This window comes from Bradyrhizobium sp. Kon10 (assembly GCF_055807395.1).
On record NZ_JBVVOZ010000004.1, the window covers coordinates 112,372 to 222,933 of the forward strand.

The 110,562-nt window shown below is 63.5% G+C and carries 115 protein-coding genes (2 of these 115 cut by a window edge); 62 read left to right on the plus strand and 53 right to left on the minus strand.

Going from position 1 to position 110,562, the window contains the following annotated elements; genetic code table 11:
* On the plus strand, positions 1-715 hold the 3' portion of the coding sequence (locus tag AC0L2O_RS08055) for an autotransporter outer membrane beta-barrel domain-containing protein (protein WP_473369353.1). It extends 467 nt beyond the left edge of the window; 715 of the gene's 1,182 nt are visible here — the last part of the coding sequence; the start codon falls outside the window, past its left edge; it ends in the stop codon at positions 713-715.
* 9 nt (positions 716-724) lie between these two features.
* Here the strand turns inward: AC0L2O_RS08055 and AC0L2O_RS08060 are convergent, their stop codons facing one another.
* Positions 725-1,765 carry a LysR family transcriptional regulator gene (locus tag AC0L2O_RS08060; RefSeq protein WP_409189046.1) on the minus strand — a complete coding sequence of 347 codons (1,041 nt, stop codon included), beginning with the start codon at positions 1,763-1,765 and terminating at the stop codon, positions 725-727.
* A gap of 70 nt (positions 1,766-1,835) precedes the next feature.
* Between AC0L2O_RS08060 and AC0L2O_RS08065 the strand changes: the two genes are divergently transcribed.
* From AC0L2O_RS08065 to AC0L2O_RS08085, 5 genes are all read left to right on the plus strand, one after another.
* The gene (locus AC0L2O_RS08065) at positions 1,836-2,453 is read left to right on the plus strand and encodes a hypothetical protein (protein ID WP_473369354.1); all 618 of its coding nucleotides are present in this window, start codon (positions 1,836-1,838) and stop codon (positions 2,451-2,453) included.
* Positions 2,440-3,060: a GNAT family N-acetyltransferase gene (locus AC0L2O_RS08070; RefSeq protein WP_409189044.1), complete on the plus strand. Its 621-nt coding sequence runs from the start codon at positions 2,440-2,442 to the stop codon at positions 3,058-3,060. Before AC0L2O_RS08065 ends, AC0L2O_RS08070 begins: the two co-directional genes overlap by 14 nt.
* A 25-nt stretch (positions 3,061-3,085) precedes the next feature.
* The gene (locus tag AC0L2O_RS08075) at positions 3,086-3,673 is read left to right on the plus strand and encodes an isochorismatase family protein (protein ID WP_473369355.1); all 588 of its coding nucleotides are present in this window, start codon (positions 3,086-3,088) and stop codon (positions 3,671-3,673) included.
* An 8-nt stretch (positions 3,674-3,681) separates the two neighbouring features.
* Complete coding sequence (locus AC0L2O_RS08080; RefSeq protein ID WP_473369356.1) at positions 3,682-3,852, plus strand: hypothetical protein; 171 nt, start codon at positions 3,682-3,684, stop codon at positions 3,850-3,852.
* 141 nt (positions 3,853-3,993) lie between these two features.
* Positions 3,994-5,376: an aspartate aminotransferase family protein gene (locus AC0L2O_RS08085; protein ID WP_473369357.1), complete on the plus strand. Its 1,383-nt coding sequence runs from the start codon at positions 3,994-3,996 to the stop codon at positions 5,374-5,376.
* A gap of 137 nt (positions 5,377-5,513) precedes the next feature.
* On the opposite strand, the gene rnd is transcribed toward AC0L2O_RS08085, so the two are convergent.
* Positions 5,514-6,665, minus strand: a complete 1,152-nt coding sequence (gene rnd / locus AC0L2O_RS08090; RefSeq protein WP_369724220.1) for a ribonuclease D — start codon at positions 6,663-6,665, stop codon at positions 5,514-5,516.
* A 371-nt stretch (positions 6,666-7,036) separates the two neighbouring features.
* Complete coding sequence (locus tag AC0L2O_RS08095) at positions 7,037-8,512, minus strand: protein adenylyltransferase SelO (protein ID WP_473369358.1); 1,476 nt, start codon at positions 8,510-8,512, stop codon at positions 7,037-7,039.
* A gap of 196 nt (positions 8,513-8,708) precedes the next feature.
* Between AC0L2O_RS08095 and aspS the strand changes: the two genes are divergently transcribed.
* The 3 genes from aspS (at position 8,709) to AC0L2O_RS08110 (ending at position 14,071) form a co-directional block, all read left to right on the plus strand.
* Positions 8,709-10,481 carry an aspartate--tRNA ligase gene (gene aspS, locus AC0L2O_RS08100; protein WP_473369359.1) on the plus strand — a complete coding sequence of 591 codons (1,773 nt, stop codon included), beginning with the start codon at positions 8,709-8,711 and terminating at the stop codon, positions 10,479-10,481.
* Positions 10,482-10,987: 506 nt separating this feature from the next.
* On the plus strand, positions 10,988-13,297 hold the full coding sequence (locus AC0L2O_RS08105; RefSeq protein ID WP_369724215.1) for an NADP-dependent malic enzyme: 2,310 nt from the start codon (positions 10,988-10,990) through the stop codon (positions 13,295-13,297).
* A gap of 321 nt (positions 13,298-13,618) precedes the next feature.
* Positions 13,619-14,071 carry a DoxX family protein gene (locus AC0L2O_RS08110; RefSeq protein WP_473369360.1) on the plus strand — a complete coding sequence of 151 codons (453 nt, stop codon included), beginning with the start codon at positions 13,619-13,621 and terminating at the stop codon, positions 14,069-14,071.
* Positions 14,072-14,285: 214 nt separating this feature from the next.
* On the opposite strand, the gene AC0L2O_RS08115 is transcribed toward AC0L2O_RS08110, so the two are convergent.
* The 4 genes from AC0L2O_RS08115 to AC0L2O_RS08130 form a co-directional block, all read right to left on the minus strand.
* Positions 14,286-14,840: a dihydrofolate reductase family protein gene (locus AC0L2O_RS08115; protein WP_409189041.1), complete on the minus strand. Its 555-nt coding sequence runs from the start codon at positions 14,838-14,840 to the stop codon at positions 14,286-14,288.
* A gap of 7 nt (positions 14,841-14,847) precedes the next feature.
* Positions 14,848-15,852, minus strand: coding sequence for a polysaccharide deacetylase family protein (locus AC0L2O_RS08120; RefSeq protein WP_473369516.1), 1,005 nt, complete (start codon positions 15,850-15,852; stop codon positions 14,848-14,850).
* Positions 15,853-16,032: 180 nt separating this feature from the next.
* Positions 16,033-16,602, minus strand: a complete 570-nt coding sequence (locus AC0L2O_RS08125) for a glutathione peroxidase (protein WP_369724209.1) — start codon at positions 16,600-16,602, stop codon at positions 16,033-16,035.
* Positions 16,603-16,693: 91 nt separating this feature from the next.
* Positions 16,694-18,370: a L,D-transpeptidase gene (locus AC0L2O_RS08130; RefSeq protein WP_473369361.1), complete on the minus strand. Its 1,677-nt coding sequence runs from the start codon at positions 18,368-18,370 to the stop codon at positions 16,694-16,696.
* A gap of 208 nt (positions 18,371-18,578) precedes the next feature.
* Here AC0L2O_RS08130 and AC0L2O_RS08135 point away from each other — a divergent pair, with 208 nt between their 5' ends.
* Complete coding sequence (locus tag AC0L2O_RS08135) at positions 18,579-19,127, plus strand: CreA family protein (protein ID WP_369724206.1); 549 nt, start codon at positions 18,579-18,581, stop codon at positions 19,125-19,127.
* 11 nt (positions 19,128-19,138) lie between these two features.
* Here AC0L2O_RS08135 and AC0L2O_RS08140 read toward each other — a convergent pair whose 3' ends face one another.
* A complete protein-coding gene (locus tag AC0L2O_RS08140; RefSeq protein WP_473369362.1) occupies positions 19,139-19,348 on the minus strand; it encodes a hypothetical protein in 210 nt (69 codons plus the stop codon).
* Positions 19,349-19,524: 176 nt separating this feature from the next.
* Between AC0L2O_RS08140 and AC0L2O_RS08145 the strand changes: the two genes are divergently transcribed.
* Positions 19,525-19,932, plus strand: coding sequence for a hypothetical protein (locus AC0L2O_RS08145; protein WP_473369524.1), 408 nt, complete (start codon positions 19,525-19,527; stop codon positions 19,930-19,932).
* 35 nt (positions 19,933-19,967) lie between these two features.
* Positions 19,968-20,330, plus strand: a complete 363-nt coding sequence (locus tag AC0L2O_RS08150; RefSeq protein WP_369724201.1) for a hypothetical protein — start codon at positions 19,968-19,970, stop codon at positions 20,328-20,330.
* Between the two features lie 12 nt (positions 20,331-20,342).
* On the opposite strand, the gene AC0L2O_RS08155 is transcribed toward AC0L2O_RS08150, so the two are convergent.
* Entirely contained in the window at positions 20,343-20,588 is a 246-nt protein-coding gene (locus AC0L2O_RS08155; RefSeq protein ID WP_369724200.1) for a DUF6719 family protein, read from the minus strand.
* Positions 20,589-20,655: 67 nt separating this feature from the next.
* Positions 20,656-22,128, minus strand: a complete 1,473-nt coding sequence (pdxR, locus tag AC0L2O_RS08160; RefSeq protein WP_473369363.1) for a MocR-like pyridoxine biosynthesis transcription factor PdxR — start codon at positions 22,126-22,128, stop codon at positions 20,656-20,658.
* Positions 22,129-22,203: 75 nt separating this feature from the next.
* Here pdxR and AC0L2O_RS08165 point away from each other — a divergent pair, with 75 nt between their 5' ends.
* From AC0L2O_RS08165 to AC0L2O_RS08195, 7 genes are all read left to right on the plus strand, one after another.
* Entirely contained in the window at positions 22,204-22,929 is a 726-nt protein-coding gene (locus tag AC0L2O_RS08165) for a pyridoxamine 5'-phosphate oxidase family protein (protein WP_473369364.1), read from the plus strand.
* A 52-nt stretch (positions 22,930-22,981) separates the two neighbouring features.
* Positions 22,982-24,259, plus strand: coding sequence for an ArgE/DapE family deacylase (locus tag AC0L2O_RS08170; RefSeq protein WP_473369365.1), 1,278 nt, complete (start codon positions 22,982-22,984; stop codon positions 24,257-24,259).
* A 223-nt stretch (positions 24,260-24,482) separates the two neighbouring features.
* Positions 24,483-25,292 (plus strand): alpha/beta hydrolase, encoded by an 810-nt coding sequence (locus AC0L2O_RS08175; RefSeq protein ID WP_473369366.1) that lies wholly within the window; start codon positions 24,483-24,485, stop codon positions 25,290-25,292.
* A 27-nt stretch (positions 25,293-25,319) separates the two neighbouring features.
* Positions 25,320-26,159 (plus strand): tryptophan 2,3-dioxygenase, encoded by an 840-nt coding sequence (gene kynA, locus AC0L2O_RS08180; protein ID WP_369724191.1) that lies wholly within the window; start codon positions 25,320-25,322, stop codon positions 26,157-26,159.
* Positions 26,160-26,181: 22 nt separating this feature from the next.
* Positions 26,182-27,384, plus strand: coding sequence for a kynureninase (gene kynU, locus AC0L2O_RS08185; RefSeq protein ID WP_473369367.1), 1,203 nt, complete (start codon positions 26,182-26,184; stop codon positions 27,382-27,384).
* Between the two features lie 115 nt (positions 27,385-27,499).
* Positions 27,500-27,901, plus strand: a complete 402-nt coding sequence (locus AC0L2O_RS08190) for a PaaI family thioesterase (RefSeq protein ID WP_473369368.1) — start codon at positions 27,500-27,502, stop codon at positions 27,899-27,901.
* A 194-nt stretch (positions 27,902-28,095) separates the two neighbouring features.
* Complete coding sequence (locus tag AC0L2O_RS08195; RefSeq protein WP_473369517.1) at positions 28,096-28,680, plus strand: GNAT family N-acetyltransferase; 585 nt, start codon at positions 28,096-28,098, stop codon at positions 28,678-28,680.
* A gap of 61 nt (positions 28,681-28,741) precedes the next feature.
* On the opposite strand, the gene AC0L2O_RS08200 is transcribed toward AC0L2O_RS08195, so the two are convergent.
* Entirely contained in the window at positions 28,742-29,047 is a 306-nt protein-coding gene (locus AC0L2O_RS08200) for a hypothetical protein (protein ID WP_369724186.1), read from the minus strand.
* Positions 29,048-29,157: 110 nt separating this feature from the next.
* Positions 29,158-29,844, minus strand: coding sequence for a DUF2161 domain-containing phosphodiesterase (locus tag AC0L2O_RS08205; RefSeq protein WP_369724184.1), 687 nt, complete (start codon positions 29,842-29,844; stop codon positions 29,158-29,160).
* 124 nt (positions 29,845-29,968) lie between these two features.
* Between AC0L2O_RS08205 and AC0L2O_RS08210 the strand changes: the two genes are divergently transcribed.
* Complete coding sequence (locus AC0L2O_RS08210) at positions 29,969-30,316, plus strand: GrlR family regulatory protein (protein WP_369724182.1); 348 nt, start codon at positions 29,969-29,971, stop codon at positions 30,314-30,316.
* Positions 30,317-30,573: 257 nt separating this feature from the next.
* On the opposite strand, the gene AC0L2O_RS08215 is transcribed toward AC0L2O_RS08210, so the two are convergent.
* Genes AC0L2O_RS08215 through AC0L2O_RS08225 form a run of 3 tightly spaced genes read right to left on the minus strand, consistent with a single transcriptional unit; the run spans position 30,574 to position 32,274 of the window.
* The gene (locus AC0L2O_RS08215; protein WP_369724180.1) at positions 30,574-30,771 is read right to left on the minus strand and encodes a hypothetical protein; all 198 of its coding nucleotides are present in this window, start codon (positions 30,769-30,771) and stop codon (positions 30,574-30,576) included.
* A 53-nt stretch (positions 30,772-30,824) separates the two neighbouring features.
* Positions 30,825-31,505 (minus strand): SDR family oxidoreductase, encoded by a 681-nt coding sequence (locus tag AC0L2O_RS08220; RefSeq protein WP_473369369.1) that lies wholly within the window; start codon positions 31,503-31,505, stop codon positions 30,825-30,827.
* A gap of 25 nt (positions 31,506-31,530) precedes the next feature.
* Positions 31,531-32,274, minus strand: coding sequence for a tyrosine-protein phosphatase (locus AC0L2O_RS08225; protein ID WP_473369370.1), 744 nt, complete (start codon positions 32,272-32,274; stop codon positions 31,531-31,533).
* 47 nt (positions 32,275-32,321) lie between these two features.
* On the opposite strand from AC0L2O_RS08225, the gene AC0L2O_RS08230 reads away from it, so the two are divergent.
* The gene (locus AC0L2O_RS08230; protein WP_473369371.1) at positions 32,322-32,633 is read left to right on the plus strand and encodes an MliC family protein; all 312 of its coding nucleotides are present in this window, start codon (positions 32,322-32,324) and stop codon (positions 32,631-32,633) included.
* Positions 32,634-32,746: 113 nt separating this feature from the next.
* Here AC0L2O_RS08230 and AC0L2O_RS08235 read toward each other — a convergent pair whose 3' ends face one another.
* Positions 32,747-32,950, minus strand: a complete 204-nt coding sequence (locus AC0L2O_RS08235; RefSeq protein ID WP_473369372.1) for a DUF2735 domain-containing protein — start codon at positions 32,948-32,950, stop codon at positions 32,747-32,749.
* A 539-nt stretch (positions 32,951-33,489) separates the two neighbouring features.
* On the opposite strand from AC0L2O_RS08235, the gene AC0L2O_RS08240 reads away from it, so the two are divergent.
* The 5 genes from AC0L2O_RS08240 (at position 33,490) to AC0L2O_RS08260 (ending at position 37,953) form a co-directional block, all read left to right on the plus strand.
* Positions 33,490-34,524: a glutamine synthetase beta-grasp domain-containing protein gene (locus tag AC0L2O_RS08240; protein ID WP_148740899.1), complete on the plus strand. Its 1,035-nt coding sequence runs from the start codon at positions 33,490-33,492 to the stop codon at positions 34,522-34,524.
* 193 nt (positions 34,525-34,717) lie between these two features.
* Complete coding sequence (locus tag AC0L2O_RS08245; RefSeq protein ID WP_473369373.1) at positions 34,718-35,419, plus strand: GrlR family regulatory protein; 702 nt, start codon at positions 34,718-34,720, stop codon at positions 35,417-35,419.
* A gap of 91 nt (positions 35,420-35,510) precedes the next feature.
* Positions 35,511-36,332, plus strand: coding sequence for a tetratricopeptide repeat protein (locus AC0L2O_RS08250; RefSeq protein ID WP_473369374.1), 822 nt, complete (start codon positions 35,511-35,513; stop codon positions 36,330-36,332).
* Between the two features lie 74 nt (positions 36,333-36,406).
* Complete coding sequence (locus tag AC0L2O_RS08255) at positions 36,407-36,556, plus strand: hypothetical protein (protein WP_369724168.1); 150 nt, start codon at positions 36,407-36,409, stop codon at positions 36,554-36,556.
* A gap of 230 nt (positions 36,557-36,786) precedes the next feature.
* The gene (locus tag AC0L2O_RS08260) at positions 36,787-37,953 is read left to right on the plus strand and encodes an MFS transporter (RefSeq protein WP_473369375.1); all 1,167 of its coding nucleotides are present in this window, start codon (positions 36,787-36,789) and stop codon (positions 37,951-37,953) included.
* A gap of 596 nt (positions 37,954-38,549) precedes the next feature.
* Here AC0L2O_RS08260 and AC0L2O_RS08265 read toward each other — a convergent pair.
* Positions 38,550-40,283, minus strand: a complete 1,734-nt coding sequence (locus AC0L2O_RS08265) for a serine hydrolase (protein ID WP_473369376.1) — start codon at positions 40,281-40,283, stop codon at positions 38,550-38,552.
* Positions 40,284-40,565: 282 nt separating this feature from the next.
* Between AC0L2O_RS08265 and AC0L2O_RS08270 the strand changes: the two genes are divergently transcribed.
* Both AC0L2O_RS08270 and AC0L2O_RS08275 read left to right on the plus strand, forming a co-directional pair.
* The gene (locus AC0L2O_RS08270) at positions 40,566-42,248 is read left to right on the plus strand and encodes a cytochrome b5 domain-containing protein (RefSeq protein WP_369724162.1); all 1,683 of its coding nucleotides are present in this window, start codon (positions 40,566-40,568) and stop codon (positions 42,246-42,248) included.
* A gap of 499 nt (positions 42,249-42,747) precedes the next feature.
* Positions 42,748-44,700: a LuxR C-terminal-related transcriptional regulator gene (locus tag AC0L2O_RS08275; RefSeq protein WP_473369377.1), complete on the plus strand. Its 1,953-nt coding sequence runs from the start codon at positions 42,748-42,750 to the stop codon at positions 44,698-44,700.
* Positions 44,701-44,755: 55 nt separating this feature from the next.
* Here AC0L2O_RS08275 and AC0L2O_RS08280 read toward each other — a convergent pair whose 3' ends face one another.
* Genes AC0L2O_RS08280 through AC0L2O_RS08290 form a run of 3 tightly spaced genes read right to left on the minus strand, consistent with a single transcriptional unit; the run spans position 44,756 to position 48,689 of the window.
* Positions 44,756-45,373: an Isoquinoline 1-oxidoreductase subunit gene (locus AC0L2O_RS08280; RefSeq protein ID WP_473369378.1), complete on the minus strand. Its 618-nt coding sequence runs from the start codon at positions 45,371-45,373 to the stop codon at positions 44,756-44,758.
* Positions 45,374-45,396: 23 nt separating this feature from the next.
* Complete coding sequence (locus AC0L2O_RS08285; protein ID WP_473369379.1) at positions 45,397-45,921, minus strand: (2Fe-2S)-binding protein; 525 nt, start codon at positions 45,919-45,921, stop codon at positions 45,397-45,399.
* Positions 45,918-48,689 carry a xanthine dehydrogenase family protein molybdopterin-binding subunit gene (locus tag AC0L2O_RS08290; RefSeq protein ID WP_473369380.1) on the minus strand — a complete coding sequence of 924 codons (2,772 nt, stop codon included), beginning with the start codon at positions 48,687-48,689 and terminating at the stop codon, positions 45,918-45,920. Before AC0L2O_RS08290 ends, AC0L2O_RS08285 begins: the two co-directional genes overlap by 4 nt.
* A 234-nt stretch (positions 48,690-48,923) precedes the next feature.
* On the opposite strand from AC0L2O_RS08290, the gene AC0L2O_RS08295 reads away from it, so the two are divergent.
* Both AC0L2O_RS08295 and AC0L2O_RS08300 read left to right on the plus strand, forming a co-directional pair.
* A complete protein-coding gene (locus AC0L2O_RS08295) occupies positions 48,924-50,531 on the plus strand; it encodes a multicopper oxidase family protein (protein WP_473369381.1) in 1,608 nt (535 codons plus the stop codon).
* Between the two features lie 121 nt (positions 50,532-50,652).
* Positions 50,653-52,275 carry an ABC-F family ATP-binding cassette domain-containing protein gene (locus AC0L2O_RS08300; RefSeq protein ID WP_369724151.1) on the plus strand — a complete coding sequence of 541 codons (1,623 nt, stop codon included), beginning with the start codon at positions 50,653-50,655 and terminating at the stop codon, positions 52,273-52,275.
* 230 nt (positions 52,276-52,505) lie between these two features.
* On the opposite strand, the gene AC0L2O_RS08305 is transcribed toward AC0L2O_RS08300, so the two are convergent.
* From AC0L2O_RS08305 to AC0L2O_RS08315, 3 genes are all read right to left on the minus strand, one after another.
* Entirely contained in the window at positions 52,506-53,582 is a 1,077-nt protein-coding gene (locus tag AC0L2O_RS08305; protein WP_473369382.1) for a type II asparaginase, read from the minus strand.
* Between the two features lie 292 nt (positions 53,583-53,874).
* Positions 53,875-54,123 carry a hypothetical protein gene (locus AC0L2O_RS08310; RefSeq protein ID WP_369724147.1) on the minus strand — a complete coding sequence of 83 codons (249 nt, stop codon included), beginning with the start codon at positions 54,121-54,123 and terminating at the stop codon, positions 53,875-53,877.
* A 118-nt stretch (positions 54,124-54,241) separates the two neighbouring features.
* Positions 54,242-55,204: an alpha/beta hydrolase gene (locus tag AC0L2O_RS08315; protein ID WP_473369383.1), complete on the minus strand. Its 963-nt coding sequence runs from the start codon at positions 55,202-55,204 to the stop codon at positions 54,242-54,244.
* 106 nt (positions 55,205-55,310) lie between these two features.
* Between AC0L2O_RS08315 and AC0L2O_RS08320 the strand changes: the two genes are divergently transcribed.
* Positions 55,311-55,988: a nitroreductase gene (locus AC0L2O_RS08320; RefSeq protein ID WP_473369384.1), complete on the plus strand. Its 678-nt coding sequence runs from the start codon at positions 55,311-55,313 to the stop codon at positions 55,986-55,988.
* Positions 55,989-56,355: 367 nt separating this feature from the next.
* Here AC0L2O_RS08320 and AC0L2O_RS08325 read toward each other — a convergent pair whose 3' ends face one another.
* From AC0L2O_RS08325 to AC0L2O_RS08335, 3 genes are read right to left on the minus strand one after another with little or no spacing between them, the layout of a single operon-like run.
* Positions 56,356-57,477 (minus strand): HD-GYP domain-containing protein, encoded by a 1,122-nt coding sequence (locus AC0L2O_RS08325; protein WP_473369385.1) that lies wholly within the window; start codon positions 57,475-57,477, stop codon positions 56,356-56,358.
* Positions 57,478-57,524: 47 nt separating this feature from the next.
* Positions 57,525-57,857, minus strand: a complete 333-nt coding sequence (locus AC0L2O_RS08330; protein WP_473369386.1) for a PilZ domain-containing protein — start codon at positions 57,855-57,857, stop codon at positions 57,525-57,527.
* Entirely contained in the window at positions 57,854-58,966 is a 1,113-nt protein-coding gene (locus AC0L2O_RS08335; protein WP_473369387.1) for a DUF2336 domain-containing protein, read from the minus strand. Before AC0L2O_RS08335 ends, AC0L2O_RS08330 begins: the two co-directional genes overlap by 4 nt.
* 281 nt (positions 58,967-59,247) lie before the next feature.
* Here AC0L2O_RS08335 and AC0L2O_RS08340 point away from each other — a divergent pair, with 281 nt between their 5' ends.
* Together AC0L2O_RS08340 and AC0L2O_RS08345 are read left to right on the plus strand one after the other, a co-directional pair.
* Positions 59,248-60,195, plus strand: coding sequence for a helix-turn-helix domain-containing protein (locus AC0L2O_RS08340; RefSeq protein WP_473369388.1), 948 nt, complete (start codon positions 59,248-59,250; stop codon positions 60,193-60,195).
* Positions 60,196-60,240: 45 nt separating this feature from the next.
* Positions 60,241-60,831 carry an NADPH-dependent FMN reductase gene (locus AC0L2O_RS08345; RefSeq protein WP_473369389.1) on the plus strand — a complete coding sequence of 197 codons (591 nt, stop codon included), beginning with the start codon at positions 60,241-60,243 and terminating at the stop codon, positions 60,829-60,831.
* Positions 60,832-60,837: 6 nt separating this feature from the next.
* On the opposite strand, the gene AC0L2O_RS08350 is transcribed toward AC0L2O_RS08345, so the two are convergent.
* Together AC0L2O_RS08350 and AC0L2O_RS08355 are read right to left on the minus strand one after the other, a co-directional pair.
* Positions 60,838-62,919 (minus strand): methyl-accepting chemotaxis protein, encoded by a 2,082-nt coding sequence (locus AC0L2O_RS08350; protein WP_473369390.1) that lies wholly within the window; start codon positions 62,917-62,919, stop codon positions 60,838-60,840.
* 101 nt (positions 62,920-63,020) lie between these two features.
* On the minus strand, positions 63,021-63,461 hold the full coding sequence (locus AC0L2O_RS08355; RefSeq protein WP_473369391.1) for a DUF1810 domain-containing protein: 441 nt from the start codon (positions 63,459-63,461) through the stop codon (positions 63,021-63,023).
* 191 nt (positions 63,462-63,652) lie between these two features.
* On the opposite strand from AC0L2O_RS08355, the gene AC0L2O_RS08360 reads away from it, so the two are divergent.
* From AC0L2O_RS08360 to AC0L2O_RS08370, 3 genes are all read left to right on the plus strand, one after another.
* The gene (locus AC0L2O_RS08360) at positions 63,653-64,603 is read left to right on the plus strand and encodes a DUF2778 domain-containing protein (RefSeq protein WP_369726771.1); all 951 of its coding nucleotides are present in this window, start codon (positions 63,653-63,655) and stop codon (positions 64,601-64,603) included.
* Between the two features lie 67 nt (positions 64,604-64,670).
* The gene (locus tag AC0L2O_RS08365) at positions 64,671-64,928 is read left to right on the plus strand and encodes a hypothetical protein (protein WP_369724127.1); all 258 of its coding nucleotides are present in this window, start codon (positions 64,671-64,673) and stop codon (positions 64,926-64,928) included.
* A gap of 107 nt (positions 64,929-65,035) precedes the next feature.
* Positions 65,036-65,533: an SMI1/KNR4 family protein gene (locus AC0L2O_RS08370; protein WP_369724125.1), complete on the plus strand. Its 498-nt coding sequence runs from the start codon at positions 65,036-65,038 to the stop codon at positions 65,531-65,533.
* 237 nt (positions 65,534-65,770) lie between these two features.
* Here the strand turns inward: AC0L2O_RS08370 and AC0L2O_RS08375 are convergent, their stop codons facing one another.
* Both AC0L2O_RS08375 and AC0L2O_RS08380 read right to left on the minus strand, forming a co-directional pair.
* Complete coding sequence (locus AC0L2O_RS08375) at positions 65,771-67,627, minus strand: tannase/feruloyl esterase family alpha/beta hydrolase (RefSeq protein ID WP_473369392.1); 1,857 nt, start codon at positions 67,625-67,627, stop codon at positions 65,771-65,773.
* Position 67,628: 1 nt separating this feature from the next.
* The gene (locus AC0L2O_RS08380; RefSeq protein ID WP_473369393.1) at positions 67,629-67,925 is read right to left on the minus strand and encodes a hypothetical protein; all 297 of its coding nucleotides are present in this window, start codon (positions 67,923-67,925) and stop codon (positions 67,629-67,631) included.
* Between the two features lie 301 nt (positions 67,926-68,226).
* Between AC0L2O_RS08380 and AC0L2O_RS08385 the strand changes: the two genes are divergently transcribed.
* The 5 genes from AC0L2O_RS08385 to AC0L2O_RS08405 all read left to right on the plus strand — a co-directional run bounded on the left by AC0L2O_RS08385 (position 68,227) and on the right by AC0L2O_RS08405 (position 70,947).
* Positions 68,227-68,655 carry a MarR family winged helix-turn-helix transcriptional regulator gene (locus tag AC0L2O_RS08385; RefSeq protein ID WP_369724120.1) on the plus strand — a complete coding sequence of 143 codons (429 nt, stop codon included), beginning with the start codon at positions 68,227-68,229 and terminating at the stop codon, positions 68,653-68,655.
* A gap of 130 nt (positions 68,656-68,785) precedes the next feature.
* A complete protein-coding gene (gene minC, locus AC0L2O_RS08390; RefSeq protein ID WP_409189008.1) occupies positions 68,786-69,475 on the plus strand; it encodes a septum site-determining protein MinC in 690 nt (229 codons plus the stop codon).
* A gap of 22 nt (positions 69,476-69,497) precedes the next feature.
* Entirely contained in the window at positions 69,498-70,313 is an 816-nt protein-coding gene (gene minD / locus AC0L2O_RS08395) for a septum site-determining protein MinD (RefSeq protein ID WP_369724116.1), read from the plus strand.
* The gene (minE, locus tag AC0L2O_RS08400) at positions 70,310-70,591 is read left to right on the plus strand and encodes a cell division topological specificity factor MinE (RefSeq protein WP_473369394.1); all 282 of its coding nucleotides are present in this window, start codon (positions 70,310-70,312) and stop codon (positions 70,589-70,591) included. The genes minD and minE overlap by 4 nt, the downstream gene beginning before the upstream one ends.
* Positions 70,592-70,761: 170 nt before the next feature.
* Positions 70,762-70,947: a hypothetical protein gene (locus AC0L2O_RS08405; protein ID WP_369724114.1), complete on the plus strand. Its 186-nt coding sequence runs from the start codon at positions 70,762-70,764 to the stop codon at positions 70,945-70,947.
* Positions 70,948-70,965: 18 nt separating this feature from the next.
* Here the strand turns inward: AC0L2O_RS08405 and AC0L2O_RS08410 are convergent, their stop codons facing one another.
* The 4 genes from AC0L2O_RS08410 to AC0L2O_RS08425 all read right to left on the minus strand — a co-directional run bounded on the left by AC0L2O_RS08410 (position 70,966) and on the right by AC0L2O_RS08425 (position 73,353).
* The gene (locus tag AC0L2O_RS08410; protein WP_369724113.1) at positions 70,966-71,214 is read right to left on the minus strand and encodes a hypothetical protein; all 249 of its coding nucleotides are present in this window, start codon (positions 71,212-71,214) and stop codon (positions 70,966-70,968) included.
* A gap of 115 nt (positions 71,215-71,329) precedes the next feature.
* On the minus strand, positions 71,330-71,719 hold the full coding sequence (locus AC0L2O_RS08415; protein WP_369724111.1) for a hypothetical protein: 390 nt from the start codon (positions 71,717-71,719) through the stop codon (positions 71,330-71,332).
* 73 nt (positions 71,720-71,792) lie between these two features.
* Positions 71,793-72,029, minus strand: a complete 237-nt coding sequence (locus AC0L2O_RS08420; protein ID WP_369724109.1) for a DUF6894 family protein — start codon at positions 72,027-72,029, stop codon at positions 71,793-71,795.
* Positions 72,030-72,408: 379 nt separating this feature from the next.
* A complete protein-coding gene (locus AC0L2O_RS08425) occupies positions 72,409-73,353 on the minus strand; it encodes a hypothetical protein (RefSeq protein WP_473369395.1) in 945 nt (314 codons plus the stop codon).
* Positions 73,354-73,679: 326 nt separating this feature from the next.
* Here AC0L2O_RS08425 and AC0L2O_RS08430 point away from each other — a divergent pair, with 326 nt between their 5' ends.
* The 3 genes from AC0L2O_RS08430 (at position 73,680) to AC0L2O_RS08440 (ending at position 75,581) form a co-directional block, all read left to right on the plus strand.
* Positions 73,680-74,276 (plus strand): L,D-transpeptidase, encoded by a 597-nt coding sequence (locus AC0L2O_RS08430; RefSeq protein ID WP_473369396.1) that lies wholly within the window; start codon positions 73,680-73,682, stop codon positions 74,274-74,276.
* A gap of 112 nt (positions 74,277-74,388) precedes the next feature.
* The gene (locus tag AC0L2O_RS08435; protein ID WP_473369397.1) at positions 74,389-75,375 is read left to right on the plus strand and encodes a hypothetical protein; all 987 of its coding nucleotides are present in this window, start codon (positions 74,389-74,391) and stop codon (positions 75,373-75,375) included.
* A gap of 17 nt (positions 75,376-75,392) precedes the next feature.
* Entirely contained in the window at positions 75,393-75,581 is a 189-nt protein-coding gene (locus AC0L2O_RS08440) for a hypothetical protein (protein WP_473369398.1), read from the plus strand.
* Here the strand turns inward: AC0L2O_RS08440 and AC0L2O_RS08445 are convergent.
* Together AC0L2O_RS08445 and AC0L2O_RS08450 are read right to left on the minus strand one after the other, a co-directional pair.
* Positions 75,578-76,009, minus strand: a complete 432-nt coding sequence (locus AC0L2O_RS08445) for a COG4315 family predicted lipoprotein (RefSeq protein ID WP_369724099.1) — start codon at positions 76,007-76,009, stop codon at positions 75,578-75,580. The genes AC0L2O_RS08440 and AC0L2O_RS08445 overlap by 4 nt on opposite strands.
* 134 nt (positions 76,010-76,143) lie before the next feature.
* Positions 76,144-76,608, minus strand: a complete 465-nt coding sequence (locus tag AC0L2O_RS08450; protein WP_369724097.1) for a MarR family winged helix-turn-helix transcriptional regulator — start codon at positions 76,606-76,608, stop codon at positions 76,144-76,146.
* A 97-nt stretch (positions 76,609-76,705) separates the two neighbouring features.
* On the opposite strand from AC0L2O_RS08450, the gene AC0L2O_RS08455 reads away from it, so the two are divergent.
* From AC0L2O_RS08455 to pdxY, 6 genes are all read left to right on the plus strand, one after another.
* Entirely contained in the window at positions 76,706-78,628 is a 1,923-nt protein-coding gene (locus AC0L2O_RS08455) for an FAD-binding monooxygenase (protein ID WP_473369399.1), read from the plus strand.
* 156 nt (positions 78,629-78,784) lie between these two features.
* Entirely contained in the window at positions 78,785-79,732 is a 948-nt protein-coding gene (locus AC0L2O_RS08460; RefSeq protein WP_473369400.1) for an SH3 domain-containing protein, read from the plus strand.
* Between the two features lie 177 nt (positions 79,733-79,909).
* Positions 79,910-80,188 (plus strand): hypothetical protein, encoded by a 279-nt coding sequence (locus AC0L2O_RS08465; protein ID WP_369724091.1) that lies wholly within the window; start codon positions 79,910-79,912, stop codon positions 80,186-80,188.
* A 134-nt stretch (positions 80,189-80,322) separates the two neighbouring features.
* On the plus strand, positions 80,323-80,529 hold the full coding sequence (locus tag AC0L2O_RS08470) for a hypothetical protein (RefSeq protein WP_409189003.1): 207 nt from the start codon (positions 80,323-80,325) through the stop codon (positions 80,527-80,529).
* Between the two features lie 80 nt (positions 80,530-80,609).
* Positions 80,610-80,918 carry a hypothetical protein gene (locus AC0L2O_RS08475; protein WP_473369401.1) on the plus strand — a complete coding sequence of 103 codons (309 nt, stop codon included), beginning with the start codon at positions 80,610-80,612 and terminating at the stop codon, positions 80,916-80,918.
* Positions 80,919-81,028: 110 nt separating this feature from the next.
* Entirely contained in the window at positions 81,029-81,841 is an 813-nt protein-coding gene (pdxY, locus tag AC0L2O_RS08480; RefSeq protein ID WP_473369402.1) for a pyridoxal kinase, read from the plus strand.
* A gap of 7 nt (positions 81,842-81,848) precedes the next feature.
* On the opposite strand, the gene AC0L2O_RS08485 is transcribed toward pdxY, so the two are convergent.
* Positions 81,849-83,177, minus strand: coding sequence for a hypothetical protein (locus AC0L2O_RS08485; protein ID WP_473369403.1), 1,329 nt, complete (start codon positions 83,175-83,177; stop codon positions 81,849-81,851).
* A gap of 222 nt (positions 83,178-83,399) precedes the next feature.
* Here AC0L2O_RS08485 and AC0L2O_RS08490 point away from each other — a divergent pair, with 222 nt between their 5' ends.
* Complete coding sequence (locus AC0L2O_RS08490) at positions 83,400-83,603, plus strand: hypothetical protein (RefSeq protein WP_369724085.1); 204 nt, start codon at positions 83,400-83,402, stop codon at positions 83,601-83,603.
* Positions 83,604-83,839: 236 nt separating this feature from the next.
* Here AC0L2O_RS08490 and AC0L2O_RS08495 read toward each other — a convergent pair whose 3' ends face one another.
* Complete coding sequence (locus tag AC0L2O_RS08495) at positions 83,840-84,193, minus strand: zinc ribbon domain-containing protein YjdM (RefSeq protein ID WP_473369404.1); 354 nt, start codon at positions 84,191-84,193, stop codon at positions 83,840-83,842.
* A gap of 316 nt (positions 84,194-84,509) precedes the next feature.
* On the opposite strand from AC0L2O_RS08495, the gene AC0L2O_RS08500 reads away from it, so the two are divergent.
* From AC0L2O_RS08500 to AC0L2O_RS08510, 3 genes are all read left to right on the plus strand, one after another.
* Entirely contained in the window at positions 84,510-85,193 is a 684-nt protein-coding gene (locus tag AC0L2O_RS08500; RefSeq protein WP_473369405.1) for a cell envelope biogenesis protein TolA, read from the plus strand.
* 311 nt (positions 85,194-85,504) lie between these two features.
* Positions 85,505-85,786: a hypothetical protein gene (locus AC0L2O_RS08505; RefSeq protein ID WP_473369406.1), complete on the plus strand. Its 282-nt coding sequence runs from the start codon at positions 85,505-85,507 to the stop codon at positions 85,784-85,786.
* Between the two features lie 279 nt (positions 85,787-86,065).
* Entirely contained in the window at positions 86,066-86,356 is a 291-nt protein-coding gene (locus tag AC0L2O_RS08510) for a hypothetical protein (protein ID WP_473369407.1), read from the plus strand.
* 270 nt (positions 86,357-86,626) lie between these two features.
* On the opposite strand, the gene AC0L2O_RS08515 is transcribed toward AC0L2O_RS08510, so the two are convergent.
* From AC0L2O_RS08515 to AC0L2O_RS08550, 8 genes are all read right to left on the minus strand, one after another.
* On the minus strand, positions 86,627-87,466 hold the full coding sequence (locus tag AC0L2O_RS08515; RefSeq protein ID WP_473369408.1) for a PhzF family phenazine biosynthesis protein: 840 nt from the start codon (positions 87,464-87,466) through the stop codon (positions 86,627-86,629).
* A gap of 103 nt (positions 87,467-87,569) precedes the next feature.
* Positions 87,570-88,229: a phosphatase PAP2 family protein gene (locus tag AC0L2O_RS08520; RefSeq protein WP_473369518.1), complete on the minus strand. Its 660-nt coding sequence runs from the start codon at positions 88,227-88,229 to the stop codon at positions 87,570-87,572.
* Positions 88,230-88,962: 733 nt separating this feature from the next.
* The gene (locus tag AC0L2O_RS08525; RefSeq protein ID WP_473369409.1) at positions 88,963-89,376 is read right to left on the minus strand and encodes a hypothetical protein; all 414 of its coding nucleotides are present in this window, start codon (positions 89,374-89,376) and stop codon (positions 88,963-88,965) included.
* 384 nt (positions 89,377-89,760) lie between these two features.
* Positions 89,761-90,276 carry a ParB N-terminal domain-containing protein gene (locus AC0L2O_RS08530; protein WP_473369410.1) on the minus strand — a complete coding sequence of 172 codons (516 nt, stop codon included), beginning with the start codon at positions 90,274-90,276 and terminating at the stop codon, positions 89,761-89,763.
* Between the two features lie 201 nt (positions 90,277-90,477).
* Positions 90,478-91,356, minus strand: coding sequence for a toll/interleukin-1 receptor domain-containing protein (locus AC0L2O_RS08535; RefSeq protein WP_473369411.1), 879 nt, complete (start codon positions 91,354-91,356; stop codon positions 90,478-90,480).
* 79 nt (positions 91,357-91,435) lie between these two features.
* Entirely contained in the window at positions 91,436-91,726 is a 291-nt protein-coding gene (locus tag AC0L2O_RS08540; protein ID WP_473369412.1) for a hypothetical protein, read from the minus strand.
* A gap of 275 nt (positions 91,727-92,001) precedes the next feature.
* A complete protein-coding gene (locus tag AC0L2O_RS08545; protein WP_473369413.1) occupies positions 92,002-92,664 on the minus strand; it encodes an ImmA/IrrE family metallo-endopeptidase in 663 nt (220 codons plus the stop codon).
* A gap of 10 nt (positions 92,665-92,674) precedes the next feature.
* On the minus strand, positions 92,675-96,424 hold the full coding sequence (locus AC0L2O_RS08550; RefSeq protein ID WP_473369414.1) for a vitamin B12-dependent ribonucleotide reductase: 3,750 nt from the start codon (positions 96,422-96,424) through the stop codon (positions 92,675-92,677).
* Between the two features lie 743 nt (positions 96,425-97,167).
* Between AC0L2O_RS08550 and AC0L2O_RS08555 the strand changes: the two genes are divergently transcribed.
* A complete protein-coding gene (locus AC0L2O_RS08555; RefSeq protein WP_473369415.1) occupies positions 97,168-98,064 on the plus strand; it encodes a DMT family transporter in 897 nt (298 codons plus the stop codon).
* On the opposite strand, the gene AC0L2O_RS08560 is transcribed toward AC0L2O_RS08555, so the two are convergent.
* From AC0L2O_RS08560 to AC0L2O_RS08570, 3 genes are all read right to left on the minus strand, one after another.
* Positions 98,061-100,313 carry a CHASE3 domain-containing protein gene (locus tag AC0L2O_RS08560; protein ID WP_473369416.1) on the minus strand — a complete coding sequence of 751 codons (2,253 nt, stop codon included), beginning with the start codon at positions 100,311-100,313 and terminating at the stop codon, positions 98,061-98,063. The genes AC0L2O_RS08555 and AC0L2O_RS08560 overlap by 4 nt on opposite strands.
* Positions 100,310-100,732: a response regulator gene (locus AC0L2O_RS08565; RefSeq protein WP_473369417.1), complete on the minus strand. Its 423-nt coding sequence runs from the start codon at positions 100,730-100,732 to the stop codon at positions 100,310-100,312. The genes AC0L2O_RS08560 and AC0L2O_RS08565 overlap by 4 nt, the downstream gene beginning before the upstream one ends.
* Before the next feature lie 200 nt (positions 100,733-100,932).
* Positions 100,933-101,577, minus strand: coding sequence for a BA14K family protein (locus tag AC0L2O_RS08570; RefSeq protein WP_473369418.1), 645 nt, complete (start codon positions 101,575-101,577; stop codon positions 100,933-100,935).
* A 247-nt stretch (positions 101,578-101,824) separates the two neighbouring features.
* On the opposite strand from AC0L2O_RS08570, the gene AC0L2O_RS08575 reads away from it, so the two are divergent.
* Positions 101,825-102,232, plus strand: coding sequence for an NADH:ubiquinone oxidoreductase subunit NDUFA12 (locus AC0L2O_RS08575; RefSeq protein ID WP_369724049.1), 408 nt, complete (start codon positions 101,825-101,827; stop codon positions 102,230-102,232).
* A gap of 556 nt (positions 102,233-102,788) precedes the next feature.
* Here AC0L2O_RS08575 and AC0L2O_RS08580 read toward each other — a convergent pair.
* The gene (locus AC0L2O_RS08580; protein ID WP_369724047.1) at positions 102,789-103,475 is read right to left on the minus strand and encodes a DJ-1/PfpI family protein; all 687 of its coding nucleotides are present in this window, start codon (positions 103,473-103,475) and stop codon (positions 102,789-102,791) included.
* Positions 103,476-103,567: 92 nt separating this feature from the next.
* Between AC0L2O_RS08580 and AC0L2O_RS08585 the strand changes: the two genes are divergently transcribed.
* The gene (locus AC0L2O_RS08585; RefSeq protein WP_473369419.1) at positions 103,568-104,506 is read left to right on the plus strand and encodes a GlxA family transcriptional regulator; all 939 of its coding nucleotides are present in this window, start codon (positions 103,568-103,570) and stop codon (positions 104,504-104,506) included.
* A 55-nt stretch (positions 104,507-104,561) separates the two neighbouring features.
* Here AC0L2O_RS08585 and AC0L2O_RS08590 read toward each other — a convergent pair whose 3' ends face one another.
* Positions 104,562-105,464, minus strand: a complete 903-nt coding sequence (locus tag AC0L2O_RS08590; RefSeq protein WP_409188990.1) for a LysR family transcriptional regulator — start codon at positions 105,462-105,464, stop codon at positions 104,562-104,564.
* Between the two features lie 153 nt (positions 105,465-105,617).
* On the opposite strand from AC0L2O_RS08590, the gene AC0L2O_RS08595 reads away from it, so the two are divergent.
* The 4 genes from AC0L2O_RS08595 (at position 105,618) to AC0L2O_RS08610 (ending at position 108,637) form a co-directional block, all read left to right on the plus strand.
* Entirely contained in the window at positions 105,618-106,319 is a 702-nt protein-coding gene (locus tag AC0L2O_RS08595) for an alpha/beta fold hydrolase (protein ID WP_409188989.1), read from the plus strand.
* A gap of 289 nt (positions 106,320-106,608) precedes the next feature.
* Positions 106,609-107,151 (plus strand): 2'-5' RNA ligase family protein, encoded by a 543-nt coding sequence (locus tag AC0L2O_RS08600; RefSeq protein WP_473369420.1) that lies wholly within the window; start codon positions 106,609-106,611, stop codon positions 107,149-107,151.
* Positions 107,152-107,356: 205 nt separating this feature from the next.
* Complete coding sequence (locus AC0L2O_RS08605) at positions 107,357-108,031, plus strand: alpha/beta fold hydrolase (protein ID WP_473369421.1); 675 nt, start codon at positions 107,357-107,359, stop codon at positions 108,029-108,031.
* A 141-nt stretch (positions 108,032-108,172) separates the two neighbouring features.
* A complete protein-coding gene (locus AC0L2O_RS08610; protein ID WP_409188986.1) occupies positions 108,173-108,637 on the plus strand; it encodes a hypothetical protein in 465 nt (154 codons plus the stop codon).
* A 170-nt stretch (positions 108,638-108,807) separates the two neighbouring features.
* Here the strand turns inward: AC0L2O_RS08610 and AC0L2O_RS08615 are convergent, their stop codons facing one another.
* Together AC0L2O_RS08615 and bla are read right to left on the minus strand one after the other, a co-directional pair.
* Positions 108,808-109,230, minus strand: a complete 423-nt coding sequence (locus AC0L2O_RS08615) for a bleomycin resistance protein (RefSeq protein WP_473369422.1) — start codon at positions 109,228-109,230, stop codon at positions 108,808-108,810.
* Positions 109,231-109,480: 250 nt separating this feature from the next.
* The gene (gene bla, locus AC0L2O_RS08620; protein ID WP_473369519.1) at positions 109,481-110,365 is read right to left on the minus strand and encodes a class A beta-lactamase; all 885 of its coding nucleotides are present in this window, start codon (positions 110,363-110,365) and stop codon (positions 109,481-109,483) included.
* Positions 110,366-110,463: 98 nt separating this feature from the next.
* Between bla and AC0L2O_RS08625 the strand changes: the two genes are divergently transcribed.
* Positions 110,464-110,562: the start of a LysR substrate-binding domain-containing protein gene (locus AC0L2O_RS08625; protein ID WP_473369423.1), read on the plus strand. 804 nt of this gene lie beyond the right edge of the window; the window shows 99 of its 903 coding nt (coding positions 1-99); the start codon lies at positions 110,464-110,466; its stop codon lies off the right edge, out of view.

The window sequence follows — 110,562 nt, forward strand, 5'->3', positions numbered from 1 at the left end:
CGTCGCCGGCTTCGGCGCGCGGGTTGCGCCTGGCGTCAATCTCGGTTTCTCCGTGGATCAGAGTCATACCGACATTGACGTGCCGCTCGCGTTGCAATCGGCGACGCTGGACATGACCCAGATCGGATTCAACGGCTCGCTTGATAAAGGGCCGTGGACCTGGGCCTTCGCGGTGGTGCACGGTTTCGGAAAGGTCCATTCCAGCCGCGACACCGGCTTTGGCCTTGCCACTGCGGGCTATCGCGCCGCGGTCGATGGCGCGCTGACCGAGATCAGCTATTACTGGACCAAGGATCAGATGCGGGTCGTGCCCAAGGGCGCGCTCGAATATGTCCGCGCCACCGGCGCGGCGTTCCAGGAGGCCGGGGGGCTTGATCCGCTCAACGTCGGTTCGACCGCGATTTCACGCGCGCGCGTCATGATCGGCGCTGAGATCGGGCGCTACTTCATCTTCGACCGGAAGATCCTCGATCTGTCCGCCTACGGCAAGTTCGTCGACAATTTCGATCAGAACCTCGGCTCGGTCCAGGTCAGTCTCGGGACCCAGAACATCGTCGTGCCCGGCATCGGCGAAAGCCGTTACGGTATGGATGCCGGCGCCTCCGCCTCGCTCAGCCTGACCAACACCGCGCGGCTCTACGTCAATTACGACGGCAAATTCCGCAACGAGCTCACGTCGCACCAGGGCACGGTCGGTTTCGAATACAAATGGTGAGGCTGCCGCCTAAATCGGCATCGCCGCAACATAGCCCGTCAATCCAAAACCCTCGCGCGCGGCCGTCATCATCGGAACCAAGGCGTTCGGATGAATGAATTCGTCGCGGAAGCAGGGGTAGGTCTTGGGATCGAAAATCTTCTTCAGCCAGTCGACGACGATCTTGTGGCGCTCGGAGGTGCGGAACTCGCTGTGATAGGTCAGCCAGAGATCGGCGTGATGGCTGACGCTGAGATCGACGGCAACGAGCGGTGCGCCGAGCGCGATCGACACCGTCGGCAGGAAACCGATGCCGGCGCCGCGCTCCACCGCATAGAGCACACCGACGGAAGAGTTGGTCTTGATCCCGACGATGCCTTCCAGCGACTTCAATCCGAGGACGCGGGCGTAGGCGCTGTCGTCGACCTGCGGCGCATTCTGCTTGACGATGCGGTGGTTCTTGAGGTCGGCGAGAGTCGCAGGGACGCCGTAGAGCTTCGCGTAGTCCCTGGAGACGAAGGGATAGATGTGCAGCCGGCCGAGCTTGGCCACGATCAGATCTGGATTGGTCGGTGGTTCGAGCTGGATCGCGATGTCCGACTCCAGCCGCGCGACGTCGGCCTGCTCCATGGCGCAGCGCAGATCGACCGCGATCTTGCGGTAGGTTTTCTGGAAATCGATCAGCCGCGGCAGGATCCAGAAATTGCCGGGGCCTTCCGTCACCGCGATCCGCACGGTGCCGGATGCATCGTTCGAGGTACGTGAGGCGCGCCGGAAGACGTTGAAGGCGTGACGTTCCATATGCCCGACGTCGGCAATCATGGCCGTGCCTTCGTCGCTGAGGGTGAGCCCGCTCTGGTCGCGCAGGAATAGCTTGCAGCCGATCTTCTCTTCGAGCCGGTCAATCCGGCGCATCAGGGTCGTGCTGGTCTGCCCGAGCTCTTCGGCAGCGTTGCGGAAGCTTTTGTATTTTGCGCACGCCAAGAACAGCTTCAAATCGTCCCAGGACGCGTCCAGGGCTTCTTCACTGTGCTGCATCAATGCAGCACCCCGGTGCAATACTTGCTGCATACGCAAAATCCCCAGTCGCTAAGCTGATCGTCATAGCGGGGCACGAAGCCTCAAACGATAGAGGGGCGATATGGCGATGGAAAGGGGCTCGTTTGCCGCGAGGCACGATTTCGACGCGTTGCCGCTCAGCCCCGAGGTGGACGTCCGTTGTGCGCAATTTTCCGAAATTGCTGCGCTTTCCGATATGGCGCACCGGCTCGTGCCCGGCGTGCGCATCGGGGCGGCAGAACTCGCGACGTACTTCGCGTTCGATCGCCAAAGTCTCCTGACCTTCAGCCGGAGGGGCGATCTGCTCGGCGGCATGGCCTTTCTTTTTCTGAGCGATCGCGGACACGATGCGCTGCTGCTCGACGACATCTGCCTGACCGCGCCCGAGACCTGCCATCTCGCCGCGCCCGACGAGCGGGTTTCCGCCATCTACATCTGGGCGATCGCGGCGACGGGACGGGGGATCGCCGGTCTGGGCAAAGCCGCCGCTCACCTGCGCCAGATCAGATTTCGCAACGCGGACTGCTATGCGCAGCCGGCAAGCGTGGCCGGGCGCGAGATCATGAAGGCGACCGGTTTCGAGCCCGTCCCAAGTTTTCAGTCCGACCTCTGGTGTTACGAGCGGCCCTGGAATCGGCAGCCGATGCGCATGCCGGGCGGGATCATTCAAGCAAGGAGTTTTACAGATGCACGGCACTAGGATCCCTCTCGCCAAAGTCGACTCCCGCGCCATCACGATCAAGCTCGCGCGCGATCCCAGCGACCTCATGCTGGTCACCGCCATTCGCTCCGCGGTCTATCTTGCCGAGCAGGATTGTCCGTTCGACGAGGAGTTCGACGGCAACGACATGGTGGCCGCGCATTTCATCGGCTTCGTCGGCAATGAGCCCGCCGGCTGCCTGCGGGTGCGCTTCTTCGGCGATTTCGCCAAGGTCGAGCGGCTGGCGGTGCGCCACCAATATCGGCGCTCGCGCGTCTCGTTCAAGCTGGTGCAGGCGAGCGTCGATTATGTGAAGCGCAAGGGGTTCCGCAAGATCTACGGTCAGGCCCAGGACCGGCTGGTCGATTTCTGGGCCCATTTCGGCGCCAAGCCGCTCGGCCACAACCGCAAGATCACCTTCTCGGATTTCTCCTACACGGAAATGCTTCTGGAGATCGAGCCGGGCGCCGATGCCATCACGCTGGACAGCGATCCCTACGTGATCATCCGTCCCGAGGGCGATTGGGACCGGCCGGGCGTGCTCGAAGCATCAGCGGGCCGGGCAGTGACATCGCCGCTGCGGGGCTTCGCGCCCGCGGACCGCTGAAACGGGTGCAGCTACGCGGAAGACAATGCCGGTCTCCATGCATGACGATCTGCCGATCCTGGTCTGTGCAGATCTCCAGGTCGAATACCTGACCCAAGGGCGTCGCCATGTCATCCTCGACGGCGACGTCACCGCCGCGCGCTGCCAGCAGTTGCTGACGCTGTGGCGCGACAAGCTCTGGCCGGTGATGCATCTCAAGCGCATCGCTCAGGCCGCCTGGTTCAATCCGTCATCCAGGCTGACCGATTGGATCGCCGAGGCGAAGCCGCGGCCGGGAGAGTTGACGTTCGAGCACCCGTTGCCTTCGGCCTACAGTTCGCCGCGGTTCGTGGACTACATGTCCAGTATCCGCAATCTGCGCTGCGTTCTGACCGGATTTTCCCTGGACGAAACCATTCTGGCCACCGCCGTCGAAGGGTTTCACCGCAGCCATCGATACGAGGTGGTTGGCGACGCTGTCGCGTGCCGGCAGCCGGGAACGGGGGAGGCCGCCGCCTACAAGCAATCCATGATGAATGTCATCGGGCATTTTGCTACGATCCAATCCAGCGCCGATCTGATCAGAATCAGCGGCGCCGTCGCGGGCGATGGGACGCGATCGGCGGATGGATAGGTGGGACATTGTCGCGCGGAGACGAACTCAACGAACTGGCAAGCGAGCTATCGCGTGCCGCCGAGAGGGCGCGCCGCATCGGCCTGCCCACCACCGTGTATTTGCTTGCGATGGCCCTGGTCGAGGTGAGGGAGGCCGCTGAGGCTGCCCGCGCCGAGGATGACGACGGCGCGGCCTGAGGCCAGCCCCCCGTATGCGGCTTTGTGCAACGCTGCTGGGCGTTTGTTGCCGACGAATTGACGTTGCAAGTTCTATCCTGTCGCAATAGCCAAGGGAGGAAGCCGGCTGCGCTGGCGACGTGAAGACGTGAGGATTCCGCGATGTCCATGCTGCCCAATTCGCAAGAAGCCCGGGATGTGGCCTACCAGCTCCATCCGTACACCAACGCGCGCACCCATCAGCAGGCCGGTCCCCTGGTGATCGAGCGCGGCGAGGGGCCTTACGTCTTTGATGCGTCGGGCAAGCGCTATTTCGAGGCAATGGCGGGCCTGTGGAGCGTCGGGCTCGGCTTCAACGAGAAGCGGCTGGTCGAGGCCGCACACCGGCAGATGCAGGCCCTGCCATTCTATCATACGTTCTCCGCCAAATCGCACGGGCCCTCGATTGATCTCGCCGAGAAGCTGGTCGCGCTCGCGCCGGTGCCGATGAGCAAGGTGTTCTTCACCAACTCCGGGTCGGAGGCCAACGACACCGTTCTGAAGCTGATCGCATACCGCTCCAACGCGCTGGGCCAGCCGCAGCGCAAGAAGGTGATCAGCCGGATGCGCGCCTATCACGGCGTCACCATCGCATCCGCAAGCCTTACCGGCTTGCCCAACAACCACCGTTCGTTCGACCTGCCGCTGCCGAACATCCTGCATACGGGCTCACCGCATTTCTACAAGGACGGCGCGCCCGGCGAGAGCGAGGAAGCATTCGCGACGCGCCGCGCCGACGAGCTCGACGCGCTGATCCAGAAGGAAGGACCGGACACGATCGCGGCCTTCTTCGGCGAGCCGGTGATGGGGGCGGGCGGCGTCATCGTGCCGCCGGCGACCTATTGGGACAAGATCCAGAATGTCTTGAACAAGTACGACATCCTGCTGATCGCCGACGAAGTGATCTGCGGCTTCGGCCGCACCGGCAAGATGTTCGGCTGCGAGACCTATGGCATCAAGCCGGATGCGATCGTCGTCTCCAAGCAGATCACCTCGAGCTATTTCCCGCTGTCGGCGATCATCCTGAACGACCGCATGTTCGAGCCGATTGCGGACGAGAGCAACAAGATCGGCGTGCTCGGCCATGGCTTTACTGCGGGCGGCCATCCCGTCGGCTCCGCGATCGCGCTGGAAAATCTCAAGATCATCGAGGAGCGCGGCCTCGTTGCGCATGCCGCCGAGCTCGGTGGTTATATGCAGGGAAAGCTGCGGGAGCTCTCCAGCCATCCGCTGGTCGGCGAAGTCCGCGGCGTCGGCATGATCGCAGCGCTTGAGCTCGTGCTCGACAAGGGGCGCAAGACGGCAGCGGCAACGCCGGGTGCGGTCGGCGGCATGGCCAGCCGGATGCTCCAGGAGCGCGGCGTGATCTCGCGCAACATGCTCGACGCTATCGCCATCTGCCCGCCGCTGATCGTCACCAAGACGCAGATCGACGAGCTGGTCGCGGCGATCTCGGGTGTGCTGGATGACATGAAGCCGGAAGTCGCGAAGCTGACGCCGGCGTAAGACTCTCCTCGTCATTGCGAGGAGCCCTTGCGACGAAGCAATCGAGACTGTCTCTGCGGAAAGACTCTGGATTGCTTCGCTGCGCTCGCAATGACGATGTGGTTGGCATTGCGCCAGCCACAAAAAGCGCTCGCGGCCTATTCCGGCCGCTTCACCCCGACCACGCGACCTTTCTCGATCGCCAGCGCCAGCTCGCCGCGCTTGAGTTTCAGCGCAGCCTCGCCGAACAGCTCACGGCGCCAGCCGCGCAAGGCGGGCACGTCGGCTTCGTCGTCGGCCGCGATCTCCTCGAGATCGTCGACGGTTGCGATCACCTTGCTCGCGACCGCATGGCGCTCCGCGGTCATGCGCAACAGGACCTTCAGAAGCTCGACGGTGGCCGCGCCGTTGGAATTGTTGCGCGGCTTCTCCAGCTTCGGCAGCGTGGCGTGATCCCGCGCCAGGCCGCGCTCGACCGCGGCGACGATATCCGCGCCCCATTTGGATTTCTCAAAACCCTTCGGTACCGAGCGCAGATGCGCGAGTTTTTCGATGGTGTTCGGGGCGTGGGTCGCGATATCGCTGACGGCCTCGTCGCGCAGCACGCGGCCGCGCGGCACGTCACGGCTCTGCGCCTCCTGCTCGCGCCAGGCCGCGACCTCCATCAGGACGGCGAGGTCCTTGGGCTTGCGCACGCGTGTCTTCAAGCGCTCCCACGCGCGCTCGGGATGGAAGTCGTAGGTCTTGGGCGAGGTCAAAACCTCCATCTCGATGGAGACCCATTCGCTGCGATGGCGCTTCTTCAGGTCGGCATCGAGCGCGGCGAAGACGTCGCGCAGATGCGTCACGTCGGACACCGCGTAGTGCATCTGCTCCTTGGTCAGCGGCCGGCGCGACCAGTCGGTGAAGCGGTGGGTTTTATCGGGGCGGTGGCCGGTGACCTTTTCGACCAGCTGGTCATAGGCGATGCTGTCGCCATAGCCGAGCACCATGGCCGCGACCTGGGTGTCGAACACCGGATGCGGGATGATGTTGGCCTGGTGCCAGATGATCTCGATGTCCTGCCGGGCGGCGTGGAATACCTTCAGCACGCGCTCATTCGCCATCAGCTCGAAGAACGGCTTGAGGTCGATCCCCTCGGCCAGGGTATCGATGACCATCGCTTCCTCGGCGCTTGCCATCTGCACCACGCACAGCAGCGGGTAATAGGTGGTTTCGCGCAGGAACTCGGTATCGACGGTAATGACGGGGTGCTTGGCCAACCGGCTGCAGGCAGCCGCGAGGTCAGCGGTGGTGGTAATCAAATCCATGAACGGCCCATGACATTTATATCAGCCGTTCTGCCGAAAGCGCTGTGATGTCAAGGGGCTCGTAGCGAATTCGAGCCTTGCATTTGGACCGGAATCGGGTCCGTCAGCGAAATCCTACTCGTAGCGGACCCGCCGCGACGGTTTTCGCGCGCAAGGCAGCGCCACCACGACCACGCACATGGCGACCAGCGCCAATCCCAGGAACTCGAAAACCAACAGATCCACGGCAAAATCCCCCGAAAGTCCGATAGACTTGTCGGGGTCGCGTTGAGGGTCTGTTAATTCTCATGGTTACCTAGCGGCGGCGCGAGCCGAATGGTGGACGGGGAGTTAACAGGCCGCCGGGTCGTTCTGCAAATCCCGAAACAGCCTCACGTCCCGCAGAACGTCTGCAACACCCGCTGATCCGGCAGCGGCGGATCGGCGTAGGCGGCGTAGACGGGTTGCTCCTCGTACGGTTTGGCCGACACCTTCACCAATTCCTCGAACGGCGCATAATCGTCGTTGTTCACAGCCGCCTGTATGACCGCTTCGACGCGGTGGTTGCGCGGGATGAACATCGGATTGACGGCGTGCATCGCGGCCTGCCGCTCGGCCGCGGTCTGCGGCTCCAGAGCCGTGCGCTCGCGCCAGCGTTTGGCCCACTCGTCGAAGGACGCCGGGTCCATGAACTGGGCGCGCGCAACGTCCGTCGCAGGATCAGCTGCGGCGTCGCCAAGCTTGCGGAAGGCGAGGGTGAAGTCGGTCTGGTTTTTCGCCATGGCATCGAGCAGGTCCTGGATCAGCGCCTCGTCGCCGTCGCGCTCGGTGAAGAGGCCGACTTTCCTGCGCAAGCCTGCCTGATAAGCCTTGCTGAAGGTGTCGGGGAATGCGCCCAGAATCTCCTGCGCCTGCTCGATCGCCTTGTCCTGCTCTTCTCCGAACAGCGGCAGCAGGCACTCGGCCAATCGCGTCAGATTCCACAGCGCGATGCGGGGCTGGTTGGCATAGGCGTAGCGGCCGGTTTCGTCGATCGAGGAGAACACCTGCGCGGGATTGTAGGCGTCCATGAAGGCGCAGGGGCCGTAATCGATGGTCTCGCCGGAGATCGAGCTGTTGTCGGTGTTCATCACGCCATGGATGAAGCCGACCAGCAGCCAGCGCGCGACGAGCTCGGCCTGGCGCGTGACCACGCCGGCGAGCAGCGCGTGATAGGGGCGGTCGGCATCGAGTAGCTCCGGATAGTGACGGGCGATGACGTGATCGGCGAGCCGGCGGATCGCGTCGGTGTCACGGCGCGCGGCGAAAAACTGGAACGTGCCGACGCGGATGTGGCTCGAGGCCACACGCGTCAGCACTGCGCCGGGGAGCGCGGTCTCGCGGATGACGTGCTCGCCGGTAATGACGGCTGCGAGCGAGCGCGTGGTTGGAATGCCCAGCGCGTACATCGCTTCGCTGACGATGTATTCCCGCAGGACGGGTCCCAGCGCGGCACGGCCGTCGCCGCGTCGGGAGAACGGGGTGGGCCCGCTTCCCTTGAGCTGGATGTCGCGGCGGATGCCGTCCCGGTCAATGACCTCGCCGAGCAGGATCGCTCGGCCATCGCCTAGCTGGGGAACAAACTGCCCGAACTGGTGGCCGGCATAGGCCATGGCGATGGGGTCGGCGCCCTCCGGGATGCGTTTCCCGGCCAGGATTTCCGCACCTTCCGGGGTCTCCAGAAGGTCCGGATCCAATCCAAGCTGGACCGCTAACGGGCGGTTCAGCTTGATCAGTCGGGGCGCCGCCACCGGGGTCGGCGCGACCCGGGCGAAAAAGTTCGCCGGAAGCGCCGCGTAGGAGTTCTGGAACGGGAAATGGATTGTCATGGGCTCAAGATAGGCTTGGAACGCTCATCGGCAAAGGGTCGGTCGGGAAGAACCGAAAATGGGGACTTCGGGCCCAAAAACAGGCCGTCCCCTTGGTTGCCGCCCCCGGCCTCGTCGGGTAAACCCTGCCGCAAGTTCGGACCGGTCGTTTCAGGCCGTCCGATTCGACCCCTCCGACATTGATTTTGGGACGACCATGCATCGCTACCGGTCACATACATGCGGCGCGCTCCGCGAGAGCAACATCGGCGAGACGGTTCGCCTCTCGGGCTGGGTCCATCGCGTTCGCGACCATGGCGGCGTGCTGTTCATCGACCTGCGCGACCATTACGGCCTGACCCAGTGTGTGGTCGATCCGGACTCGCCGGCATTTGCGCAGGCCGAGAAGCTGCGCTCGGAATACGTGGTGCGGATGGACGGCAAGGCACGGCGCCGCCCCGAGGGCACCGACAATGACGATCTGCCGACCGGCAAGGTGGAAGTGTACGTCAGCGAGATCGAGGTGCTCGGCCCTGCCGGCGACCTGCCGCTGCCGGTATTCGGCGATCAGGAATATCCCGAGGACATCCGCCTGAAGTACCGCTTCCTCGACCTGCGCCGCGAGAAGCTGCACCAGAACATCATGACGCGCGTCGAAATCATCAAGTCGATGCGCCGGCGGATGGAGGGGCAGGGCTTCTTCGAGTTCAACACCCCGATCCTGACCGCGTCCTCGCCGGAAGGCGCGCGCGACTTCCTGGTGCCCTCGCGCATCCATCCGGGAAAATTCTACGCGCTGCCGCAGGCGCCGCAGCAGTACAAGCAGCTCTTGATGATGTCGGGCTTCGACCGCTACTTCCAGATCGCGCCCTGTTTCCGCGACGAGGACCCGCGCGCCGACCGCCTGCCGGGCGAGTTCTATCAGCTCGACGTCGAGATGAGCTTTGTCACGCAAGAGGACGTTTTCGCGGCGATGGAGCCGGTCATCACCGGCGTGTTCGAGGAGTTTGCCAAGGGCAAGCCGGTGACGAAGGGCTGGCGCCGCATTCCGTTCGCCGAAGCGCTGCGCAAATACGGCAGCGACAAGCCGGACCTGCGCAACCCCATCGAGATGCAGGACGTCTCCGAGCATTTCCGCGGCTCCGGCTTCAAGGTGTTCGCGCGCATGCTCGAAGACCCCAAGAACCAGGTCTGGGCGATCCCCGCGCCGGGCGGCGGTAGCCGCGCGTTCTGTGACCGTATGAACTCCTGGGCGCAAGGCGAAGGCCAGCCCGGCCTCGGCTACATCATGTGGCGCGAGGGCGGCGAGGGCGCCGGTCCGCTCGCCAACAACATCGGGGCTGAGCGTACTGCCGCAATCCGCGCGCAGATCGGCGTGAAGGAAGGCGATGCCGCCTTCTTCGTCGCCGGCGATCCCGACAAGTTCTGGAAATTCTCGGGGCTCGCCCGCAACAAGGTCGGCGAGGAATTGAACCTCACCGACAAGGAGCGCTTCGAGCTCGCCTGGATCGTCGACTTCCCGATGTACGAGTACAACGAGGAGGACAAGAAGGTCGACTTCTCGCACAACCCGTTCTCGATGCCGCAGGGCGGCCTCGATGCATTGAAGGGCCAGGACCCGCTGACCATCAAGGCGTTCCAGTACGACATCACCTGCAACGGCTACGAGATCGCCTCCGGCGGCATCCGCAACCACGTGCCGGAAGCGATGGTGAAGGCGTTCGAGATCGCGGGCTATGGCGAGCAGGAAGTGGTCGAGCGCTTCGGCGGCATGTACCGCGCCTTCCAGTACGGCGCGCCGCCGCATGGCGGCATGGCCGCGGGCGTCGACCGCATCGTGATGCTTCTCTGCGGCACCAACAATCTGCGCGAGATCTCGCTGTTCCCGATGAACCAGCAGGCCATGGACTTGCTGATGGGCGCGCCGTCGGAAGCGACGACCAAGCAGCTCCGCGAGCTGCATGTGCGGGTGAACCTGCCGCAGAAGTGATCTTGCTTCGCCTCTCCCCGCGCGCGCGGAGAGGCCGCCTCGCATCGAAGATGCGAGGCGGTTGAGGGGGGCTCTCCGCGGTCAATCCGGCTGATATTGCGCCAGCTCCCTCCACATCGTCATTGCGAGCGAAGCGAAGCAATCCAGAATCTTTGCGCGGAGGGACTCTGGATTGCTTCGCTTCGCTCGCAATGACGGAGCATGACGATGCTCCGTGAGCCCCTCTGGCATTCGCCTGGCGGGTACTCTTACAGCCCGGTCGATGCCTCGTTGCCTGTTGTGCGCCGCGCAACCTGCCATATTCGCAAAGCTGTGTGCGGTCCAGCGATAGCTATGGATTTCAAACGTTTGACCGCGCGGTCTGTTGATGGGGACGCAATCGGATGTTGCCACCGGGGCGCCGGGCGTGCTTCATCCCGTTTCCATGACCCGGAATACCGCGAGCCCCGCGACAGGCCGGTCAGGACAACGTATTTTGAGGCCGGTAACGCGAGGCGAGACACCGCATGTCGTCCTATTCTGATGATCTCCACCAGGCGGCGCTGGCCTATCATCGGCTGCCGCGTCCCGGAAAGCTCGAGATCCAGGCAAGCAAGCCGCTGGCCAACCAGCGCGACCTCGCGCTGGCCTATTCGCCGGGCGTTGCCGCCGCCTGTATGGAGATCGCCAAGAACCCGGCGGAAGCGGCGACCCTGACGATCCGCTCCAATCTGGTCGCCGTGGTCTCGAACGGCACTGCGGTGCTCGGCCTCGGCAATATCGGTCCGCTGGCCTCGAAGCCCGTGATGGAGGGCAAGGCGGTCCTGTTCAAGAAATTCGCAGGCATCGACGTGTTCGACATCGAGATCGCCGCCGATACCATCGAGCGCGTGGTCGAGACGGTGGCGGCACTCGAGCCGACCTTCGGCGGCATCAATCTCGAAGACATCCGCGGACCGGAATGCTTCGAGATCGAGACGCAGCTGAAGGAGCGCATGAAGATCCCGGTCTTTCATGACGACCAGCACGGCACCGCCATCATCGTCGCCGCCGCCATCACCAACGGATTGCGGCTGAACGGCAAGAAGCTGTCGGAGGTCAAGATCGTGGCGTCGGGCGCAGGGGCCGCGGCGCTCGCGACGCTCAATCTCCTGGTCTCGATGGGCGCGCAGCGCAAGAACATCTGGGTCTGCGACATCGACGGCCTCGTGCACGAGGGCCGCAACACCACGATGGACCGTTGGAAGGCGGTCTATGCGCAGAAGACCGACAAGCGCACGCTCGCCGACGTCATCGGCGGCGCCGATATCTTCATCGGGCTTTCGGCACCGGGCGTGCTCAAGCCGGAGATGGCCAAGGCGATGGGCGACAAGCCCCTGATCATGGCGCTCGCGAACCCGACGCCGGAGATCATGCCCGAGGAGGCGCGGAAAGCCCGCCCCGACGCGATGATCTGCACCGGGCGCTCCGACTATCCGAATCAGGTCAACAACGTCCTCTGCTTTCCCTTCATCTTCCGCGGCGCGCTCGACGTTGGCGCCACCGCGATCAACGAGGAGATGAAGCACGCCGCCGTCGAAGCCATCGCGCAGCTCGCGCGCGAGGCACCGTCGGATGCGGTGGCGCAAGGTTTCGACACCGGCGAGACCCAGGGCTTTGGCCCGGGCTCGCTGATCCCCAGCCCGTTCGATCCGCGGCTGATCCTGCGCATCTCCCCCGCCGTCGCCAAGGCCGCGATGGAATCGGGCGTTGCGACCCGCCCCATCACCAATTTCGACGAATACACCGCGCTGTTGGAGCGCTTCGCCTTCCGCTCCGGCCTTGTGATGAAGCCGATGTTCGCGAAGGCCAAGACCCAGCCGGTGCGCGTGATCTATGCCGAAGGCGAGGACGAGCGCGTGTTGCGCGCCACGCAAGTCGTGCTCGAGGAGAATCTGGCGCGTCCCATCCTGGTCGGCCGCCCGTCGGTGGTGGAGGCGCGCATCAAGCGCTTCGGTTTGTTGATCAGGGCCGGCAAGGATTTTGACCTCGTCAATCCCGAGGACGATCCGCGCTATCGCTCCTATGTGCAATCCTATGTCGAGGTCGCCGGCCGCCGCGGTGTCACGCCGGATGCGGCACGCACAGTGGTGCGCACCAACAACACGGTGATCGCGGCACTCGCGGTCGTGCGCGGGGAGGCGGACGCCATGCTCTGCGGCGTCGAGGGCCGTTACATGAGCCATCTACGTCATGTCCGCGAGATCGTCGGCTTCTCGGCTGGCGTCAGCGACTATGCGGCGTTGGCGCTGCTGATCACCAGCAAGGGCGCCTTCTTCATTGCGGATACGCAAGTTCGCCCCAATCCAAGCGCGGAAGAACTTGCCGAGATCGCTTCGCTTGCGGCAATCCACGTCCAGCGCTTCAACATCAAGCCGAAGGTCGCCTTTGTTTCGCATTCGGATTTCGGCAGCTACGACACCGATTCCTCGCGCAAGATGCGGCGGGCGACCCAGCTCCTGAAGGAGAAGCATCCGGAGATCGAGGCTGACGGCGAGATGCAGGGCGACACCGCGCTCTCCGCCGCGGCGCGGAAAATGGTGCTGCCGCACTCCAAGCTGGAGGGCGAGGCCAACATCATGATCATGCCGACGCTGGACACCGCCAACGTGGCCTACCAGATGATCAAGTCGCTGGCGGACGCACTTCCCGTCGGCCCGATCCTGATCGGCCCGGCGCGCCCCGCGCACATCCTCACCCCGTCCGTGACCGCCCGCGGCATCCTCAACATGACCGCAGTCGCCGTGGTGGAAGCCCAGGAGCGTGCGGCGCGGCAGCAGCCGACGTTGTTTACCTGAGAATTGGCTGTGGCCACGCTGGAAGTGCATTCCCTTCTCCCCTTGTGAGAGAAGGTGGCGCGAAGCGCCGGATGAGGGGTTCTCTCCGCGAATCGAGATCGTGAGAGGGTTCTCCGTGCCGATAGAAACCCCTCACCCGTCTCGCCGCGAGGCGGCGAGCCACCCTCTCCGACAAGGGGAGAGGGGAAGTTGTGCTCTATCAACTTTGAATTGCCTGCACTTCGCCATTTCCCTGTTTGTAAACCGGCGCACGACTCATCATAATCGGTCGATAGTTTCGTCAAGACGCCGATTCAAAAAGCCTGAGCCAAGAGGCCGATCATGCCAGCGTTCGTGACTTTCGGGCGGATCCTGTTCGCCGTACTGTTCATCTATACGGGCGCCACCAAGCTGTTCGCGATCCAGGCGACCGCCGATTTCATCGCCACCAAGGTCGTGGTGCCTGAGCAGATCGCGCCTTACGCCAAACAGATCGAGGCGGTGACCGCCATGACCACGCCGCAGCTGCTGGCGATCTCGGTCGGCGTGCTCGAGATCATCGCAGGGCTGATGATCGCGCTGAATTTCGGCGCGCGGTTCTTCGCGATGCTGATGGTGATCTACGTCGCGGTCTCGACCGTCCTGTTCTCCGATTTCTGGAATCAGGCGGCACCTGACAATGCGGCGATGGTGATCGATGCGCTGAAGAATCTCTCGATTATCGGCGCGCTGTTCATGATCATGGGCTACGGCCGCGCCACGCGCCCGGTCGAAGCGGCGTACGGAGACGTGTAGAGCGGGCGTCGTGCGCTATGGCTGGTGAGCCTCGCTCTCGGCCACAGAGCTCGGTCCACCCCATGCGCTGCCATGATGCTATCTTGCGCCTGTTTTGCCCGACGGGTCAAGTCGCATTCGAAAAACCCGAAATCGCTGTGCCGAGAAGGACTTGGCTACTTTGCATGGGGTTGTTTTCGAGTTTTTTGTAGAAACGAGAGCCCCAAGGGCTTTGCTAACCCACCCGACGCCACGGCGTGACGGTCACGTCATGTGCCGCGTCGAGCATGTAGGGCGCACCCGCTTTCATCCCGTGAGAAGTCAGCACCTCGTGCGGTGTTCGCGCCGGCACGTCGACGAAACAGCCTTCGCCGCCGGGCAGGCGGACATGGGGGGCTTCCGACAGCCAGAACGTGTCGTAGCGGTCCATGAACAGATCGAAGACCAGGGGGCCGCCGATGATCGCGACGGTGCCGGCCGACACGTCGGCAAAGGCACAGGCTTCCTCGAAGCTCGCGTCAGCCGGATTCCAAAGTGTCGCGTTCGGCATTTCCGGATCAACGGTAAGCGCGGCGATTTTGCGGGTCAGGATCAGCCGCTTGCGCTTCGGCGAGTTCGGCTGCTGTTCATACGAGTTGCGGCCGTGCACGATCAGCGCGGCACGGTCGAGCGACTGCTCGAAGAAGCGCTTGTCGCCCGCGAACTTCAGGCTCTGGGGCATCACATGATCCGCGTCGGCGAGCATGCCGTCCGCGGAGACGATAACGTAAGCTTCGAAGCGGAAAGACAATTGCCGACTATTCGGTAACAGTGGTCACAACGGAATTGACCGGCCGTGTGCTGACCGTCGGCAGCTTGACGTCCTTGAGCAGCTCCTGGTCGTATTCGGGCAACGTCGAGACGGGCGCTTTGGCGCGCATCGCTACCACCTTGAAGCCACCGGCCTTGAGGCGGTTCAGAAGCTCAGGCAGCGCTTCCGCAGTGTGCTTCTGGAAGTCGTGCATCAGGATGATGCCCTTGCCCAGCTTGTCGAGCTTCTTCATCACGGTGTCGATCACCTTCTCGGGCTTGGAGGCCTTGAAGTCGAACGAGTCGAGGTCGCAGGAGAAGATCGCGATGTTGCGGTTGCCGAGATAGGTGACCATTTCCGGCGGATGCTGGAGCGCCGGGAAGCGGAAGAACGGCGAGGGCGAGATGCCGCCCAGTGCCCATTTCACCGCCGAGAAGCCCTTCTCGATCTCGTCCTTCCTCTGCTGCTCGGTGAGCTTCTTGTTGTTGAGATTGGCATGCGACCAGGTATGCGCGCCGACCGTGTGGCCCGCCGCGTAGACCTGCTTCAGGATCTCTGGCTCGTAAGTCGAGTGCAGACCGATCGGAAAGAAGATGCCGGTGGTGCACTGGTCTGCGAGGGCCTTCAGCACCGCGGGCGTGTTGCGCGGCCAGGGGCCGTCGTCGAAGGTCAGCACCACCTCGTGGTCGCGCAGGAAGTCGAGCTCCTTGAAGTGCTCGAAGCCGAAGCCAGGGCCACCGGTGGTGTCGATCTCGACGGTGCGGGCGACGCCGAGCGCATTCGGATTGTTGCAGGCGGCGCGCGCCGGCTGCGGAGGCTGTTGCGGCGGAGGCGGATTGGCGATTGCGGCCTGCGGCGCAGGGGCTGCCGACGGCGCGGCGGCAGCGGGCGCTGCAGCTGGTACTGCTTGCGTCGCCGCCGCGGGTTTCGCGGCTGGCGTCTGCGACCATGCTGCGCCTGTCATCGCCAAAGACATCGCACTCGCTAAAATCAGTCCTGCCGCCACACGCATCGTGTTGTCCTCGAGATTGATCCCGTTGTTCGGCCGCGGCTTTTTCGCCTCCGGCAGAACCACTCCTGCCCCAGATATCCTAGCCTAGATGGTGGTCCATCGCCATTGCAACGCCTGTTTGGCGCTTCGTGACGATTGTGCCCAAGCCTGTACGCTCAAGCCTGCTTTGCAAGCGCAGCATCAGCTGTCGGCCAGCGCCTTGGCAATCGCCGTCTTGATGCGAGTGTCGGCAGGTTCAACGGCAGACGGAAACACCTCGGCGATATAGCCGTCCCGGCCGATCAGGTATTTGTGGAAGTTCCACTTGGGAACATCCCTTGGCCGCGCCTCGGCGGCCCATTTGTAGAACGGGTGCGCCTTCGGCCCCACCACGATGGCCTTGGCGGCGATTGGGAAGGTAACGCCGTATTGGTGGTGTGCGGTCTCCGAGATCTCGCTGGTGCCGCCGGGCTCCTGGCCGCCGAAATCATTCGACGGCACGCCGATGACACTGAGCCCGCGCTGGTGAAACTCGTTCCAGAGCTCTTGCAGTCCGGCATATTGCGGGGTGTAGCCGCAGAGTGAAGCAGTGTTCACGACCAGCAATGGCTTGCCGGTGGAGGCTGCAAGGCGGATGTCATCGCCGGAGAGAGCAGGGAAGGAGAACGCGTACGCCGACACCCGGCTCATTCCGCCATCGGCCAGCGCGCGCGTGGCCGACGTGGCAGCTGCGAGCAGCGCCGTGGTGAGCACTGTCCTGCGGTTTGGCATGACGACGTTCCCCGACATGATCCGGGATGCACCTTACTCCGCCACTGCGATCGGCCTGCTCAACACCGCGTTATCTGACGCGGCGAAGTGCTCAGTACAGGCGGACGATGAAGTCCGTGCCTTCGCCGGTCTCGCCCTGGTTGATGCCCTGGTCGGAGACGATGACCGAACCGCCGGTGGTCAGCATCTCGCTGATCTTCGCCATGGTGTCGGCAGGGATCGAGAGGCGGTCCAGCGCCTCCGCCGGGCTGTCCGGGATGACGACGGGCTTGGCCGCGACGGGGATCACGGCGGCGCCGCGCCGGCGGCGCGTCACGAGACCATCATCCTCGCGCGCCGCGGAGCGAACGGCGACGGGCAGCGACACCACCGACCAATGCAGCGCATTGGGGTCGGCCTTGTCGACCTCGGCGGTGAAGATATGGGTGCCCAACGGCCGGTCGCTCGCGGCGATCGTGATGGGCACCTCGAACAGCGGCGAAAAATTCTGCCGCACATAGAGCTTGGAATCCTTGCGGCTGATGAACACCGCAATCTGCCCGGCGCGTTTCGGCAGATCCGGCTTTGCGGCGGGCGCGGGATCGGCGATTCGGGTCTGGTCTTTCGTTGCCTCCGGTGAAGCGGCTTGCGCGGGTGTCGTTGCAGTCACGGCCGCGTCGGGCTTTTTCTCGGTAGGCGCCGCTTCAGCCTTGGCCGCCTCAGCCTTGGCTGGTTCAGATTTCGCTGGTTCGGACTTTGCCGTTTCCGTCTTCGGATCTTCAGCCCTCGGCGTATCGGTCGGCTCCGATTTGGCAGTCTCGAGCTTGGAGGCGGGCTTCTCGTCCGTGGTCGCGGTGGTTTCTGCACCTTCAGAAGGTTTTGTTCCGGTGCTCGCGGCTCCGGCGGACTTGATGTCAGCGTTCGCTGCTGCGGCTTCCTCGTGGACCGGGGCATTGCCCGTGGTCACATCCGACATCACGGTATGGCCGATCGAGGAGCGCAGCTCAAGCACGCCGTCAGCGCTGGCGGTTTTCCTCTCGACCGGCTTGGCTTCCGCGACGCTGGGGTCGGGAGCGCCCTTGTCCGCCTTGTCGCCAACGCTCGTCGCAGGTTCGAGGCTTGCTGCCGGTTGCGGCGGCACGCGCAGCGAGACGAGCATCGGATGGGAGAAGCTTTGCGGCGCGATCTGGCCGGGCGTGACGATCACGCGCGCGCCCATCTTGGTCCAGTTCCACATCTTCACGGCGAATGCCATCGGCATGCGGATGCAGCCGTGCGAGGCCGGATAGCCCGGCAGCACGCCGGCATGCATGGCGACGCCGGACCAGGTGATCCGCTGCATGTACGGCATCGGCGCGCCGCTGTAGATGTTGGAATGGTGGAATTTGTGCTTCTGGATGATGCTGAAGACGCCCATCGGGGTGGAGTGGCCCTTCATGCCGCTCGACACCGGAGACTCCGCGAACGCGCCCTTGGAGTCGTAGACGGTCACTTTCTGCCGCTCGATGGAGACGACGATGACCAGCGGCCCCTGCGGCTTCGCGCCGGCTTCCTTTTCGACGACGGCGTCCTTCTTGCCGGCTGCCGTGCCGCGCTTCTGCGGCTTCTGCCGCGGCGCTTCGGGACGCCGCTCCTGCAGGCCGTAGGCCCCATTGGAATAATCCGGCCAATAATAAAATGCTGCGTCTGCCTGGCTGCTCGTGCCGAACGCACCCGCCGCCGTCAAAATGGCGACCTGCCAGAGTCGCGCCGGCTTGGCCGAAAAACCAGACCCGTTCACGCTATTCATCCTCGAATCCATAATCCAAATCAGACGTTAGTCTCACAGAGGGAATACGCGTTCACCAGCACGGCAGTTCTGCCATCAGCTACTTTTGTCCGAACCGTAGCAAAAAAGCCTCACGGACCGGTAAACGGCGGTCGGGATGGGCTGCCGGTCGCCTTCCTGAAGGGCGGTCGGATGCCTACATTGCGGGAACTTGTGACCGGAGAACTGCATGTCATCTCGTTTCCCCGCTCTTTCCAGCATCCGCTTGAAAGGTTTCGCTTTATTCCTTCTGCTGCTGGCCGTGCCAGCGGCGTCGGCATCCGCCGCCGACGAGCCGGATCTGATCTTCCGCCGCTCTACCGTGTTCAAATGGATGAGCCCAAACGACAAGCTCGCGACTTATGGCCTCGACGACCCCGAGGTCGAGGGCGTGGCCTGTCATTTCACCGTGCCGGAAAAGGGCGGCTTCAAGGGCTGGCTGGGCCTCGCTGAGGAGGTCTCGGACATCTCGCTGGCTTGCCGCCAAATCGGGCCCATCAAGTTCAAGGACAAGATGGAGCAGGGCGACGATATGTTCCGTGAACGCCGCTCGCTGTTCTTCAAGAAGATGCAAATCGTGCGCGGCTGCGATGCCAAACGCAACGTGCTAGTTTACATGGTCTATTCAGACAAGCTGATCGAGGGCTCGCCGAAGAACTCGACCTCGACGGTGCCGATCATGCCGTGGGGACCGGCTGATGCGAACGTCCAGAAGTGCGGCGATTTTTTCACTCAGTGACGCGCTTGCGATCACTCACCGGGGACCGCGCGGCTGATTCGCGGTTTCGCCAGATGTGAGCCGGTCAGCCGGACGAACGCCTGCGGCGCAGCCTCGTAGCCGCGGCCGGATTGCAGCGCCATCTCGCCAGGCGAGCCGGCACGGTTGCGAACCGGCTGTTGATTGGCGCGGTCTGTCCATTGGGCCGCGTCGCGCGCCGTTGCGCGATGTCCCACCGTCATGTTGGCCATCCTGCAAATGAACGTGCCCGGTGCTGATCCGGTGCTTCTCGGTTTCGATGACTTGGGTGTCGACGGACACGCCCCCGGTTCGACAGCCCAGCCCTCGTTTGGGTCTCTCTTCAGCAGAGAAACGTAAAATGCATGTGAAGTGCTTGAGGCGCCCACATGACAATGGCATGCGCGCGGTACGCTTTTGGGGCGAAGGGAGCTTGCCAAGCTACTTTGATCTGCAGTGCGACCGACCTGAAATCATTGCGGTTTTCCGCCGAATGTTTCGTTGCCTTCGATGCGACGAAACAATTCCGGCAAGGATGAAACCATTTTCGGTTTTTGGCGCATCACGGAAGAAACCGCGCATGGTTATCAGCGTCACAACGACCACGGCGCACTGCCGGCAAACGGAACCTGGAGATAAGTCCATGCGCGCACTCAGCCTGATCCTTGCTTTTGGCTTCGTGCTCGTCGGCTCCTCCTTTGCAGGCACTCCCGACGGTAGTCTGCCGGGCGTCGGCACATTCCAGTATAGCGGCTCGCCGGTGACGACCACGGCGCCGCAACCAATTGTTGTCGCCGCGCGCTTCTGATCCCTCAATAAGAAAATCAGCCGGTAAAGGCCATCATGCTTGTTCGTCTCTGCGCCGCAGCGCTCATGTCCTTTCTGACGATCAGTTCCGTCCAGGCGCAGGTGCGCTCCCCCTCCAGACTACCTGATCCGCGTACCGAATTCGTCAGGCAATGCGCGCCGCGCATGCTCGGGCGCTGGGAGCACCCGGAAGAGGTCTGCGGTTGCCTGCATGATCATGCCGCCGCCGTCGTCGAGGATCGCGACCTGCGCGAAGCGCTGTTGCGCGGCATCAGCGAGACTGGCGTGCCGACAATCGAGACGGATTGGATACCGTCATCCAAGCAGAACGAGATTGGGCCTACCTTCACCAAGATCGCCAAGCCGACCTTGCAGTGCATGTTCGACCCGGCCAAGTAACGCTTCAGCTCGTCATTTCGACTTGGGACCGAACCGCGCCACGCAGGAGGTGGTCCGCGAGACGCCTTGGTTAGTCATCTTCGCGCCGCGCACTTCCTTGACCTGTCCGGCCGGGCAGGTTCCGTCGTCCACCTGCACGCGCTGGCCGAGCTTAAGATCGACGATATCCTGTTCGCGTCCGACCGTGCCCGCGCGCGCCGCGGTCGCAAGCGCCAGGGCGATGAGGAGCGGGAGGCTAGTCGCAACGCGCAGCAGCATGGTGTGAGATCCCGGCATCGATGCCGCAATGTAGGAGGCGGCGCGCGATTCTGATAGTGAACCTTCGTCACGCCCGCCGGGTCGATCTGCCTTTGCCGCGCAGGGCAGCGCGCGATTCCCGCGCAAGCCGCGCGGCGCAGGCGACGAGTTGCGGAACCGCATGCCCGGAAAATCCAAGCACGAAGCCCGGCAAGGGCCGCGCTCGCGCGTAGGTATCGGCGAGCAGCCAGCCTTCCGTGCCCGCCGCCTGTTTCGCCTCCGCCGCAATCGCAGGAGCAACTGACGGATCGAATCGCGCGACCAGGTGCAGGCCTTGCGAGGGCACCGGTACCGACAGTGCCCCGTCTGATGCGGCTTCGAGCGTCTCGGCCAGCGCGTCGCGCGCCTCACGATAGAGTTTTCGCACGCGCTTCAGGTTTGCCGCGAATACGCCGGAATTCAGCATATCGGCCACCGCGCCTTCCATCAGCGTTCCGGGAAAGCGGTCGAGTGCCGCGCGAGCCGCGGCGACATCCGCGATGATGCGCTCGGGGAGGGCACAATAGCCGATGCGCAAGCCCGGAAACAGCGTTTTGGCGAACGTACCCATGTAGATCACGCGCTGGAGGTGGTCGATACCGGCCAGCGACATCAGCGGCGCACCGTCATAACGGAACTCGCTGTCGTAATCGTCCTCGAACACGAAGGCGCCGGCCTGCTTCGCCCAGTCCAGTAGTTCGAGCCGCCGCGGCATCGACATTTGCACACCCAGTGGAAACTGGTGCGACGGCGTCACGTAGGCCGCGCGCGCAGAGGGAGCCGTCGCGCGTCCCTTCGCGATGTGCAGCCCGTGCGCGTCGACAGGAACGGGGACTGCGCGGTAGCCGCACTGCGCGATGGTCCTGCGCGCGATTGGATAGCCGGGGTCCTCGCACCAGACCTGGTCGTTCGCCTCCAGAATGGTGCCGAGCACGATGCGGAGCGTATGCAGCGTGCCGGAGGTCAGCATGATCTGGTCGGGGTCACAGCGCAGCCCCCGCGCCGACAACAAATGATCGGCGATCGCCGCACGCAGCTCGCGGCTGCCGCGCGGATCGCCGTAGTGGAGATGCTCGGTGCCAAAGGCGCGCATGCGCCGGCCGACGAAGGCCCGAAAGCGCTGCACCGCGCGCTCGTCAATATGCGTGCAGCCGAGCGAGAGCGCGCCCTGTCGCGGTGCTTCGATCATCACCTTCGATCTTTTCGGGGTGGCTGCGCGGGCCGGAATGCGTGCGGCGACGAAGGTGCCGGAGCCGACCGTCGCCTCGGCAAAGCCGTCGGCGATCAGGCGCTCATAGGCCGTGACCACGGCGTTTCGCCGGAAGCCCGTTTGTGTTGCCAGCGTTCGCGACGGCGGCAGCGGCTCGCCGGGCTTGACGAGACCGCCAACGATCATCTCGCACAGGGCCTGGTAGAGCCGGTGCGCCGCGGAGGCCGCGGCGGTGATGTGAGGCCCGGTGAGGTCCAGGGGCAGCTCGGCCTTCGCCGGCGAGAGGCCAAAATTGGTCGGAATTTTTTGCATGGAATTGGCACTATCGCAGACCAAATCCGCCGCTACAACTGGCTTGGAGTTCTACCAATTCCGACAGGAGCGGCCGTGAGCCAAGCTGAGATCTCAAATTCCTATCCGACCTCCGCGCGCAACCAGGTCAAACGCCTTCACGATCGCGGCTTCTACGATCACGATACCGTTCATCGCATCCTGGATTCCGCAATGCTCTGCCACGTCTCCTACGCGATCGACGGCCAGCCCTACTGCACGCCGACGTTCTTCTGGCGCGAGGGAATACGGCTGTATTGGCATGGGAGCAGCGCCAGCCGCATGCTGCGCAACCAGACCAAAGGCGAGCGGGTCTGCCTGACCGTCGCCCATCTCGACAGCCTCGTGCTGGCGCGCTGCGGCTTCAACCACTCCGCGGATTACCGCGCGGCGATGGCGTTCGGCACCGCCTATCTCGTCACCGACCCCGAGGAGAAAGCGCGCGCGGTAATCGCGATGGTCGACCGCTTCTTCCCAGGTCGCACCGCGAGCCTGCGCCAGAGCAACAGCCAGGAGATCAAGGCGACCTCCTTTATCGCGATGGAGATCGAGGAGGCCTCGGCAAAAATCCGCGCCAAGGGTGTTGCGGACGACGACGAAGATTACGCGTTGCCGATCTATGCCGAGCGCATTCCCGTGCGCAGTGTGCTCGGCGCGCCCGAACCGTGCCCGCGCCTGCTCGACGGTGTCACGCGACCGGCGACGTTGAATAGCTATTCGGAAGGCCGACTGCTCGAAGATGCATTGCGGGAGGCCTATTTTGTGGAGTACCCGAACGGTTGAAATCGGCTAGTTTGGGCGCTCCTTCGATCAACTGGATGCCCGGAGTAGCCTGATGAACCCCGATACGCAGCAGCGGATTCTCGACGCCGTCGATGCCGGCTTCGAAGCCCAGCTTGCGACCACACGTGATTTCGTCGCGATCCCATCGACCCGCGGGGCCGAGGGACCGTGCCAGGACATGATCGGCGATCTCCTGCGCGAGCGCGGCTATGAGGTCGACGACTGGCACATCCATGTCGACGATCTCAAGGATTTGCGCGGGTTCGGACCGATCGAGCACGACTTCTCCAAAGCACGTTCGGTGGTCGGGACCTACCGTCCGCGGAGCAATGGCGGCAAGTCGCTGATCCTCCAGGGGCACTGCGACGTGGTTCCGGCCGGGCCGCTGGAATTGTGGGAGACGCCGCCCTTCTCGCCGGTCATCAAGGACAGCAAGATGTTCGGACGCGGCGCCTGTGACATGAAATCCGGCACGATCGGCGCGCTCTCAGCGCTCGATGCGATCGAGGCCGCAGGTTTCAAGCCGACGGCGCGAATTCACTTCCAATCCGTGATCGAGGAGGAGAGCACCGGGGTCGGTGCGCTCTCGACGCTTCAGCGCGGCTACCGGGCAGACGCCTGCTTTATCCCGGAGCCGACCGGCGGCAAGATGGTCCGCTCGCAGGTCGGCGTAATCTGGTTTCGCCTGCGTGTGAAGGGGCATCCGACCCATGTCGCCTTTGCCGGCTCGGGGTCGAATGCGATCATGGCGGCGTATCATCTCGTCCATGCCCTGCAAAAGCTCGAGATCGAGTGGAACGAGCGCGCGAAGGCCGATCGTTATTTCAAGGCGCTGAACCATCCCATCAACTTCAATCCCGGCATCATCAAGGGCGGCGACTGGGCGTCCAGCGTGCCGGCGTGGTGCGATGTCGACTGTCGTATCGCGATCCTGCCGGGCTGGTCGGTGGCCGATCACCAGAAGGAAATTCTGGCTTGCGTCGCCGCCGCCTCACGCAATCACCGCTTCCTCGCCAACAATCCGCCGGAGATCGAATGGTCGGGCTTCCTGTCGGAAGGTTATGAACTGACCGACGCGGCGGCGCCCGAAGCTGCATTTGGCAAGGCTTTCAACAAGGTCTATGGCGGCGCGGTCGAAGACCTGGTGTTCACTGCACTCACCGACACCCGCTTCTACGGCCTCAATTACGGCATCCCCAGCCTCTGCTTTGGCGCGAGCGGCGGCGAGATGCACGGCTTCAACGAATATGTCGAGCTGGAGTCGCTGAAGAAGACGACCAAGGCCATGGCGCTGTTCATCGCGGAGTGGTGCGGGGTGGAGCAGGCGTAGGGGCCTTCTGCCGTCATTCCGAGGAGCCCTTGCGACGAAGCAATCCAGACCGCCGCCCGCGGAAAGATTCTGGATTGCTTCGCTGCGCTCGCAATGACGGGGGTTGCCCAATCCACCGGCTCACCAAGATACTTTAAGCTTAAAATAAAGACTAGGATGCTGGCTCAGCCGGTGGCAGACTGGCGCCTGATCGCAAGGCCTTGAGTCCGCCGGGGAAGTAACGATGCGCGATTGGGACGATGCTTACGCCAATTCGGCCCATATCCCGGGCTCCGAGAAGCTGCCGGCGCTGTGGGCGGAGCGGGCGGCCGATTACCGCGCCGGGTTGAAGGGCTTTCGTCCCGACATCGCCTACGGCTCCCGTGAACGCCAGCGCCTCGACCTCATCCTGCCCGACGGCGACAGCAAGGGCCTTATCGTCTTCATCCATGGTGGGTACTGGATGCGCTTCGACAAGTCGGACTGGACCGACCTTGCCGAGGGCGCGCGGCATCATGGCTGGACCGTGGCGCTGCCGAGCTACACGCTGACCCCGGCCGCCCGCATCTCCGAAATCACCGCCGAGGTCACCGCCGCAATCGCCAAGGCGGCTTCGGTTGCCGCCGGCCCCATCCGGCTTGCGGGCCATTCCGCCGGCGGTCATCTCGTCACGCGCATGCTGTGCGACGACAGCGGGCTCGACCCTGCCGTCTACAACCGCATTGCCGGCACGCTCTCGATCAGCGGGCTGCACGACTTGCGGCCGCTGCTCAAGACCAGGATGAACGAGACGCTGCGCATGACCGTGGAGGAAGCCACGCTCGAGAGCGCCGCGCTGCATCAGCCGCGTGGCCATTCCCCGGTCACCGCCTGGGTCGGCGGTAGCGAGCGGCCGGAGTTCATCCGGCAGTCCGATCTGATGGCCAATATCTGGACAGGTTTTGACGTGCCGACGCGGCTCGTCGTCGATCCCGGGCTCAACCATTTCACCGTGATCGATGGGTTGAAGGATCCCTCGTCGTCGATCACCGCGCGCCTGATCGGCCTCGACTGACGAGAGGGATGATCGAAAGGGCTTGCCATGACGTCCAGCGGTTACGATCCCAGCAGAGAAGGTGCCGAGACCGAGTTCGCCCGGCGCATGTCCTATGGCGATTATCTCGCGCTGGATGCGATTCTCGGCGCGCAGCATCCGCTGTCCGAAGCTCACGACGAGATGCTGTTCATCATCCAGCATCAGACCACGGAGCTGTGGATGCGGCTCGCGATCCACGAGCTGACGGCTGCGCGCCGCGCGATCTCCCGGGACGAGGTCGCCCCCGCCATGAAGATGCTGGCGCGGGTGTCGCGCATCTTCGAGCAGCTTAACGGCGCATGGGACGTGCTGCGCACGATGACGCCAAGCGAATACACGCGCTTCCGTTCAAAGCTCGGCCAGTCCTCGGGCTTCCAGTCGCTCCAGTACCGCCTGATCGAATATCTGCTCGGCAATCGTAATCACGCGATGCTGAAGCCGCATGCGCATGATGCAGAGGTGATGCAACTGCTCGAAGCCGAGCTTGCGACGCCGAGCCTCTATGACGAGGTGCTGCGGCTTGCGGATCGCAACGGCCTCAAGATGCCGGCCGCGGTGCTGGCACGCGACATCCGCGAGACCCACAGCTTCAACGAGGGCGTGCTCCAGGCCTGGCACCAGGTCTACGAGGCACCCGAGACGCATTGGATGCTGTACGAGGTCGCGGAGAAGCTGGTCGATTTCGAGGATTACTTCCGGCGCTGGCGCTTCAATCACGTGACCACGGTCGAGCGGGTCATCGGCTTCAAGCGCGGCACTGGCGGCACTGGCGGCGTCAGCTATCTCAAGCGCATGCTGGAGATCGAACTGTTCCCCGAACTCTGGCGCGTTCGCACCATTCTCTAGAGATGTCCAATAGAGATGTCCAATGACCAAGCTTCGCGTCTACGAGGACACCAAGGCGCTGTTTCATCTGCCGGACGGCGTGATCTATCTCGACGGCAATTCGCTCGGTGCGCTGCCGCTGGGGGTTGCCGAGCGCGTCAGTCGCGTCATCACCGCGGAGTGGGGCGATGAACTGATCCGCGCCTGGAATAGTGCGGGCTGGTACGTGCAGCCGCGCCACATCGGCGACCGCATTGCACGGCTGATCGGCGCGGAAGCCGGCTCGGTGATGATCGGCGATACGCTGTCGCTGAAGGTTTATCAGGCGCTCGCTGCTGCGCTCGACATGAAGGCGGAACGCAAGATCATCTTGTCGGACACAGGCAATTTTCCGACCGATCTCTACATGGCCGAAGGCCTGATCGGGACACTCGGACGCGGGCATCAATTGCGCCTGGTGGCGCCAGAAGAGGTCGAGGCCGCGCTGTCGGAGGAGATCGCGGTGCTCTACGTCACCGAGGTCGATTACCGCACCGGCCGCCGCCACGATATGGCGAAGCTGACGGCAAATGCTCATGCGCTCGGCATCGTCACCGTCTGGGACCTCGCCCATTCGGCCGGCGCGCTGCCGGTCCATCTTGCGGCCTGCGGTGCCGATTTCGCCGCCGGTTGCACCTACAAATATCTCAACGCCGGTCCCGGCGCACCGGCGTTTCTGTATGTCGCGCCACACCACGCTGGCTCCGCGCGCGCCGCGCTGTCCGGCTGGATGGGGCACGCAAAGCCGTTTGCGTTCGATCTGGCCTATGCCGCGGCCGGCGGTGTCGAGCGCATGCGCGTCGGCACGCCGCCGGTGCTGGCGATGGCGGCGCTGGAGGCCTCGCTCGATATCTGGGATCAAATTGACATGGCGGACGTGCGCGCGCGTTCGCTCGCATTGGGTGATCTGCTGATAGCCGAGGTCGAGCGCCGCTGCCCGGCCCTGAAGCTGGTGACGCCGCGCGCGCACGCGCGACGCGGCTCGCAAGTCTCCTTCGCCTTCGGCAATGGTTACGCCGCCATGCAGGCTCTGATCGCCCGTGGCGTGATTGGCGATTTTCGCGCGCCCGACATCATGCGATTTGGCATCACGCCATTGTACATCGGCGAAGGCGAGATCGTACGGGCGGCGGAGATCATCGAAGAGGTGATTGCCGGTGAGATGTGGCGCCGGCCAGAATATCAGGTGGTCAATGTGGTGACGTAGCCTGAGATGGGCGCCATCGGCCTCGTTCAGCGCGGCGAGGCCATTACCTCGAGCGTCATTGCCTTGCTGATCGAAGCCATTCACGTTGAGACAAAATGATTTGGGAGGAGATCCGATGACGGCGCTTGAGAAGCTTAAAGCGATGAAGATGCCGTTCGCCGAGCTCAAGGGCGTCGAGTTCGTCGAAGCCGAGAAGGATCGCGTGGTGGCGCGGATGACGGTCAGGCCCGATCTCTGCACCCTTCATCACACGATTCACGGCGGCGCAGTCATGGCCCTGGCCGATTCCGTCGGGGCGGCCGCGACCGTGATCAACCTGCCTGAGGACGCCAAGGGCACGACCACGCTGGAGAGCAAGACCAATTTCATTGGTGGGGCCAAGGAGGGAGCGACGATCATCGCGACCACGACCCCGGTTCACCGGGGGAGGCGGACCCAAGTCTGGACCACGCGGCTCGAGACCGAGGATGGCAAGCTGGTCGCCGTGGTTACCCAGACCCAGCTTGTCCTCGTATGAATACGGGGCTTTGATTTCGTTAACGAATTGGTCGCGCCAGTGCCCCTAACTTGAGCAGGTTCCGGTCTTGAAAGTTTTGCTGCGACGCACAATATTGGAGGTCTAGGGATTCGAACGCCTCCTCGAGGGATACCAAGAGGAGTTTTGACTTGTCACTCGAACTAACTTTGGCACCCGAAGCCACCACCCGCACAATGCCCGTTCCGGGCTACGTGCGGACCTTGAGCCAGCAGGAAGAATTGCCGCTTCTGCGCGATCACCTGCTCAGGCTCGATGCCGAAAGCCGGCATGACCGCTTCAACGGTTTTCTCGACGACAGCTTCATCGAGCGTTACGCCGCCCGCTGCGCCGAGGACGGCACCGTGATCGTCGCCTATATCGTCGATGGCGTGGTCCGCGGCGCGGCCGAACTGCATCCGCCGGAGGATGATTCGCTGCCCGAAGTCGCCTTCAGCGTCGAAGCCTCCGCGCGCCGTCAGAACGTGGGCACCGTGCTGTTCAGCCGCCTGATCGCCGAAGCGCGCTGGAAAGGTTTCAAGCGCCTGAGGATCACGACGGGTGCAGAGAATCACGCCATGCGCGCGCTTGCCAAAAAGTTTGGTGCGCATCTGCAATTCCGCCATGGGGAATCCACCGGCACGATCGACCTTGGCAAGACGCCCGAAGCCGAGCTTGCCGATCTCGCAGCAGCGCCGTTCACGGCCGGCCGCGCCTTGCTCAGCTTCAATTCTACCTGGTGGAAGCTCATCTCGAGCATGTACCCCAGCCGCGCCGTGTAGAAACAAAAAGCGGACCGGCAACGCCGGTCCGCTTTGGTATCTACGTCAACGAAATAGCGCGTCAGGTGCCGGTGCGCTTGTCATTGCCGAAGCGGCGGACGACGCGGCGTTCGACCACCACCGAGCGCTGCGCGCCCTGTTCGCCGGCGATCACGCGGGTAGAGCTGATGCGGCTGTTGGTGCGGACCTGTTTCTTGACCTCGGCCTGAACGACATCGAGCGGCATTCCCATCAAGGCCGCGGCGATCTCGGCCTGCTGCTCCTGATCGTCGGTGATGCCGACGGCGGCGAAGATCGCCTCGTCCAGGGTGGGCGGATCGTGGCGGACGCGCCGCGTGCCGTACTTGGTATTCCAGTCTGCGTTCATAGGTGCCTCGTTTCGATCCCGGGATACCTAGTGCGGTCTATGTTGCATTGCAATATGAATTTGGTGTGGCATCTCAGCTATGCGCTCAGACTCCGCCAGCTTGCCCCTCGCTAGGGCATCGCTGCCTCGCGTGCGGTGGAGCGGACCGGCGCCTGCGGCCAGCGCTTGAGCGCGGCGTGGCCGGCTTCCGATAGTCGATAGATGCCGCGCTCGGCGCGCTCGAACCAGCCGTAGACATTGTGCAGCAGAATCTTGCCTGCATCGGGGCAGCGCTCGCGCAACACGCGCACCGGTCTCGGCCCTTCGGCGAGCGCCGAGGCGCAGGCCAGCGCCTGCTGGCGATAGGCCGTCATGATCGGCGTCCGCGTGCTGCCGCCCAGCACGGGATCGCCCTGGCGGCGCTGATGTTCGGCGACCAGGCGCGAGCGCGTCTTCGGCTCGCGGCGCGGTGCCGCCGTCGGCGGCTTCACCAAGACCTCGACAAGGCCACCGTCGGTGACGCCGAGCATGCCGAAGCCCAGGCGTCGGCAGAGATTGCGATAGCGCGCATCGCTCTCGCGCCCCTTGCCGCGCACCGACATTTTTGCGGCGATCCAGACCTCGTCGCCGGCGGGCGCGCGATCGACCGCTTGCAAAATCAGTTCGAGATTGAACGCGAGCTTGAGCTCGCCAATCACCACCACAGGCGGATCGCCGGCGCTCAGGCCAACGAGATCGCAGCCGCCGATCTCGCCCTTCACGGTGAAGCCGAGCTCTTCGAGGAAGCGTTTGACGGGCAGATAGAGCGCGGTTTCCACAGCAGGTCCGATCGGAGAATCAGTGCCGGCAGTTTAGCCCGGATCGGACTCGGGCCGAGGGGCCATTTGATGGGAACACGCGGTGCGGTTATCTTGCGGGCGGGAACAGGCGGGCGCTTGCGAAATGACAATCAGGAACGGGCTCTACCACATCCGGATCGAGATGCTGGATGCTGTCCAGGGCGGCAATCAGGGCGTCATGGTGCTCCGTGACGGCACCATGCGGGGTGGGGATTCCTTTTTTTACGCGTATGGCACCTACAGCTCTGCCGACGGCAAATGGAAGGGCGAGCTGACCAACGAGGAGCACTCGCCCTCGTTCGACGAGCGTCCGGTGTGGGGCCGCAAGATCGTGACCATCGGCTTCAGCGGCACCTACACAGACGAGACCGCCTACGGCGAGGGCATCGCACTTGCGGGCAAGCAGAGTATCCGCTTCAGAGGCAATCTGCGGCTATTGGTGCCGGATTGACTTCTTTCATTGCACAAGACGGTCATAGTCGGCATGCGAGCCGGTCCAGAACCAGACGTAGACTCCGTCGGCCTCGACAGCGAGAGCGCGATAGCGCAATCCGACTCTGGCGGACCAGTATCGTCCGACCCGTTTGAACTGAAGCTAGGGATGGCTGTGATCGCTCTTCAACAGGTTGAAATTGGCATCGGCGAGCCGTCGAACATTGACGGGCAAAGCCTCATAAGCCTTCCAGAATCTGGGCGACGCCGTGTGTTTCACAACTCGCGGGTCTGGCCGGCGCGATAGGCGCTCAGCGCCTCCTCGGCGAAGGCATCGAGCTTGCCCGCTTGAGCGCTTTGCTCCAGAGCCTGATCAAAGCGCTCTGCGTCGAACTGCTCGAACCATGCACGAAACCGTGCCAATTCGTCAGGCGCAAGTCGTTCGATCGCTCGTTCGATATCTTCGGTTGTCATTGTTCAAATATAGCAGCGCAGGGGGGCCGGGAAAAGATGCCTGGCCACCAAACCTACACCCGTCCGCTTACCGGGATCAGCGCGCCAGTGACGCCGCTCGCGGCATCGCTCGCTAGGAACAGGATCACCTCGGCAAGCTCCTGCGGCATCACCCACTTGGAGAAGTCCGCTTTCGGCATGCTGGTGCGGTTGGCCTGGGTGTCGATGGTCGAAGGCAGCACCGCGTTCACGGTGACCTTGCCTTTCCATTCATTGGCCAGCGCTTCGGTGAGGCGGTGCACGCCTGCCTTCGACGCCGCATACGGCCCCATGCCTGCGCCCGCCTGGAGCGCGCCCATGGCGCCGATGTTGACGATGCGGCCTACCTTCGCGGCAGCGAGATGTGGCAGCGCCGCGCGCGCGGTATTGAGCGCCGTCAGCACGTTCAACGCATACATGCGCTGCCACGTCGTGATGTCGCCGTCACCGACGGGCTCGAAGGCAAAGCCGCCGGCGATGTTGATCAGGGCATCGAGCTGACCGAAGTGCTTTGCCGCCGCCTCGACCGCCGCCTTCGCCTGCGCCGCGTCCGATAGATCGACGCTGCCGATCTCGATACGCTCGGCGGTCGCGGGTGTTTGAGTTGGCGCGTGATCGATGCCGGCGATCCGCGCGCCACGCGACTGCGCGATGTCCGCGACCACCTTTCCAAGTGCGCCCAGCGCACCGGTTACGATCAGAACCTTGCCTTGCATCATCGTTTCTCCCGGTGGGGCCGCTCTACGATTGCAGATAGTGCGCCTTGAGCGCGGTCTGCTCTGCTGTGCCGAGCTTGAGCCCCTCGCGCAAGTAGGTTTCGAGATCGCCATATTCGCCGGCGACGGCCTCGAAAGCGGCCGCCAGATAAGAGGCCTCGACGGAACCGATCGCGTTGAGAACGTCGGCGGGCAGATCCGCGGCGCTCGACGCGTCGCGCTTGTAATACGTGTTGGTCAGCAGGTAGTCCTCGGCAATGACGTCATCGGGAACGCCGAGCGCATGCAGGATCAGTGCGCTGGCAAAGCCGGTGCGGTCCTTGCCGGCGGTGCAATGGATGACGAGCGGCGCACGGTCTTCGAGGAGATGGCCGAACAGGTTGCGAAAAGAATGCGTGTTGTGGCGGACATAGTTGCGATAGGACTCGCGCATGATCTCCAGCGCGACCGGAGCGGTCAGCGTGCCTCTGGCGAGTTCGGCGCGTAATGAAGCCACCACCGTCGGCTCGATCGGCAGCGAATGCACGGTGATCTCGTCGACCACGCAGACGCCGGCCGTACGCTCTTCGACGCCCCGGAAATCGAACGCGCTCCGGACCCCGAGCGCGCGGACGATCTCGATATCGGCAGCCGTGAGCTGGCCGAGATGGTTGGAGCGGAAGATGTGCCGCCAGCGCGTGGTGCGGCCGTCGGCGGTCGGATAGCCGCCGAGATCGCGAAAATTGCTGGCGCCTTGCAGATTGAGGTGGCGGACAGGGGAGTCTGACATGAGATCAGCTTTTGCTAGATTGGCGGCGGCTATTACAGGGGGCGATCATGGACCGACACAAGGCCATCATTTTGGCTATGACCATGCTGGCGGGCGGAATTTGCTGCACACGGCAGGCGGACGCACAGACGTTTCAAACCTACCGCTGTGCCGATGGTACGCAGTTCATCGTTGGATTTTATGACGACGACAAGCGCGCCTTCCTCCAGATCGACGGCGAACCCGTCACGCTGGCCAAGCGGCTGACGGTCTCAGGCGCACGCTATTCGGGGGAGGGGATCACCCTCAAATTCGGGAAGGCCGGCCTCACCACGGTGAAGCATCTCAAGCGGCCGGTCACAGCCTGCGCGGTGATCTGATGCCGCAACCAAGTCTGGAATCAAAAAGGGCCGAAACATCGTTGTTTCGACCCTTTTTCAAACTGCCGCCGGGTGCCTGTGAGAGCGCGGCGGTACTGAACCGAACCCAGGCATCAGCGATCCCATTTCGGCTTGGCTTCATCGACGGCTTCCTGATGGTACCAGCTTTCGCTGCAGATCGTCTCATTCACGGGGAAAGAGGCGTGGTCGGCGGGAAGGTGGGACGCACCGTAGCGGCGCCCGTCGAGAGCCGCGCGGCCTCCGACGGGGAATTGGTAGATCTTTGCAGATCCGTGACTCAGTCCATTATTCATCATTGCGGTATCTCCTGAGATCGAAGCGGTTGACCTCCATGGTGCGCCCGACTCATTGGCTTGTGGTTACTGGACCCCCCATATCGGCCGTGCATTCCAAAATGCAAAGTGCTGAAAAGGAAATCAGTTTGGGCCTAATTTGTAGGCAGCGACCGTTCTGCCTGCCCTGAGGCAGCCGCCGGATGACCAACGTGTGGGCCATTGCGAAGGTTGCGAGCGCCGTCCAAAGAGTTCGCGAATATTGCTTGACGTTGATGCGCGTTTAATCGGCAACCTCGGGCAGGGGGACGGTTGCATCGGAACCGTGCGTTTTCCTCGGGGTTTTTGCAGTGCAGCTTCACGGAAAGGTGCGCCGCTATGACGCACGCAGTTCCGGCCGTCCGGCTGGAGTTCACTGGCGTCAGGTCGCGGGGGGAAAAACCTCCCCGCGCCGCGGCTTTTTGGCACGTTAAATGCTTGAGACGCGTTGGCCGATGGTGGCCGGGTACAAACGTGCGGGGACCAGCCGTCCCCACCTTTCGCATCATCTACAGAGAGGCTCAATGACCAAGTATAAGCTCGAGTACATCTGGCTCGACGGATACACGCCGACTCCGAACTTGCGCGGCAAAACACAGATCAAGGAATTCGCCTCGTTCCCGACGCTTGAGCAGCTTCCGCTCTGGGGCTTCGACGGCTCCTCCACCCAGCAGGCCGAAGGCCACAGCTCCGATTGCGTGCTGAAGCCGGTCGCGGTGTTCCCGGACGGTGCCCGCACCAACGGCGTGCTGGTGATGTGCGAGGTCATGATGCCCGATGGCAAGACTCCGCACTCGACCAACAAGCGCGCCACCATCCTCGACGACGAGGGCGCGTGGTTCGGCTTCGAGCAGGAATATTTCTTCTACAAGGACGGCCGTCCGCTCGGCTTCCCAGCCTCCGGCTATCCGGCGCCGCAGGGCCCGTACTACACCGGCGTCGGCTATTCGAACGTCGGCGACATCGCCCGCAAGATGGTGGAAGAGCATCTCGATCTCTGCCTCGCGGCCGGCATCAACCACGAAGGCATCAACGCGGAAGTCGCGAAGGGCCAGTGGGAATTCCAGATCTTCGGCAAGGGCTCCAAGAAGGCCGCTGACGAAATGTGGATGGCCCGCTACCTGATGCTGCGCCTGACCGAAAAGTACGGCGTCGACATCGAATTCCACTGCAAGCCGCTCGGCGACACCGACTGGAACGGCTCCGGCATGCACGCGAACTTCTCGACCGAGTATATGCGCACGGTCGGCGGCAAGGAGTACTTCGAGGCGCTGATGGCCGCCTTCGACAAGAACCTGATGGACCACATCGCGGTCTACGGCCCGGACAACGACAAGCGCCTGACCGGCAAGCACGAGACTGCGCCCTGGAACAAGTTCAGCTACGGCGTGGCCGACCGCGGTGCTTCGATCCGCGTTCCGCACTCTTTCGTCAACAACGGCTACAAGGGCTATCTGGAAGACCGCCGCCCGAACTCGCAGGGCGACCCATACCAGATCGCTTCGCAGATCCTGAAGACGATCGCATCGGTGCCGGCCGACAAGAAGGCGGCCGCCTAACATCCTCCGGCCCGGGCTGGGGGGCTGGCCCGGGTTGGCTTTCAATCCGCCGGAGCAGAAAAGCTCCGGCGGATTTTGCATTTTGATGATGGCGATTGCTGTGGCCCGCCCCCTGTGGCCGTGCAAAATTTGTCCATCGCGGTGGAAAGCGGGATAGACTAGGCCGCGATGCGCGCAAGGCCGGGGACGGCTGGTGTTTGAAGGCTTCTACAAGGTGACGTTTCAGCTCGGCGACGCGGTCGGCCGGAGCGTGATGCATGCCGGCAGCGGCAAGATGCTCGGAGGCAATTCCGCGTTCGCCCATATCGGCCGTTACGAGAAGACCGGCGACGGCGTCGACATCGTCATCAAGACCGTCCGCCACAATCCCGATCCGAACTACCGCGCCATGGCCGGCACCGATGATGCGACGTTGATCGCAAAGGGCCGGGCCGACGGCGATCTCTACCGGTTCAAGGGCGAGCTGAAGGAGCTGCCGGGCGTGCCGTTCCAGTCGGTCATGGCGCCGATCACGGAGGACGAGGTGCCGATTGCGGGTACCGTCGGCGAGGCCGGCATCGCTGATGGCCTCTACTCGATCCACCTGCGCATGCTCGATGGCGTCGATGGCGGTCTCACCGGCGTGATGCTGCTGAACCGGGGGCGCATTCTCGGTGGCGATGCGTCCTTCTACTACCTTGGCAGCTACACCGCCGCGGCCGGCCGCTGGAAGGGCCAGATCCTCAACCAAGAGCATACGTCCGCCAAGGACGATCCGATTTTTGGCGGCCACGAGGTCGGCATCGGCTTCTCCGGCAGCTATGATTCGGAGCAGGCGGTGCTGGAGGCAACCGCGCTTGCGGGCAAGCGCAGCCTGCGCCTGACCGCGGCGCTCAAGCTGATGCACCGCGCCTGATCGTTTCGGGAATTGCACATGGAGAACGCCCCCTGCGCGAGTCCGGACTCGAGCCTTGAATTCGCCGGGACCTCGCGGCAACTTGTCGTCTATGCGGACTTTTCTCTGTGCCATCCTCTTCACGCTTGCCGCGCCGTTGTCGGCGCATGCGCAATCGGCCGATCTTATTCTGTGCGACCGCGTTGCCGCCGATCCCAGCGATCCCGACAAGCCGGCCGATGTGAAGGGCGTGCCGGAAGTGGCAGCCTCGGACGTCACGACCGCCATCAAGTTCTGCAAGCAGGCCGCGCCGTCCTCGCGCCGCGCGATGTTCGCGCTCGGTCGTGCCTACGCAGCCAACCGGCAGACCGCCGAGGCGATTGCCGCCTGGCGCAAGGCGGCCGACAAGGGCTCGAGCGCAGCCATGGTCGAACTCGGCGTGCTCTACGGCACCGGCGCCGGCGTTGCCAAGGACGAGGCGCAGGCGCGAAAACTGTTCGAGAAGGCAGCGCAGGCGGGCAATCCCCGCGGCGTCTCCAACCTCGCCGCGCTCGGCATCGCCGGCGGTACCGCGCCCGCCGATCCTGCGCAGGCCCGCGCGCTGCTGGGCAGGGCGGCCGACACCAATGCGGAAGCGCAGTACCAACTCGGCCTGATGCTCGCGAGCGGCAACGGCGGCGAGAAGGACGACGCTGCGGCACGCGCGATGTTCGAGAAGGCGGCAACGCAAAACCATCCCGGCGCGCTGGAGCGGATGGGCGCCTTCGCGCAGGAAGGCCGCGGTGGTCCGAAGGACAAGGACGCCGCAAAAGCCTATTACGAGCGGGCCGCCGCGCTCGGTGACGAGGATGCGAAGAAGGCGCTGGAGCGGCTTCGTTGCCCTTACGCAATCAAGGACAAGCAAGGCAAGCTCGTCACGACGCTGTGCTTCTAGCCGGCCGCCAAGCCGTGATGGAACAGACCTCGCGTGAAGAGGGTTGATTCCGAGAGCACGACAGGAACGCAGCCATGATCCGAAAATTGGCATCCGGCGAATACCGCCTCTACTCACGCAAAGTGAACCCGAAGACCGGCAAGCGCCGCAACCTCGGCACCTTCAAGAGCCGTACTGCGGCCGAGAAGCACGAGCGCGAGGTGCAGTATTTCAAGCGTCATTAGCGCCTGATGAACGCGGTCCGGGACCGGCAAACGAAAAGCGCGAAAACAACCCCATGCACAGTAGCTAAGACGTTGAAATGGCTGAGCGGTCACAATTTCTGCTTACGGATTAGACGAAATTGTTGCTCCGTCGGGCAAAACAGGAGCATGATGACATGGTGGCTGAGTTCTTGGAGCCACAGGAGAAAGCTGCGTAGGCTCGAAGAATTGACCGTTGGAGTCTTTGCATCGTGGCGCAGCGTTGGAAGATACTTGCAGTTCTTTTTGTTGTCCGGCTGAGCATGGCTTTCCAGTTTCAATCGGTCGCCTCGTTGTCACCGGCTATGATCAAGACCTACGGCGTCGGGCTCGGCGACATCGGAGTCCTCATCAGCCTGTATCTGGCTCCCGGAATCGCGTTCGCATTGCCGGGAGGGGAAATCGGACGCCGCTTCGGAGACAAGCGAGTCGTGCTGGCCGGCTTGGCGTTGATGACGGCCGGCGGCTTGCTGATGGCGTTCGCTCCCAGCTGGGGTTTGCAAATTGCGGGGCGCGTTGTTGCCGGCATTGGCGGCGTCGTGCTCAATGTGCTGATGTCGAAAATGGTGACGGATTGGTTCGCGGGCAGGGAGATCGCCACGGCCATGGCGATCTTTGTCAATTCCTGGCCGGCGGGTATCGCCTTGTGCTTGTTTCTGTTGCCCACGATCGCGGCCGCAAGCGGCATCACCACTGCCTTGTTGGTGACGGCTGCATTCTGTGCGCTCGGTTTTCTCCTGCTCGCCGCGTTGTACCAACCGCCACTGCGGGACGATACCGCTGTGCGCACGCCTGCCGCCTGGCCATCTCAGGCCGCGACGCGCGCGATGATTGTCGCCGGAGCCATCTGGGGCTTGTTCAATGCCGCGCTGGGCATGGTTTTCGGCTTCGGCACCATCTTGCTGGTCGAACGCGGCTGGAGTCTTCCTGCGGCGGGATCTGCGACCAGCCTGGTATTGTGGATCGTGAGCCTGTCGGTCCCTTTTGGCGGTGTTTTGGCCGACAGAACAGGCAAGCACATCGAGATCATGCTCGTTGGCTTTGCGCTGTTCGCGGTCGCACTCGTCATAGCAACTCGGACCGACGCGGTGATCCCCGTGTTTGTCGCATTGGGTCTGGCTGGCGGTCTGTCTGCCGGCCCCATCATGAGCCTGCCCGCGCGCGTCCTTACTCCGCCGGTGCGCGCTGTCGGAATGGGAATCCATTTCACGCTGTTCTACGCGTTTGCTGTCGCCGCACCGGTCATCGCCGGAGCGTTTTCTTCGCGGGTAGGAACGGCGGGAGCAGCGTTCGACCTCGGCGCCTTCATGCTGGCGCTCTGCTTTCCGGCCTATTGGATTTTCAACCGGCTGGCTCCTCGCAAGGCTCACGCGCACTGATCGAGATGCAATGCTGTCGCGGACTTGGCAACGGACCTCCCATTGGCGAACTGGCGGCATCCCCACACGAGATCCACTCATCAAGACATGGCGGACGAGATTTGCTCCGGTTGAGTTCTTCGCGTTCTGAACCATTGCAGGCGTTTATAGCCCAAGCTAGCCTATTTCGATGACGAGCGGTCCGACCAGAATCGGCTTCGAGGAGCTTACAGACTTCCTCGGTCTTTTCTTCGACCGCTATATGGCCAATGGCAAGCCTGTATCACCGACATTCATCCGCTAACTATACTGCGCCAAATGGACATGAAGTCTCCCAAGAAGGCTGAGGCGGGTCTCAGGATGGCAGTTGCCGACTGTCTTGAAATGACCGCGCCGTGGACAACAGAACAGGTTGTCGAAGCCGATAGTTTTCTCGGTTCAAACGGGGCCGTCACCTTGTCTGACCTGAAACAAAGATTTCGTGGCCCAAAGCGAACGTGACTGGGTTTCCGCGGTTGGCCCGTTCGCGACCTACCCACCGGCTCGGTGATTGTCCGCACATCGCGGCCACGCGGGTAAGCGCGGCGTCCTGCCCGTGTTCCGAGCAGCGCCCCTGATCATTTGGATGGCTTCGGACCGGTCGGATCGAGCGAGATCCTGGTGAACCGCAGCTCTTTGACCCGGCCGATATCGACCGACAGCGCATTACACTTGCCGTCGTCAGCACACGCGAACTTCAGACTTCCGACCGGAAAGCCTGTCGCGAAAGCGTCAGTACCTACGGGCTGCAGGTCGAGTTCGCCCCGGGGATAGTGAAGTTTCAGCCCGTTCTCACGCGCGAACACTTGATAGATGACGCCGAGTTCTGTGCTGTAGTAGTAGCCCTCGTACGCTTTAAGCCGGTCCGCCGCGGGCTTGGCAATGGCTATCCGCTTCAGCGGAACAGTTGCGCCGTTCTGGTGGAGAATTGCGTTCTCGACCGTTCCGCCTTGCTGCACTTCCTCGAATACGACTTCCGCGAGAACTGCTCTCAGGCGGAAAGCGGTGTTCGAGACTGCGTACATTGGAAACGATGGCTGGCCGGTCGCGCGCGTGACGAGGTGGTCATTGTCCCTGCTGAAGGAAATGATGAAGCCAGGTCTAAGCTCATAGTCGCCAACATAGGCGTCGAGGATCCTCGGGTCGACCGCGACTTCCGGCTTTTCGTCAAAGGCTGGCTTGTCAGACGCTGGTTTTAGCAGATCCTTGAGATAGAGGTCGGCGATCCTGAATGAGAGCGCTGTTGGATTCAAATCCCCCGCGTTTGCGAGGACCACGACTGAGAAATGTTGCTCTGGAAACCTGAGAATATTCGTCCGATATGCCGCGTCGCCGCCAGCGTGAGCAACCGTCCTGAGTCCGCGATACTTTCCAATGAACAGCCCTGAGGCGTAGTCGATATCCTTGCCGTTGTTGAGCTTGCCCTTCTGCTGCATCTCGGCGAGCAGTGTCAGGCCGCCGACCTTGCCGGTGTAGAAATTCTCGTCCCAGCGCGCGAGGTCGCCGACCGTTGAAAAGAGGCTTGATGGTCCGACCGTCGAATAGGTTAGAGCCACATACTGGTATTTGCCGTCCGGCCGCCGCTCGTAGGAATAGGCGCGGTCTTTGACGACCGTGCCGTACTGATCCTGAAAATGTGTATGAGACATGCCGAGAGGGGTGAAGATGCGCTCCTGGGCAAACTCGGCCAACGTTTTGCCCGACGCTTGCTGCACGACCATGGCCAGGAGCGTGTAGCCGCTGTTGCTGTAGAGGAATTGATCGCCAGGCGCGAAGTTCAACTCCGTCTGTTGAAACAGCAGGCGCACGACGTCATCGTCCGTGATCTCGTCGTCGAGCCGCCACCCTGCCAGTGCCAACAGATTCCACTGGTCTCGGACACCGCTCGTGTGATGGAGCAGCTGGCGGATCGTGATCAACTTGCCAAAATCGTGCAACTTCGGAACATACTTGCGAACGTCATCATCCAGAGTCAGTTTTCCGTCCTGAGCGAGCAGGTAGATCGCGCAGGCGGTGAACTGCTTTGAGACCGACGCAAGGTGGAACACGGTTTCCGGCGTGTTTGGCTCGCCATACTCCAGATTGGCTGCGCCATAGCCTTGGCTATAGATAACGTTGCCGTTCTGAATGACGGCGATGGAAGCGCCGGGCGAGTCTGGCCGAGCCCATTTAGCAAATAGCTGATCGACAGCGTGCGCCATAACTCGTTCGACGGGTGCAGCGGGAGGCGTGGACTCCGTCTGGGCGCCGCTGGCGCAAGGCACGAAGAGACAAAGCACGGCAACAGCGGCCGTCATAATCCTGGCCAACATCGAACTTCTCCCGTGACCCGCCAAGGTTGCACAAAATAGCCGTAGGCGACAAGCGCCTGAGCCTGCCGCGAAGTCTTGACCAGCGCGGACTTCCTGGTCGCTTGATTTCGGCGACCTGAAACTTGTTCCCGGCAGATGGGCTGCTGCGAATTCGATAGGCTATGCGACGAGCTCCTTTATTGCCGATCCGCCCGGGGCTAGGATCGAGCCATCTGATCAGGCGACATCCACTTACTCCGGCCGTGAGTTGAGAGGCGTTCGCTTACTTCGGAAGGAAGACCGATGCGGGCAATCATCGTCGGTGCGGGAATGGGCGGGTTGATGACGGCGTTAGCGCTGCGACAATCCGGCGTCTTCGCATCGGTCGAGGTCTGCGAGCAAACCAAGGTGCCTAGCACCGCAGGTGCCGGGTTGAATATCCCGCCCAACGGGGCGCGGATATGTCGTTGGCTGGGCGTCGATCTCGATGGCGGGGATCCCAAGGGCCGCCATGGGGTGATCGACGGTGGCCGGGCGGCAATTCTGGAATCGACCCGGCAGTTCAACGCGGATGGGAGCGTGACACAGAGGCCGTTCGATCATCTCACCGCCGCAGGCGATGGCGCCGGGTTTCACCACATGCACAGGCTGGATCTGTTGATGTGCCTGTATAAGCGGGTGTTCGAATTCGATCCCGACAGCGGGGCGCCGTGCCCGATCACGGTGCACATGGACTGCAGGCTGACAGAGTTGCGTCAGACCACCGGCGAGGTGACAGCGACCTTTTCGAATGGCCGAACCGCCACGGGAGAGGTTCTCGTGGGTGCCGACGGGATCAACTCTGCCACTTTGCAGCTGGCGTGGCCGAATCCCCGTCCCAAGCGCTGGACCGAGGTGACGTGCTTTCGTGGACTCATTCCGCGGACAGTGGTTGCATCGCTCCGCAAGGCTGACGGTAGCCTGCTGGACCACAATCCCGTCAACTGCTTCAGCATGGACCGCCATCGCGCCGACAGGAGCGGGGCAACGACGTACTGGGTGCGCGGCGGTGAGTTGTTGAACGTGTGGATCGCGCATTATGAGCCTGACTCCGCCGCGTTCGAGCAGGAGGAGGGCGACTGGTTTCCCGTCAGTCAGGAAGAGATCGTTCGCGAGGTTGGCGAGGCGTTCACGCGGCACCCCAGCAGAGACGACCTCGTCGCTCTGGCGGGGGCGATCGTTCGTCCTACGAAGTGGGGCCTCTACGATCGCGATGCGCTCGAAACCTGGGTGCAGGGCCGCATCTGCCTGCTCGGGGACGCGGCGCACCCGATGCTTCCCACCTTTGGTCAGGGAGCTGCTCAATCCTTCGAGGACGCCGCTGCCCTTGCCAGCGCCTTTACGCTTCACAAGCGCGATGTGCCTACAGCCTTGTTGCATTACGAACGCGTGCGGCACTACCGCGCCACCCGCTTCCAATTGGGATCCAAATTCGCTTTCGATCACCTGAGGGCGAAGGACACCGCTGAGCAGAAGGCGCTACTCGAGAAACTGGACGAGCGCGTGAGCCCCGCCTTTGCCCACGACAAGCGCGGCGGCGAGGACGATTCCTGGATCTACGCCTACGACGCCCGCAGGATCGGCACCGAGTTGCCTTCCAAGAGATTGGGACCATGGGACTTCCGCCGAGCCGCCAAGGTCAAGTACGGTGGGACCACCTCCAAGCTCTGGATGCCCGCTAATCCCGCCAAGGGTACGCGCCGCGTCACGCGCGACGAGGTCGCCCTGCACGACACGCAAAACGACTGCTGGATCATCGTCTCAGGAAAAGTTTACGATATCACCGAGTGGGCTCCCCATCACCCTGGCGGCGCTGGAATCGCACGAATGTACGCTGGCAAGGAAGCCACTGCCGAATTCGGTGACTATCATAGCACCGAGGCCGTCGCGCACATGGCCAATTTCTGCGTCGGCGATCTCGTCGAGAATCCACTGATCTCGCCGTAGCGAGGCCCGCCAACGCATTGCAAAGCGTTGCCGGTCAAACTCGGCTTTGAGATTGCTCGCCATGAACTTCGTGGGCTCGATGACGTCGAGCCCACGGCAAGCATCCGCGACGGCGTTGGTGCCTTCTACGTTTCCGGCGAGCCGCTGCTCTACACCAACATGGGGCGCGTCTTGCCTCTGGTGATGGCCGCCGGGAAAGCCAACGGTCCAGCAAGTTTGTGCTGGTCCTCAATCTCAAGACGGCCAAAACTCTCGGCATCGCGGCGCCGGACCGCCTCCTGGCCGTGGCCGATGAGGTGATCGACTAAACGCGTTTTGCTGCGCTAGTATCCAGGATTTTGCGGCAATGCTGGGAGCTCGGACCGCGCTGCGATCGCCGAATAATTTATCGGAACCAAGGCGGGTGTTGTGCGTTGCCGCGCTGCTTTGAAAATGACGGCGTTGAAGCTGGATCGCACTCCGGCAAGTTAGGACGAAACGCCGGGGCGAGGTAACGCAGATGCTTCGTATCCGACTCGTGATAGCAGATCGCCGTCCTATCGTTCTGCAGGGTTTTGCGTCGCTATTTGCGGCGGAGCATGACTTCGAGATCGTTGCGTCGTGCATTGATGGAGCCGGTTGCCTCGAAGCAGTTCGTCGGCTGACGCCAGATGTCGTGCTTGTAGAGGACGGATTCTCCGACGTGACGGCTTCTGAAATGCTCGCCGCCGTCACTGCCGAAAAGCTTCCCACACGACTGGTCTTCTACACTGCGTCGGTTGCGCGTGGCGATCTCGCTGCCGCAATTGAAGCGGGTGCCTGTAGCGCGATTCCGATGCGCGAGGAGCCCGAGACCTTGATGCAGTCTCTGAGACTGGTGGTGCCGCCCGCGGGCCGGGCGGCTGCCAGCAAGGCAGGCAATGGCGCGTTTGGCAAAACTGGGCTGGCCGCGCTGACGGACCATGAGCGCAAGATCATGCGTCTGGTCGCCTGCGGCATGTCGAACAAGGAGATTGCGCGCCAACTTAAGGTCGCCCCAGGCACCATCAAGGTACGGCTCGATCACATATCTGCGCAGCTCGAGATCAAAAGCCGGACCGAGCTCGCAGCGTTCGCCCTGTCGCGCCTTTTCGGCGGGATCGGCGCGCTTGCAGCTCTGATTTGGGCAGCGCTGGACGACGTTCAGGACGCAAGCGCGACCGCCTTCGGTCATGCGAATACCGTGAGTGTCACGGTCATGGCCGCGGACGGCACCGGAGCGGTCGTAACCATCAAGATCGACCGCCAAAAGACGACCGCCGCACTTGTCAAAACGGCCGAAGCCCTGGGCAAAGCCGGCCGCGTTGACAATTCTATAGGCGACATGCCGATGCAGGCCGGCAGGCCCATCGAATCCCGCGCCGATTGTGCCGTCAGCACGATCGCGTTGCAGACCCTCAATCCTCCAAGGCCGGGCTTGAGCAGTGGGACGTTCCTGATGACGACCGTCGGCGTCTTGCTGTACGAGTTCCTTAACAGCCCCGCGCAGGCGTTCAACGTTTGCAATAGCCTGAGCGATTTCTCTGCGTCGGTTGCCACAAACGTCACCAGCGAGCTGATGGGTCACAATAATTCCGGCAGCGCCGAAGCGGAGCTCGGCGGCTTTGACAATTTGGCCTGGCTCAATCCCGAAATACCCCAAGACTCATTCGTTTTCGAGGCTGCCCGAAGCGATACCATCGGTAGAAGCGATGATTTTCAGATCATCGACGCAGCCGCGAGTCAGGATCGCGTCAGCGGCAACGGCAACCCTCACATCGGATCGGGCGGCGTCGATGCTCTCCTCGATCATGGCGGCTTTGATCAAACCGCCGCCAAGGACGCGTCGACGAATGCCGAACACGACACAACACAGCTGACCGCAGTCCACGGCGTCGATCATGACCAATCGCCGCGTGGTTTACCCGTTTCGGAAGAAGACGACGCAGCTGGCAAGCCGCATGCCGAGCACGGCCCGCCGGGACACGATTCAGATCACGCGCAATCGCAGCGTGATCTGCATGCTTCAAAGGGCGGTTCCGCAGCTGCCGGGCAGCATGTCAAGGATGATGTATCTGGAAGCCACGCCAATTCCGGCCAATCGCAGCGTGGCGTCCACGAGGCGCATTCAAATGCGTCCAAGAATGTGCATGGGGAGCCGAGCGAGCATGCTGGCGGCAACGGCCAATCGACCGATGCCTCCGCTCCGGTACATGCGCCGGGGCCCGGAGATTCCTTTCACTTCAAGAATGATATGGCAGAGGCCAAAGCTTCAGATCATTCCGGGGATAGCCACGGACACGATACGATTGGATATGGTCTGCACAATGCCGGCCATCATGAACCGGCGCAGATCCAGGATGCAGACCTGATTGGTCCTTCACACGCCGAGCAGGGCGCCGTTGATCACACAACAGGCGTGGTGCACCATCCGACGCATGATTTCTTTGTGTAGTCGGCGACGCGGCTTGCGTGCGGGTCGTCTCCAAATCGAATCTATCAGCACGCACTCACGGTGCCGGACACGCCGTCCCTGTCTTCACCCAGGCTTCGACCAGCGCGCCGGCCTGCTCCTGCGTGCCCGGCACGGGGGAGCGGCCAAAGCCGGGCTTCCAGGCCCAGCCGACGAGGGTGTCCTTGCCAATATGGTCGATCAGGTCTTCCACCTTGCGCCCGCCATTGCGCGCGGGGACTTTGATCTGTTCGCAGATCTCGCCGATGGTTTTGCCCTCCCAGGCCATTTCGCGTGGCGCAAGATGCCAGGCGGGATGGCCGGGCATGCGACCCGGCTCGAAATTGGCGTTCTGGTGGCAGGCGTTGCAGCGCATCGCCTCGAGGCCGTGGCCGTCGGCACCGCGCGTGACCGGCGGCTGATGAAGGCGGGCGCTGTCGCCCTGATGCGGCCTGTCGCCGGCGGGATGGCAATTGGTGCAGCGCGGATGCGTCAGCACTCTTCCGAGCTCGGTGAAGATCGCGGCGGAGCGCTTCTCGGTGTCACTGATGCCAGCGAAACTCTCGGGCGACGCCAGCGCGTGGTTCGCTGTCTCCGAGGCCGCGTAGGCTGCACACAGGCTGCCGGCGAGCGCCGCGATCACTGCTATCGTCTTCAATCGCGCGTCGGAGATCATGGCGCGTGTCCCCCGGGGCCCGCTCACTTGGTGGCAACAAGGTAGCGGCTTGAATCGGCGAGGATCACGTCGCGCATCGCCTCGTGATATCTGACATACCCGGTGCAGCGGCAGAGATGCCCGTCGAGCGCATCGGCGATGGTCTGCTCCAGCGTTTCGCGCGGCACCGGTGTGCGCGACAGACGTTCCAGCAAAACCTGGCCCTCGTTGAGGAAGCCGGCGGTGCAGTAACCGCATTGGAAGGCGAAATGGTCGATGAAGGCCTTTTGCAGCACTGAGAGCTCGCCGTTCCCAGCGTGTCCCTCGACGGTGCGGATCGACTTGCCGTCAAAATTCACGGCGGGCGCGATGCAGGTCGGGGTGGTGGTGCTGGTGCCGTCGGGCGCATCGACGATGATGGCGCAGCTCAGGCATTGCGCGGCGCCGCAGCCGAACTTGGTGCCGGTCATGCCCAGCATCTCGCGCAGAAAATCGTTCATCGAGAGATCGTCGCGGACGTCCATCGGACCGTGCTTGCGGCCGTTGATGGTGAGGCTGAGGGTCGTCACGCGAGCACTCCCTTCAATAGGCTTGCGGTGACCGGCAGCGCGCGGAAGCGATGGCCGGTAGCGTCATGGATGGCGTTGATTAGCGCCGGCACGATCGGGATCATCACGACCTCGGCCATGCCCTTGGGCGCCTCGTCCGCTGTCTGCGGCTTCAGCATCTCGATCTCGAGATCGCGCAGAGGCAGATCCGAGCCACGTGCGACCAGATAGCGTCCGAGATTCCAGTCGCCGCCGCCCGGGCCGCCCTCCAACGGCGGCAGCGTTTCCAGAAGGGCGTAGCCGACGCCCATGGCGAAGCCGCCCTGGGCCTGGCCCATCACCACATCAGGCACGAGCGCGGTGCCGCATTCGAACACGCTGTAGGCCTTGGCGATGCGCAAGGCGCCGGTCGCGCGCTCGATCTCGACGCGGACCACCGTGCCGCACATCGAGGTGTAGGCGGTGCCGATCCGGTTGTTGTCGGTCGGCGGAAACTTGACGCTGGCGCGGTTGATCCGTTCGAACTTGCCTTTGCCCCTGCGGATCGCCAGCGCGTCGATGTCGGCGCGGTATTGCTCGCCGAACAGCGGAAAGCGGGCCCGCGACCATGCCCAGCGGGAGAAGCTGTGCGCAACCGCACCGGTGACGAAGCCGCGCGCATGAGCTTTCGCGGCCAGGACCGGCAGCGCCAGCGGTTCGAGACCGGGCATGGTGAGCTGCCCGTTCTGCCAGCTTGCGGCGGCCCATTGCCGGGCGCGTGGATCAGTCTTTCCGATGCGCCACAGTTCCAGCGCCGCAGGCCACAGGCCGAAGCGGAAGATGACGTGGGCGGCTTCCCCGGCGGAATGGGTGCCGACATGCGCGCCGATCGAGGAGCTTGTCGGCGAGCTGATCGCGGGCACCCAGCGCGGATTTTTCTCCGCGGCATCCTGGGTCTTCTGGTCGATGGTGGCGGGATCGCCTGATGTGACCAGCCCGAGCACGTCGTAGCTGTCGACGCGGGCGACCGAGACGTCGTCGGCGATGGCGCCGAGATGGGTCGCGACGCGGTTGGCCAGCGCCGTGCCGATGCCGTTGCCCATCTCGACGTGATCGCAATAGATCACAATCCTGCCGTCGGGGCCAAGCTCCACACGCCCGAGCGAGCCGTCCGCGCCGGAGCCATAGTCTTTCGTGACGCAGGCAACGCCGGTGCCGACCAGCCGATCCGACGACGTTTGCTTGAACTGCGCCCGCTGCTGCCAGATCGGATGCTGCTCGAGCTTGTCGAGGATTTCGGGCGTGCGCACCGAGACGATGTAGGGATTGCCGGTCATGGTCCGGCCGTTCTGCGGCAGAGCGTTACGCCGCCGGAATTCGATCGGATCGCGCTTGAGCTCGGACGCCGCCTCGTCGATCAGGACCTCCAGCGCCGTCATGGCCTGCAGGATGCCGTAGCCGCGCATCGAGCCCGCGCTCACCCCGCGCGAGTGCACCGCGACGGTCGTGACGTCGACCTTGGGAATGTCGTAGATGCCGATCGCGCCGGTGGCTGCGACCACGGCGACGCTGGCCGAGAAATGGGCGGTACCGCCGCCGTCGAGCACGTGATCGGCGGCGAACGCCTTGATCTTGCCGGTCGCGCGATCGATGCCGATACGCGAGCGCATCTTGATCGCGTGGCGCTTGATGCCGCCCTGAAACTGCTGGTAGCGGTCGTGCGCCAGCCGCACGGGCTTGCCGGGAAAGCACACCGCGGCGAGCGCAACATAGAGAGTGAAAGGCGTGTGGTCGCGGCCGCCAAAGCCGCCGCCGACATGGGCGAACTGCGCGTTGATATGCGCCGGCTTGTAGGGTGAGCGAGCCTTGGCGAAGAGATGCGCGATCGACTCCGCCGCCTCGTAGGGCGACTGCACGCCGAGCAGCAGTTCGAGAGTGCCGCCCTTGCCGTTGTACCAGGCGAGGCCGCATTCCGGCTCGAGGAACATCGGATCGACCGATTGCGTCTCGAACTCGCGGTCGAGCACCAGCATGGAGGCGTCATCCGCTGCAAGCTCGGCGCGGATCTGCTCGCCATATTTCGCCGCCCGGGCGTAATCCGCCGGCATCTCCTTCGCGAGAGGCGACCACACCGGCAGCGCCGCGCTCTGCACCTTCTTTGGCGAGACCCAGCCGGCCTGGAGCGGCGAATAGACGTCCGGCTTGTCAGGCGAGGGACCTGCCACGCGGGTGAAGCGGAAGGCCCCGTAATCGGGGATGACGACAGGCCCGGTCTCCTCGCCGAATTGGACGAACGTGCCGTCGCGTAGCGCGAGACGCGCCTGGTCGAAGGCATCGAAGGTCTCGAAGATCAGCAGCGCAACCGGCTGTCCGAGATAGAGCGGCGTCTTGCCGGGCGGGCAGAACAGGTCGCCGGCATAGAACTCCGGGACCTCTGTGCCGATGCGGCCGAGATCATCCGCGGTCACGACGACGGACGGCTTCAGCGCGCCCTTGAGGCGCGCGAGGTCCAGTCCGGTGTAGACATGCGTGGCGTCATTGGCGCGGACTAGGATCGCGTGCGAGGTGGCCTGTGGCCAGCCCGCCAGATCATTGGCGCGGAAGTCGGAAGCGTAAAGCTTCGCGCCGGTGACCTTGGCGACGCCGTCGACACGGCCGGCGCCTTTCGCCGCGGGGTTGAACTTGCCGCGTCCAGGCAGCGTCTCGTGCTCTGCGAAGGGCACGCCGGCTGCCGAAGCCAGATGAGACAGGCTGACCGAGATGCCTCCCGCCGACAACCACTTCACGAACTCGCGTCGCGAAGGCCCCATGATCATATCCTTGTACAGAGTTTCGAGGACATCGGGATGCTGGCAGCATTCGATGTCCAGAGCGCACGGGCGAGCGCCAGCGCGAATCCGCGACGTTCGTCGTGGGACGATAGAAGGAGTGAGAACCTTTACAACCAGTGAATGTGGTGCGCTTGCGTCTCGAATTCCGGTTTAGAGCTTGCTTTAAAATCGAATCGAACGGAAGACGGTCCGGCAACAGGGGGCGACATTCAAATGCAGCATGATCCGAACGGTGCGTCTTCGGCCACCAGCGTGACGGGCACGACGACACTGTCGCGCCGCCAATTGCTCGATTGCGGTCTCAAGGCCGGCGCGTTGTCGCTGTTCGCGGGTTCCGCGAACGCCCAGCAAGCCGTGCACGACCATGCGGGCATGTCCCACGCCGCGGACATGTCGCCGACAATGGGGATGGTCGCTGAAGCGCCGGTGCCCGCCATGGATCAACTGTTGGTCGAGCCCGAGGTGCGGCGGTCAGTCAACGGCGTGCTGAGCACCACCTTGCGCGTCGGCTATGCCTATCGCCAGATCGGCGGAGTCAGGCTCTATGTCAGGTCCTATGAAGGCGGCAGTCCCGGACCGACCTTGCGAGTGAAGCCCGGCGATACCCTGCGGATCAAGCTGATCAACGACCTGCCGCCCAATCGCGATGGATTGCCGGCGGACATCAGCCATCCGCACCAGTTCAACAACACCAATTTTCATTTTCACGGCGCGCACGCCAGCCCGAGCGGGATTTCCGACAACGTCATGCGCTCGATGGCGCCCGGCCGCAGCTACAACATCGAAGTCACCCTTCCGGCGGATCACACCAGCGGCACCTACTGGTATCACCCGCATCACCACGGCAGTGCGGATATCCAGATGTCCTCCGGCATGGTCGGCGCCGTCGTCATCGAGGGCGATTTCGCCGACGTTCCCGAAATCGCCACAGCCCGCGAACGCCTGATGGTGCTGACCCAGGTGGTCTATGATTCCAGCGGCATGGTCGAGAATTTCGAGACGCTGTTTCCGGAGACCGCGACGCGTTTTCTCGCCATCAACGGCCAGCGCCGGCCCGTGATCGAGATGCGTCCCGGCGAGGTGCAGCGCTGGCGCATCCTCAACGCCGCCTATCAAGACGACATGCTGCTCGATCTCGAGAAGCACGATCTGCATGCGATCGCCTATGACGGCATCCAGCTCGGCGCTGTGCAACCGCTCAAGCAGATCCTGATCGCGCCGGGCCAGCGGGCCGATATCGTGGTGAAGGCAGGCGCGCCGGGCACCTACGCCTTTAACGCGGCCCCTTACGACCAGGGGCACCCTTCGCCGGTGGGGCCGCTGGCACGAGTCGTGGTGTCGGGCGCGGCGATGGACATGAAGCTGCCGGGCGCCCTGCCGCCGGCGCCGCTCGCCAGCATCAAGGAATCCGAGATCACCAACCGCCGCAAGGTGGTGCTGTCGGCGACTGCGCCGGAAGCCGATGCCGCCGGCCATTGGGAGGAATTCGAGTTCTTCGTCGACGGCAAGAAGTTCGATCCCGGACGGATCGACCAGCGGGTTAAGCTCGGCGCGGTCGAGGAATGGACCATCGTCAACACCCATGAGCATGACGACCATGTCTTCCACATTCACACCAATCCGTTCCTGGTGGTGTCGGTCAACGGCAAGCCGCTGGCGGTGCCGGAATGGCGGGATTCCGTGATCGTCGAGCGCAAGGGCGGCCAGGTCGTGTTCCGCTCGCGCTTCATCGATTTCACCGGCGTCTACATGCTCCACTGCCACATGATGAACCATGAGGAGATGGGGATGATGCAGACGGTGGAGGTCTATAAGCCGTAAGCTTCTGGGCGAATTACAGGAATTTAGCGAAAGGCCGGGCTGATCCGGGTCCGGCCGGGCTTCCCTTGGCAGCCCGCATGGCCTATTACGCTGCAACGCAAAAATTCCCCCAGAAGACCTCATGATCCGCCTCGACAACGTCAGCAAGCAAGCCGGCCACCAGATCCTGTTCATCGAAGCCTCCGCCGCCCTGAACAAGGGCGAGAAGATCGGCCTCGTCGGGCCGAATGGCGCCGGAAAAACCACCCTGTTTCGGATGATCGCCGGTGAGGAGTTGCCCGACGAAGGGCAGGTCTCGACCGATCGCGGCATCACCATCGGCTATTTCAACCAGGACGTCGGCGAGATGGCCGGCCGCAGCGCCGTGGCTGAGGTCATGGACGGGGCAGGGCCGGTGAGTGCGGTCGCGGCCGAGTTGCGTGAGCTCGAGACCGCCATGGCCGACCCCGACAAGGCCGATCAGATGGACGAGATCATCGCGCGCTACGGCGAGGTGCAGCACGCCTTCGAGGAGCTCGACGGCTATGCGCTGGACGGCCGGGCGCGCGAGGCGCTCTCTGGCCTCGGCTTCAGTCAGGAGATGATGGACGGCGACGTCGGCAAGCTCTCCGGCGGCTGGAAGATGCGCGTGGCGCTCGCGCGGATTCTCTTGATGCGTCCCGACGTCATGCTGCTCGACGAGCCGAGCAACCATCTCGATCTGGAAAGCCTGATCTGGCTGGAGAAGTTTTTGCACGACTACGAAGGCACGCTGTTGATGACGTCGCACGACCGCGAGTTCATCAACCGTGTGATCTCCAAGGTGGTCGAAATCGATTCCGGCTCGCTCACCACCTATACCGGCAATTATGAGTTCTACGAGCAGCAGCGCGCGCTCAACGAGAAGCAGCAGCAGGCGCAGTTCGAGCGCCAGCAGGCGATGCTCGCCAAGGAGATCAAGTTCATCGAGCGCTTCAAGGCGCGGGCCTCGCATGCAGCCCAAGTGCAGAGCCGGGTCAAGAAGCTCGACAAGATCGAACGGGTCGAGCCGCCGCGCCGCCGCCAGACGGTGGCGTTCGATTTTCCACCGGCGCCGCGCTCCGGCGAGGACGTCGTTGCGCTCAAGAAGGTGTTCAAGGGCTACGGCAGCAAGCGCATCTATGACGGGCTCGATTTCATGATCCGCCGCAGGGAGCGCTGGTGCGTGATGGGCGTCAACGGCGCCGGCAAATCGACGCTGCTCAAGCTCGTCGCGGGCGCGAGTGAGCCGGACGAGGGCACCGTGGCGGTCGGCGGCAGCGTCAAGATGGGCTATTTCGCCCAGCATGCGATGGATTTGCTCGACGGCGAGCAGACGGTGTTCGAGTCGCTCGAATACGCGTTTCCGACCGCGGGGCAGGGCAGCTTGCGCGCGCTCGCCGGCTGCTTCGGCTTCTCCGGCGACGACGTCGAGAAGCGCTGCCGCGTGCTCTCGGGCGGCGAGAAGGCGCGGCTCGTGATGGCGAAAATGCTGTTCGATCCGCCGAACTTCCTGGTGCTGGACGAGCCGACCAACCATCTCGACCTCGCCACCAAGGAGATGCTGATCAACGCGCTGTCGGATTTCGAAGGCACCATGCTGTTCGTCTCGCATGACCGGCATTTTCTGGCGACGCTCTCGAACCGCGTGCTGGAGCTGACCCCGGACGGCATCCACCAGTTCGGCGGCGGCTACACGGAATACGTCGCGCGCACGGGGCAGGAAGCGCCGGGGTTGCGAAGCTAGTTGGGGCCGGTAGCCCGGATGGAGCGTAAGCGTAATCCGGGATTCGAGCCACGCGGGCAGTGGTGCAACGCGGTTGGTCCGGCCCCGGATTGCGCTCCGCTCCATCCGGGCTGCAAGCAGTTCGCGACGTTGGCAACGAACTCGCTCGCTTGAACGAGCGAGATTCTCCTGCGACCTTCACGGATGCGAAACAGTCGGCGTGTCGCGGTGAAAGTTGCGCTTCGGATGCTCTAATACGTGTAGAACATCCGTTGGATCTCCTTGGTGTCGGTCGTCCTGGTCAGTGCCAACATCAGCAAAATGCGCGCCTTTTGCGGATTGAGCGTATCCGAGACGACGAAGTCGTGTTCGTCGTCCTTGGCCTCGCCGTTGCGTGCGACGATGCCGTTTCCGACCCGGCTGCTGCGAACGATCACCACACCCTTCTTGCGGGCCTCGTCGAGAGCCGGCTCGACCGCGGGCCGAGCCAGGCTGCCGTCACCGACGCCGGCATGCACGATCCCCTTGGCTCCGGCGGCGACAAACGCGTCGACCGCGACGCGGTTCATGTTGGCATAGCCGTAGACGATGTCGACTTGCGGCAAGACATCGAGGTTGGAAACGTCGAATTCGGAGTCCGCTGTGTGCCGTCGCGTCGATTGACGATAGAAATACGGCTTGTTGCCCTGCATGTAGCCGAGGAAGCCGAGTTCCGGCGTGCGGAAGGTGTCAGCCGTCGAGGTGTTGTTCTTGGTGACCTCGCGCGCGGCGTTGATCTGATCGTTGAGGGCGACGAGCACGCCCTTGCCGACGGCCTCTTCACTGCCGGCCAGGATCACCGCGTTGAAGAGGTTGATCGGCCCATCCGCGCTGATCGCTGTCGAGGGCCGCATCGCGCCGACAATGACGACAGGCTTCTTGCTCTTGACGACGAGGTCCAGGAAATAGCTGGTTTCCTCGATCGTGTCGGTCCCGTGCGTGATCACGATCCCATCGACGTCGTCCTGCGCGAGCAGCGTGTTGACGCGCTTTGCGAGCTTGAGCCAGTAGTCATTGTTCATGTTCTCGCTGGCGATCTGGAAGACCTGCTCGCCCTTGACGTTGGCCACCGTTTTCAGTTCGGGGACGGCGTTCAGCAGGGTCTCGATGCCGACCGTGGCTGCGGTGTAGCCGACCACGGTGGTGCTGCTCGCGCCGGTGCCGGCGATCGTGCCACCGGTTGCCAGAACCATGACGTTGGGCAGACCGGGACCTCTGGCGTTCGCGACGTCAAGACTGATGAGCAGCGCGAACAGCAGGCTCATGGTCGCTATGATCTGATCACGCACTCGAAACTGCCACATCTCGCATACCTTTCCTGGAAAGCCTCGTCGATGCGCCCCTGTTCGCTCAGCATTGTATGATCCGCCAGCCAAGGCGTTCTGTCTAGGGTGGCGATGATTTTGGTTTACGCGCTCGGCGGGTGCGGGAACGCTCTCAGTCCTCAGGCCCGCGCGGGTGCCGGACATCCAAGATATTGGCTCCGACTGCTCAGAACGTGGATGGCCGGGACGAGCCCGGCCATGACGGAGTTGGTTTGCTGATTGGTCGCGACATGAAGTCGCGATGCCGCAGCGCGCGCTACGCGCCCATCTCGCACTTCTTCATGAAGCTGTTCTTGGCGGCACCGGCGAGCGGTTTGCCGTCCGCGCTGACCGCCTTCGGCGTGCAGGCGTCTAGCTTGCACTTTTTCATGAAAGAAGTTTTGGCGGCGCCGGCGAGCGCCTTGCCGTCCTTGCCGACCGCCTTGCTCTCGCAAGTGTCGTCCGCGAGGGCCGAGCCTGCTGCAAAGCCGGCAAGGATTGCCGCGAGGAAAATCCGTTTCATCATGGGTGTCTCCCTAAGCCGAAAGATGGCCGGCGAATTGGAACCCGGAATCGTGGCGCAATCAAGCAGGAACGGCGCGCACTAGCCTTCGTTTTGATTTTTTCACCGGGCCGCAACGCGATCATATCCCGCGCGCGAGCAACGCCTTGAAATCGGCGCGTGCGCGCTGCGCCTCGACCCGGGCAACTTCGGAAGCGTCGCCGAGGCCGAAATAGCCGTGGATCAGGCCGGCGCCTTCATGATGCTTCACCGACACGCCGGCCGCCTGCAGCGCCCGCGCATAGGCTGCGCCTTCGTCGCGCAGCGGATCGAACCAGCCGGTGGTCACGACCGCGGGCGCCACTCCGGAGAGCGAGGCGGCACGCAATGGCGAGACCCGCCAGTCCGCGGCGTGGCCGGGTTCGGCGAGATAATGACCCGCAAACCACGCCATCACGGCGCGCGACAGGAAATACCCTTCCGCATTCTCCGCGCGTGACGGATAGCGCAGGTTCTCCTGCGGATCGACGTAGCGGCCCACGACGTCGATCACGGGATAGACCAATAATTGTGCGGCGAGCCTCAGGCCGGCATCGCGGCAGGCGATCGCGGTTGCTGCCGCGAGATTGCCGCCGGCGCTGTCGCCGGAAACGCCGAGGCGCTTGACGTCGTCGCCAAATTCCGCGACGCGGTTGAAGACGTCGCTGGCAGCCGCGAAGGCGTCCTCGAATGCGCCGGGAAAGTGGGTCTCAGGCGGCCGGCGGTAGTCGACGGAGATGACGACCGCGCCGGTCTCGATGGCAAGCCATCGCGCCTGCCGGTCGTGGGTATCGAGATCGCCCGCCACCCAGCCGCCGCCGTGGAAGAACACCACCGTCGGCGCGGGACCGGTGCCGATCCGATAAACGCGCGCATCCCGCGCGCCGGCGCCGCCCTTCACCTTGATGTCCTGCACGACATCGACCGGAGGCGGCGCCACGGCCGCGCGCGCCGCAGCCAGTGCGCGCAAGGAATCGCGGGCGCTCTGTGGCGTCATCGTCGTCGGATCGCGCAGCGGTAGCAGCGGAATGATCTGGGCGATGACGGGATCGAGCGGCGCGGCCATTTGCGGTCCCCTTGTGCGGTCCTCTTGGTCTTGCTTGCGGGTTAGCATAGATTTCGCGCGCCGCATCGGCAACCGCCGGACGGCTATGCGCCAGGGAGATCAAAAGGTGGAATTCGAAACGCTGGTCCAGTCGCGCCGCAGCGTGCGCGGTTTCAAGAACGAGCCGGTGCCGCGCGCGGTGATCGAGGCGATCATCGAAAGTGCCAAGCGCGCGCCGTCGTCGATGAACACGCAGCCCTGGCACGTCCACGTGCTCACCGGCGAGCCGCTGGAACAGGTGCGCCGCCGCAACATGCAGGAGATGGTCGCGGGTGCCAAGGTCAAGCGCGACATCATCAGCCACGGCGAGTACCAGGGCGTTCACCGCACGCGCCAGGTCGATGTCGCCAAGAAATTATTCGGTGCGATGGGGATCGCGCGCGACGACAAGCCGATGCGGCAGGATTGGGTGCTGCGCGGCTTCCGCCAGTTCGACGCGCCGGTGTCGCTGGTCCTCAGCTATGACCGCGTGCTCGACCCCGGCGCGGTCTGTCATTTCGATCTCGGCGCGCTCTGCTACGGCATCGTGCTCGCGGCGTGGGACCGTGGCCTCGGCTCCGTGATCAACGGGCAGGGCATCATGCGATCCGACATCGTGCGCGAGGTTGCCAAAATCCCCGAGGACGAGGTCATCATGACCTGCGTCGCGCTGGGCTATCCCGACGATAGCTTCGCGGCGAACGCGGTTCGCTCGGATCGGGAGGGCAACGAGGAGTTCGTCCGGTACGTCGGCTTTGCTGACTGACGCTGCGGGGAGGAGATGATTCCCGCACCAAATTTTTGGTGCGAGCTCCCTGCAAGCTCTTGCAATCTTCATCGCGCGGGAGGAACAATAAGCGGACAGAAAGGTTTGTTGCTGGCGCGAGGGAATTGACATGCGGCGGCTGGCTAGCCTGGTTCGACGGTTGTTCGGCCCGCGAATGCGGCGTCCGATCGATGATGATCCAAGTCTTCCGTTCTCACCTGAAGAGTTCAGCAGGTTGATCCGCAGCGGCAGACGCGAGGACATGAAGCTGCTCGCGGAGGGGCTCGCCTCCCGCTCCATCCCGCGCCGCATCAAATTCCGCGCCACGCATTGAGTCCAGGACTCGCGGGTATGCCGCGCCGGGTGCTCAGCGCGTGAGTGCGATGTCTTTGAAGGAGGTGACGAGCGCCTTCTCCAGCTTCCCGGTCATCCCGCAGAGAATATTGTAGGCCTCCGTACGTGGCATCGTCGGCTTGTAGGGGCGGTGCTCGATCAGCGCGGCGAAGATGTCCGAGATCGTGAGAATGCGCACGACGTCTTTAATGCTCTCCCCGGACAGCGCGTCCGGGTACCCGCTGCCGTCGAGATATTCGTGGTGATGCCTGACTGCGTCGAGAATCTCGGGCGTGATCTTGTCGTGGTCCTTCAGAAAGTCATAGCCGGCGGCCGGATGCGTCTCGATCATGGCGCGCTCGTCGGCACTGAGGCGGCCCGGCTTGTCCAGGATCGCAAGCGGGATCTGCGCCTTGCCGATGTCGTGGAACATCGCGGCCGAGTAGAGGCGCTCGAGATCCATCCTGCCGACGCCGAGGCTTAGTCCGAAGTCGATCGCCACGCCGGTCACGAGCAGACAGTGCTGGTAGGTTCCCTCGTGGTGGCGCCGGACGGTCGTGAGCCATTCGGAGAGGCCGTGCTCGGTGATGCGCTCTGCGATCTTGCGACCGGCATCCTTGGTGCCATCGACGTCGAGGGGCTCGCCGAGCGTCACCGCGGTGAACATCGACGCGATGGCGGTTGCGGCTGTCTCGACGGCATCGTCCGGCTGCGTCGCGCCGGTTGCCGAACCGGATGCCGCCTCGGCAGGATCAGCCAGCGCCGCGAGCAGCTTGGCCTTGTCGATCGGGCCGGCAAGGACGAGCGTCGCACCGAGCGCATAGGCCTGCGAGATACTGATATGAGAGGAGTGCTCGACGAGGAAGATGCGCTTCGTGACCTTCGCCAGCTTGCCGCTTCTCTTCTTGATCGCCACGATGTTGTCGAAATCACGCAACTCCGCACGTATCACGATGGCGTAGGGCACTTGCGACAGCTTCGCCTCCGCATCGAGCCGTTCGCCCGCAACGGTAAATTTCCGTTCGAGGGCCGAGCAGATCCCCGCCAATTTGTCGGAGGAATCGGCGAGCACATGCACGAATGGTCGTGCCGATACCGTGGTTCGGGGACCGCTATCGGCATTGACGGGGCTGGCTCTGGTTCGCGCGTTCTGCACGGGTACCTGGACTATACCGGTTGGAGGGCTTGCTGAATTCGGAGAGCCTATTTGCTTTGAACGGAGTTCTGCGCGGCGGCCGCCGGTGCGCTCACCGGTCGCCTCTTGCCGTCCGCGGTGATGAAGTGGACCCCGGCGGTGGTTCCATCGATCCAGACCAGTTCGCAGCGGCGGTACGCCAGCCCTGTCGACGACAGCAGCAAGAAGAATTCCTTGGCTTGCAGCACGTCGAGCGTGCCTTCGACCTCGATCTTGGCGCCGCTCTGCGAAACGTCGAGCAGGACGCATTTGCGCCGCCACGTGCCGTCCGACCCCATCAAATTGACGGATTGCTTGTGATCCATCCGTACGCGAAACGCCTTTCGACCGTCGAGCTTCATCGATTGGACCCCGTTTTCCTGCGGCGCTGTGCCTGATCGCTTGTGCTGGCGCCTGCAGCTATTTCTCCCCAGCGCACCGTCCACTGGCTGGTCGACAGAAGAACACTCTCGAAGATGTGCTGCGCGCGTTCGCGCTGTGTGAAGGAAAGACGTACACCGCTGCGGTTGCTCAGGATTGCCAGCGTCGTCTGCCAGTTCAGGCGCGAAGCCCGGCACGCCATCACCAGGCCTTCGCAATCGTCATCGGTCATGACGTGCTCGACGATCTCGATCGGTGCCCCCGAGAGCACCGACAAGGCGGTGAACAGATTGGCGGTCTCGCCGCGGATCGCGAAGCGGTTCACCGAGGAGTCGTTGAGCTTGCCGAGGCGATTGAGCGCGACGATCTCCGGCCTTGCGCTCGCATAATCGGCCGAGCAAGGCCGCTTCAGTGGAGCGGGAGCGGGCTCCGGGCTCGGCGCAGGCGGCGCTGCGAAGGCATCGGATCTGGCTGGAGCCTTGGCCGGGGAAGCGGAGAGCAGCTTGCGCACGACAACGTCGGGCGTGCCTGGCCGGAGCGCCACTGCCTTCGTGATCGCGTCATCCGCGGCGCAGCTGACGACGAGCAGCGCATAAGCGGTATTCGAGAACCTGGCGCCGGGGTTCGCGATCAGCGCAAGGCAGACCGCCCGGCCGCCGCGTTTCACCAACGCCTCAACCACGGCCGCTTCGATCCGGTCTCGGCCCGCGATCGCAAGCTGATGGCGTTCGCTGCAGGACGCAGCAACCGCCTCGAGGTCGTCCATTGAGAGTGCTTGCGATTTGAGCAAAATCGGATACGCCACATCCGGATCTTCGTGGGAAGCCAGCTGTCGCAAGGTAGCCCGCGGCGCCGGACTGAGTTCGGCAAGCGCATTGCTCAGGTGAATCAACGCGCTGGCACCCACACCTCGCGTGAGGCGAAGGAGGATGCCGTCGACGACGTTGACGAGCAGTTCCTGCTGGCGGTCGCTGGTCGCGGCGAGCAGACGAACGATGCCCGACAGGATGCGGACACAGCGCTCGGGCGGCCCGGCTGCGACCGCCTCCTCTAACTCGACAAGAATATCGGCAGGCGAATGTGCCAGCATGGCCGGAGCCTGAATTCGAAATAACTTCAACTATTCAACGTGCTCCATTGCGCCTCAAAGTTGTTAATTTGAACTTGACATTTTGGTCCTTCAGGTATTTGCGCACCGCCTACTTCACTGAAACGGTATCGAAATTTGGCAGAGGCTACCCCGAGGGTTGTTCTTTGATCGACTCTCGCCATCTGATCGAGAGACGTTAGGATGATTCTTCCGGTCTCATGGGACAACCGGAAAGGGGGAAATCAGATCGCGTCGTCTCACGACGCTGCTTTTCATTTGTCATGACCAGCATTGATGATGCGCCTGCGTTGGCGCCAAAGATATTTCGCTTTTCAGACGTCGATGAGTTTCGCAGTTCGATCCGTGGCCTGAACATTGAGTTCACGCCGTTTGTGCGAAGGATTTCTGCAGAGCAGATCATTCTGCGCTTGCCCGCTTGCGACGTGAACGTGACGCGGGCGTTTCCGCGCGTGGTGGACGCGCAGCTCGTCGCGGATTGCACGGCGGTCGGTTTTGCGATGGATGACCTTGAAGTCCCGATCCGCTTCAACGGTGCGCAGCGTGACCGTGCGGTCATCGTCATCGGCAGCAGCGGGGCGGCCTATCACACCATTGAGGAGGTGCAGCGGCAGGTCGCCTCCATCGTGTTCCGGCCCGAGGTGAAAAATCGCGGCTGGCCCGAGACGCGCTTGAGCTTCAAGATATTGGAGACCAGTCCGTTGGCGCTGTACGCGCTGCGGAAGGTCGTCTGGGAGGTGGTGGCCGCCGGATCCGAGCCGATCGATCCCGCCGAAGTGCCGCTGAAAGCGGCAGCGATGACGGAGTCTCTGTTCGGCGCGGTCGACGCGGCGTTCGCCAACCTCGCTCTCGCGCGCTGGACGCTGCGGCCGAACGACGAGCGGCAGTTCAAGATCTTTCGGGACATCCGGGCGCTGTTGGCCGATGACCTCGCCCAGCCCATCTACAGCGAGGAGTTGGCGCGCAAGCTCGGCCTTTCCGTCCGCAGCTTGCATGATGTCGTCCGCCGCTATCGCGGCATGAGCCTGCACCGTTACTTGCGCCTGCGGCGGTTGTGGCTGGTCCGCCAGCGGCTCCTGGCCGGCGCCGAGAGCGTGAAGGCGGTCGCGCTGGCCTTCGGCTTCTGGCATCTGAGCGATTTCTCTCGAAGCTATCGCGACCAGTTCGGCGAGACGCCGTCCGCTACGCTGGAGCGTGGACGCAGGCGATAGCGTCGCAAATGGATTCGGAGCGGTCTCCGTGCTAGCCTGCCTGTCATGAGCAACCGCATCCTTGTCCTCTACGGCTCCTACCGTTCCGACCGCATGGGTATCCGCCTCGCCAATTTCGTCGTTGATCGCCTGCGCGCCCGCGGCGAGGAGGTCGACTTCATTGACGCCAAGGCGATCGGCCTGCCGATGCTGGACCGCATGTACAAGGAACATCCGAAGGGCACGGCACCCGAGGCGCTCGAGAAGCTGGCCGGGCAGATCCGCGGCGCTGACGGATTTGTGTTTGTCACCGGCGAATACAATTGGGGCATTCAGCCTGGATTGAAGAATCTCACCGACCATTTCCTGGAGGAATGGTTCTGGCGCCCGGCCGCGATCGTGAGCTATTCCGCCGGCCGCCTGTCCGGCGCGCGCGCCTCGACCGCTTGGCACGGCACGCTGTCGGAGATGGGCATGGTGGTGGTGTCGAGCACGATCGGCGTCGGCCCGATCGCGCAGACATTGTCGGAGGCGGGTGAGCCGATCGGCGAGGGCGGCAAGGCGCTGGAACGGTCGTTCCCGCGCTTTGCCGATGACCTGCTGTGGTGGATCGAGGCGGCCAAGTCGCAGCGGACGCGCAAGTCGCCGCCTTACTGAGCCGCGCTACGCCGCCCTGACTTCGCTGAGGAAGCGGTCGAACTGTCCGGCGAGGTCGCGCGACTGCACCGAAAGCTGTTCGGCGGCGCCCAGCACGTCCGAGGCGGCGGCACCGGTGTCGTCGGCGGCGCGCTGCACGCCTGATATGTTGGTGTTAACCTCCTGGGTGCCGCGCGCAGCTTCCTGCACGCTGCGGGAAATCTCCTTGGTTGCCGAGCCCTGTTGCTCGATCGCAGCCGCAATCGCGGTGCCGATCTGGTCGATCTCGGCGATGACGTTGGCGACGTTGCGGATGGCGGTCACGGTCTCGTCGCTGGCGCTCTGGATCGCGGAAATCTGCTCGGAGATTTCGGTGGTGGCCTTGGCGGTCTGGCCAGCCAGCGACTTCACTTCGGCGGCGACGACTGCAAAGCCGCGGCCGGCGTCGCCGGCGCGGGCGGCCTCGATGGTCGCGTTCAACGCCAGGAGATTGGTCTGCTCGGCGATGCTCTGGATCAGCGTGACGACGTCGCCGATCTTCTGCGCGCCTTCCGCGAGTGCACGCGCAGTGTCCCCGGTGCGGCGGGCATTCTCGACCGCGCGGGCTGCGATCTCGGTGCTTTGTGCGACCTGGCGGCCGATCTCGGCGATCGAGGAGGTCAGCTCTTCGGTCGCGCTCGCGACCGTCTGGACGTTGGTCGAGGTCTGCTCGGAAGCGGCCGCCACCACCGCAGCCTGGTCATTGGTCTGGGCCGCCGTCGAGGTCATCGACTGCGCCGTGCTCTCCATCGTTGAGGACGCCTGGGACAGGCCGCCGACGAGCTCGGTGACCTTGGCCTCGAACGCGCGGGTGAGCTCGTCGAGCGCCTGCGCACGCCGCATCTTGCCGTCGTTCTCGGCCTGCTTCTCGGCTGCGAGCCGGTCGGCCCGGATCATATTGTCCTTGAACACCTGCACGGCCGCGGCCATCGCCCCGATCTCGTCGGAGCGCTCGGCGCCAGGGATAGCTTCGGTAACCTCGCCCTCGGCGAGCCGCGACATCCGCGACGTCAGGCCGACAATCGGCGCACAGACGCGGCGGCGCACGGTCACCACAAGACCCACGCTCGCGATCAGCACGGCGATGAGGCCTGCGAGTGCGACCGTAAAGCTCGCGCGCGCGGCCGACGAGGCGCCGGCCAGGATTTGCTCCGCATTGTCGTAGAAAGCGTCGCGCACGCCGATGATGGCGCCGAGGCCGCGCTGCGACGCCGGGTAATAAATATCGAGGTCGTGCTCGTACTTGCCGCTGGCCGCGCCGTCCTTGACGAGCTTCAGTTCACGGCCGAACCCCTCGACATAGGCGGACTCCAGCGTCTCGAGCGCGGCGGCGACATTGGCGGGTGTCGCCGGATTGCCGCGCAGCTCCTGGAGCGACATCACGATCTGGTCGTTGCGGCCTTGCGAGCGGGCGATGTCGGCCTTCTCGCTCTCACTCGCCACCTTCTTCGAGCCGACCAGGTTCTTGTGCAGGCTGGCATTGAGGCCGCCGATGTCGCGCAGTGTCATGGCGATATTGGCGTAGCTGGCCTGCCGGTAGGCGTCGCCATTCAGGATCGCCATGCGGCGGACCTGCTCGTTGAGCAGCCCGGTTACAGCGCTATTGAGCACGGCGTTGTCGGCGACGATCTTCCTGGCCGCCTCCTTGCGCGCATCCGCCGGTCCCGCGATCGCCTTGTCGACGGCCGCGCGTATCGCTGTGAACTTCGAGTCGATGCTGTCGATGTTGCTGCCGATGGTGTTGCCGTCATCGAACGGGCCGGGCATGTCCTTGCGCAGCGCATTCATCTTGTCGCGTGCGCCGTCGGTCTGCTTGCGCAGCTTGTCATGCTCGGCGAGCTGTGCGGGATCGACTGTCGCAGGTCCGTACAGGATGTTGGTGGCGAAGCCGCGCTCGGGGTTGAGATAGCGCGGGATGTCGCTCACGGCCCGGACGATCGCCAACCGGCCCTGTGCTTCCCCAATCCTGCCCATCGTCTGGTATTTCGTCACCGCGACGTAGACGGCGAGGCCGCCGCCGACGGTCGAGAGCGAGACGATAGCGGTGGTGAGAAGCGTACCGATTTTCATGATTGGTCCGGCAACTGGCACTGGCAGAAAATTAGTTCTGCCCGGACGATAGGCAGCCGGTGTTAATCCCGGGTTTACGTTGAAGGCAGCGGCAGTGGCGCTCACGTCTCCTGTCGATCGAGAGCGGCGAGGATCTCCAAGCTCGCGTCATCGCGCTCGCCGGCGAAATAGCGGGCGATCGCCTGGCCGAAAATGGGCTCGTCTGAAACCGCACTGAACAGCGTCATCGACGAGCGGAACTTTGCATCATCGGGCGCGCCCAGGATCGCGTTGATGGTCCGACCCTCGACCGCGAGGACCAGGCCCGTACATTCGAGGAGGCGGCGACCGAGGACGGGGTGGGCGAGGTAGGCGCTGGCCTCCGCCCGCGAGGCGATGGCGTAGCGCCGGGACATGGCGCTGAAGCCGAGACCGGCGAGCTGCGGGAAGATGAACCACATCCAATGGCTTTGCTTCCGGCCCCGCGACAGCTCGCCCTGGACGAGGCGATAGACCGGGTTTTGGGCCAGAACGAACCGATTTAGGTCGAAAGGATCGGTCATTAGCTACCTCTGGGGTACCTCGCCCGCCGCGATTATGCCTAACTTTTGGCTCCCAATGTGGTAGCTGGTATAGAGTCTCTGGGTGGGGGTGGGCTCCCCCAGGGGTCGATTTTGGGGATCTGATGGTTTCCGACACCGCAGGAGCCGAGAGGCTGTTGTCGCGCCGCCGTGTTGGGCGGGCCGAGACAATTTTGCTGTCTCTCGCCGCGATTGCGCTGTCGATGGGCGCTGCCGCCTGGCTCGCCGACGTGAACGATTCAACCCCGCTGGTCTCGGCCGCACTGCCGCCAGCCAGTGCCCCGTCATTTGACGACCGTTTCGCCTCGCTGTCGGGCGCCCAGCCCGCTCGTGACAGCGGCCTTCGCATGCTGGAGCGCTCCGCCCTGAATGCGGTTCAGCTCAAGCTGCGGGATGCCAAGGCGATGCTGGCGCAAAAGCTCCAGGGCGACGATTGGCGCTCGACCCTTACTGACGACGACAAGTCCGTGGTCGACGAGAGGAGGCCCTCGCAACGGGCCGATGCCGTGCCGACGCCGCGCTCGCGGCCGATCCAGGCGGATCTCGCTTCCCAGATCGCCTCCAGCCAGGCCTATGCCGACACCAATCCCAGGATCGACAACCGCAACTTCCTCGAAAAATTCACCGACAAGATCAAGCTGGCCTCGCTGACTCCCGACAGCGGACTGTTCGGCAAGGCGCCCGATCTCGCCGCTCTCGGCTACGATTCGCGCACGGCGGTCTATGACATCTCGGCCAAGGCGCTCTATTTGCCGAACGGCGTCACGATCGAAGCCCATTCCGGTATGGGCGCGCTGATGGACGACCCCGAGCATGTCGACCAGCGCATGGTCGGTGCGACCCCGCCCGCGACCTACGATCTCAAGCCGCGCGAAAAGCTGTTCCACGGTGTTCGGGCGCTGCGCATGACGCCCGCGGACGGCACCAGCGCGCTCGGCCGCGTCGGCCTTCTCACCCACACCTATATGCTCGGACCGCGTGGCGATTCCAACGGCTGCGTCTCGATCAAGGACTATGATCGTTTTCTCAAGGCCTACGACAACGGCGAGTTCAACCGCCTGGTCGTCGTGCCGAGCCTGCGTGGATCGGCGACCGCCTCGCAGCGCGCCAGCACCGACTCCTGATATTCGCCTGCCACGGGCGGGGCTGCCGTTTCCGCTTCCTTAAGCCGTTGTCGTCCAGAAGCAGCCCATGACTGATCCGTCAAGCTCCCAGACCCCGCTGCGCACCACGTTCAAGATCAAGCTGAACGGTGACACGCTGGCGATTGCGAGCGTCGGCCAGGCCTATCAATTCCTCACCAACTTCAAATCGGTCGAGTGGATGGAATTCCGCTCGCTGCATGAGGACGCTGTCCACGCGCTCGAAGGTGCGGCCGGCGACGCGATGCTGGTGGTGCAGGCGACCAACGCCGTGCGCGCGTTGTTCGTGAGCGCGAAGCTGCTCTAGCGCAATCCACCGTTGCCTATCCCGTTATCAACCCCTTGCTCGAACCCGCCTCGCGGCGGCTGCGACAAAGGCATGGCGCATTGGCGCGCCGAGGGAATTGGGATCGCATGGATATCGCGGAATTCATTGCAGGCGTCGATCGCGCCGGCACCGAGCAACCGACGCTTGCAATGCTCGAGGAGTTTGAAAAATCCATCGGTTGCCGCTTGCCGGATGAATATCGCCAATTCCTGCTGGCCTGCGCCGGCGGCTATTTCAATGGCTCGGCCGAGTTCAACTGGCCCCAAGGGCATTGGGCCGGTGCGGTCAATGAGGTGCTCGGATTGCAAGCCGGCGACTGCTCGCTGATCCAAACGCGTCAGACGCCGCAATGGCCGACCGTCGATGAGCTCTTGTGGATCATGAGCGATCATGGCGGGAACCCGATCTGCATGACGATCGACAAGGCGCATTTCGGCAAGATCTGGTTCATCGACCACGAACTCGCCGAATACGACAAGCCCTGGACGCTTGCCGAGGCGATGTCGGACAAATGGGGCTATGTGCTGGAGCTCGCGCCTGGCTTCGGCGACTTCATCGCCGGACTGTACAAGGAGGCGGCGTGAGGCGAGGGGACACGCCTGTGCGGTATATCCATGAAGGTGCGGGCCGAATTCGCTCGGTGTGACCACCGCCGTCATGGCGAGCGCAGCGAAACAACCAGAGGCTTTCCGCGGAGGTAGCCTGGATTGCTTCGCTCTGCTCGCAAGGACGAGGTGGATGCAGTCGCGCACCGCTTCGACGGCGCTGCGCGCGGCAGAACCGCGCGCAGCGTCCTGTCAGCGTCTTTCGCGACGCCTCGTTCAGTGCCTGTCGTCTCCGCGGCCGTCGTCGTCATCATTGAAGTCGTGGTCACCGCCCGGCCTGAAGCCGGGGTCAACGCACGTGAAGTTCGCCGCATCGCTGGTCAAGCCGCTGCCCTTGTAGGCGGGTATCTTGGGATACACGCATAACGGCCGCGTGCCTCCGGTCGGGAAGTTCTGCGCGATTCGCGGATCGAAGACGCCTCCGGTCGGGTAGGGCGAAGCGGTATTGGTGTTAGCCGCGACGATGCGCTCCGGTGCAATGCCGTTTTCGACCCAATCGGTGATCGCCTTGAGTTCATTGCCCGCGAAGCTCGTGGTGGCCGCGCCGCCGCCGCAATGGGCCATGTTCGGCACCATGAACAGCCGCGCAAAATCAGTCGCATGATTGTCCATGCGCTGATTCATCTTGCGGTACCAGCGGGCAATCGCGGCGCCGGAGAAGATGCCGTCATTGACCGAGGAGGAGATGATCAGCTTGCCACCATGCGCCCTGAACGGATGCAGGTCGGTCGCGACCGCAGCCATGAAATCCATTGAACTTTCCGGATAGGCCTGGGTTTTCGTGAAGATCTTCGGCGCGTCGGTGTCGAAGTTGAAGTGGAACACGAAGGCTTCCTGGCCGTTCGGTCCGCCGACCGGCGTAACCACGGGGGGCGTCTGGAAGATCATCGGGATCGCTCCCGCGCCAAGCGTCAGATTGATTGCGGTGTTGACCTTCGGCACCGGCGCGGTGACGACGTTCCAGGCTCCCCAGCCCGCGCCCTGTGCGGTGGGCGGTGTCCAGATTCCGGCATCCCAGAACCAGTTCGAATAGAGCCGCTGGCCTTTCGAGTTGACCGGTCCGGCATAGATCTTCTTCAACGCATCGACCTGCGTGCTGGTCAGGCAGCTGCCGCCATGCGGTGCGCTGCCGTGCGAGCCGGTGCCGCAGGTGTAGCTGGCGAGCGCCGGGTAGACTTTCCGCGCCGTGCAGGCGTGATAATTGTCGACGATCCCGTCGACGAGGCCATCGAGTGCATCGCAGGCGCTCAGGATCGCCGCCGAGGCAACCTGCAGGTCCTGTTGCGGAAAGGTGTCGGGAATGAACGGCTGGCCGCTGAGATCCTTGCTGGTGGCGAGCGGGCCGAGCACCTGCTCGTTCCAGGCTTCTGCGAGCGCCGCCTGAGGCAGGTTGAAGCCAGGGTTTTGCGAGATCACGCCATCGAACAGCCATGGCGATCGCTGCGACGCGACCATGGCATCGCGACCGCCGTTCGAGCATCCCATGATGTAGGAATAGACGGTCTCGAGACCATAATAATAGGCGATGATCTTTTTCGAGATCGTCGCGGTCTTCTCGATGCCGTCGTAACCGTAGTCACTGCGCGCGCGGGCGTCGATTGCGAAATGCGCGGACCCTCCGGCATTTGCGTCATCGTCCTGATATGCACCGAGCGGGTTGGGCGCGTTGTCCTCATGACCGCCGTCATCGACGGCGACCGCCCAGCCTTGGCCGAGCTCGACGCCGGCCGCGCCCTGCGGATCGCTTTGCAGGCTGCCGTCGGTGCCGCCGCCGCCCATCATCTCGAAGCGGCCATGCCAGGTGGTGGGCAGGTTCAGCGCGAATCCGATGCCGTAGGTGAAATGATCGGGATCCTGCGTCGAGACCCGCTTGTTGATGATGCCGATCACGTTGCAATAGCCCGACTTCTGGGTCGCGCTCAGAATCTGTGTATTCGGCAATGTCAGCCCTGTGAGGCCGGTGCAGGATGAGCGCGGAGCCACGCCGCTCGGCGGCAGTCCGTGCGCGGTGGCCTGCGCGCCGATAGACGCCCAGCCCGCGACGATGGTCGATGCAAGAAGCAGTCGTTTCATCTCAGTCCCTCCCGGTTTCATCGTTGACGGTTGAACGAAAGCGCCCCGACGCGACGCCCGCCCCGCGAGGCGTCGCGTCATCAGAGTCATTTGCGAAGTTGTTGCCGAGGGAAATGATCTCGCGATTGCGATGCGCAACGCACAATCGGCTGCGCGCAAAACCATCCTGCCGCGAGCGCGTCATAGTGCGCAGAGCGGCGTCCATCTCTGATGGAAGCACGGGCGTCATCCCCTTGGTCCGCACGTGAACAGCGAGCTTTTCACGATGAATATGCGAGCGATGTTGCTGTGTCAACATGGCGCAACGCGCGAGTCCGCGGTGCAACCTTTCGTGGAAGCTGTGGTGGAAGGCGCGACACTGCTTCGCTTCTCGATCCGGGCCCGCTGCGATAGGCTCGGCAATCGAATCTCAAACAAGCGGGTTGCGCGCTGCTGCGCCAACCCGCGAAAGACGGTCGTCGATGGAGCCAGGAAAGTCAGGCGTCAGGAGGCGATCAGTCAAAGGAGCCGCCAAGGTACCGCCGCCCGGAGCGCCCATTGCCAAGCCGTCGCGATCGACGCCGCGCGCCGCACCGGCCGCAAAGGCCGCCCGGACAAAATTGCTGGCTTCGGCCGACCTGTCTCGTTCGCTCGGCTATCGCATCCGCCGGGCCCAGCTATGGGTTTTCAAGGACGTCAGCCGGCGGCTCGCCGCGTTCGACATCAGTCCGGCGCAGTTCTCGGTTCTGTCGGTGATCGAGGCCAATCCGGGCGTCAACCAGCTTGCCATCGCGCAATCCCTGTCGATCGAACGGGCGGGGCTCGGGCGGCTGGTGGACCATCTGGAGCGGCGCGGCCTGGTGCAGCGTTCCGCCTCCGCCATCAACCGCCGTTACTACGTGTTGCACCTAACGAATTCCGGCGTCGCGCTCCTGGGGCGCTTGCGGCCGGCGATCGCGGAGAGCGAGAAATCCCTCGCGGCCAGGATCGGACCGCGCGCCTACAAGGAATTGCAGCGGGCGCTATCGATTTTCCTCGACGAGGCCTGAGCGGCCACCGGGCTTCCGCGCACAAGCCGCATGGCCGCCATCCCACGTAACCCCACGGGGAAATTAACCGCCCATTAACCATGTCGGCCGCATCGTTAACCATTCAATAACGGGGAACGAGTCGGCCATTATGGAGGCTGTAGCAAAAATTCAACGCCAGATGGTGCGCCTGCGCGGGCGCTCCTATGTGGCCTTCGTGTTCGTGCCGACGGTCCCGATCCTGGACTGGCTCCAGGAGATCGACGCCACGATCGCGCGCTCGCCGGGCTTCTTCGCCGGCCGTCCGGTGGTGGTCGACCTCGCTTCAGTCGATCTCAGCCAATCCGGCATCAATCATCTGCTCGCAAGCCTTCAGGACCGCAACATCCGCGTGCTCGGCATCGAGGGCGTCGAGGAGGCACGGTTGACGCCGTCGATGCCGCCGCTGCTCACCGGCGGGCGTAGCTGCGTGATCGAGCCGAGCGCTCCGAAAAAGGTCGAGACCAAGCCGCCGACCTCGCTGCTGCTCGAAAGTCCGGTGCGCTCGGGCCAGACCATCATTTTCCCGGAAGGTGACGTTACCATCCTCGGCTCGGTCGGCTCCGGTGCCGAAATCGTCGCGGGCGGCTCCATCCATGTCTACGGCGCGTTGCGCGGCCGGGCCATGGCGGGCGTCAACGGTCACGCCAGTGCGCGGATCTATTGTCAGAAGATCGAGGCCGAACTGCTTGCAATCGATGGGTTTTATCAGACTGCGGACGATATCGACGATGCCCTGCGTGGCCGGCCTGCCCAGGCCTGGCTCCAGGGCAGCACCATGCGAATTACAGCGCTGAACTGACAGTCAAGGAGGATAATTTCAAATGGCCAAGGTTCTGGTCGTCACATCAGGCAAGGGCGGGGTCGGCAAGACGACGACGACCGCCGCGCTGGGAGCCGCGCTCGCGCAACGCGGCGACAAGGTCGTGGTCGTCGACTTCGACGTCGGCCTGCGCAATCTTGACCTCGTGATGGGTGCCGAGCGCCGCGTCGTGTTCGACCTCATCAATGTGGTGCAGGGCGTCGCCAAGCTGCCGCAGGCGCTGATCAAGGACAAGCGCCTGGAGAACCTCTGGCTGCTGCCGGCCTCGCAAACCCGCGACAAGGATGCGCTGACCGAAGAGGGCGTCGGCAAGGTCATCGAGGATTTGCGCAGCCGCTTCGACTGGGTGATCTGCGACAGCCCGGCCGGCATCGAGCGCGGCGCCTCCATGGCGATGCGCTTTGCGGATGAGGCGGTGATCGTGACCAATCCGGAAGTCTCGTCGGTGCGCGATTCCGACCGCATCATCGGCATGCTCGATTCCAAGACCGTGCGAGCCGAAAAGGGCGAGCGTGTCGAGAAGCACATCCTCATCACCCGCTACGATCCGTCCCGCGCGGCGCGCGGCGAGATGCTGTCCATCGACGATATCCTCGAGATCCTCGCGACGCCCTTGCTCGGCATTATCCCGGAAAGCCAGGACGTGCTGCGCGCCTCCAATGTCGGCACACCGGTGACGCTGTCGAACGCCGAAGGCGCACCCGCACGGGCCTATATCGACGCGGCGCGGCGGCTGTGCGGCGATACCGTGCCGATGCAGGTGCCGGCCGAGCGCAAGGGGTTCATGGATCGACTGCTGCGACGGAGGGCTGCATGAGCATGGGTCTGCTCCGGCTTCTCCGTGGCAACAAGGCCTCCGCACCGGTCGCACGCGAACGGTTGCAGATCCTGCTTGCCCATGAACGCGGACTGCGCGGCCAGCCCGATCTGCTCGCCGTGCTGCGCGAGGAAATTCTCGCCGTCGTGTCCAGGCACGTCACGCTCGACCCGACCAAGGTCATCGTCCGGCTCGATCGCGGCGACGAGGTGTCGACCCTGGAGGTCGATATCGAAGTGCCCAACGATTTCGAGCGCAAACGCGCGGCGGTCGGGTAGGGGATCGACCGAAGACTCCACTTTGGGGTGGGTGAAAAGGCAGTCCGCCGGGGCATCGGCGGGCTGCCTTGCCGTATGCGCGCGCAACCGGAACGGGACGGGCGGCTCGGTCGTTGTCGAGAAGCCCGCGGGACGCCAGCCTCGCGGGCTCGTCAAACGGGAGAGCGCCCATGATGTCCGAGGTCCAGGTCCATACCCTCGCGCGGCAGATGCTGGAACAGCATGGTTTCGCCGCGATCGCGAAGGCGGCCGAACAGGCGCAGGCCTGCGAGGGCCGCGGCGAGGCGGATGAGGCAAAGGAATGGCGTCACATTGCCGACGCCATGAAGATCATGCGCGGCCCGCATCAGAGCTGATCGCCGGAACGGGCAGGCTCAGCGCTCCTCGTGATCGGTTCCCCGTGTCGGGGTCCGATGCTGTGTTTGCGGCTGCTCGCGCTCGCCGGTCTCCTTGCAGGGGAGCTGCTCCCAGGAGCCGTCCGGGGCCTGCTGATAGGCGCTACAGGATGACGCGGCTGACCTGTCCTCGCCCCTCTGGGCGTCGGAGTTTTTGGCGAGCGCCGGTGCAGCTTGCATGGTGCTGGCCGCAAGCGCGCCAGCGAAAACGAGGTGAGTGATCCGCATGGGGTTCTCCGGTTTGAAAAACGTCCGCATGCTGGCGAGGAATGTGACGATTCTTGGCCGTCCCGCGGGTTCCGTCGTAGCCTGTTTGCGACCTGCTTAACGCCGCGGAGACGGACTAGCCGCCCTTGCTGCGGATCAGACCGGCGAGGCTGGTCTTCTGCTTTTCGCACCAATTGCTCATGCCGAGACGGCGCTGATCGAGATCGGTCGCCTGCGTCGCCACCGCGACCTCGGCCATCAGGTCGTCGTCCTGCTTCTCGCCCATCTTGCCGCCGGTATGCATGAAGGCGATCGCCTTGCGCACTTTCTCGGTGGTGCCCTCGGGCAGCTGCATCTGCTGCGCCTTTTGCAACAGATCCTGATAGGCCACGTCCGTGTTCGGACATTCGACCTTGGCAGCGAAGGCCTGCAAGACCAAGGTCACATAGGTCGAGCGCGGATGGTCGTCGGCCCGGGCTGGTGCGGCAATCAGCATCAGTCCGGCAATCAGGAAACCGTAGCGCATTCCTTGGACCTCCCCGAATTTTTGGGAAGGCTAGCGCCCGGCGCGCTGCTCCGCAATGGGAACGATCGACGGCCTAGCCTGATCGTTGCCAGGCCGGCACGGGATCGAGCGGCGTGCGATAGAGCTCGTTGTGATCGCGATCGGTGACGCGCACCGCGCAACCCTTGTCATGAAGCTCCGGCTTCACCTGCGACAGCTCGTTCGCCAATTGCTGAGCGCGATCGGAGGCGACCTCGATGTCCTCGAGGATAATGCCGCCCTGGTTCTTGAACTCTTCACCAACCACAAGATCGAAATAGTAGTAAGGCATCCGAATTCCCCGGTGTGATGACCCAAGTCTTCAACGCAAGTTGCGAGTGCAAGTCTCAACACATGTCGGATGATACCACTGAGTCGATTATTCCTGAATGAAGCGGTCGCGCAAACTCTGTGCTTATGGCGCAGAAATCATGTGCAGCACGTGCGGGCGTTAAGATTTTATTAAATACGTCAGCGCGATCATGAGGCATGGAATCGCAACAGAACCGGACTCCGGGAACCGGCAGTTGCAAGAGAAGGCCGGCGGCATAGATCCCGACGGCCTTTTCTCTTTGCGCACGGCACGCATCTCCGTAGTCGCACGGACTCAACCCATCACACCGACTCGGACAGCGTTGCGCCACGATGTGAACGCGCTGTTGCGACGATCGCTAGTGCACCGGCATCGGCGGACGCACGACAGGTCCGTCGTCATCGGCAACGGCTTGTGCGGCGGCTGCTGACGGCGGCGGGACGGCGACAGCCTGCGACGCCAGTGGTGGCGGCGCAATCGATGTGGGCGCATATGTCTGGGTGTACGCCGGCGTGGTGATCGGCTTCGGCTTGCGAACAGGCGCAACCGGTCGCGGCGGTAGCGCGGAAACCCGAGCGCGCGGATCGATCGGCCTGGTCTCAGCAACCGGCTTCGGCGCAGCCGGCTTCACCATCTCGCGCGCCATCTGCTCTTGCGCGGCCTTCAACTCAGCGATGTTGGCCTTAAGTTGCTCGATCTGCTGCGACATCGCGGCGACATCGCGCGTCATCGACTGCAGCGATCCAGTCGCGTCAGGGGCGGGGGCTTGAACTGCTTGCGTCGCGGGCTGAGCTTGGGACTGATCGTCGGTCTGCTCCGTTGCGGCCTGCGCAACTGGCGTAGCGGCCGGTTCGGTCGTCGCCGGCGCCACCTGAGATGTCGAAGGCACGAGCGACAACAAGGACGGTGTCCATTCGGCGAGCATTTGCCGTGCGGTATCGCCGTGTCTCTCCCACGCGACGGTGGCCGCAGCGCTGCCCCCGGCAAACAGCATGGTGATGAACGCGGCCCGAAACCACTTGCCGACGGCAGATGGCTTTTCCCGGCCGGGCACGTCGTTGGCGGCGACGCGGATCGCTGTGTCGACGGACGGCGCCGCCATTCTCGGCACCCCGGGAGCCACATCGATCGTCGGTTTCGCGGGGTCTGCGATGTCCGGCGCGAGATTTGGCGCCTCGCTGCTGGCGCGGGAGGCCAGCACCACGTCCGGCGAAATCTGCACGGCGTCATGCGGATCGTTGTCCTTCATCGTGTCCTTCACGATCTCATCGACGATTTGCCTGCTGTTCAGCGTCGCGAGCATCGCAACTCCTTTGAAGCGTTGGTCGTCCGCATTGGCGCGAGCCGATCGATTGTCTGAGCCCATCCCAAGCCCTGAACGCACGAGTCCAGCCGGGTTTGACCAAAGCAAGGCGAGGCGGTGGAGAGACTGCGACGGTCTTCCGCCGTTTATGGTGATGGAACCAGGTTTTGCGAACACGCCCAGTTGTTCCGCTCTGCCTTGTTTTCAGCACGATTTGGGCACCAACTGGCAAGGCTGGGGGCGCTGCTATCCGCTATCGGGGGCCGGCGGTGCCAAGACTCTCAATCGCTGTTTTCGCAATTGCCTTGCTTCCGCTCGGCGGCTGCATGCAGGCAACGCTTTCACCATCGAGCGACGCGAGCATGACGCCGCGCGACCGGCAATTGCTGGCGCATGTGCCCTACGCCCAGGCGACCGTGCCCGAGCAATATCTCCGCCACGTCGTCGACTATCCGCGCAAGGAACAGCCGGGCACGATCCTCGTCGACACCGATGCGCGCTATCTCTACTACGTGCTGCCGGAGGGCAAGGCGATCCGCTACGGCGTCGCGGTGGGCGAAGAAGCGATGGCCTTTTCCGGTGTGGCCCGGGTCGGGCGTATGGCGGAATGGCCCGACTGGATTCCGACACCAGAGATACAGGCGCGGCTCGGACCGTATCCGGCGCGTGTCCCCGGCGGCCCCGCCAACCCGCTGGGCGCGCGCGGCATCTATCTCTATGCCGGCAACAAGGACACGCTCTATCGCATCCACGGTACCAACCAGCCGGAATATATCGGGCAGGCGATCTCGTCGGGCTGCATCCGGATGCGCAACGAGGACGTGATCGATCTGTTCGATCGGGTGAAGCTCAACGCGACGGTCGTGGTGCTGCCGCCCGGGCAAAGCGCCCAGGTCGAGACCGCGACGAGCTGGCACGGTTGAAGCGCTCCGGGCCGTAAGCGCCCGGCGCGTCGCTTGTCGACAATTTTATCCATTGTCTTGCGCCGGCCGTAACGCTTCGCGTCTAGCGTGCAGCGAGCAAGGGGTTGCTCGCATGTATCTCGTCAAGAATTCGCCGCGCGCGCTGTTCGCTGCGCTGATTCCGCTGGCCATCGTCGAAGCCGTGCTGCTGGTCTTCGCAATCGCAGGCGGGCAGGTGACCGATCCCGCAGGTGTGCCGGCCCCAGATCAGATCGTGATGTTCTATGCGGGACGCATGGCGATGAATGCGGCCTTTCTGTTCGCCGGCCATACCGTGCTGCGGCAGTGCAAGATGTCCAGCCGGTTCGCCTATGGGCTGATGGGCGGCGTCATGGCCGCGGCGAGCTATGGCATTGCGATGCGCAACCACATCCAGCTGGGGGCGCCCGGCGACGGTACGGTGCTAACGATCGGTCTGTTGCCGACGATCGCGGGAATGATCGGCGGTTTCCTCTATGGCCAGTTCGCCGGGCTCGTGCCGGTTGCGCGCGCAACCGGTACGACGCCCCACGCCAACGCACCGGCAGCGCCGCCTGCAATTGTATTCGACGGACCGGTCCAGGTCCGCACGTCGGTAGCAGGGATTGCGATTGCCGCGTTGATGCCGACTGTGCTCGCGACACTTCTGCCGTACACGTTGCTGCCGCTGTTGATGCATGGCTTCGCGGACAAGAGCACCGCCCACATCTTTGCCGCGGTGATTCCGGCGCAGACGTTCATGATCATGATGGTGATCTCGGTCATTCCTTCGAGCATTTTCATGCTCTGTGTGCACCACGTCGCGCGGGCCATGAGCCGCCGCCGCGCGTGGGAATATGCGGCCATCGGAGGCGTTGCGGCGTTCGCCTGCGCGCTGCTGCTCGCGCTGGCTGTGCCGCTCCTCTCTGCTCTCCTGGTGCCGGCGGCATTTTGCGGGGCCCTGATGGGCGCGCTCTATCGCCGCTTCGCAGGGCTTGAACCGTTGCCGCTACCTGAACTCGTGGTTGCAAGCGATCCGAACGCGCTGGTCAGCGCCGATCATCCGTCGCGACACCAGCACGGCGTCATTCTCAGCAACTGATCGCCAAGGACGGAACTATGAAAGTGTTTGCGGCGATGGGCGCGGCAATAGTGATTGCGGCCGTGGCAGCGATCTGGTTCATGACCGGGCCCGTGCTTGTGGTGATGGAGGTCCGGCCGCTTCAGGCGAGTGCGGAAATCCCGACGTTCAGGCCCGTGCCGTCCAGCTTGGCGCGCTCGAGCGCGCCGGCGCCGGTGTCGCCTTAATTCTCAGGCCGTGCGATGCGCCATTGCAGTGTCGTGGCGTTGCCGTTGGCCTCCCCCGGCGCCTTGTCGGCCGGGGAGGTGTAGAGCGGGCGAAAGCGGTAGGCCCACATCTTGCTGCCGTCGTTGCGGCTGATGACGGTGAAGTCGCCAATGGCCTTGGCGTCGGCCGGTGCGGGTAGCGGCAGCCAGCTCTCGACGCACTTGCCGTTGCAGTTCGACGTCTTGCCGGTGGTGTCGCGCTCGTAATAATACAGCGTCATGCCCTTGGGGTCGACGAGCGTGGGGCCTTGCTTGGTCAGGACCACCTTCGCCGGGGAGTTCGTGGCATCGGGCTTCGGTGGCGGAGGGGCATCGCCGCCATGTCCGTTAGCAAGCGCAGGAACGGTCGAGAGCGCGACCGCTGCGGCAACAAGAGCGAACCTGAACATCCGAAACTCCCCAAACGGCAAAGTTAATCGCGCGTTAAGCGCCTAGCGTAGCCGACGGTAGCAGCCGAAGGTTAGTTCCAGGTTTCACCGCACTGCGATAGTTACGGACAGGGCTGGCACTGCGCGGAGACCGGCTACGCCTGTGCCTCGCGGAGCGGGGCTCGGCTGAGCTCGTTGCCTGCGGCAATTGCCTTGCGCAACAGCCGCATCAATTCCTCGCCTTCCTTCGCGCTGAGCCCGCGCAGCATGACGCGTTGCGCGGATTCCACCGCCGGCGTGATTCTGCGAAGGACGCGCTTGCCTTCGTCGGTAAGCTCAAGTTCGCGGGCGCGGCGGTCCCGGCTGGAGGCGCGGCGCTCGGCGAGCCCCTTCTGCACCAGCCGATCGATCACGCCGGTGATGGTGGTGCGGTCATAGGCGATCAATCCGGCGAGTGTCACCTGGTCGAGCCCCGGGTTGGACTTGATGGTGGCGAGCGCCGCGTACTGCACCGGCGTGAGGTCGAAGCCGGCGTCGCTGACTTCGGCCAGAAACACTGCCACCGCGATCTGCTGGAACCGGCGCGCCAGGTGCCCGGGCATGTCGTTGTTGTCTTTCACCGGAATCTCCTCGGCAGCAGGAAGGACAGTTTGACAAGTATACTGATAGTCAGCATACTGAGCAATATCCAAATTGAACACCGCAGGAGAGGTGCGCATGCAATTCCATCTGAATGGATTCCAGCCCGGCGACCCCGAAATCGCGGATCCTGCCGAGCGCGTTCAGTTTTCAGGTGCGGTCGGTCCGGTGCCTCGGGAGGTCGATGTCCTCATCGTCGGCTGCGGCCCCGCGGGCCTGACGTTAGCGGCTCAGCTTGCGCAATTCTCCGATATCAAGACCTGCATCGTCGAGCAGAAGCCGGGGAGGCTAACTATCGGCCAGGCTGACGGCATCGCCTGCCGCACCATGGAAATGTTTCACGCTTACGGCTTCAGCGAGCGTGTGCTGAAGGAGGCCTATTGGGTCAACGAGACGACGTTCTGGAAGCCGGACGAACGGGCGCCGGAGACGATCGTGCGCAGCGGCCGGGTGCAGGACGTCGAGGACGGGCTGTCGGAATTCCCGCACGTCATCCTCAACCAGGCGCGTATCCATGACGGGTTTCTCGATGTCATGCGCAAGTCGCCGGCCAAGCTCGAGCCCTATTATGGGCGGCGCTTGCTCGACCTTCAGGTCGATCGGACGGCTGGTCCCGCCGATCATGCGGTGACCGCGCGCCTCGAACGCGTCGATGCGGCGAACGAGGACAAATTCGAGACCATCAAGGCGCGTTACGTGGTCGGTTGCGACGGCGCGCGCAGCGCAGTCCGCAAGTCGATCGGCCGCGAACTGCACGGCGATTCCGCCAATCATGCCTGGGGCGTGATGGACGTGCTGGCTGTGACCGATTTTCCGGATATCCGCTTCAAGGCCGTGATCCAGTCGGCGCAGGACGGCAGCCTTCTGATCATCCCGCGCGAGGGGGGCTACATGGTTCGCCTCTATGTCGAGCTCGCCAAGCTCGATGTCGGGGAGCGCGTCGCCAACCGCAATATCACCGCCGACGACGTGATCGCAAAGGCGCGACGGATCCTCAATCCGCACAAGCTCGAGGTGAAGGAGATCGCCTGGTGGTCGGTCTACAAGATCGGCCAGCGCCTCACCGACAAGTTCGACGACGTGCCGCAGGCCGAAATTGCGACGCAGCTGCCGCGCATCTTCATCGCGGGCGATGCCTGCCATACCCACAGCCCGAAGGCCGGGCAGGGTATGAATGTCTCGATGCAGGACGCCTTCAATCTCGGCTGGAAGCTTGCCTCTGTCATTCGCACGCAGTGTGCGCCCGGGTTGCTTCATACCTATTCGGCCGAACGCCAGGCCGTCGCGAAAGAACTGATCGACTTCGATCGCGAATGGGCGGGCATGCTGGCCTCCGCCGCCAAGGCCGGCGGTGCCGGTGCGGCCGAGACGCAGGATTATTTTGTCAGGCACGGCCGCTACACCGCGGGTACGGCGACGCACTATCGTTTCTCGATTCTCACTGGCGGCACGTCGCATCAGCATCTCGCGGAAGGCCTTGTCATCGGCAAGCGCTTTCACTCCGCGCCCGTGATCCGGCTCGCCGACGCAAAGCCCGTTCATCTCGGCCACGCCGCGAGTGCCGACGGTCGCTTCCGCATCTACGCATTTGGTCGCGCCGAAGATCCCGCAGCAGCGGGCTCGGCCATTCGCGCGTTGTGCAACTTCCTCTGCGAGGCGGGGGAATCGCCGGTGCGCCGCTATACGCCTGATGGCGCCGACATCGACAGCGTGATCGACCTGCGGGCGGTGTTCCAGCAGCACCATCACGAGCTCGCCGTGGAGGCGATGCCCGCGCAGCTTCTGCCGCGCAAGGGGCGCTACGGCCTGGTCGACTATGAGAAGATGTACTGTCCCGACCTGAAGAGCGGCGCCGACATCTTCGCCATGCGCGGCATTGATCGGAAGGCGGGCTGTATGGTCGTGGTGCGGCCGGACCAGTATGTCGCGCAGGTGCTGCCGCTCGATGGGTTTGCGGAGCTTGCGTCGTACTTCGACGCGTTCATGCTGCGGGCGAGCTGACCACGACCCATTCGCCTCGGCGATGAACGTCGGATGAATATCGAACCCGAGACAGCCGCCAACGCCGTGTGTGTCAATCTTTCGACGAATGCGACGGCACTGTGCGGAACGCTGTCTCCGCTCGGGCGTTCCGACTTTCAGAAGGAGGAACACGCCATGAGACTCAGAACCATTTTGGTTGCCGCATTGCTGCTAGCCCCAACGGCCGCATTGGCCGCTCCGGGCATCGTGACCGTCTCGACCGGCTTGCGCGCCGGGCCGGGCGCGGGCTTTCCGATGGTCGATCGCATCCCGGAGGGCGCCCGCGTCAACATCCATGGCTGCCTGCGTGGCAATGCTTGGTGCGACGTGAGCTTTTCCGACGATCGCGGCTGGGTGTCGTCGCAATATCTCGAATATCTCTACCGCAATCACTACGTCTATCTCCCCGACTATGCCGACCGGATCGACGTGCCTGTCGTTCCCTTCGTGCTGAGCTCGTACTGGTCGAGCTACTACGCGGGGCGGCCCTGGTATCGGCGGCACGCGTACTGGAATAACTACTGGACTTCGCATGAGCGCTTCGCGACGCGGATGACGATCGATCCGCACGCCGCCCGGATCGGGCGCGCGGCGACGCGTGATGCCGCGATCGCGCTCGGCCGCAACGGTGAGAACGCCAGGGGCGGCGCCGCGATCACCGGGCGCGATGCCGTGAGGGCAGGGCGTGATGCCGCTGTCGTAAAGGGTAACGCCGCGGTCGCGAATGACCGCACCGGTGCCGGGCGAAGCGAGCGTTTCGCTCACCAGCAGACTGCGGTGCAAAATCACAACGTGCGCGATGCGCAGGCGCGCATGATGCACGACCATGCCGCCAATCGCGCCGCGGCCCGGGTGCAACCGATGGCGCACGGACATGAAGCGCCTCGTATGTCGGCTGCCCGGCCGGCGATGCAGCACATGGCCCAGCCCAATGTCAGCCATGGTTCGCCGATGAATGCGCATGCCCAAATGGCAGCGCCGCGCGCAGCTCCTCCCGCCAGGCCGGTGGGCGGCGGTGCACCGCATATGGGTGCCGGCCCGCATGGCGGCGGCGCGCCGGCCGGCGGCCATCAGAAGCACTAGTTGTAGAGAGCCCGGCCTCCGCGCCGGGCTCTTTTTTGCGGGCCGCAAGTTCTTTTGGAGGGCGCAACTCGCCTAAAGTTTGAACCAGTTCTTCGGACGCAGATTTCATCGATCGTAATATCTCTACCCAAAGCTGTAAGCATCCACTCGGGGCAGCGGGGGCACGGGAGGATGACGATGAGACAGAGCCAGACGGACACGCGTCGCCAGAATGTCGCGAAGCGTTCGATGACAAGAGAGGCCAAGCAGCTGGGCGGCCTGATTGCCGGCTTGCGCAAATCGCTCGACGGCATCCACAAGGAGAGGGCGAATCCAAAGCTGTCGGGTGCCGAGACGGGTTTGCTCGACGAGCGGCGCAACAATCTGCTGCTCACTATCGCTGCCCTCGACGATCGCCTGTCGGCGATACAGGGGCTGATGAACCTCGGCCGTCCACATGTCATCCGCGTTCACTAGGAACGCACGCGTCGCCCAGTCCAATCCTTGCGGCGGACCGTGCCCGGATGATGGCGCAATGCTGTCGTGGACGGCACCAAATTGCCACGCTCCCGGCGAATTGCCGCCAAAGCCCGCTGCCACGACGAGAGCGGGTGCGGGGCAACGCAAGGGGACGCGCATTGGCCTATAAAATGATCGCAGAACGCGACAATGAGAAGTACAGTTTTGCCCGCGAGAGCCGCTTGCTCATTGTGGCGAAGGCGAAGGTTTGGGCGAGCGAGGGCTGGCGGGTCGTCATCACCGATCAGGACGGCAAGGCTTACGCGCCGCCCGAGTTCGATCAGTTGCTCGCGGCGTGACCGCAGGACGGGGCCAGGGGACGACATTGAGATCGTTATTGCGGCCGGGGCGCGAAGTCATCGCGCCTCTGGTGATTGTTGTGGCCGCCGCGCTGACGGCGACGGCCGCCTCTGCGCAAAACCTCGACGCCGGCAAATCGGTCGAAAAGCTCTTCGCGGACGGTTGCGCGACCTGCCATCGCAGCCCGCGCGGCCTTGCTAAGGGGCGTTTCAGCCTCACGCTGTCCTGGTTCCTGAAAGACCATTACGCCACCAGCCCCGACATGGCGAAGGCGCTCGCCGCCTATCTGGAATCAGTAGACACGCCGCCCGCGCGTGCCGCGGCGAAGCCGCCCGCAAAATCCGCCCGATCATCACCGCGTCCGCCCCGATCGGTGCAGGATCATTAGCGACAGCTCCGGGTGATGATGCTTGCCGTCTCAGGCGGCTTACATGCGCCGATGGGTCTGCCTCGCCGCCGCGCTTGCCTTGCAGGGTGATTGATCCTACGGACCTTTGCATGCTCGTCATCTCCATTCAAAGCCAGGTGGTCCACGGCCATGTCGGCAACAGCGCGGCCGCTCCTGCCATGCAGGCGGAGGGCGTCAACGTCGCGGCGGTGCCGACGACGCTGTTGTCGAACCATCCGCGCTACCCGACCTTGCGCGGGCGGGTGCTGGAGGCCGAACTGGTCGCCGATCTCCTTAGGGGCGTCGAGGAGCGCGGCCTCGTCGACGAAGCCGCATTGCTGGTCACCGGCTACCTCGGCTCGCCCGACAACGCCGCCGTCATTGCCGATTTCGTCGAGCGGGCGCTGAGGCGGAATCCAAGGCTTGTCTATCTCTGCGATCCTGTGATCGGAGACGACGGCCGCATCTATGTCGCCGACGGAATTCTGGACGTACTGCGGCTCCGGCTGCTGCCGGCCGCCAACCTGATCACGCCGAACCAGTTCGAACTCGAGTTGCTCTCCGGCGTCACGGTCGCGGATACGGACGGCTTGCGCGCGGCAGCCGCCGCGATTGCAAGCCAACGCCGGGTCGACGTGGTCGCCACCGGCTGCACGCTCATTGATACGCCGGCAGGGCAGGTGGAGACGATCTTGTGCGCCGACGGGCAATTGTCGCGCTTTGCGACGCCGCGCCTGCCGATCCGTCCCTATGGCACCGGCGATCTCCTGACCGGCCTGATCGCGGCGCATCTCGCCAAGGGCACGGCGATCGAGGCGGCGGTGCGGCTTGCGGTCGAGACGGTTTTTGCCGTGCTCACCCGGACGCAGGAGGCGGGATCTGCGGAGATGCGTCTGGTACCGCTGCCGCAGTCGAAAACGTAAACCTAGATCAAGTCGCCCGCTTCGCGGCGGTCTGCGCCGACTTCTGCGGTTTTGCCGGGCTCTTCTGCTCGCGTGCCGATTGTGCCTTCTGCGACTTTGCACTCGCGGTCCGCAGCTTCTTGGACTTCGCGGTGCTGGCTTCCTTGCGGTCGCTGGCGACGCCACGACGCGAGACGTACTCCTGGCCGTCGATCGGGCCGACATGCGGCGGGTCGCGGCCGAGATAAGGCCTGCCGATGCCGAGCGCCTTGCCATTGGCATCGACCCATTTCCACAGCGCTTCCGTCGAGACCCAGCGCTGCGCGCGGTTGTCGCCCTTGGTGCTGACGATATCGGCCGCGAGCCCGTGGCCGTAGCCGCCGCGCGAGCTGCCGCCGTGATAGGAGCGATCGGACGCCGCTTTCAGGCCGCTGGCGATCGACTGGCGGTAATCGTCGCGGAACGCGCTGGTGATGCCGGGCGAGAGGCCCGCGGCTTCGGCGGCCAGCAGCGTGCGAAACAGCTTTTGCTTGAAGCCCTTGTCCATGCCGCCGATGACGTAATCCATCAGCGCCATGTTGGCATGCACGGCCGCTTTCGGATCCTTCCAGCCAAAATCCTCGTCGACGAGCTTTGTGAAGCTGCGCATCACCGTGACCGTCTTGCCTCTGCGCTTGATGGTGACGGCGCGGCGGTCCTCGACCTTGACCGAATCTTCCTTCGGCGTGCGCTGGTACAGCGCCCAGAGAAAGCGATCGATGCAGGCATCCATGGCGAAGCATTCGTCGAGCACGGCCACGGTGTCGGCCGAGGGCGACGCCCTGCTTTCGGCAACGGGCCCGCTCGCGATCGCTGCAGGCGAGAGCATCTCCGTCGGCACGACGTCGCCGGGATCGGCAGATGCGAGCTTGGTCGTGGGCTCCGCGGGCGCAGATTCGGTCGCGGCGGGAGTCGGCTCGAGTGAGACCTGAGGTTCGGGCGAGACTTGGGGCTCAGGGGGCGCTATCGGCGCGGGCGAGACCGCCGGCAGCGTCTCGGTCGGATCAGCGGAGGCGAGCTTGATGACGGGGGCGGGTGTCTCGGGCGTTACCACTTCGGCGGTTGCCGGGCCGGGCACCGTGGCCACGGCAGCCGCGATGTCGGCGGTCAGCGCGATGCCGTCGTCGATGGTCGCAGCCCGCGGGATATCGGCGAGCTCGAGGCGGGTGAGATCTTTCGCGCGTGAGACGGCGACTGCATCGGCGCCGCTGTTCTCGATTAGTGCCGGCGCGTAGGCGGAGAGGGACAGTGCCAGCCAGCCGACCATCACGGCCGAGGGGCACGAGACCGCTACGATAAGAGACCGCCGATCATTCATGATCCCCGCCTCCGAAAGGTTCCGTCGAACCAGTGTTGCACAGCCAAGCACGCGGTGTCTCAATTGTTCGGGCGGCGATGTGGCGGTGCAATGACGCAAATCGGCGAAGAAGGGCTTTTCAGGCGACTGTGGCCTGGGGGCAACGGCGGTTCCATCCGGGTTCCAGCAGCTGGGATACATCACGCAGCGCAACCTTGCCGCCCACGGCGCGTTTGGTCGGGCATGACGCATAGCTCGCTTCGTCCGATGGACGCCTTCGATCCCGCTGAACCCGCCATTCTGCACGATCGCATCACCGACAAGATCATCACCTGGACCACCGACCAGGCCGACGACTATCGCCGCGCCAGCCGGCCCTGCGCGGATGGAGCCGTCACCTGGAAAGGCTACGTCTTCGACGGCTGGGGCAACGTGCTCGGCGGCTGATCCACGCCCAAGCGGCAACACACACTTCACCCGAAAACGGAAAGGCCGCCCAGCGGGCGGCCCTGCAAGTCTGAATGCGGTGATGCAATCAAAGACGTCTTGTCAAAAGCCAGCCCCGGGTTGAGAAAAATAGATACGCGCTGCAAACGCCTTCCCGGCACTTGGAAGATTGCACAGTTTTCCCGGCTGGTTAAGAGGGATTGTGTGTTCCGCGGGAGGAACACGTGGCCTTGCCGCTACGCCTTCTTCACGAACTCCGACTTCAGGTTCATCGCGCCGATGCCGTCGATCTTGCAGGCGATGTTGTGGCCGTCGGTGGCGTCCTGCAGGCGGATGTTGCGGACCTTGGTGCCGCCTTTGACGACGGACGACGAGCCCTTGACCTTGAGGTCCTTCATCACGATGACGCTGTCGCCGTCGGCGAGTGCATTGCCGTGGGCATCGCGCACGCCGGTCTCTTGCGGCGCAGCCGCTGCCGCACCGTCGGCAGTGCTCCATTCATGGGCGCATTCCGGGCAGATCCAGAGATCGCGATCTTGATAGGCGTGCTCCGAATTGCAGTTCGGGCATTTCGTGGTGTCGTCGGTCAAAAGCCTGATCCCCCATGCTGGCGAGGCGCACCCTAGGTTCGCATCCGGCTAAAGCAAGCGAAATGCGCGCGTGTGTCGCTGATGGTGCATACGTACCCGGTCATCGCTGCCATCGGATGCAAAACATCGAAAACAACCCCATGCACAGTAGAAACATCCAATGATTTCAGGTTTCTGGGATACCGAAAAATTGTCGAGCGCATGTGTCGGGCCGACTTCGGCTATCCCGAATAGAATTTGACTCGTCGGGCAAAACAGGGGCATGATGGGATCGTGGCGGCTGAGGGCTTGTGCGTCGCCAGGCCGCGGGGCGACAATGCCAGAAAAACCGACACGAAAACCGACAAAAAAACCGACACGAAAACTCAAGACCTACCAGACCTCGCTCGGCTTCTACGACCAGGCGGTCGCCGCGCCCTCGATGAAGGCGGCGCTGGAGGCCTGGGGCGCCAGCTCCAATTTGTTCCATCAGGGCGCGGCGAAAGAGACCGACGACCCCGACATCGTCGCCGCGACCATGGCAAGCCCGGGCGTCGTGCTCCGGCGGCCGGTCGGATCGGACGGCCCGTTCACCGAGCACGCCGCGCTGCCGACCGATCTCGCCGATGACGATGCGAAACCCAAACGCAAGGCCAAGTCCAAGTCCAAGCCAGGCAAGCGGGCGGCCAAGAGCGCGGCAATGAGCGCACGCAACCAACCTCGCGAGATCGACCACCAGCAAGCTCGCAAAGCCGCCGCGGCGTTCGAAAAGGAAGAGCGGCGGCGCGAAGCCGAGCGCCGCAAGCAAGAGACCGCTCGTGCCAGGGAGCGCGCGCATCGCGAGAAAGCGGTCGCAACCGCGCAAGCCGCGCTGGACAAGGCGATGCGGGAGCACGAGACGCGGGCGGAGCAGATCGAAGCCGCGCGCACCGCGCTCGATCAACGCGCCGAGGCCGAGCAGAGCCGGTGGGACAAGCAGAGAGCCAAGCTCGCCGAGGCGGTGCGCCGGGCGCGGGAGTAGGGCGCGCGCGGATGCTGCGCGGGATTTTGCGCCCCAATCACTTCGGCGCACAAGCGCCAAAGCAATGCGCGATGCGCCGTCACACTCCGTCATTGCGAGCGAAGCGAAGCAATCCAGAATCCCTCCGCGGAGACAGTCTGGATTGCTTCGTCGCATCCGCGCAAAATTGCTTCGCAATTTTGTCGCGAGCTCCTCGCAATGACGAGGAGAGAGGTTGCCGGCGCCAACCGTCATTCAATCAAGCCGGCATCGAATTTGGGCTTGCCTTGCGTTACGTCCTTTTGCACTCTTGGCGGGAAGGAGATCAACGCATGCAGAAAACAACAATAGCCTGTGCGCTCGGAACGGCCCTGGTGCTGAGTCAGCTCGGGACATCAGGCGCTGAAGCCCGGACGCGCAGGGCGCACGTGGTTCGTGAACTGCAGGAGAGGCTCATCGTCACGGCGCCGGTGCTCAGGCCCACGCCGTGGGATTACAATATCGTTCCACGCTATCGCTATCGTCCCGAAGACGACCGGGTCGATCCCTACGGCCCGCCGCTGGAGCCGTCGTGGGTCCGCTATGAGGCGTGGCGTTGGCCGTATTGGTGGTGAGGTCAGCGGCGAACGCGGACTTGATCAGGCGCGCATGATGGGCAGAGCGGAGCGCGTAGAAACCCATCACTGTGTTGAGAAGGACGTGATGGGTATCGCTTCGCTCCACCCATCCTACGGGACTTCCGCTGATGTCCATGCGGGCAAGCGGGACAGTCTCACTGTCCCGTCATGAATCCGGCGGCCAGATCGCAAGCGCACGCATTGTCCTAAATCAACAGACCCGCTCATCGGCGAATTACGCTGACGCACCGTTCCAATCCAGGAAGGAGAGTGGACATGCCGCGCCGAACCATCGTTTCACTGACCGCATCCGCCATCATTGCCATCGCCTGCATCGCGACTGTTTCGACTGACGCCTTCGCGTATCGAAGAGGCGTTGGGGTTGGTCGCGCGGGCGTTCATCACGGCGGTGTCTATCGCGGTGGCGTCTATCGTGGTGCTGCCGTGCGCCGCGGAGTTGCGGTGGGCGTCGGAGCTGCCGCGGTTGGTGCTGCTGCCTACGGCGCTTACGGAGCCTACGGAGGCTATCGCCGCTGCGGCTACCAACCTTACCCGCCTTGCTACTAAGGCGCACTGGCCCCGGATTGCGCTGCGCTCCATCCGGGCTACAGCAAGCTCGTAGGATGGGTTGAGCCCTTGCGAAACCCATCCCTGTGTTGAGAAGGAAGTGATGGGTATCGCTTTCGCTCAACCCATCCTGCGGCTTGTAGCCCGGATGGAGCGAAGCGCAATCCGGGAGGTTACCACGAGGCGCACTGGCCCCGGATTTCGCTGCGCTCCATCCGGGCTACGGCACCTCCGATGCCTAGAGCGTCCGCGTCAATCTCCCAATCGACGTCACGCTTCGTCCATGAAGCGTGCGGTTCCCGAGACGCGGATCGAGCTGCCGGCGGGCTCGCCGATCTCCGCGCGGATCAGCGACTTGAACCCCATGTCTTCGCCCTGGACGATGTCGATGGCGCCGCCGTGCGGCCAGCTGAGGTCGCGCAGATAGCCGGCGAACGCGGCGGCGGCGGCACCCGTCGCGGGATCTTCGACGAGACCGCCGGCGGCAAAGGCATTGCGGACGTGGAACAGCTGCGGCGTTTCCGTGCTCACGAGCGCGACGGTGACCAGACCTGCTTTCGTCATCAGGGCACGGCCGCGTTCGAAATCGTAATTCATGCGTGCGAGCGCCTGGCGCGAGGTCAGCGCCAGCACGACGTGATCGGCACCGGCGTGAATCCTGGCGGGCGGGATGTTGAGGTCGAGATCGGCGATGGCGTAGCCGAACAGGTCGAGCAGGGCGTCACGGAGCGACGGATCGACCGGCGCGCTGCGCGTCGGAGGCGATTGCAGCGCCGCCGCAATGGTGTTGCCGTCGCGGCGGCCCGAAACGGAAATGGCGGCGTCGTTCAGATGCAGCTCGAAGCTTCGATCGCCGTAGCGGTGTGCCAACGCCGCTCCCAGGGCGATGGTCGCATGGCCGCAGAACGGCACTTCCATCGACGGCGAAAAGTACCGGACGCGCCACGCCTCGCCCTCCGGCGCGGCAAAGGCCGTCTCGGCGAACCCGACATCCGCAGCGATCGCCTGCATCCGCGACGCATCCGGCAAGACGTCGCCGATCCACACGCCGGCGGGGTTGCCGTCTTTGTTGCCGTCGGAGAAAGCGGCGATGCGGAGCACTGAGGTCATGGTTGGTCCTATGTATTGCAAGTCGCGTGGGTGAGCAAAGCCAGATCCGGTGACGGTTTAATCCAACTCATTAGGCCAATCGATATGCCAGACAAGTGCACCATCACCACAATACAGCGGCGATCGAAAGGATCGCCAGCAGGCTGCCCGCGATCACATCGACAAGGTAGTGGCCACCGACGGGGACCGACGATATCAGCATCAGGGCGTTGAGCGCGAGCATGGGCCAACGCAGCAATGGTACGGCAAGCCAGCGCCACTCCATCAGAACCGCCGCAGCGGCGTGGAAGCTCGGAAAGGTGATGATGCCGTCGAGCGTCGCGAGGTCGATCACATTCAAGCTGCCGTCGCGAACGGCATGGAAGGGCGCGGCGAACAACCAGGCTGCGACCACGCGGACCTCGGGAAAATCCCTAGGCTCGAGTTGATAGTGAAGATAGCCGCCCAAAGCAGGCGTGAACGGTGAGATGAGGACCGTCGCGGCCAGCGCAATCGACCAGGCGAGAGCGAACTGCATGCCTTTTTCTTGCTGGCCCATGAAGAACAGCACCGGCACCAGCAGCGGGCATTGATAGTGCAGGCTTGCATAGGCAACATTGAGCACGAACATCAATGTTTGCTGGTGCATGATCGATCTGACGAGGCTTGGCCAGTCCACGCCGATCGCCCGGTCGAGCGAGATCAGCGTGGCATCGCACAGGGGCAGGTTGGTGCTCGCAAGCACGTAGCTCAGAGCCGTCAGAACAATCGTCACGAAGCTCATCAGCACACTCGCCGTGAGCCAGCCGGAGATTTTCATCCAGCCCTGCTTTTTGCTCAGGCGTGCGACACCGAGCAAAACGGCGTTCGTGACGATCGTCAGCAGACCGCTTGCGAGCGCGATTTTGAAGTTGAACAGGCGACACGCCAACAGCAAACCGGCCGTGCCTGCGGCAATGATGAACCAGAGCGCACGCTCGTTGCGTCCTGACCCAACCGGCGCGAGGTCTCTGTCTCGGCGCGAGGCCTTGTTCGAAGCGACAAAATCGAAGACCCCATTTGCGAGATCCGGGACGGGCATTCCAGCATTCCATGCAAACAATCTGCAATTGCATGGGTAGCGTGGCACCCTTTAACGGAATCACACCAAAAGGTTGCAGTTTCGCGTATGAGCTAGTTTTTGGATTGTGCTTAATGGACGCTGACGAGGGTGGCCCGAAGTTGGACCGAACTGGAACCGCTGTTTCGGAGCGTCCGCTTGCGTCTGGCGACAAGGCGGAATTGCGCGCGGTTCTAGCGATCCGAACTGCTCCAGAGACCTTTGAAATGCCTCGCGGTGGCGAAGGCGAACACTAGGACTCCGAGGAGCGTCCCGGCCGACGACTGGCGTTCAAGCGCGACTTCTCTGCCGGGACGGGAGTGACCTCAACCATTTGCGCCTCGTCCAAGCGAGATGGCCGAAGCGAGATGGCCGCGCCGTTCCGCAGCGCGGCCTGAGCTCAATATTTGCTTTCGTCTCACCAGTGACGATGCCAGCGGTGACGCACGACCGGATAGGCTCCCCCGTAATAAGCATACGCGGGCCTCACGACGCGACGGTACCGATAGCCATAGGAAACCGGCGCCGTGTAGTAGGTCGTCGTCGCGTAGCCGCCACCCCAACGATAGGGCGCATCGTATCCATAGTCGTAAGCGTATGGGCCGCCATAGTATCCGGCGCCGTAGTACCCTGGACCGTCGTAGTAGCCATAGCCCGGCCCCCAGGCATACGCCGAGGAGGCGAGCCCGCCGATCACCGCACCGGCGAGCAGGCCGCCGGCGAGGCCCGGCCCCCATCCACCTCGCCAATGAGCTTCGGCGGGCGATGTTGTCGCAACCGAGCTGACGCCCAGAGCGCCGACCATGGCCGCCACCATTGCCATTTTCTTCATCGTACCACTCCTTTCATTTCGCTTGCCCCGGCGGATAACGGGAAAAACAGGCAATGGTTGCCGAAGTTGCCGAGGGCGGCATGAGGGCTGGTCAGCCGAGCGGGCTCACTCGAAGCAGCTTTCGAGCTCGGAACACGAGCGCTCAACGCAAACGGGACCGAACCGTGCTGCGCTGCGCACGAGCGCGTTCAGGTTCGCTGAGTCGGCGCTGTGGGGGCCCGTGGGGACTGGTGCCGCGCTGGACGAACGCGCCGGCGCGGAGGACACGCGCTGGGACAAGCAGAGGATCAAACTGGAGGAGGCGGTTCGTCGGGCGCGAGAGTAGGGGCGCAAGAAGACGAGGGTGCGTTTAGTGCACTCTCACCGCAATTCTGGAGCCCGCCATCAATAGCGGCCGCCGGTGCCCTTTTGCTGCGTGATCCAGTCCGACAATGTTTTCGGCGCCGATTTCGCAGTCCGTCCCGGTGATGCCTTCGGATTGTCGCGAACGCCTTTCGTCGACGGGGTTCGCGGCGATTCTGTTGCGTTGATGCTCTTCAAGGCGGCCGTCGATGCCTCTGCGGCCTCCTTCTCGAGGCGCAACTGTTTCAATCGCGCCATCTTGATGCGCTCAGCCTCGACTTCGGGCCGTTCGGGCAGCTGCGGTTTGTGTTGAGCAAGCTCGGCCGGGACCAGGACACCGAGAATGGTCGTCTCGCCGAGCGCCTTGCAGGCTTCGAGCCGATGCAGTCCCTCGACCAGAACGAGGCGGTCTCCGTCGATCCGAACGGAAATAGGGGCCTGTTGTCCGATGTCCAGAATGCTTTCCGCGATCTCCCCGACGACCTCGGGCTTGAGCGCCTTCTTCATTTTCGTGGGAACGAAGATATTCTCGATCGGGAAGCTTTCCGGTTTGGGCATAACTCGACTCCGCGTCTACCAGGCCCGTCGGAACAGATGCCCATGGTGTCGGGAGTTTAGAAGGGAAGGGCGCGACCGCAAAGGCAATTCGGCGGCAGGGGTGTTGATGAGCAACGAAGCTGGAACCAGTCTCGATGACGGTGGCAGCGCGAAGGGTGGGTGGAATGATGGGTTTCGCAAGTGCTCTACCCATCCTACGAGCTATCTATGGAAGTCCGTTCTTCCAAAAGCCTTGGCTATCGAATCCGGCGTCGCAGTGCCCACAAGTATCGCCTGCAGTTCAGCAACATACTCCGAGAATCTGCTGATCGACATGGAAACGCTTGCTTCTTTTCCCGTTGGCCGATGCAACTCTCGGTGCAATTGCGACCATCGACCACAAAGCGCTAGCGTGAGTTCCTTTTCTCGCGCTGCCAAACGAAGTGCCGCGCCCTCTGGCTCATGTACCAGTCGCAGTAACGTCCCCAAGAGTTGAGGTCCGAAGAGTTCATTGGGATCCGAGAGAGTTCGCCTTTGCTGTCGTGCTAAGACGAGCAACTCTTGAAGAATGCGATCTGTCTCGTTTTTCTCGCGTTCTTTTGTCGGCGGGCTCGCTCGCAACGCAGCGAGTCGTGGTTCGATCGTTTTTTCTAAATCGGGCCAAAATCGTCCGAAGACTTTTTCAAACTGTTTGTCTTCACGGGCGGCCTCTCCGGCGGCCGAGTTCATGCCTTTCAATAGCCTCAGCATTTCCTCTTTGTCGAATGCCGTGGATTGGAATAGAGCCAGCGGCTGCTTAATGTCTGAAGGCTTAAGGTTAAAAAGAATCGGGGCGACTTTCCCCTCAGAGAATGACTTTGCTATCGCGCCAGCTTCGAAGTGCAGCCAAGGCGAGTCTGTATTTTCGGGTGTCAAGACCAAGATGCCAAAGCTGCTTGCTTCAAGCTCACGTCTGATAGATGCCGACCAATGGGTTCCCTTTTCGATGTCCTCTGACGACATATATGGGACGAATGTCTGATTCATGAGCGGCAACCACTCGCGTAGATCGCCCGCGATCCCTTTGCTTACGGCTCCTGACCAGCTAATGAAGATCTTCATTGAAGATTGCCTCTAAGAATTCGTAAGCAAATGGCGCGGAGGGGAATGCGGCGGCGGAGTTGTCGCCGCCGCACCAAAGTTACGCTGCTTGGGCTCGCCATCTCTCTTGGAGAAATTGTGCAACCTCCGGTGAGAGATTGTACCAATAGGCGTCGTTGCTGGTTGCATCGACGACAATAAGTGAGTCATTGCGATCCAACGAGCGGCGCACGTGCTCCGCAGCTTGCTCTGCAGTGAAAGAGCTTCTGACGTACCAAAAAGACTTTTGAACTTTGGCCCAAGAGCCGAGTTCCTTGATTGCTGAGGCGACGGCTCCATAGTCCTTGCCGGGCTCAAAAAGATCGTAAGAAACGAAGAGATTATTCGCCATATGCGAACCTCGCTGTAGAAAACGCTAAGGCTCCGCTAGACGCCGGAAGAAAGAATCGCTTAACTGCTCGTGCCACGGAGAGGAAGCTTAGCTTTCTCGACGTCCCCGTAAGTACCTTAGCTGGTCTTCACGGGCCCAATGCCGAGGCTCGCCTCGGCATTGGTGTCTCTAGAACTCAAATCATCGCACCAACTTATTCTAGCCTCCTTGATTCGAAGGGGCTCTAAAAAGATGCCCATCCTCCACGATTGTGTTCCGAGGCAACGGGCACGGCTCTACGTCTCGATGATCTCGTCGCACGTATTGCACTTCAGCAGCGCCCCAATGCAAAGCAGCGTGAAGTTGCTGCATTTGCTGCAAGCGTCCCCAGTGTATTGAGGAAACAAGGGATGCTTGCTCGCTACTGCGTCCTTTAGGCGGCGCTTTGCGACGGTGTCGCTGACTACGCATAGACCAGCAATTGTATCTTCGTCATGCAAGCGGAGAACCACATGATCCGGCGCTAGGAATAGGTCCGCAAAGTCATTTGCTTGCGCCTCGGCGGATTCTTCCTTTTCGACGAATCTGAGAACGGCCTCTTTGTCGTTGGAGAATGCGACAGCGAGTCCATCGTGCAACACGATGTGCCCGATTTCGTGCGCCACGATGAAGCGCGCATACGTTTGACCCGCTCCGGCGTCATCCCAAATCCGTTTTATTATGTGCAATGTTAGCGGGCTGAACGAAACGCAAGCTCCCTCGGGCAGGTCGTCGGGACTATGAAATTCTATATGCAGCTTGCCCTTGCCGCGCAGTCGTTTGGTGAGGACCTGAACCACAAAGGTGCAGATGTTGAAGCTGTTGCCGCCATGACGATCCGCGATCAACCACCAGCTCAATGCCGTTTGAGCGATTTGCTCGCGGGAAAGAATCCGGACTATGTGATCGCGGAGCGCCATGGCCAGGGAGCTAGCTACATCCAGTTGTACTTCCGCAGGTATCGCACTTCATGCAAGTCCCATTGCGCACCAAGGTGAAGTTGCCGCACTCGCTGCACATCTCGCCTTCGTAACCCTTAGCTTTGGCCTCTGCGCGGCGCTCGGCCTTGGTCGGCACTAAGGTATGCGCGGCGCTGCCGCCTTTGCTCCACTGGAGCGCTTCGAGCTTTTCGGTAGGTGAGAGGTCGTGCTGCGCTTCCTGCCTTAGCGCTACGGCACCTTCCACGACTGCTTCGGCGCGCGCTTCGGGAGATGAGAACGCCATACGCGGTCCGTCTGAAGTCTTCCCGAGTTCGGCTATATTCGAGCCGCGCATCACCACGAGGTTGTCGGTGCGCGAGCGGGTGAGGCCGCGCGACACCAGCTTGGAGGCGCCGTGGCTGTGATCGCCGGGCTCCTTGCCTTCCTCGACGCCCTTGCCGAGCACGTCGAACCCGGTCTCGCTGGGATCGACATGGGCGAGGTCGAAGCGGCTGAGGTAGCTCACCGCCAGTTCGCGGAAGACGTAGTCGAGGATCGAGGTCGCGTATTTGATGCTGTCGTTGCCCTGCACGGGGCCCGCCGGCTCGAAGCGGGTGAAGGTGAAGGCATCGACATATTCGTCGAGCGGCACGCCGTACTGCAGGCCCAGCGACACCGCGATGGCGAAGTTGTTGATGAAGGAGCGCAGCGCCGCGCCTTCCTTGTGCATGTCGATGAAGATCTCGCCGATGCGGCCGTCGTCATACTCGCCGGTTCTCAGATAGACCTTATGCCCGCCGACCACCGCCTTCTGGGTGTAGCCCTTGCGGCGATCCGGCATCTTCTCGCGCTCGCGCATCACGATGATGCGCTCGACCAGCTTCTCGACGATCTTTTCCGAGACCTGCGCGGTCCGCGCCGCCATCGGCTTGTCGTAGAGATGATCGACCGCATCGTCCTCGTCCTCATCGTCGGCGATGAGCTGAGAGTTGAGCGGCTGCGACAGTTTCGAGCCGTCGCGGTAGAGCGCGTTGGCTTTCAGCGCGAGTTTCCACGACAGCATGTAGGCGGACTTGCAGTCCTCCACCGTGGCGTCGTTCGGCATGTTGATGGTCTTGGAGATCGCACCCGAGATGAAGGGCTGCGCCGCCGACATCATGCGGATGTGGCTCTCGACCGAGAGATAGCGCTTGCCGACCTTGCCGCAGGGGTTGGCGCAGTCGAACACCGGATAGTGCTCGGCCTTGAGGTGCGGAGCACCTTCCACCGTCATCGCGCCGCAGATGTGGACGTTGGCCGCCTCGATCTCGCGCTTGGTGAAACCGACGGCCTGGAGCAGGTCGAAGCCGGGGGCCGCGATCGCTTCGGCACCGATGCCGAGCTGGTCGCGGATGAAGTCCTCGCCAAAGGTCCATTTGTTGAAGGCGAACTTGATGTCGAACGCGGTCGGCAGCGCCTTCTCGACCTTGGCGATGGCCTCGTCGGTGAAGCCCTTGGCCTTCAGCGTCGAGACGTTGATGCCGGGGGCGTTGGAGAGCGAGCCGTGGCCGACGGCGTAGGCCTCGATCTCCGCGATCTCGCTTTCGCGATAGCCGAGCGCGCGCAGCGCCGCGGGCACCGCGCGGTTGATGATCTTGAAGTAGCCGCCGCCGGCGAGCTTCTTGAATTTCACCAGCGCGAAGTCCGGCTCGATGCCGGTGGTGTCGCAATCCATCACGAGGCCGATCGTGCCGGTGGGCGCGATCACCGTGGTCTGGGCGTTGCGATAGCCGTGCTTCTCGCCGAGCTCGAGCGCCGCGTCCCATGCCGCCTGCGCATGCGCGACCAGGTCGGGCTGCGGGCAGGAGACCAGGTCCATCGGCACTGGATTGACCGAGAGCGCCTCGTAGCCGTTGGACTGGCCATGGGCGGCGCGGCGGTGGTTGCGGATCACGCGCAGCATGTGCGCGGCGTTCTTCTTGTAGCCGGGGAAGGTGCCGAGCTCGGAAGCAATCTCCGCCGAGGTCTTGTAGGTGATGCCGGTCATGATCGCGGTCAGCGCGCCGCAGAGCGCACGGCCTTCCTTGGAGTCATAGGACAGGCCCATGGTCATCAGCAGGCCGCCGATATTGGCATAGCCCAGGCCAAGCGTGCGGAACTCGTAGGAGAGCTCGGCGATCGCCTTGGACGGAAACTGCGCCATCATCACGGAGATCTCGAGCACCAGCGTCCACAAGCGGCAGAGATGCTCGTAACCCTCGACGTCGAAACGCTTGGAGCGGATGTCGTAGAAGGTCAGCAGGTTCGCGGAAGCGAGGTTGCACGCCGTGTCGTCCAGGAACATGTATTCCGAGCACGGATTGGAGGCGCGGATGTCGCCGGACGCCTTGCAGGTGTGCCAGTCGTTCATGGTGGTGTTGAAGTGCAGGCCGGGGTCGGCCGACGCCCAGGCGGCGTAGCCGATTTTTTCCCAGAGGTCGCGCGCCTTCAGCGTCTTGGTGATCTTCTTCGTGGTGCGGCCGACGAGATTCCAGTCGCCGTCGGTTTCCACCGCGCGGAGGAAATCGTCCTTCAGCGAGACCGAATTGTTGGAGTTCTGGCCGGAGACCGTGAGATAGGCTTCCGAATCCCAGTCGGTGTCGTAGATGTCGAACTGGATGTCCTTGTAGCCCTGCTTGGCGAACTGGATGACTCGCTTGATGTAATTGTCCGGCACGAGGCTGCGGCGCGCGAGCTTGATCTCGCGGCGCAGCGCCGGGTTCTTCTCGGGGTCGAAGCAGTCGTCGCCCGAACCTTCGCAGTTGACGCAGGCCTTCAGCACCGCCTTGAGGTGCTTCTGGTTGATCTTGGATCCGGTGACGAGGGCAGCGACCTTCTGCTCCTCCTTCACCTTCCAGTCGATATAGGTCTCGATATCGGGATGGTCGGCGTCGACCACGACCATCTTGGCGGCGCGGCGGGTGGTGCCGCCCGACTTGATGGCGCCGGCGGCGCGGTCGCCGATCTTGAGGAAGCTCATCAGGCCGCTTGAGCGGCCGCCGCCGGAGAGGCGTTCGCCTTCGCCGCGCAGGCGCGAGAAGTTGGAGCCGGTGCCGGAGCCGTATTTGAACAGGCGCGCCTCGCGGACCCAGAGGTCCATGATGCCGCCCTCGTTGACGAGGTCGTCACTGACGCCCTGGATGAAGCAGGCATGCGGCTGCGGATGCTCGTAGGCCGACTTCGACTTGGTCAGCTTGCCGGTGAAGGGGTCGACGTAATAATGGCCCTGGCCGGGACCGTCGATGCCATAGGCCCAATGAAGACCGGTGTTGAACCATTGCGGCGAGTTCGGCGCGACCATCTGCTTGGTCAGCATGTAGCGGAGCTCGTCGTAGAAGGTCTGGGCGTCCTCGTCGGAGGTGAAATAGCCGCCCTTCCAGCCCCAATAGGTCCAGCAGCCGGCGAGGCGGTCGAACACCTGTTTTGCGCTGAGCTCGCTGACATAGCGCTCTTTCTCGGGCAGTTCGCTGAGCGCCTCGATGTCCGGCACGGAGCGCCACAGGAAGGAGGGGACGGATTCCTCCTCGATCTTCTTCAGGCGCGCGGCGACGCCGGCTTTGCGGAAATACTTCTGGGCCAGCACGTCGGAGGCGACCTGCGACCATTCGGTCGGCACTTCGACGTTGTCGAGCTTGAACACGACCGAGCCGTCGGGATTCCGGATCTCCGACGTGGTCTGCCGGAATTCGATCCCGGCGTAAGGTGACTGTCCCTGGGTGGTGTGGCGCCGCTCAATCCGCATGGTCTTGCCCCGTCCTTGTTTTTAGCCGGACCGCCTCCGCTGGGCGACCGGGTCGATATTACGTTTCGCGAGTCCTCGAACGGCCGTGCCGGCCTTCGAGGCTTCGCAGTTCAAGCCGGTGGATCCGGCCCAGTTTCTCACGGCGCGATGGGTCACATCCGCCGGCACGTCCACGCGCCTCCGCCCCCAGGGGGATGTGCGCGACATGCGTTCAACGCCACCACTCTCAACCATTGCCGTCCGGGCCTGTTTCCGGCCCGTTCTGGCACCCGAAAAATCCGCCTTCGAGGGCAGACAAGCCCTCATCCCGCTGCCTTCGTCTGGCTTGGCGGAGTGCTGTTTTGCGGACCCTTTGGGGAGTGCCGGCGGGACACAAACACACTCGCGCCGAACGGTTCGAAAGCTAGGACTCTCCGTTGCGCCCGTCAAGAACTAGTGCGAGTTCCTGAATCAAATACTAAATATGGTGGAGATCGGGGGAAAACAGGGGGCAAGCCCGCGCCTGTTGTGGAGACAAGTATCAGTGAGTCCTCAGGGATTCCCAACCGAAAAAATTTCCATTCTGCGATGCTGCACATGCTTCATCCCGCTGTTCACAGGGCAGGTATTTTTTTGGCCCTCGGGGTTGCGCAAACGGGACTCACGTAGTGGTACGGAAGGTGAGGGCAGGCATGCCCGTGGCGGTGGTGGAAAGCCGCGCGAATCCGCGCCAAGCTGGCCGCGAAATTTGCCGGACTACCCACATGCTTGATTCGACCAGGCCGGGTCTGCGACCGCGCATCGCCCCGGCCGGCCTGATGTTCCTCGCCATCACCTCGATCGGCTGGGGCTTCAACTGGCCCGTGACCAAGTTCCTGCTGGCCGAGCTGCCGCCCCTGACCTTGCGCGGGGTGACCGGCGTGCTCGGGGCGGCGCTGCTGGCGGCGCTCGCTTTGGTCCGCGGCGACCGCCTGAAGGTCCCGGCTGCGATCTGGCCGCGACTCCTGATCGCGGCCGTCCTCAACGTCACCGGCTGGATGGTGCTGATGGGGCTCGCGCTGCTCTGGCTGCCGGCAAGCGAGGCGGCGCTGATCGCCTACACCATGCCGGTCTGGGCCTCGCTGATCGCCTGGCCGGTGCTCGGCGAGCGGCCGACGCTGCTGCGCACGATCGCGCTGGTGATGGCGTTCGCGGGGCTGGCCTCGATCATGGGCGGCAACGGCTTTGCCGCGAGCGAAGCGAAACTGCCCGGCATCATCATGGCGCTGGTCGGCGCGGCCGGCTTTGCGCTCGGCACGGTGCTGCTGAAGAAATACCCGATCCGGCTGCCGCCGATCACCGCGGCGGCCTGGCAGATCGGGCTCGGCTGTCTGCCGGTCGCGATCGTCGGCCTCGCGATCGAGACCTCGCATCTGGAGCTGGTGACCCCGCTCGGCTGGGGGCTGCTGGTCTATTCGACCGTCGTGCAGTTCTGCATCGCCTATGTCAGCTGGTTCGCCGCGCTGTCGCGCCTGCCGGCGTCAGTGGCCGCGATCGGCACCATGGCGGTGCCGGTGATCGGCGTCGTGGCCTCGGCGCTGGCGCTGGGCGAGCCGCTCGGCCCGGGCCAGATTGCGGCGCTGATCTTCACGCTGGCGGGCGTGGTGCTGGCGACGCGCTAGCTTGCCGCACCGCCGCCCAACGCCTTCCTGATCATCTCGGCGAGCTGGTTGCGGCGATAGGGTTTTGTCAGCAGCATCACGCCGTCGTCGAGCTTGCCGTGATGGACGATGGCGTTGTCGGTGTAGCCGGAGGTGTAGAGCACCTTCACGCCCGGCCGGATTTTCGCCACCTGCTCGGCGAGCTCGCGCCCGCTCATGCCGCCGGGAATCACGACGTCGGTGAACAGGAGATCGAAGGCCTGGCCGGCCTCGATCAATTGCAGCGCGGCGCGGCTGTCGGCGGCGGCGACCGTCTTGTAGCCGAGGCTCTGGAGCTGCGCGATGACGAAGTTGCGCACCAGCGCGTCGTCCTCGACGATGAAGATGGTCTCGGCCCCGCCAATGGCTTGCGGTGCGGCGGGGCTCGTTGGCTCGACCGTGCCCTCGCCCGGAGGCAGATAGAGCTTGATCGTGGTGCCGTGATCCTGCTCGCTGTAGATCTTGATGTGACCGCCGGACTGCTTGACGAAGCCGTAGACCATGGAGAGGCCGAGGCCACTTCCCTTGCCGACCTCCTTGGTGGTGAAGAACGGTTCGAACGCCTTCTCCTGGATGCCGGGCGGCATGCCGGTGCCGGTGTCGCTGACGGCGAGCATCACATAGGGACCGGGCCGCACGTCAGGGTTGGCGTGCGCGTAGGCCTCGTCGAGCACGACCCGGTGGGTCTCGAGCAGCAGCTTGCCGCCGTTCGGCATCGCGTCGCGGGCGTTGATCGCCATGTTGACCACGGCGTTGGTCAGCCGCGACGGATCGATATGCGCCGTCATCGGCCCCTGTTCCAAAACCGTCTCGATCTGGATCTGCTCGCCGAGGGTGGGGCGCAGCAGCTTTGCGATATCGGCGATCGCGGCGTTGATCTCGACATTGCGGGGCTGCAGCGGCTGCCTGCGGGCAAAGGAGAGCAGATGCTGGATCAGCTCGGCACAGCGCTCGGCCGCATCGTCGATCAGCCGCGCGATGCGCTGCAGCTCGGGCTGCTGTTGTAGGCTCGCCACCAGCGTCTCCGTATTGCCGGAGATCACGGTCAGCATGTTGTTGAAGTCGTGCGCGACACCGCCGGTCAGCTTGCCGATGGCGTCGAGCTTTTGCGATTGGTGCAGCTGCCGCTCGGTCTCGCGCGAAACGGTCGCGTCGTGATAGACCAGCACCGCGCCGGAGATTGCGCCCTGCGCATCGAGCATCGGCCGGCCGCTGATCATGAGGTGGCGCACGTCATCGCCGCTGTGCGGGCGCACGATCATCTCCATCTGCTCGAAGGCGTCGCCGCGCAGCACGCGCGCGGACGGCAGCTCGTCGGGCTTGAGCGGCGTGACGCCGTCGCCGTGAAAGACGTCGGACAGCGCCCGCAGATTGCGCAGGTTCATGCCGGCGCGGTGCAGCAGCATGCGTTCGGCGGCCGGATTGGACAACAGCACGTTGCCATCTTTGTCGATCACCAGCACGGCCTCCGCCATGCTGCGGAACGTGCTCTGGAGCACGGTGACCGACAGGCGCAGCTCGTCATGCGCGGTGACCAGATGCTCGGTGCGCTCGGCGACGGCGGCCGCGAGCGCTTCCTTGGCGGCCTGCGTTTCGTGCAGCGAGCTCTTGAGCTCTCCGGTGGTGCGCTGGCTCTCGCGCAACAGCATGGCCACCAGCAGCAGGATCACCAGCGCGCCGACGACGTCGATGCCGAGCAGCACGATGCCGGTGCGGCGGGAGTCCGACGCGCGCGCGGCGAGCAGCTTTTCCTGCCCCGCGGTCAGGCGATCGAGATTGGCCATGAGCGCCTGCATGAGGCCGCGGCCTTCGGCCTTGCCGTTGAGCGCGGCAATGCCGGCTTGGTCGTTCTCGGCGACCAGCCGCATCGCTTCGGCCGCAACCTCGACCCGGCGCAGCACCAGGGGTTCGGTGGCCTCCATGAGCGCGACCTGATCGTGGTTGTCGCGAACGGCGCGCTTGAGATCGGCGAGCGCGGGCGCGATCTTGCTCCGGACGGCCTGGAACTCGTCGTTGAAGGCGGCGCCGTGATAGATCTCGTAGCCCCGCGCCGCGCTCTCGGCGTGGCGAGCGAGAAGGCGCACGTCCGAGATCTTGTTGAGCACCTCGACGGTGTGGTTGACCCAGGCCGAATCCGACCGCGACTTGAGGTCGAGGCCGATCGAGGCGGCGGTGATGATCAGGAGGATGGCAAGTCCAGCACCGAGAATGACGCGCTGCGAGGGGATCAAGGGGCCTCTTTCGTATCCTTCGGCTGCGCGCTCTCGCCGGGACCGCCGATGCATTCCCGGATCGTGGTCAACAGCGTCTCCGGCGTGAACGGCTTGCGCAGGCACCGCGCCGCGCCGAGCTCCAGCGCCATGCGGAGGAAATCCGGGGAGGGTGAGGCGGATGAGGCGAAGGCGTAGCCGGACATGGCGATCAGCGGGATCCCCGGCGCCCGCTCGTGGAAGATGCGGATCGATTCGAAGCCGCGCATATGCGGCATGAAGATGTCGACCAGCATCAAGTCAAACGTCTGCGCTTCGAGCGCGGCAAGCCCCGTTTCGCCGCCATCGGTCAGCGTGACGTCGAAGCCTTGACGTTGGAGGAGGACCTCGATCGTCGCACCAACCATCGGATCGTCGTCTACCACGAGGATACGCGGCATCACATGTCCCAGCAGATCGAAGTCCCCACGCCTTCGGTGATATAGGCGAATCGTGCACCGGGTCAATTTTGGATTGGACCCCCGTGGATATGCACGGTGCAATGCATAGTCGGATCGCTGAATTGCCGGAACACGGCAAAACGAATGGGCGGCGCCGAGGGTCACCGGCGCCGCCCATGGATCGCGTCGTTCACACCGGCTTACGGGCAGGGATGGCGCAGGCCGTCAAAGCCAAGATAGGTGCCCGATGCCGGATCGTAGGACCGGTAGCGCTGCGCGCAATAGGCCGCTGAATCGCCGCCGGTGTCCGGCACGACGGCCACCGTCGCACCATCGCCATAGTAGTCGTCGCCATAATAGTAGGGATCGTCGTAATACCCGCCGCCGTAATAGGCGTAGGAGCCGAGCCCGCCGATCGCAGCACCCGCCGCGAAGCCAGGCCAGAAGCCGCCGCGATGATGCCAGCCGCCACCGTGCCAGTTGCCACCGCCACCGTGCCAGTTGCCGCCACCACCGCGCCACGTGTTGCCCGCGGTCGCGAAGCTACGGCTGCCGGCGCCGTTGAAGGTCGCCCCGCCGCTCGGACGCATCGCTGCGCTGGCCGCGAAATTGCCGCCGCCACCGTGGAACGCTGCGCCGCCACCGCTGAAGCCGCCGCCGCCCATTCGAGCACCGCCGCTAAAGCCGCCGCCGCCGAAGTGAGCGCCGCCACCGCCGCCGCCGCCGCCGCCAATGTGAGCGCCGCCGCCGACGACGCTGGCTCGGCTCTGTGCGAAGCTCGGGGTCGCCATTGGAAGAACCAACGCGAGCGCTGCCGCTGCGCTTAAAACTTTCAGACTGGTCATGTTCAAACTCCTTTTCCCGGGAGCAAACCGCCTGAAACCGCAGTTGTTCCTGGGATCACGCTGGTTTACATGCGCCGCGCAGCTTTCCACGCCGTCTCTGTACCCGGCATGAACGGATCGCGCCCGATTTGCGGCAGGCTGCGCGCCGGCGTCGTCCGATTTCGCTGGGGCACGGGCGCGCCGGCCGAACTGGACATTTGGCCGTCCGGATGGCATCAGGACCCCTACGAAGCAGGGCCCTAGCCGCATGAAACAATTCTTCCTCAAGCTCTTCACCTGGTGGAACGGCCAGACCTTTGGCACGCAACTCTGGACCCGCCGGTACGGAGAGCTGGTCGGCCAGGACGAGCAGGGCAACCGCTATTATCGCACCCGCGGCGGGGCGATCGATCCCGCGCTCGGTTTCGAGCGGCGCTGGGTGATCTATAACGGCTATGCGGAAGCGAGCCGGATTCCGCCGTCCTGGCACGGCTGGATGCATCACATGGTCGACGTGCCGCCGACCGAGCTCGACTACCAGCCGCGCGAGTGGGAGAAGCCGCACCTGCCGAATCTCACCGGCACGGCGCAGGCCTACCGCCCCTCCGGCTCGACGCTGGCGAGCGGCAAGCGGCCGAAGGCGACCGGCGATTACCAGCCCTGGACCCCCGGCTAACGTCGCGATCTTCCATCGTTCGCGCTCTTCCATCGTTGGATTGGATGCACCCGCATCCGTCTCACGCCGCTGTGGACAACGGGAACAGCGGGGACGGTGCGTGCGCGGGTGTTGCACCGACGCGAGCGATACGGCTCAATGAACCCATCTTACGGAGATGGGAGACCATCGCGTTCGGTTCGGGCAACAGTTCGCGACTGTCCCGAAATGCAGCGGCCGCCGACCAGGACTCGATCGGGAGATAGGCCCCCGGTCTGGAAGTCTGAAATCGCCCGATGAGAATGTGCGCCGTCGTAAGACAGGAAAGGCCGCTCGGGAAACCGAGCGGCCTTTTTCTTTGGCGCGGCTGCTCTGTTGGGGCTGCTGCATCACTTCCGGAACATAAGACGAGCGAATGCCGCAGCTCCACATTCCGTCATTGCGAGCGCAGCGAAGCAATCCAGAATCCCTCCCCGGAAAGACTCTGGATTGCGTCGCTTCGCTCGCAACGACGATTTGACGTAGCTTTCGCCACACTTCGGTTTCGTGCCCCGGCAGGCCTTTGCGTCCGCGAGGACTAGTTAACCCGCTCGGCTGCGCGCCTGGCGGCATCGAGGCGGCGCGCCTGCGATGGCGCGATCCGCTCCTTCATCAGCGCCAGCACCTCGGCCGGAGCGGTATCGGGCGAGCCGGCATTGAATGGCGGCGCGGGATTGTATTCGAGGCGGAGCTGAATGGCCTCGGCGGTGGTGCGATCCACCAGCAGCGACACCAGCTTCAAGGCGAAATCGATCCCTGCGGTGACACCGCCGCCGGTCACGCGGTTTCGATCGATGCACACGCGTGTCTTCGTCGGCGTCGCGCCGAACAGTGCCAGCAACTCCATCGCACTCCAATGGGTGGCGGCATTATAGCCCTTCAAGAGCCCGGCCGCGCCCAACACCAGTGACCCCGTGCAGACAGACGTGACAAATTTGGCGCCGGAGGCCTGCTTGCGCACGAAGTCGAGAGTCTCCTCGTCGTTGAGCAGTGCATCTGTGCCGAAGCCGCCGGGAACGCAGATCACATCCAGTTGCGGACAGTCGGCGAACGTCATCGTCGGTGTCAGCATCAGCACGGAATCGCTCGGCACCGGATCCAGCGTCTTCCAGATCAGGTGCACGGTGGCGCCGGGCAGGGACGAGAACACCTGCAACGGCCCGGTGAAATCGAGCTGGGTGACGCGTGGAAACACCAGAAGTCCGATCTGGAGCGGTGCCGACATGAGAACCTCCAATGAAGTGCTTGACGCCAGCAAACTGGCATGATGCTCTTTCGTCCGAAATGGCATAATTCCCTCACTTTCGGACATAGAACATGATCGGCATCCTGATCTTTCCGGATTTCCAGTTGCTCGATGCGGCCGGCCCGATCTCGGTATTCGAGATTGCGGCGCGGGCCAGCGGCAAGCCGCTTGCCCTACGAGTGCTGGCGCTGGAGGCCGGAGCCGTGCGCAGCTCGTCCGGCGTCGAGATGATGGCGCGCGATTTCAAGTCCGCGAATGCGATCACGACGCTGGTCGTGGCGGGCGGCGCGGGCGTGACGGAGGCCGCGCGCTGTGAAGCCACGCTTGCCTTCGTGCAGCGGCTGGCGAAGCGCGGCGTGCGGATCGCCAGCGTCTGCTCGGGTGCCTATGTGCTGGCCGAAGCCGGCCTGCTCGACGGCCGCCGCGCCACCACGCATTGGGGCCGCACCCGCGATTTCGTCGCGCGCTATCCCAAGGTGAAGTTCGAGCCGGACCAGATTTTCACCCGCGACGGCAATGTGTGGACGTCGGCCGGCATCACCGCCGGCATCGACCTCGCGCTGGCGATGGTCACCGAGGACCATGGCGAGGAGATCGCGCAACAGACCGCGCGTCAGCTCGTGCTCTACCATCGCCGCAGTGGCGGTCAGTCGCAATTCTCCTCGCTGCTGGAGTTGAAGACGCCGAACGGCCGGTTCGGCGCGCTATTGTCCTGGGCCCGCGAAAATCTCGACGCGCCGCTGACGGTGGAGGACCTCGCCGATCGTGCCGGCATGAGCGCGCGACATTTTGCCCGCGCGTTTGCCGCCGAGACCGGCACGACGCCGTCGAAAGCGATCGAGCGCTTGCGGATCGAGGTCGCGCGCGAACGCGTACAGTCCTCGCGCGAAGCGATCGAGCTCGTTGCGGAGGCGACCGGCTTCCGCGACCCCGAGCGGATGCGGCGCGCCTTCATCCGCGCCTTCGGCCAGCCGCCGCAGGCGCTGCGACGCGCCGCGCGGGCGGGCTAGGCAAGTCCTATAAGGACGCACTTAGCTCGCAAAGCAGACATGTGCGTTGCCCGGTTCACAGCGACACATCGTGCGACACGCCCAAGGCCTCGACCAGGAAATCGATGAACAGGCGCGCTCGGAGTGGGAGTTGCCGTCCGAACGCGTGTAGGACGTAGACCGGCGTGGTGAACATCGGTATGTCCGGCAGAACGAGATTCAACCGGCCGGCGGCGAGCTCGTCCTCCACCGCGATCCGCATGAACTGCGTGATGCCAACACCTTTTACGACTGCCTCGATCAACGACTGAGCATCGTCGCTATCGAACGGGCCATTGGGGATGACCCGCGTGCCGTCCGCGAAAGTAAATGGTTGCGGCCGGCCGCCAAGGAGGTGGCGAAGGCAGGCGTGCTGCGTCAGATCGTCGATCGTGCGCGGGATCCCCCTGCGCTGAAGGTAGTCCGGCGATGCACCCAAAACATATTGCAGGACGCCCAACGAGCGACCGATCAGATTTGTGTCTTCCAACTCCCCAATTCTGACAGCGAGGTCGAAACCCTCGCGAATGAGATCGAGACGGCGGTCTGTCACGCTGAGGTCGAGCTTGATGTCGGGATAGCGCTCCAGAAACGAGCCTGCCCATGCGGAAATGAGCGGTCGGCCAAATGTGCTTGGCACGGTGACCCGAAGCACGCCTCGAACGTTGCCGGGGACCTGCACGATGTCATCGGCTTCCTCTATCGCCCGTAGATGGGGAGCCACATGCTCGTAGTAAGCGGCGCCTTCGGACGTCGGACTGAGCGTGCGCGTCGAACGCTGCAGCAAGCGTACCCCGAGACGTTGTTCGAGCCGCGCGACACTTTTCGATACCGCTGAAGGACTGGCGCCGATTGACCTTGCGGCGCCGGCGAAAGAACCCGCGTCAACGGTCCGTACGAACGCCAACAGACCAGCCGTTCTTTCCAAAATCGTGGTCATTCAGGATTTTTGTTCACGAAAGAACCGAACGAATCCCATCTATTCGGCCATTTATGACCGAATAGGCTGATCTCTGCAACGGGGGACGATCCCTGGCAACCGCGTTCCACGTCTTCCGATGCTCCCACCGCGTACAAAAAAAGGAAAAGCAGTATGTCTGCGCAAACCAAACCAACGATCGTCTTTTGTCACGGCATTTGGGCCGACGGCTCGTGTTTCAGCAAAATCATTCCAGCATTGCAGGCCGACGGCCACGAAGTCATCGCCGTCCAATATGGCCTGGACTCCTTCGAAGAGGATTTGGCGACGGTGAGGCGTACGCTCAATCGCGTTGGCAGCCCGGTCCTTCTCGTCGGCCATTCCTACGGCGGCGCCACCATCACCGGCGCGGGTAGCGACGAGCGCGTCGTCGGCCTCGTCTACATTGCGGCGGTCGCCCCGGATGCCGGCGAGACCGTGCAGGACCAGCTCGACAAATATCCGTCGGATATTTTCTCTCGCGTCGAAGTCGCCGATGGGCGTGCGTGGATGCTTCCGAGCGGCACCGAGTTCTTTGCAGGAGATCTATCCGAGGCAGACCAGAAGCTGGTTTGGGCCACTCATTATGCGCCCGTATACAATCTGTTCCAGCAACAGAAGCTCAGCGCCGACAACGTCGCGTGGAGGTCGAAGCCAAGCTGGTACGTTCTGGCCACGCAAGACCACACCGTGCATCCCGACCTGCAACGCTGGGTCTCGAAGCGTATGGGAGCGACCGTCACCGAGGTGGCGAGCAGCCACGTGCCGATGCTCTCCCAGCCCGATGTCGTCATCGACGTGATCCGCAAGGCCGCGGCAGCCGTTCAAAAACGCTGATCACGGTAAGCCTACATTGCCCGATTGGCAGGAGAGGTCGTTCGCATGCCGACCTCTCCTGTTCACGGGCTGGTGTGCGATGGCTGCCCGCGGAGCCCGAGTCCGAACCGCGCCTTCGGGCCCCCGCCGCAGGCGCTGCGACGAGAGCCTGTTTGGACGGACTCACAACCAAAGAGGTCGGCTTGAGTGGCTGAGGCAGGCGTATGCCTGGAAGCCCGGCATGACCGGTTGCAGAGTTTCGACGCACCGATCAAGATGACGAAGTTCTCCAGCTGAAGCAGGGCGCTCGATGGCACTCGCAATCAATCTTCGAGCCGATCACGTTTCCGCTCACCAGATCGAACAGCTGTGGGACCAGGTTGCCGAATTTGAAGATGAGCCGTCGATGCGCAGCTTGGGGTACCAACCACATCTGACATTCGCGATCTATGACTCGCCCGAAATTGAAGCCAAGACGGCGTGGGGAGCGATGCAGTCCGCGAGTTCAAATGGGGTGCAAATGCCTATCGCCTTCAAACGAATCAGGTGGTTTGCGGGCCCACCACTTGTGCTGTGGGCTGAGCCCGAGGCGAACGAGACCCTTGGAAGGTGGCACGCTTCAATCAGTGCTGCCATCGACCCGGCCTATTGCCGGCCGCATTATCGGCCCGGCGCATGGGTGCCACATTGCACGCTCGGCACAGGTATCGCCGAGCCAAAGACCAAGGACGCCATCGCCTTTGCGCAGCCGTTCGATCGGCATATCGAAGTAACGTTCGATGTGGTCGATTGCGTCCTCTTCCCGCCCGTGCGGGTGGTTGCGCAACGGGAGCTACCGAAGTGCGTACCGTAAGTCCCCGGTAGCTTCTGGCCCTTCCACGAAGTGGCGCCGACCCGAGTTCGTCCGATCGTCAGGGTAGAGCGGAACCGCTCAAGCAAGTGCCAAAAAAGGGCGCTTTTGGATCGTTCAAGATCAATCCTGATCAAGCAAGCCAAGATCGTTTCAGTAAATAATCCGGCAGCAACGGAGGAAAACTCAGAAGCGGAGGAAAACTCATATGGCAACATTCGTCCTTGTCCCCGGGGCCGGCGGCATGGCCTGGTATTGGCATCGCACGGTCCCGCTTATTCGCGCGGCGGGTCACCAGGCCATCGCCATCGATCTACCGGGCGATGACAGGCACGCCGGTCTCGCGGCGTATGCGGACATCGTCATCCGTGCGATCGCGGAACGAAGCGAAATTATCCTCGTCGCTCAGTCCCTGGCGGGCTTCACGGCACCCCTCGTTTGCGCGCGTGCGCCCGTGCGGATGCTTGTGTTCGTCAACGCGATGATCCCAAAGCCGGGCGAGACGGCTGGTGCATGGTGGAGCGCAACGGGAGCGGTCGAAGCGCGGGAAGAAGCTGCAGCGTCCCGTGGCTATGCGACGGAATTTGGTGTGGGAACTTACTTCCTGCACGACGTGCCGCAGGACGTGTTGCGCACTGGCCCGGAACCACGCGAGGAAGCCGAGACCGTTTTCGGCGAGCCCTGCCGCTTCGCGCGCTGGCCCGACATCCCCATTCATGTTCTTGCGGGAAGAGACGACCGCTTTTTTCCGATCAAGTTTCAACGGCGTGTCGCCCGCGAAAGGCTCGGAAAGGAGGTGGAGGAAATTCCCGGTGGCCATCTCGTCGCGTTGTCGAATCCGGAAGCGCTGACCGAGCGCCTCGTTGCGTATGAGAGGGACTGACACGCCAGAAGCGAACAGCCAAGGTGCATCCGGGTCGGATTGGTCAACAAACGGCGATGATCAATTTCGATCAAGCGGCCGGCTGGACGCGGGTGATAGGCTTCGCCTGGAAGATACTTACGGCGATGGAGGAGGAAGCACGTGTTCCAAGTGACGGCTGGCACATTGCAGGCCTATCTCGAATTTGATCCGGAGCGGAAGCCTGATCTTCTTAAGCTGGACAAGCTGATCGCCCGGGCCGCTCCAGCGCTCAAACGCTTTTTCCATGCAGGGACGCCCGCGGGGGAAGCGGGTATGCGCATGAAGATGATCGGCTATGGGAAATTCCGTTATGCGATCAAGTCCGGGAAGAGCACCGAATGGCCCGTGATTGGTGTCGCTCTTCAGAAAAATTACATTAGCGTATATGTCTCGGTCACCAGGCAGGGGGCGCCGATCGTCCCCAGCTACGCAGGTCAGCTTGGGGAGCTGCGCGTCGGCGCAAACAACTTCAGCTTCGAGAGATTTGATCAGTTGAAACAGGATGCGGTATCATCGCTCGTGGCGGAGATTGAGCGCATCGTCACCTCCGATCCAGAGAACCCAGTTCGATACATGCAAGGATGATATCCCGTCGCCCCCGGCAGCTCGGCTGTCGGCCCGAAGGCGACGATCGCCATCGTGTCCGGCACGTCGGCAGTCGAGGCCAGACCGGACATCGGGAAGACGCGGGCAAATCGACGCGAATGACCCCAAGCGGACGGGCCACTTGACGCGGCTCTCTTTCGAAAGCGTGGTTACCTCTTCCCCAAATCCTCAGCGAACCGCAGGAGGTAACCATCGGGGTCTTGGACCAAGAATTGCCTGTTGCCGTGCTCCTCTCCGGCGATCCGATACCATGCGTCGTGACACTCTCTGAAGAGAGCCCATTTGTACTGCTTCAGTGCATCCAGAAGAGGAGCAACAGAGTCGACGGAGATTTGAAAATTAATCCCGCGCCCCAACGGCCGCTCCAGAGGCCCGGTTTCCCAGTTGCCATTTCTCTGATTCAGCATGACCTGTGCCCCCTGTAGTTCGATGTATATGAAGAGATTCTCAGGCCTTTGATAGGCAATCTGGAAGCCAAGTATGTCGCACCAAAAACTCTTGCTGCGTTCCAGGTCGAATACGTCAAACTCGGGTACAAGCCGAGCAAAGCCGCCACCAGGCAATCTATCCATCGTTATTCCCATCGCTCGGCATTCCTCCACGCTCTTGGTTTAGCGAACCGCGGCGGGGCCGGATACCGCTCTCGTGAGGGGCTATCTATCATGGATCCTCTGCGACTGCTTCTGGCCGCGAAGGCGAAGATCGCCATCGTGTCCGGCACGTCGGCAGTCGAGGCCGGACCGGACATCGGGAAGACGCGAGCAAATCGACGCCGCAGGTGCTGCGACGCGCGGCGCTGGGGTAGGGCGAGCCACACGGTTGTCAGCCAAAGGCCTTGCCGACCTCTCGACCGACGGATGCGATCACGTCATTTCGTCCATTCGGGTCGAGCGCGGCGCCGGTGAGGTAGACCGCGATAATGAGCGGCGAACGCTCGGGCGGCCATACGATGGCGACGTCGTTGGTGGTGCCATGCTCGCCTGCTCCAGTCTTGTCGCCCACACCCCAGCCTTGCGGCAGACCCGCGCGTAAGCGACTGTCCCCAGTCTTGTTTGCCATGAGCCATTTGACGAGCTGATCGCGCCCTTCCGGGACGAGGGCATTACCGAGCAGCAGGCGTTTGAAGTTTGCGGCCATCGCATTCGGCGTTGTGGTGTCGCGCGGATCGCTCGGCGCAGCCTCGTTCAGTTCGGTTTCAGTCCGATCCAATCTCGTCACCTTGTCGCCGAGGCTCCGCGCAAAGCCGGTCAACCCGGCGGGTCCGCCGATATTTTTCAGGAGCGCGTTTCCGGCTGTGTTGTCACTCCTGGTGATGGCCGCATCGCAAAGTTCAGCGAGCGACATTCCGTCTCCGCCGACATGCTCGCGAGTCACGGGCGAGTTCTCGACGATGTCGGTCTGCTCAATACGAACGCGCCGTTCAAGGCGTTCCAGCTTGCTGCCCGCGTCTTTGAGTATTGCCGCCGCGGCCAGGACCTTGAATGTGCTGCACATCGGAAAGCGTTCGTCTCCCTTGTGATGGATCGGAACTCCCGCCTTCGTGTCGAGCACGGAGACGCCGAGCCGGCCTCCGCTCTTGAGTTCCAGCTGCTTGATCGCCTCGACGAGCAATGCCGCTGCGCTTGGCGCAGCACCCGAGACATTCGACAGGAAGAGACTTCCCGCAACCGCGATTGATGATGAGCCGAACTGACGTCGTGTAAGCATGGAAAACTCCCGTGAATGGCGGAAGGTTTTGCTTGGCGCTCCGGCAATTGACAAACGATGGTTCGTAAGGCCATCCATAAGCAAAACTTGGATCAGACGTGGCCCGCCGCCCTGCCAACATTTCCAGTCTGCCCCTGAACGCGCTGCGCTCCTTCGAAGCCGCCGCGCGGCATCTCAGCCTCACCAAGGCCGGTCTC

Bases quoted from the DNA above. Each gene is read 5' to 3' on its own strand.
- AC0L2O_RS08060 (WP_409189046.1), bottom strand. From the start codon at position 1,765: ATGCAGCAAGTATTGCACCGGGGTGCTGCATTGATGCAGCACAGTGAA.
- AC0L2O_RS08065 (WP_473369354.1), top strand. From the start codon at position 1,836: ATGGCGATGGAAAGGGGCTCGTTTGCCGCGAGGCACGATTTCGACGCG.
- AC0L2O_RS08070 (WP_409189044.1), top strand. From the start codon at position 2,440: ATGCACGGCACTAGGATCCCTCTCGCCAAAGTCGACTCCCGCGCCATC.
- AC0L2O_RS08075 (WP_473369355.1), top strand. From the start codon at position 3,086: ATGCCGGTCTCCATGCATGACGATCTGCCGATCCTGGTCTGTGCAGAT.
- AC0L2O_RS08085 (WP_473369357.1), top strand. From the start codon at position 3,994: ATGTCCATGCTGCCCAATTCGCAAGAAGCCCGGGATGTGGCCTACCAG.
- rnd (WP_369724220.1), bottom strand. From the start codon at position 6,665: ATGGATTTGATTACCACCACCGCTGACCTCGCGGCTGCCTGCAGCCGG.
- AC0L2O_RS08095 (WP_473369358.1), bottom strand. From the start codon at position 8,512: ATGACAATCCATTTCCCGTTCCAGAACTCCTACGCGGCGCTTCCGGCG.
- aspS (WP_473369359.1), top strand. From the start codon at position 8,709: ATGCATCGCTACCGGTCACATACATGCGGCGCGCTCCGCGAGAGCAAC.
- AC0L2O_RS08105 (WP_369724215.1), top strand. From the start codon at position 10,988: ATGTCGTCCTATTCTGATGATCTCCACCAGGCGGCGCTGGCCTATCAT.
- AC0L2O_RS08110 (WP_473369360.1), top strand. From the start codon at position 13,619: ATGCCAGCGTTCGTGACTTTCGGGCGGATCCTGTTCGCCGTACTGTTC.
- AC0L2O_RS08120 (WP_473369516.1), bottom strand. From the start codon at position 15,852: ATGCGTGTGGCGGCAGGACTGATTTTAGCGAGTGCGATGTCTTTGGCG.
- AC0L2O_RS08125 (WP_369724209.1), bottom strand. From the start codon at position 16,602: ATGCCAAACCGCAGGACAGTGCTCACCACGGCGCTGCTCGCAGCTGCC.
- AC0L2O_RS08130 (WP_473369361.1), bottom strand. From the start codon at position 18,370: ATGAATAGCGTGAACGGGTCTGGTTTTTCGGCCAAGCCGGCGCGACTC.
- AC0L2O_RS08135 (WP_369724206.1), top strand. From the start codon at position 18,579: ATGTCATCTCGTTTCCCCGCTCTTTCCAGCATCCGCTTGAAAGGTTTC.
- AC0L2O_RS08140 (WP_473369362.1), bottom strand. From the start codon at position 19,348: ATGACGGTGGGACATCGCGCAACGGCGCGCGACGCGGCCCAATGGACA.
- AC0L2O_RS08145 (WP_473369524.1), top strand. From the start codon at position 19,525: ATGCGCGCGGTACGCTTTTGGGGCGAAGGGAGCTTGCCAAGCTACTTT.
- AC0L2O_RS08150 (WP_369724201.1), top strand. From the start codon at position 19,968: ATGCTTGTTCGTCTCTGCGCCGCAGCGCTCATGTCCTTTCTGACGATC.
- AC0L2O_RS08155 (WP_369724200.1), bottom strand. From the start codon at position 20,588: ATGCTGCTGCGCGTTGCGACTAGCCTCCCGCTCCTCATCGCCCTGGCG.
- pdxR (WP_473369363.1), bottom strand. From the start codon at position 22,128: ATGCAAAAAATTCCGACCAATTTTGGCCTCTCGCCGGCGAAGGCCGAG.
- AC0L2O_RS08170 (WP_473369365.1), top strand. From the start codon at position 22,982: ATGAACCCCGATACGCAGCAGCGGATTCTCGACGCCGTCGATGCCGGC.
- AC0L2O_RS08175 (WP_473369366.1), top strand. From the start codon at position 24,483: ATGCGCGATTGGGACGATGCTTACGCCAATTCGGCCCATATCCCGGGC.
- kynA (WP_369724191.1), top strand. From the start codon at position 25,320: ATGACGTCCAGCGGTTACGATCCCAGCAGAGAAGGTGCCGAGACCGAG.
- kynU (WP_473369367.1), top strand. From the start codon at position 26,182: ATGACCAAGCTTCGCGTCTACGAGGACACCAAGGCGCTGTTTCATCTG.
- AC0L2O_RS08190 (WP_473369368.1), top strand. From the start codon at position 27,500: ATGACGGCGCTTGAGAAGCTTAAAGCGATGAAGATGCCGTTCGCCGAG.
- AC0L2O_RS08195 (WP_473369517.1), top strand. From the start codon at position 28,096: ATGCCCGTTCCGGGCTACGTGCGGACCTTGAGCCAGCAGGAAGAATTG.
- AC0L2O_RS08200 (WP_369724186.1), bottom strand. From the start codon at position 29,047: ATGAACGCAGACTGGAATACCAAGTACGGCACGCGGCGCGTCCGCCAC.
- AC0L2O_RS08210 (WP_369724182.1), top strand. From the start codon at position 29,969: ATGACAATCAGGAACGGGCTCTACCACATCCGGATCGAGATGCTGGAT.
- AC0L2O_RS08215 (WP_369724180.1), bottom strand. From the start codon at position 30,771: ATGACAACCGAAGATATCGAACGAGCGATCGAACGACTTGCGCCTGAC.
- AC0L2O_RS08220 (WP_473369369.1), bottom strand. From the start codon at position 31,505: ATGCAAGGCAAGGTTCTGATCGTAACCGGTGCGCTGGGCGCACTTGGA.
- AC0L2O_RS08225 (WP_473369370.1), bottom strand. From the start codon at position 32,274: ATGTCAGACTCCCCTGTCCGCCACCTCAATCTGCAAGGCGCCAGCAAT.
- AC0L2O_RS08230 (WP_473369371.1), top strand. From the start codon at position 32,322: ATGGACCGACACAAGGCCATCATTTTGGCTATGACCATGCTGGCGGGC.
- AC0L2O_RS08235 (WP_473369372.1), bottom strand. From the start codon at position 32,950: ATGATGAATAATGGACTGAGTCACGGATCTGCAAAGATCTACCAATTC.
- AC0L2O_RS08240 (WP_148740899.1), top strand. From the start codon at position 33,490: ATGACCAAGTATAAGCTCGAGTACATCTGGCTCGACGGATACACGCCG.
- AC0L2O_RS08250 (WP_473369374.1), top strand. From the start codon at position 35,511: ATGCGGACTTTTCTCTGTGCCATCCTCTTCACGCTTGCCGCGCCGTTG.
- AC0L2O_RS08255 (WP_369724168.1), top strand. From the start codon at position 36,407: ATGATCCGAAAATTGGCATCCGGCGAATACCGCCTCTACTCACGCAAA.
- AC0L2O_RS08265 (WP_473369376.1), bottom strand. From the start codon at position 40,283: ATGTTGGCCAGGATTATGACGGCCGCTGTTGCCGTGCTTTGTCTCTTC.
- AC0L2O_RS08270 (WP_369724162.1), top strand. From the start codon at position 40,566: ATGCGGGCAATCATCGTCGGTGCGGGAATGGGCGGGTTGATGACGGCG.
- AC0L2O_RS08275 (WP_473369377.1), top strand. From the start codon at position 42,748: ATGCTTCGTATCCGACTCGTGATAGCAGATCGCCGTCCTATCGTTCTG.
- AC0L2O_RS08280 (WP_473369378.1), bottom strand. From the start codon at position 45,373: ATGATCTCCGACGCGCGATTGAAGACGATAGCAGTGATCGCGGCGCTC.
- AC0L2O_RS08290 (WP_473369380.1), bottom strand. From the start codon at position 48,689: ATGGGGCCTTCGCGACGCGAGTTCGTGAAGTGGTTGTCGGCGGGAGGC.
- AC0L2O_RS08295 (WP_473369381.1), top strand. From the start codon at position 48,924: ATGCAGCATGATCCGAACGGTGCGTCTTCGGCCACCAGCGTGACGGGC.
- AC0L2O_RS08300 (WP_369724151.1), top strand. From the start codon at position 50,653: ATGATCCGCCTCGACAACGTCAGCAAGCAAGCCGGCCACCAGATCCTG.
- AC0L2O_RS08310 (WP_369724147.1), bottom strand. From the start codon at position 54,123: ATGATGAAACGGATTTTCCTCGCGGCAATCCTTGCCGGCTTTGCAGCA.
- AC0L2O_RS08315 (WP_473369383.1), bottom strand. From the start codon at position 55,204: ATGGCCGCGCCGCTCGATCCCGTCATCGCCCAGATCATTCCGCTGCTA.
- AC0L2O_RS08330 (WP_473369386.1), bottom strand. From the start codon at position 57,857: ATGAAGCTCGACGGTCGAAAGGCGTTTCGCGTACGGATGGATCACAAG.
- AC0L2O_RS08335 (WP_473369387.1), bottom strand. From the start codon at position 58,966: ATGCTGGCACATTCGCCTGCCGATATTCTTGTCGAGTTAGAGGAGGCG.
- AC0L2O_RS08340 (WP_473369388.1), top strand. From the start codon at position 59,248: ATGACCAGCATTGATGATGCGCCTGCGTTGGCGCCAAAGATATTTCGC.
- AC0L2O_RS08345 (WP_473369389.1), top strand. From the start codon at position 60,241: ATGAGCAACCGCATCCTTGTCCTCTACGGCTCCTACCGTTCCGACCGC.
- AC0L2O_RS08350 (WP_473369390.1), bottom strand. From the start codon at position 62,919: ATGAAAATCGGTACGCTTCTCACCACCGCTATCGTCTCGCTCTCGACC.
- AC0L2O_RS08355 (WP_473369391.1), bottom strand. From the start codon at position 63,461: ATGACCGATCCTTTCGACCTAAATCGGTTCGTTCTGGCCCAAAACCCG.
- AC0L2O_RS08365 (WP_369724127.1), top strand. From the start codon at position 64,671: ATGACTGATCCGTCAAGCTCCCAGACCCCGCTGCGCACCACGTTCAAG.
- AC0L2O_RS08370 (WP_369724125.1), top strand. From the start codon at position 65,036: ATGGATATCGCGGAATTCATTGCAGGCGTCGATCGCGCCGGCACCGAG.
- AC0L2O_RS08375 (WP_473369392.1), bottom strand. From the start codon at position 67,627: ATGAAACGACTGCTTCTTGCATCGACCATCGTCGCGGGCTGGGCGTCT.
- AC0L2O_RS08380 (WP_473369393.1), bottom strand. From the start codon at position 67,925: ATGTTGACACAGCAACATCGCTCGCATATTCATCGTGAAAAGCTCGCT.
- minC (WP_409189008.1), top strand. From the start codon at position 68,786: ATGGAGGCTGTAGCAAAAATTCAACGCCAGATGGTGCGCCTGCGCGGG.
- minD (WP_369724116.1), top strand. From the start codon at position 69,498: ATGGCCAAGGTTCTGGTCGTCACATCAGGCAAGGGCGGGGTCGGCAAG.
- minE (WP_473369394.1), top strand. From the start codon at position 70,310: ATGAGCATGGGTCTGCTCCGGCTTCTCCGTGGCAACAAGGCCTCCGCA.
- AC0L2O_RS08405 (WP_369724114.1), top strand. From the start codon at position 70,762: ATGATGTCCGAGGTCCAGGTCCATACCCTCGCGCGGCAGATGCTGGAA.
- AC0L2O_RS08410 (WP_369724113.1), bottom strand. From the start codon at position 71,214: ATGCGGATCACTCACCTCGTTTTCGCTGGCGCGCTTGCGGCCAGCACC.
- AC0L2O_RS08415 (WP_369724111.1), bottom strand. From the start codon at position 71,719: ATGCGCTACGGTTTCCTGATTGCCGGACTGATGCTGATTGCCGCACCA.
- AC0L2O_RS08420 (WP_369724109.1), bottom strand. From the start codon at position 72,029: ATGCCTTACTACTATTTCGATCTTGTGGTTGGTGAAGAGTTCAAGAAC.
- AC0L2O_RS08425 (WP_473369395.1), bottom strand. From the start codon at position 73,353: ATGCTCGCGACGCTGAACAGCAGGCAAATCGTCGATGAGATCGTGAAG.
- AC0L2O_RS08430 (WP_473369396.1), top strand. From the start codon at position 73,680: ATGCAGGCAACGCTTTCACCATCGAGCGACGCGAGCATGACGCCGCGC.
- AC0L2O_RS08435 (WP_473369397.1), top strand. From the start codon at position 74,389: ATGTATCTCGTCAAGAATTCGCCGCGCGCGCTGTTCGCTGCGCTGATT.
- AC0L2O_RS08440 (WP_473369398.1), top strand. From the start codon at position 75,393: ATGAAAGTGTTTGCGGCGATGGGCGCGGCAATAGTGATTGCGGCCGTG.
- AC0L2O_RS08445 (WP_369724099.1), bottom strand. From the start codon at position 76,009: ATGTTCAGGTTCGCTCTTGTTGCCGCAGCGGTCGCGCTCTCGACCGTT.
- AC0L2O_RS08455 (WP_473369399.1), top strand. From the start codon at position 76,706: ATGCAATTCCATCTGAATGGATTCCAGCCCGGCGACCCCGAAATCGCG.
- AC0L2O_RS08460 (WP_473369400.1), top strand. From the start codon at position 78,785: ATGAGACTCAGAACCATTTTGGTTGCCGCATTGCTGCTAGCCCCAACG.
- AC0L2O_RS08465 (WP_369724091.1), top strand. From the start codon at position 79,910: ATGAGACAGAGCCAGACGGACACGCGTCGCCAGAATGTCGCGAAGCGT.
- pdxY (WP_473369402.1), top strand. From the start codon at position 81,029: ATGCTCGTCATCTCCATTCAAAGCCAGGTGGTCCACGGCCATGTCGGC.
- AC0L2O_RS08485 (WP_473369403.1), bottom strand. From the start codon at position 83,177: ATGAATGATCGGCGGTCTCTTATCGTAGCGGTCTCGTGCCCCTCGGCC.
- AC0L2O_RS08490 (WP_369724085.1), top strand. From the start codon at position 83,400: ATGACGCATAGCTCGCTTCGTCCGATGGACGCCTTCGATCCCGCTGAA.
- AC0L2O_RS08500 (WP_473369405.1), top strand. From the start codon at position 84,510: ATGCCAGAAAAACCGACACGAAAACCGACAAAAAAACCGACACGAAAA.
- AC0L2O_RS08505 (WP_473369406.1), top strand. From the start codon at position 85,505: ATGCAGAAAACAACAATAGCCTGTGCGCTCGGAACGGCCCTGGTGCTG.
- AC0L2O_RS08510 (WP_473369407.1), top strand. From the start codon at position 86,066: ATGCCGCGCCGAACCATCGTTTCACTGACCGCATCCGCCATCATTGCC.
- AC0L2O_RS08515 (WP_473369408.1), bottom strand. From the start codon at position 87,466: ATGACCTCAGTGCTCCGCATCGCCGCTTTCTCCGACGGCAACAAAGAC.
- AC0L2O_RS08520 (WP_473369518.1), bottom strand. From the start codon at position 88,229: ATGAGCTTCGTGACGATTGTTCTGACGGCTCTGAGCTACGTGCTTGCG.
- AC0L2O_RS08525 (WP_473369409.1), bottom strand. From the start codon at position 89,376: ATGAAGAAAATGGCAATGGTGGCGGCCATGGTCGGCGCTCTGGGCGTC.
- AC0L2O_RS08530 (WP_473369410.1), bottom strand. From the start codon at position 90,276: ATGCCCAAACCGGAAAGCTTCCCGATCGAGAATATCTTCGTTCCCACG.
- AC0L2O_RS08535 (WP_473369411.1), bottom strand. From the start codon at position 91,356: ATGAAGATCTTCATTAGCTGGTCAGGAGCCGTAAGCAAAGGGATCGCG.
- AC0L2O_RS08540 (WP_473369412.1), bottom strand. From the start codon at position 91,726: ATGGCGAATAATCTCTTCGTTTCTTACGATCTTTTTGAGCCCGGCAAG.
- AC0L2O_RS08545 (WP_473369413.1), bottom strand. From the start codon at position 92,664: ATGGCGCTCCGCGATCACATAGTCCGGATTCTTTCCCGCGAGCAAATC.
- AC0L2O_RS08550 (WP_473369414.1), bottom strand. From the start codon at position 96,424: ATGCGGATTGAGCGGCGCCACACCACCCAGGGACAGTCACCTTACGCC.
- AC0L2O_RS08555 (WP_473369415.1), top strand. From the start codon at position 97,168: ATGCTTGATTCGACCAGGCCGGGTCTGCGACCGCGCATCGCCCCGGCC.
- AC0L2O_RS08565 (WP_473369417.1), bottom strand. From the start codon at position 100,732: ATGCCGCGTATCCTCGTGGTAGACGACGATCCGATGGTTGGTGCGACG.
- AC0L2O_RS08570 (WP_473369418.1), bottom strand. From the start codon at position 101,577: ATGACCAGTCTGAAAGTTTTAAGCGCAGCGGCAGCGCTCGCGTTGGTT.
- AC0L2O_RS08575 (WP_369724049.1), top strand. From the start codon at position 101,825: ATGAAACAATTCTTCCTCAAGCTCTTCACCTGGTGGAACGGCCAGACC.
- AC0L2O_RS08580 (WP_369724047.1), bottom strand. From the start codon at position 103,475: ATGTCGGCACCGCTCCAGATCGGACTTCTGGTGTTTCCACGCGTCACC.
- AC0L2O_RS08585 (WP_473369419.1), top strand. From the start codon at position 103,568: ATGATCGGCATCCTGATCTTTCCGGATTTCCAGTTGCTCGATGCGGCC.
- AC0L2O_RS08590 (WP_409188990.1), bottom strand. From the start codon at position 105,464: ATGACCACGATTTTGGAAAGAACGGCTGGTCTGTTGGCGTTCGTACGG.
- AC0L2O_RS08595 (WP_409188989.1), top strand. From the start codon at position 105,618: ATGTCTGCGCAAACCAAACCAACGATCGTCTTTTGTCACGGCATTTGG.
- AC0L2O_RS08600 (WP_473369420.1), top strand. From the start codon at position 106,609: ATGGCACTCGCAATCAATCTTCGAGCCGATCACGTTTCCGCTCACCAG.
- AC0L2O_RS08605 (WP_473369421.1), top strand. From the start codon at position 107,357: ATGGCAACATTCGTCCTTGTCCCCGGGGCCGGCGGCATGGCCTGGTAT.
- AC0L2O_RS08615 (WP_473369422.1), bottom strand. From the start codon at position 109,230: ATGGATAGATTGCCTGGTGGCGGCTTTGCTCGGCTTGTACCCGAGTTT.
- bla (WP_473369519.1), bottom strand. From the start codon at position 110,365: ATGCTTACACGACGTCAGTTCGGCTCATCATCAATCGCGGTTGCGGGA.